Below are 114,127 nucleotides of genomic sequence, written 5' to 3' on the forward strand. Positions count from 1 at the left end.
TTCGAAATGCGGTATCCCATGTGTCCGGCCATCTCGACCGCATGGCGTAGAAAAATCTCGCTGGCCGCGCCTTTCCATTGTGGATCTGAAGGCGGGAAGTGTTGACCGATGTCACCCTGTGCCAAAGCGCCATAGATTGCGTCGGTTACGGCATGCATTCCGACATCGGCATCCGAATGCCCCTGCAATCCGCGATCATGCGGTACTTTCACGCCACACAGGATTACGTGATCTCCGTCGCCAAAACGGTGCACGTCGTACCCGTTGCCCAGCCTCACATCCATATCCGTTCCCATTATCCGTTCTGCCCGGGCAAAATCCTCGGGTCGGGTGATCTTCAGATTGTCCGCGTCGCCGGGGACAATGCACACTTCAAGCCCTGCCGCGCGGGCTACTCCCACATCATCCGCAGCGCCGCCCGAATGGACTGCATGGGCGGCGGCGATGGCATCATGGTGAAATCCCTGTGGTGTCTGCGCGGCGTAAAGGCCGTTGCGGTCTTGCGTGCCGGTCACAGCATCGTCTTGACCAACCCACAATGCATCTGTGACGACAAGCCCCGGGGCAACCGCTTGGTGCGTTTCCAGCGCGGCCAGCACGTCCTGTATGATGCGCTTCGAGACACAAGGCCGGGCCACGTCATGGATCAGAACATGTTGAACACCCAGACCTTCCAGGGCCGTCAGTCCGCTACGCACCGAACTCGAGCGATCTGACCCGCCGGAAGCGAGGATCAGATCAGACTCGCGAAACTCTTCCCACGCTGGTGTGTCTTCGTCTGAAAGCACCAGAACGATGTGATCCACCTGTCCGCGAAACCGCTCGATCGTCCAGTCAGCCACGCGACGACCCGCAAGGCTGCGCCATTGCTTGGGTACGCCGCCTCCGGCACGCATTCCGCGCCCTGCGGCGACTATGATGGCGGCTGTGGTCATGTCTCGGGCGCTCCTTCGTATTGGTCTGTGTTTAGGCGGCGGTGAAAGCCGAGGCAATCACTCAAGGTAAAGCGATTAAAAAATAGGCATGTGATGATTTCGCGGGCTTGTTTCGCGGCGATTTGTTGTTCATATGCGCAGAATTCGATATCAAAACAGCAACTGCCCAAGGATTAAGCACGTTGACCCTGCACCTCGCTGACAAGGAAGTAACATTGCCGGTCTTGCTGGCCCCGATGGCCGGAATCACTGATCGCCCCTTTCGCGATCTGGTGATGCGATTTGGCGCTGGCATGGTGGTCAGTGAAATGGTCGCCAGTCAGGAGATGGTGCAAGCCAAGCCCGGCGTGCGCGAACGTGCTGAACTGTCTGCGGATGTGGAAAACACTGCCGTGCAACTGGCCGGGCGCGAGGCGCATTGGATGGCCGAAGCCGCCCGTCAGGTTGCCGACAGGGGCGCGCGGGTGATCGACATCAACATGGGCTGTCCCGCCAAGAAAGTTACCAATGGCTACTCCGGCTCAGCTTTGCTGAAAACACCGGATCACGCCCTGACCCTGATCGAAGCCGTGGTCGATGCAGTTGATCTGCCTGTGACCTTGAAAACCCGGTTGGGCTGGGACGACTCTCTGCTCAACGCACCGGATGTGGCGCGGCGTGCGCAGGACGCAGGCATTCAGATGGTCACGATCCATGGTCGCACGCGGTGTCAGTTCTACAAAGGCCATGCTGATTGGCGGGCGATCCGAGCCGTGAAAGAGGCTGTGTCGATTCCAGTCGTTGCAAATGGCGACATCGTGGATACCGCTGCTGCGCGGATTGCGCTGGATCAGTCGGGCGCGGATGGGGTGATGGTCGGGCGCGGCGCGCAGGGCAAGCCCTGGCTCTTGGCTCAAATATGCCATGACCTTTACGGGGCAGAGGCCCCGGATATTCCGGTCGGGGCGGACCTGATCGACATGGTGCAGGCGCATTATCAGGCGATGCTGGCTTTCTACGGTGTGGATCTGGGTCTGCGCGTCGCGCGCAAACATCTGGGCTGGTACATGGATGAGGCTGCGACCCCTGCGCCGCTGCGGCGGGCCGTTCTGACCTCTCGCGACCCAAGGGAAGTGCTGCGTCTGCTGGCGGATGCGTTGAATGATACGGGCGAGGTGGCGGCATGAACTCAAACGCCAGCATATGGAATTCCTTGCCTGTTCCGGCCTTCATCATTGATGTGGATGATCGGATTTCAGATGTAAATGCAGCAGGTGAGGGGTTTCTGAACGCGTCACGTAAGGCAGTGGTCGGCCATCCGGTGTGGGATCAGATCGCCGTGGACGCACCGCTGGAAGAAGCATTCGAGCGCGCGCGAACCCTTGGCACGCCACTTTTTGTCAACGATGTCGACGCCGGGTCGGGAAACCGCGCGCCGCTGCAATGCGCATTGCAGATCGCGCCGTTGGTCGGGCATCCGGGATCGATGATCATGATCATCTCACCGCGCGAGCTGTCAGGGCGGATGACACGGGGCAATACCGTCAAATCGGCTGCGCAATCGGCCATCGGCATGGCCGAAATGCTGGCCCATGAGATCAAGAATCCGTTGGCTGGGATTACAGGTGCCGCGCAGTTGTTAAGCATGAATATCCCACCACAAGACCTTGAACTTACGGATCTTATCGTGGCCGAGAGCCGTAGGATCGTAAAGCTGTTGGAACAGGTCGAGCAATTTGGAAACCTGCAAAAACCTGACTTCAAGCCGGTCAATATCCATGACGTTCTGGATCGCGCACGCCGGTCTGCATTGCTGGGTTTTGGTGCGGATATGACGATCATCGAAGATTATGACCCGTCTTTGCCGTTGGCTTATGGAGACCCGGATCAGTTGTTGCAGGTGGTGCTGAACCTTCTGAAGAACGCGTCCGAAGCCGCCGGTGCGCAGGGCGGCACGATCCGCCTGCGGACGTATTATGAACACTCGTTCCGACTGCGCCGCAGCGATGGATCGGGTCATTCGCTGCCCCTGCAGGTCGAGATCATCGACGATGGCCCGGGCCTGCCTGAAGACATTCGCGGTGACATTTTCGATCCGTTTGTGTCGGGTAGGGAAAATGGCACCGGACTGGGGCTGGCGCTGGTCAGTAAGATTGTCTCGGACCACGATGGCTGGGTTTCAGCTGAATCCGTTCCCGGGCGAACCATATTCAAACTGTCTCTGCGTCGCGCGCCGCGCGAAGACGCCGAGCATAAGAAGGAGACCCCCTGATGGATGGCACAGTACTGGTTGCGGATGACGACCGCACGATCCGCACCGTTCTGACCCAGGCCCTGACGCGCGCCGGGTGCAAGGTACACGCAACCTCATCGCTGACCACGCTGATGCGCTGGGTCGGTGAGGGCAAAGGTGATGTGGTGATTTCAGACGTGGTCATGCCCGACGGCAACGGTCTGGAAATGCTGCCAAAAATTGCAGAGGATCGCCCGGGTCTGCCTGTTATCGTGATTTCGGCGCAGAACACGATCATGACGGCCATTCAGGCGGCAGAGGCGGATGCGTATGATTACCTGCCGAAACCGTTCGACCTGCCGGACCTGATGAAGCGGACCGCACGCGCCCTGGATCAGAAGCAACGCGCGCAACCCGAACCTGCCAAGGCAGACGGCGAGCGCCCGGACGAGCTCCCTCTGGTCGGGCGCACTCCGGTTATGCAGGCCCTGTACAGGCTGGTTGCACGGGTGATGAACACGGATCTGCCTGTGATGATCTCGGGTGAAAGCGGAACGGGTAAATCGTTGATTGCGCGGGCTATTCACGATTTCTCGGACCGGCGCACTCTGCCTTTTGTCACAGTTACAGCTGCCGAGCTGCGAGATCTGGAAGGACCCGCACGGGTGTTGGCGCGGGTGCGTGGTGGCACGCTGTTGATTGATGAGATCGCGGATATCGACGATGAGGTTCAGGCCCGGATCGTGCGGATGATGGACACGCCCGGCGATCATCTTCCGCGCTTTATGGCCACCAGCCAGTCGGACCTGAATGAAGGAATGGAAAACGGGCGCATTCGTCAGGATCTATATTACAGGTTGTGCGGGGCCACGATCCATGTGCCGTCTTTGCGCGAAAGGGTGGATGACATACCGCTGCTGGCCGAACATTTTCTGGCCCGCGATGAGCGTGAAAGCGGAACAAAACGCTGGCTTGGTCCAGAGGCAGTCGAACTGGTGCGGCGCTATTCATGGCCCGGTAACGTGCGGCAGTTGGAAAATGCCGTACGTCGTCTGGGTCTGACCAGCCGGGCAGATGAAATCTCTAAATCCGAAGTGGAAGCTGTGCTGGGCAGTCAGCCCGAGGCAGAGCCGGTTCTCAGCGGAGGAGAGCGCGAAAAACTGTCGACCTCGGTCGAGCGTCATTTGCGACGATACTTTGATCTGCACGGCAATATTCTGCCACCGCCGGGCCTGTACCAGCGTATTCTGCGCGAGGTTGAGGCACCGCTGATCGAAATTGCACTGGACGCAACCGGCGGAAATCAGGCGAAATGTGCCGATTTGCTGGGAATCAATCGAAACACGTTGCGAAAAAAGATTACCGATCTCGATATTCGGGTGACACGCCGACGCAAACTGATGTAATATCGCCACACAAACCGTGGCATCCCGGCATCTGTCGGGAAAAGATCACGATATATGGCGGTAAGCCGCGAGCGCGGCACATCAGGATGAGGGCAGACGGTGGCAACCCGAGCACAGAGCGGGATGATCCCATCGATAAGTCGATGGCGTAAATCACGGAAACTGCGCAATTTTGGAACCTTTGGGCTGGTGCTCCTAGGGCCGATTTTGGCGTTGGCAACGTATCTTGTTATCGGTCCCTTTGATCTTGGCACCACGGCGCCGACCTTGCGGCTGATTCTGTTGGCTGATCTTGTGTACGTTCTGGTTGTCGCCGCGCTGGTACTCAGTCAGGTGGGCAGCTTGATTGCGGCGCGCAGGGCGAAATCGGCGGGTTCGCGCCTGCATTTGCGCCTGATCGGGGCGTTTACGCTGCTGGCGCTGGTGCCGACCGTGACCGTGGCGATTTTTGCGGGGCTCACCGTGAATATCGGCCTCGAAGGCTGGTTCTCGGACCGGGTTCGGCAGGTGGTGGGGTCTTCCCTGACAGCTGCTGAAGCCTACGAGCAGGAACACCGGCGCGGATTGGTTCAGGATGCCTCGGTGCTGGCACGATATCTGGACAACGCACGCTCGCTGGATTTCTACATCTCAGATGCCGAATTGCGCGAAGTGCTGGCGCAAGGGCAGGCTCAGATCCAACGCGGGTTGCGCGAAGCCTATGTCATCGACGGCAGCGGTGAGATCAAGTCGCGCGGGGATCGGTCGTATCTGTTCAATTACCAAGCCCCCACGTCCGAGCAGATGGCTGAGGCGACCGACACGGGGCTGTTGATTATCGCGGATTGGCCGAACAATGAATTCCGCGCGCTGGTGCCTCTGACGGCCTATTTGGACCGTTACCTGTATGTCAGCCGCGAGGTTGACGGTCAGTTGCTGACGCTGCTGGATGACACCAAGGAAACGGCACAGTTCTACCAACAGTTGGAAAGCGAACGTGGCAGGGTGCTGTTCGAATTTGGCCTGCTGTATCTTGGCTTTGCACTGATCCTGATTCTTGCTGCAATGTCGTTGGGCATGTGGTTTGCCGAGCGCCTGTCGCGACCAGTGGGTCGTTTGACCACAGCGGCCCAAAGGGTCGGCGCCGGTGATCTGAGCGTTCAGGTCATCGAAGAGGCTAGTGATGATGAGATTGCCATGCTGGGCCGGTATTTCAACCAGATGACCAGGCAGTTGAAGGGACAGCGGGACACGCTGTTGGAAAACACGCAACAAATCGAAAGCCGCCGCCGTCTGTTCGATTCGGTTCTCAGTTCGGTCACGTCAGGCGTGGTGGGTATTGACCCCGAAGGCTGCGTGACCTTCGTAAACCGTTCGGCAGAACGATTGCTGGATTGGTCTCGGGGCGAAGAGCACCTGGCGATCGGTATCGCAGTGCCGGAGTTTCTGCCCCTTTTTGAAAACTTGAAAGAAAGCGGGCAAGAGGCGGTTCAAGGTGAAATCAAGGTCACCCGTAAAGGCCGGTTGGAGAACCTGCTTGTTCGGATGGCCATCCGTCGCGGCGAAGACGGGGGGCTGGAAGGCTATGTGGTCGCATTTGATGACGTGACCGATCTGGTCAGCGCACAGCGGATGGCGGCCTGGGGCGATGTTGCCCGCCGGATTGCCCATGAGATCAAGAACCCGTTGACCCCAATCCAGTTGAGCGCTGAGCGCATCAAGCGCAAGTTTGCCCGAAAGCTGGACGAAGAGGATTCCGAAGGCCTCGAGTCGATGACTGGCGTGATCGTACGCCAGACCAACGACCTGCGCCGAATCGTGGACGAATTCTCGAAATTCGCGCGGATGCCCGAGCCTGAGCGCCGGGAAGAAAACGTGGTTGATCTGGTGCGCGAAGCGGTTGTGCTGCAGCAAGCGGGGCAACCGGATGTACAGATCGACGCTGATTTGCCGCAGCAACCCATCATGGCGGATGTCGACGCCACCATGCTGCATCAAGCCCTGACAAACCTGATTAAAAATGCCGGAGAAGCGATTGGCACCCTTAAGGAAAAAGGGGCGCCGGACAATCTGAAGCCACAGATAAAAGTGGCAGTGTCCGGTGATGACGCGGGTACGGTCATCACCATTGCAGACAACGGGATCGGTCTGCCCGAGGATCGGGCGCGGCTGTTTGAACCCTATGTGACCACACGCGACGAAGGGACCGGGCTGGGCCTGCCCATCGTCAAGAAAATCATCGAAGAACATGGCGGAGCGCTGACACTTGAAGATGCGCCCGTATTTGACGGACAGGACCATTTTGGCGCGATGGCCGTTATCCGTTTACCGGGGGCCACCATGTCCTCGACCGTTGCGCCACAGAAGCAGGCAATTAGAACCAACAAACTGAAAGCAGGCCAAAGATGAGCGACATTCTGATCGTAGATGACGAGCGCGATATTCGCGAACTGGTGTCCGACATTCTGGAGGACGAAGGGTATTCAACCCGGCTGGCGGCCAACTCGGATGAGTGTATGGCGTCGATCAATTCCGAGCCTCCGGGACTGTTGATCCTGGATATCTGGCTGAAAGACAGCCGCATGGACGGGATCGATATTCTGAAGGCGGTGAAACGCGACAACCCGGATGTGCCGGTGGTGATCATTTCGGGTCACGGCAACATCGAAATCGCGGTCGCCGCCATCAAACAAGGCGCGTATGACTTTATCGAAAAGCCCTTCAATATTGACCAATTGATGGTGGTGATCCGCCGCGCGATGGAGACCTCTCGCCTGCGTCGCGAGAATGCGTCGCTGAAGCGCAAAGAGGTCAACAATTCGGATATGATCGGCAAGTCCGCTTCGTTCCGCGGTATGCAGGGTCAGTTGGACAAAGTGACCAAATCAAATGGCCGCGTAATGCTGAGTGGACCTGCCGGGTCGGGCAAGGAGATTGCGGCGCGGTATATTCACGCTCATTCCAACCGCGCCAATGCTCCCTTCGTCACGGTGAACTGCGCTGGGGTCGAACCCGAGCGCGTGGAAGAAGTTCTGTTTGGCCGGGAATCCGCAGAGCGAGGTGTCGAACCCGGTTTGCTGGAAGAAGCCCATGGCGGTGTGGTCTATTTTGACGAAGTGGCGGATATGCCCTTGGGCACGCAGTCCAAGATCCTGCGGGTGCTGGTGGATCAGCAATTCCAACGTGTGGGCGGTTCCGACAAGGTCCGGGTGGATCTTCGGGTCATCTCTTCCACCAACAAGGACCTTGATGTGGAAATTGCCGCGGAGCGCTTCCGGGAAGAACTGTACCACCGTCTGAACGTAGTACCGATTGCAGTTCCGTCGTTGGAAGATCGCCGAGAGGATATTCCGGTTCTGGCCCAGCATTTCATTGAAATGTGCAACGAAACCCAAGGTTTGCCGATCCGTGAACTCTCGGAGGAGGCGGTTGCCTTGTTGCAGACGATGACATGGCCGGGGAATGTGCGTCAGCTCAAGAACCTGATCGAACGGGTTCTGATCCTGGGCGACGGAACCGGCCCGATCGAAGCGCGTGAGTTGCCAAGCGAAGAGGAAAAAACCGAAGAGTCGGGCCGTGTCGTTCTGTCGGGTGCACTGGCAACCTTGCCGCTGCGTGAGGCGCGTGAAGCGTTCGAGCGGGAATATCTGCTGACTCAGATCAATCGCTTTGGCGGCAATATCAGCCGCACTGCCAGCTTTGTAGGGATGGAGCGCAGCGCGCTGCATCGCAAACTGAAATCGCTGGGTGTGGTAACATCGAACAAATCCGGCGCACGGGTTGCACAGATCGACGAACCGGAACCGGCAGAGTAATCTGCCGGTCGCACGACCAGACTCAAAGCCTGATCCGAGAGACTTGGGTCAGGACATGGGGGGACCAGATCTCAGCCTGATTGACCGGGCGTTATGATCTGGAAGGACCCATCATCGAATTTCACAAAGCACGAGGCGCTGTTGAGCGGCGGCAACGTTGTGGTGCGCTTCGCGGGCACGCGTGATTTCACACTCTGCTTGCAGGGCGGCAGACTTACAGGCCGGAAGCCTTTTTGCGCCATGCATTGCGCTTCGACGGTATTACGCAGGCCCTGATTCACATCCACGGTATAGACCCGACCGGGCTGCCACCATCCGGGCGATTGATAGCACCGCCCCCGGCCGTCGCAATATGTGCGCCCGGGCCAGTATGTTGGCGGGCTTTGACGGATTTGATTGGCAACTGGCACCTCTTGTACCGCCTTGAGCTGGCACTGGGTGGTTTCTTCCTGCAGTCGCGACACGGTTGCGCCCTCGCGATAATAGAGCGAAAGCGGCCCGCATGAGGACAGCACCATCAGGGTAACGAGCATAGGAAACAGCGTTTTCATACGCTTATCTTGCCGCAGCCGCGCAGGGATGACAATTCAATTGACCGCTTTGGGGGCATCTGTCATTCAATCCTCTCAGGCAGAAGGGCCAGAAACATGAAGGTCATCATATGCGGCGCAGGTCAGGTTGGCTGGCAGATTGCGCGGCACCTTTCGGGCGAACTGAATGACGTAACGGTCGTGGACAACAATCCCGACCTCGTGCGCCGGGCGACGGAAACGCTGGATGTGCAGGGCATTGCCGGGTTTGCAAGCTATCCTGACGTACTGGAACGGGCAGGGGCCCGTGACGCCGACATGATAATCGCTGCGACCCATTCCGACGAGGTGAACATGGTCACCTGTCAGATGGCGCATTCGGTTTTCTCGATCCAACGCAAGATCGCGCGTCTGCGGTCGAAATCCTATCTGGAAGCCATCCATTCGGATCTTTACCGCCGCGATCATTTGCCCATCGATGTGGTGATCAGCCCCGAACGCGAAGTGGCTGCCGCTGCGATGCGCCGCCTGTCTGCCCCATCGGCCTTTGACACCGAGATTTTCATGGATGGCAAGGCGCAACTGCTGGGTATCAGGGTGGAAGAGGACTGCCCGATCGTGAACACGCCGCTCCGGCAACTGACCGATCTGTTTTCCACGCTCAGTTCGATTGTGGTTGGGGTTCGGCGCGAAGGTACGCTGTTTGCGCCCGAGTCCGAAGATCAGCTGTTCGTGGGTGACGAATGTTACGTCTTTACTAATGTGAAAGACGTGAACCGCACCATGGAGGTGTTCGGCAAAGCTCAGAAGCGTCAGGATCGTGTTGTGATTGTTGGCGGTGGCAATGTTGGTTTGGAAGTGGCCAGAACGCTGGAAGAGCGTGAAGGTCGCGTGCGTGCCAAGATCATCGAACGCGACCGTCAATGCGCCGAGATCGCCGCCGAAGCGCTGGAGCGGACAATCGTTCTGCATGGGGATGGGTTGGATTCCGGCTTGCTGAGCGAGGCGGGTATCGACCGGGCCGATGCGATGCTGGCCGTCACGGATGACGACCGCACCAACATGCTGGCCGCCGTGCGTGCCAAGGCCGAAGGCTGTGCGCTGGCGATTGCGCTGATCAACGATCCCAGCATGGTTGCCCTGATGGGGCCGTTGGGCATTGACGCTTATATTAACCCGCGTGCCACCACCGTCAGCTCGATCCTACGCCATATCCGGCATGGGCGTGTGCGACAGGTTTATTCCATCGGCGATGCAGAGGCCGAAGTGATCGAGGCCGAGGTTCTGTCGACTTCTCCGATGGCGGGGCAAAAGCTGCGGGATATCGATTTCCCCGAAGGTGTGCTGGTGGGTGCTGTGCGCAAAGGGGACGAGGTTCTGCGCCCGACAGGCAGTCTGAGGATCGAAGAAAAAGATGTGGTTGCCATCTTTGCCATGGCCAAGGACGTGCCCGAGGTTGAACGCCTGATGCAGGTTTCAATCGATTTCTTCTGATGGAGCGGGCGGGGACACAACAGGTTAGGCTTTTACGGCGACTGCCGTTGTTCCTGCTGATATGGGCAATCGTGTCTCTGGCCATGTGGATTCCGGCAATCTATGCGCTGGTGCTGGATGATCACAGTACGTCGCGATCATTTCTGTATTCGGGCATTCTGGGCCTGTTTCTGGTCGCTATCATCGCAATGGCGTCGTCCAATCGTATCCCGCGGCGGGGCACTTTGGGGCAGCTGGCGGTGATGTTGGGATGCTTCACTATCCTGCCGATCTTTCTGGCGATCCCATTCCATGACGCGCTTGGCACAACCACGTTTCTGAACGCTTATTTCGATATGGTCAGCGCCCTGACGACCACTGGGGCCGACCTGTTCCCTGATCATAACCGGCTGAGCGCACCTCTGCACCTGTGGCGTGCGCTGGTCGGTTGGATGGGGGGCTTGCTGATGTGGGTCGCGGCCGCCGCTATTCTGGCCCCACTTTCCCTTGGCGGGTTCGAGGTGACAGCAAAAGGGCAGCCTGGGCGTCCGGTGTCGGGCGTCGCGCAAAGCGAGCGCGTGGACCCGCGCGGCCGTTTGCTGCGTGTGGCGCGGGCGCTGACGCCTGTATACGCCGGGCTGACAGCGGTGATCTGGGTGCTTCTGCTGATCGCGGGTGAGGCCGGCCTGACGGCTGTCTGCCACGCAATGTCGGTGATGGCCACGTCCGGTATCTCTCCGGTCGGTGGCATGGAAGGGGCGCAGGCAGGGTTTACCGGCGAGGCGATTGTTTTTCTGTTCCTCTTCTTTGCCCTTTCGCGCCTCACCTTTTCGGCGGATACCGCTGCCACCGGGTATTCTCGTTTGGACAGAGACCCCGAGTTTCGCATCGGCCTGTTGATCGTTTTGGCCGTCGCGCTGCTCTTGTTTTTCCGAGTGGTTGCTGGCGTGACCGAAATCGGCGGGCAGATCGCACCGCTTCAGGCTTTGCAGGTGATCTGGGGTATGCTGTTCACCGTGTTGGCCTTCCTGACCACTGCCGGATTTGAAAGTGCGAACTGGAATGATGCGCAGCAATTGTCAGGTCTGGGTACGCCGGGGCTGCTGCTGATGGGATTGGCGCTAATCGGCGGTGGGGTCGCCACCACGGCCGGAGGCGTCAAACTGTTGCGGGTTTTTGCGTTGTATCTGAACGGCGCGCGCGAGATTGATCGCCTGATCTATCCTTCATCCGTCAGCGGTGTCGGGGGTGGTAACCGGCGCATTCAAAGCGACGGTGCCTTTATCGCCTGGATTTTTCTGATGCTTTTTGCGCTGACGCTGGCGGTGTTCAACCTGTTGCTGGCGGCGATGGGATCCGGTTTCGAACAGGCAATGGTGCTGAGTGTAGCCACCCTGACGACAACCGGTCCGCTGATCGAGCTGGCCACGGACGTCCCGATCCGGCTGATTGATCTGTCCGCAGGGGCAAAACTGACGCTTTGTGCAGCGATGGTGATCGGACGTCTAGAAACGCTTGCTATTATTGCCCTGATCACGCCATCGCTGTGGCGGGATTGAACCAAAACGCCCCACCAACGTTATCGCCTTATTTTTCATCTGGAATATCTCTGCGCGGCACTCCATACTCGCCGGGAGGGAGCGCGTTGGTCCGCAGCGCGTAGCAAGAACAATGGCGAGATTATAAAAATATGGCTTCGGACAGACAGAATCTTCAGGATGCCTTCCTGAACAATGTACGGAAAGCTAAGGTTCCGGTAACGATCTTCCTGATCAATGGCGTAAAACTGCAAGGTGTGATCACCTGGTTCGACAATTTCTGCGTATTGTTGCGCCGCGACGGACAGTCGCAGTTGGTATACAAACACGCGATTTCAACCATCATGCCATCACAGCCGATCAACCTGTATGAGGGCGAAGACGCCTCTTGATGGAACATGACCGGAGGCGCACCCGTGCTTGGGTGCTGCATCCAGAAATCAAATCAGATGAACAGCGCCGTGTTCCCGAACCGGCGCTGGCCGAGGCGGTTGCACTGGCCGCTGCATTGCCCGATCTGGATGTGATCGGGTCTGAAATCGTACGCCTGCAACGCGCCCAGTCGGGGCTTTTGTTCGGCACCGGCAAGATCGAGGAACTGGCCGAGCGGCTGCATGACAGTGAAATCGAGCTGGTCTTGATCGATGGGCCCGTTACGCCGGTGCAGCAGCGCAATCTGGAAAAGGCGTGGAAGGTCAAGATCCTCGACCGGACCGGATTGATCCTTGAAATTTTCAGCGATCGTGCCCGCACCCGTGAAGGGGTGCTGCAGGTCGAGATGGCCGCTCTCAGCTATCAACGCACACGCTTGGTCCGGGCCTGGACCCACCTTGAACGGCAGCGGGGTGGTTTGGGGTTCGTTGGCGGACCCGGTGAAACCCAGATCGAAGCCGACCGTCGCGCCATTGACGAGCAACTGGTCAGACTGCGCCGTCAGTTGCAGAAAGTGGTCAAGACCCGCACCCTGCACCGGGCTGCACGCGCCAAAGTGCCGTATCCAATCGTTGCCCTTGTGGGCTATACAAACGCGGGCAAATCGACACTGTTCAACCGCCTGACCGGGGCCGAAGTGATGGCCAAAGACATGCTGTTCGCCACGCTGGACCCGACGATGCGACGGGTGCAGCTGCCTGACGGCCCCGAGGTGATCCTGTCGGATACGGTGGGCTTTATCTCGAACCTGCCGACCGAGCTTGTAGCGGCTTTCCGGGCGACCCTTGAGGAAGTTCTGGGCGCGGACCTGATCGTTCATGTACGTGATATCAGCCACGAGGAAACGGAGGCACAGGCGCAGGATGTTGAGACCATCCTGACCTCATTGGGTGTCGATGAAGAGCGTCCACGGCTTGAGGTCTGGAATAAGATTGACCTGCTTAACCCCGAAAACAAAGAGGCCGCATTGGCGCGGGCTGAACGGGACCCGGCGATATTCTCAATCTCGGCTGTAACGGGCGAAGGCGTTGACGCGCTGTTGGCCGAGATTGCCACGCTCCTTCAGGGGGCACGGCATGAAGTTGTCCTGAACCTCTCTTTCGCCGAGGGTGACAAGCGGGCTTGGCTATTCCGTCAGGACGTCGTCCAGAGCGAGGATCAAACCGAAGACGGGTTCCGTCTGACGGTTTTGTGGACTGACAAACAGGCCGCGCAGTTCGCGTCGCTTTGAACAAGACGAGAGGGCTTGGTATGTCAGATGCATTGGACCAACGGGTATTCCTGAATGGCCATATTGACGTGCCGCCCGACCGGCTTGAAGACGTGCGGGCAGCCTTGCCGCTTCACATCGCTCTCACGCGCGCGGAAGAGGGCTGCTTGTCTTTCGAAGTTGTGGAAGATCAGACAACGCCCGGGCGGTTTACTGTGTCAGAGGTGTTTGTGACGCAAGCGGCCTTTGACGCACATCAGGCACGGGCCAAGGCGTCAGACTGGTTTCAGGTCACACAGGGAATACCCCGCAACTACACGATAGGAACGGCTGCGGATCGAGCGCGTTAAGCTATTTGCCGTCAATCTGGTGTTGGTAGTCATCCGCGTCGAACCAGCCCAGCGATGACTTTACAAGATAGTCTGACGTCAATTCCCACTCTTCCCAACCACGCGCGACAACGTGATTGCCAGTTTCGGCGTGGTGCCCTTCTAGGGTCCAAACAAAAATCGCATGAGATCCGGCCCATCGCATCATATCGCAACGGACCTCAAGATCAGGGAAGTCGGCGTAAAAGCCACGAGCCATATCGGCAATCGCTGCGCGCCCTTCTATGGGGTCGCCCCGATTGATCGTGATTTGACCGTCAGGTGCAAAGAAACCGGCAACTGCGTCACCGTCGCCGGAACTCCACGCAATTGCGTAATCGCGAGCAAGATTATTTAGGACATCTCGAATACTGGCCATATTCGCCCCCCCCCCTTTGGTCCCACATAATCGGTGGAATGATCATAGGCGAAAAAGGCGCAAGGTGCCACGACGCCCCGGAAATCGGGGCGAGGAGTTGCCGATTAGGCGGATTATCGCGGGATCAGATTGGTCACGCCAACCGCAGCAGCGCGGGCCAGATCAAGGTCCAATGACATGGGGATATACTCGCCACGTCGCCACAGTTGCGCCTGATCGTCATAGTAGCGCGACAGGAAGTGCCCCGATTGACCGGTCGCGGTGATAAAGACCGAGCTGTTGGGATCGGCAAAGTCGTAAACCCCGCGATACCCGGCGCCGTGGACATTCTGGAACGGGTCGGGGCCTTCGCCCAAGGTGCGCCCACGCAGCAGCGTGTTGTCGCCACCGCTGGTCGACTGGCGGATATTCACGAAATAGCGCAGGACAGGCACGTCACCCAGAACCGGATGATCGTGTGTGGCTTGATGCGCATCGCCCCAGCGCAGGGATTCCAGCGCGCTGCCATAGCGCTCGGAAATCCAGATCAGGGCGTCATCCAGCGCCAGCCGGGCCATTTCAGTGCACGTCTCAACAGGGGCGCTCTGCCGTACATCGCACCATACGCTTGCTCCGTCGATATCGCGATAAACCCGCTCGATGAATAGCGGCTCAACGTGTTTGTATTCGCTGGCCAACGGTCCAAGCTCATCCGCGATCAGGCGGATTTGAAGGGCGCGCAGCCATGCCGCATAGATCAGCGGCTCGGGCAGGTGTTCGTTCATCTCACCATTCCAGTCCGCCAACAGCGACAAGGCGATCTGGCGCTGTCGTTCTGGTGTGCCCTCGGGGGCCGACGCGCCAGTGAACCATAAATCCGCGCCGATCAATGGCAACAAGGACCGTGCCGTGAAACTGACGGTATCAAGCTGCGCTTCAATAAAGCTGTCGCGGGTATGGACCTCACGGGATTGCATCAGGCGGTCCCAGCGGTGCACGCGTTGTGTATCGCCCCATTCGTAAGACACATGGTTGGGGAAAGGGCGGTCGATAATCTTGTTGTTCGTATTGCCCAGAATGCCGCCGACCGGAGCAACAAATTCGGGATTGTCCGCATAGGGCAGACGGCCCTGCCAGCGGTTCACCTCGATCCAGCCGGGTGTCGGAATGCGACCGCGGCTTTGGTTTCGCACGTCCCGCGCGGGCATAGCGCCAATCAGCTTCATGCCGATGGTGTTCCGGTCCACCAGCGAAAGGTTCTGCGACGGGGCAATGAATTGCTCGCCCGCCCGGATGGCCTGACGCACGTTATCCGCGTTCATCAGCGCCATGGAAGCGGTCATCGAGGTGTCGCGCGGGCTTAGCGCCGTCCAGGACAGAGACGCCACATGGCCGGGCGGAGTAATAGTTTCCAGCTTGTAATCTGTGCCGGGCAGGACCGGGCCGTTTTCCGTCCAGCGCAGGGTCAGTGTGACGGGCGCTTCATCTTTTATGGCGATGATTGAAGGGCGGGTCTGAAACTCTTTGTAACCGTCAGGGGTCAGGTATTCCTCGGGGTTATCCGGGTTCAGCTGCTCAATGTGCAGATCCTGATCATCCAGATAAGACGAGGTCAGCCCCCATCCCAAGCGGTCGCTGCGTCCGGTCATGATGGCGGGTACGCCGGGGATCGAAGCCCCGATCACGCCGCCATTTTCCAGGCCGAGATGCGCCAGATACCACACTCCGGGCGCAGTGAAGCCCAGATGCGGGTCGTTGGCCAGCAATGTGCCACCGCTTGCTGACCGCGATGGGGCAGCGGTCCAGGCGTTTGAGGCGCCGGCCAAACCGCGTTTGGGAAGCGGAGAGAGGGAGGTCGAAGGTGCATCCGTGCCAGCCGCAAAGCGTGGCAGATTGGGGAACAGGGACGCATATTCCGGCAGGGCGGCGATACCAGGTCCGGGGACGTCAGGCAGGATGTCGGCCAGACGCTCGGGGTTGTTCAATATCAAAGAGGTGCGGGCGCGCAGAACCTCATCGGACAGGTGGCCCGATAGTTGCAAGGCCATCAGCTTGATGACCGCAAGGCTGTCACCCGGTTGCCAGGGAGAGACGGGGGCATTGAACAGGAACATTTCAGGCGCACCGCGTCCCAGTGCCTCTTCGTTGATTTCAGTCAGTCTTGCATTGACCCCGGCCGCATAAGCCCGCAAGGCGGTTTTGGTATAGTCATCCTGCACTTCGACCGATCGATGGGCGAGGCCATAAAGGTCAAGCCGCCGCAGCAACTTGTCGATGCGCAGGGTGCGCGGACCAAATACTTCGGACAGGCGGCCTTGCGCGGTACGGCGCATCACGGTCATTTGCCATAGCCGGTCCTGCGCATGGGCGTATCCCAGTCCAAAGAAAACATCCGGATCAGTCTGGCCCAGAATGTGCGGCACGTTGGCCGTGTCGCGCACGATCTCGACCGGGGCGGTCAGGCCGTCAACTTCAAGGGTCTGGTCGTAATCCGGCAGGGATTGGCTGGCCAGGAAATAGACAAGGCCTATCGCGGCGAGGATCAGAAAAATCAGACCCGACGCGATGCTCACCAGCCAGCGGAAAACAAGACCCATTACTGCCCCATATTATCGTTCGGATGAAGGTTGTTCAGAGATTAGAGGATGGTCGGTCGGACCGAAAGGGGAACGCGGCAAGAACCTGCTTGGAAACGCTTATAAATAATTGCCCCGCCGCAGTATTGTGCTGCGACGGGGGCCATGTGCGGGGGAAGTGGTAATCCGGTTTATGGAATGATGCGCGTGTATTTTGTGCCTTCGACGGTCGCGCCGAATTTCAGACCGGCCTGACCAAAGACTGCCGCCAGCACCGGCGAACGCAGTGTTGTTGTGTCCGTGGACAAGGAATTCCCAGTTGCGTCAACCACATATCCAATATCGGCGCCCGCTGTCCATCCGCTGGAACGGCGGAAATCGTTTAGCGCATCTTCAGTCATGAAGAACAGGACATGCGCATATTGCTGCGCGCCAAATTGCAGGCCGGCGGATCCGGAAATTGCGGAATAGTAATCGACAGTCGCCCCGTTGATGCGCAGCGCGCCTTGGCCGTAGGCACCCCCAAAGATGATCAATCCGGCGTCGGTGATCAGGGGCATAACCAACATCCCGTTGGCTTTGTTTGCGATCTCAACCGTGTTGGGATATTTCGCGTACATCTCCGTCAGCGTGGCGTCGACGCGGGCGTCGATTGATGCCGCGTTCGAATTGCCGACGCCGTTGCCGCAGGCGGTTGTCAGGGTCAGACCTGCCATGCCAAAGGCAAAGCCGCGACGGCTCAGTCGGGGGGAAGGGGAACTGCTCATGGTTTTTATGTCTCTGTAACTGTGCCTGATGTTGTCGGGTCATCCCGATCTTGTTGGCAAGGATACGCCGATTAGGGTCATGTGTCACGGGAAAGCTGCCCGACAACGCGGATTCGTCGGCGAAAAATTGCGACTCTTTGGGGTTTTAGCCCTGAAGGATGCGCGCAACTTGCGGCGAGAAATAGGTCAGAATGCCGTCGCATCCGGCGCGCTTGAAGGCCAGAAGACTTTCCAGCATCACCTTGTCTCCATCAATCCAGCCATTCTGCGCCGCCGCCTGAATCATCGCGTATTCGCCGGATACCTGATAGGCATAAGTCGGCGCGCCAAAGCTGTCTTTCACCCGGCGGCAAATATCCAGATAAGGCATCCCCGGTTTGATCATCACCATATCCGCGCCCTCGGTCAGGTCGCGCTCGATCAGGCGCAACGCTTCGTCCGAGTTGGCCGGGTCCATCTGATAGGTCTTCTTGTCACCGGTCAGCGCGCCCGAAGCGCCGACTGCGTCCCGGAAGGGGCCATAAAAAGCGCTGGCATACTTTGCAGCATAGCTGAGGATCATCACGTTGTGATGGCCCGCGTGTTCCAGTGCGCGGCGCATTTCTCCGATCCGGCCGTCCATCATATCTGACGGGCCGATAATATCTGCACCGGCATCGGCCTGAGCGAGAGTCATCTTGACCAATGCCTCGACGGTCTGATCATTCACGATCTCTCCGTCGACAACGTACCCGTCATGGCCATTGATGTTGTAGGGGTCCAGCGCCACATCGGTCATCACCGCAATATCCGGAGCCGCCGCCTTTATCGCCCGGATCGCCCGATTCGACAGGTTGTCGGGGTTCCAGGCTTCTGCACAGTCTTCGGTTTTCAGCGCAGAATCCGTGTAGGGAAAGATGCAAATCGCGGGGATTCCAAGCGCTTGCGCCTCGACCGCGGCTTTGGCAATCATATCCACCGACCGGCGCACCACGCCCGGCATCGAAGGCACCGGTTCTTCAATTCCTTCACCATCGCGCACAAAGACCGGCCAGATCAGATCGTCCGTAGTCAATGTGTTTTCGCGCACCAGTCCACGAATTGCCTCGGATTGACGGGCCCGCCGAAAGCGAGTCAGGGGAAAGGGGGCAATGGTCGGTTTCATGGCGTGTTCTCCTTGAACATTCCAGCATTGGGTGGCATGAATTTACAAAGGTCTCAAGGGTATCAATGGACGCGCCGCCGCGATATACCCCCCTGAGTTGTTTGAATAAAGGGTTGGGTTTGGACTGGTATTCTTCGATCTTTGAATTCATCGACATGCGCAGCTTTTCGAATCTGTGGTACTGGATTGTACTGGCGGTGGTCTGGTCGTCAGCCAGCCATTGGGTGATGGGTATCCCGTATGACCTGGTGGTGCGTGCGCGACGGATCGGCGGTCAGGTTGAGATCGATCTTCTGGACATCGTGCGCATCCACACGAACCGGATATTGCTGATCGTCGACATGTCGGGCACTATCCTTCTGGCGTTTGTGTGTTTCTTACTCACGGGTTTGGCAACGCTGGGCTTTTATTACGAAGTCGAATTTGCCCAAGCGGTGTTTTTGTTGGTGTTCCCGATGACATTGGTTCTGCTGGTGAACATTTCGCAGGCACGACGCCTGCGGCGACAAGAGCTAACGCTTGAGACCGTTTCCAAGACCATTTCCCGCTGCAGGCTATATACCCAGATCATCGGCATGATCTCGATACTGGTCACTTCGTTCTGGGGCATGTATCAGAACATTTCGATTGGTGTTCTTGGGTAGCAAAATCTGAAAGGCGAGGCGATGAAGGCTCCGAACCACGTGACAGTTGGCGGCGCCCCCGAAGGGTTTGACGCACAGCTTGTGCTGAACGAAATCGCCCGCAGCGATGGGCCAGTGGCCCATGTCGCACGTGATGACAAACGGATGGAAGCGATGCGCGCTGCGCTGGCCTTCTTTGCCCCCGACATGCCGGTCTTTGTGTTTCCGGGTTGGGATTGCCTTCCTTATGACCGGGTATCGCCGAATGCGGATATTTCGGCGGCAAGGGTGGCCACGCTGGCGGCATTAGTCCACCAGATGCCGAAGAAGTTCGTATTGCTGACCACGCTCAATGCCGCCACCCAACGTGTGCCGGCGCGTGAGGTTTTGCGCGAGGCGGCGTTTACCGCCCGTGTTGATCAGCGCATCGATGAGACCGCGCTCAGGAATTTTCTGGTGCGCATGGGGTTCACTCAAAGTCCCACGGTGATGGAGCCCGGCGACTATGCCATTCGCGGTGGCATCATCGACATTTTTCCTCCCGGAGAATCCGGCCCCGTTCGTCTGGACCTGTTCGGAGACGTTCTGGACGGCGCGCGCCGTTTTGATCCGGTGTCTCAGCGCACGACCGAAAAGCTGGATGTGGTTGAGCTTGCGCCTGTGTCCGAGGTCATTCTGGACGAGGCCGCCATCACCCGATTCCGCCAGAACTATCGCATCGAATTTGGCGCGGCAGGCACAGATGATCCGCTCTACGAAGCAGTCAGCGCGGGTCGTAAGCACCAGGGTATTGAACACTGGCTGCCGTTTTTTCACGACAAACTTGAGACGCTGTTTGACTATCTTCCGGACGCCACGATCACCCTTGATGATCAGGTCACGCCTGCGCGATTGGCGCGGTGGGACACGATTGTCGATCAGTATGAAACCCGGCGTCTGGCGCTGGAAAACCGGTCCCGTATGGATACGGTTTACAAACCCACCCCCCCGGGTCTGTTGTACCTCGATGATACCGCTTGGGAGGCGGCGGTCGCAGATCGCCGGGTGATGCAGTTCAACCCCTTGCCGCAGGCCTCTGGCCCCGGAGTCATTGACGCGGGTGGTCGGATCGGGCGCAACTTTGCCCCGGAACGCCAGCAGGAAAACATCAGCCTGTTCGGCGCTTTAGTCAGCCACATCACAGCCAAGCTCGACAAAGGCCCGGTGCTGATCGCCTCTTATTCAGAAGGCGCGCGCGAACGTCTGACCGGTTTGATCGAGGATGAAGGTCTGGCCGAGGCCATACCTGTGTCCAATGGCACCCGCATCGGCAAGCGTGGTTTGCATTTGGCCGTCTGGGCGCTGGAGCATGGGTTTGAAACCCCGGGTCTGACGGTCATTGCCGAACAGGATGTTCTGGGTGATCGCCTGATCCGCCAACCCAAGAAGCGCCGCAAAGCTGAAAACTTCCTGACAGAAACGCAATCGCTCACTCCAGGCGATCTGGTTGTGCATGTGGACCACGGGATCGGGCGCTACTTGGGGATGGAGGTCGTCACCGCAGCTGGTGCCGCTCATGAATGCCTGCTGTTGGAATATGCCGAGCGGGCCAAGCTGTACCTGCCGGTGGAGAACATCGAGCTTCTGTCGAAATACGGCCATGACGAAGGGCTGTTGGATCGTCTGGGTGGCGGCGCGTGGCAGGCCAAGAAAGCCAAGCTGAAAGAGCGCATTCGAGAGATGGCGGATAAGCTGATCCGCATCGCGGCGGAACGCGCCCTGCGAAAAGCCCCGGTCATAGACCCGCCACCCCACGCGTGGGAGGAATTCAGCGCGCGCTTCCCGTATCAGGAAACCGACGACCAGTTGCGCGCGATCTCGGATGTAATGGAAGACATCCATTCAGGCGCACCGATGGATCGCCTGATCTGCGGCGATGTGGGCTTTGGCAAGACCGAGGTGGCGATGCGCGCCGCCTTTGTCGCCGCCATGTCGGGCGCTCAGGTGGCCGTCGTCGCGCCAACTACCCTGTTGGCGCGCCAGCACGCGGCAAGTTTCAAGGAACGGTTCCGTGGCTTCCCGCTGGAGGTGCGGCAACTGTCGCGTTTTGTTTCCGCGAAAGAGGCGCAGCAAACCCGCGATGGGCTGGCACGCGGCACTGTGGACATCGTGATCGGTACCCATGCGCTGCTGGCCAAGGGCATCCGTTTCAACAATCTGGGTCTGCTGATCATCGATGAAGAACAGCATTTTGGTGTGGGCCATAAAGAACGGTTGAAGCAACTGCGCAGCGACATCCACGTTCTGACTTTGACCGCGACCCCAATTCCACGGACATTGCAATTGTCTCTGACCGGCGTGCGCGATCTGTCGATCATCGGCACGCCGCCCATCGACCGGCTTGCGATCCGTACCTATGTCAGCGAGTTCGATGCCGTCACGATCCGAGAGGCGCTGCTGCGTGAACACTATCGTGGCGGTCAGAGTTTTTATGTTGTGCCCCGCATCTCGGACTTACCTGAAATCGAAGACTTCCTGAAAAGCCAACTGCCGGAACTGACCTATGTGGTCGCCCATGGTCAGATGGCGGCGGGCGAGCTCGACGACCGCATGAACGCGTTCTACGACGGCAGGTATGACGTGTTGCTGGCCACGACCATTGTCGAAAGCGGGCTGGATATACCCACCGCAAACACCATGGTCGTGCACCGGGCGGATATGTTCGGACTGGCGCAGCTCTATCAGATTCGGGGTCGGGTGGGGCGTTCGAAAACGCGTGCCTATGCATACCTGACCACCAAGCCGCGCCAGAAACTGACCGCGACTGCCGAGAAACGCCTGCGGGTACTGGGGTCGCTGGACACACTGGGGGCCGGGTTCACACTGGCTTCTCAGGACTTGGATATCCGTGGTGCGGGCAACCTGCTGGGCGAGGAACAGTCCGGCCAGATGCGCGATGTAGGCTATGAGCTTTATCAGTCAATGCTGGAAGAGGCGATTGCCAAGATCAAAGCGGGTGAGATGGAGGGGTTGTCAGATGCAGACGATCAATGGGCCCCGCAGATCAACCTAGGCGTGCCGGTTCTGATCCCCGAAGACTACGTTCCCGATCTGGATGTGCGTCTGGGTCTTTATCGTCGTCTGTCATCGCTCTCGACCAAGGTTGAACTGGAGGGTTTTGCTGCCGAGTTGATTGATCGGTTCGGGAAGTTGCCGAAAGAGGTCAACACGCTGATGCTGGTCGTTCGCATCAAGGCCATGTGCAAACGCGCCGGAATTGCCAAACTGGACGGTGGCCCGAAGGGCGCGACGATCCAGTTTCACAATGACAAGTTTGCTTCGCCTCAGGGGTTGGTCGAATTCATCCAGAACCAACGGGGCATGGCCAAGGTCAAGGACAACAAAATCGTGGTGCGTCGTGATTGGAAAAAGGACAGCGACAAAATCAAAGGTGCCTTTGCTATTGCGCGCGACCTTGCTGAGAAAGTGATCGCAGAAAAGAAAAAGGCCAAGGCTGGTTGAGATGGCGGAAGGGGGCTCTGCCCCCGCTGCGCGTCCCGCGCATCTCCCCCGTGATATTTGCGGCCAGATGAAGAAGCGGATCCCAGCTTCATCTGGCTAAAAATATCCCCGCCGGAGGCATCGCGCGGCAGCGCGATTTTAAAACACGTCAATCACGCATTGCAGCCTGCGCGCAGAAACAGGACGCTGCAACCGCCCGATCTGCCCGGGCCAGAGCCAGATCCAAGCGTTGTTTGATCTGCAGGATTTCAACACCTTCCCCACGGGCTTTGAGACAATCGTGCAGCCCCTTCAGGCTCCACACGTTGTCGGGGTGGATTGAAGCGCGGCTTAGGGAGCCGCCAAGGCCAAGATCTTCGCGATAAACAGCCTCTGCTTCTGCCACGTGACCTTGTTCGAACAGCAAAGCGCCAAGCGCGTGGCGGGTGGGCTGCATCCAGCCCCATGGTTCGTCATAGGGCAGGGTATCGTCCAGTTCGACCGAGCGGCGCAGATGGGCAAAGGCGATTTCGAAGTTTCCCTTGCGATATTCGATCTCGCCGCGCAGCATTTCCCGCGCAATCTCGAGCAAGTCGATCACGCGATTATTGTGCAGCCTGCGGGTTTCCGGGACGCATTCTTTGGCTGCAAGAAACAGGTTTTCTTCAGCTTCGGCACAGGCAATATCGCCGGTTGCGGCATGAGCGATTGCCCGGGCGTAGTGGGTCGTGGCCGTCAGTGTTCGATACAGGTCCGGATCGGAGGGCAGATCCAGCGCCTTGGCCTCTTCCCACCGGCCAAATCGGATCAGGATATGCGGTCCCATGGACATGTAGCTTTCAAAGTAATCCGCCATGGGCGGGCTTTCGATACGCAGCATTTCTTCGGGCGTCGTATCCCACAGGCCCTGATTGGCGCGCAGAGCGGGTTCGATCTGTCCCAGAAACAGTGCGCCGTAGATTGCGAAGTGATAGTTGTGTTGGCGATAGCCGGTGTAGATGTTGAACGCGCCTTCGCGTTCGTAGTACTTCAAGTCAGCTTCCGAGGCTTTTTTATTCCAGTGCACCACATTGTGGTAATGGCCACACAGCACATCAATGTGCGTTGGCATATGCACCAGATGCCCCGCATCCGGTACCAGGGTACGCAGAACATCCCCAGCTTTCAGAGCTTTTTCCGGCGTGGGCGACATCTCCATCAGGTGGACATAAAGATGCAACAGGCCGGGATGTGACATGGCGGCGGCATCGTTGGCCATCGCCCATTCCAGCGCCTCTTGGGCTTCAAGCGTGGCTGCGCCTTCGGCGGGTTGCCCGGTTTTCAGATCCCACATCTTCCAGGGTGTCAGATTCAGCAACGCTTCGACATAGATTGTGCGCAGGTCGAGGGAACCGGGCTGTGCCGTAAATGCTGCGCGCATCGCGTCAGCGAAATCGTGATCCCACTGATGCATATCCTCGGTCTGATCCCTCTGCGGGTACCGCGCGGGTAGCGCCCGGATCAGCGCCTGCTGAACGGGCGAGCAACCTTCGGCCAACTTCAGCGCGTTTTGCGTTGCATCATATGCCAGCGCCAGTGCTTTGCCGCGACCACGCTCATCCTGCAAATCCCACGGCAGGTTGTAATTGGGACCTGCCGCATAGGCCACGCCCCAATGGGCCATGGCGCATTTGGGGTCATGCTCGACTGCGCGTTGAAAACAGACGACGGCTTCTTCGTGGTTATATCCATAGGTCCAGTTCAGGCCTCGATCGAACCACAGTTGCGCCTCGGGATCGGACGTGGAAACAGGGCAGGTGTAACTGCCCAGATCGTAATAGTCACTCATCGGAAATTCTCCCTTCGGCCTTTGCCAAGGGTAGCGTGTTTCCAACATGTTGCCCAGATCAGGCGGGCAGGTGTTCCTCGACGCGACCCATATGCAGCATCAGGCCAAAGGCCAGAATACACATGGTCAGGATGCCAAATGTCAAAGGTACGATGGAGCCATCAAACAACAATCCGATTGGTGCGGCTATGGCTGCAGCCAGTACCGTTGAAATCGATCCGATGACCGAGGCTGCCATTCCGGCAATATGCCCCATTGGTTCCATTGCGATGGCGTTCAGGTTGCCCAACGTTACACCAGCCATGAAAAACACCATGGTCTGCCAGAAAACAAACAGCGCAAATGAGGCGTCTGGCGAAAGGTGCGTGGCGCTTAGTGTCATCACAAAGGCGGTGATCAGGATTTGTCCCCCCAGTGCCCATGTTACCATCCGGCGCATGCCCACGCGCACGACAAGCGCCGCGTTGAGCAAGCTGGCCGACCCGGACATCAGTGCCACAAACCCAAACCAGAACGGAAAGCTATCGGCGCGGTCATGAACTATATCATAAACCGGCTGAACCATCGTCAGCATGGTGAACAGCACCCCCATACACAGGGTCTGAACCATGATCGAAAGGCGGACGGTCGGATGGGCAAACATTTCTTTCGTGGCCGAGAGCATCAGCGGAAAACGGAATGGACGACGGTTTTCACGTGCCAGAGATTCCGGTAGGCGAACGCCCATCCAAGAGATGATGACCAACGCAAACAGAATGAAAGACACAAAGATCCCGCGCCAGCCAAACAGGGCGATCACACCTGCGCCCAGCATCGGTGCGGCTGCTGGTACCAATGTGAAGATCATCATCGCAATCGAGATGATCCGCGCCATTTCGCGACCCGAATACAAGTCGCGAATGATCGCCATGGCCACCACGCGCGGGCCAGCCGCGCCCAGCCCCTGAACCACACGTGCGATCAATACCAGTTCCAGTGAGGAGCTGGCCCAGGCAACAGCTGAGGCCGCAATGTAAAGGGCTGCGCCACCGTAAATAACTGGCTTGCGTCCCAGAGCATCTGAGAGAGGGCCGGTAAAAAACGTTCCGATCCCCATCCCCAACACAAACGAGGTCAGGATCAGTTGCGCCCGATTGACATCATCGGGGCTGAGCTGCGCGCCGATTTCGGGCAGAGCAGGCAGCATTGAATCGATCGAAAAGGCGATTGTGGCGAACATCATTGCAATCAGCGCAATGAATTCTGCCTTCGACATGCGGTCGGCCATGAAGAACTCCTAACCCGTTCGCGCTATCACGGCGGATCAGGTTAGACCAGACTGGAAATTCGCACAGACCTCTGTGCTATTCTGCAGGGGAAGCCTCAATCTGAGACATGATCTCGGCGATCACTTTTTCCCACATCTCAGGGGGTTGCGCACCGGGAACAGCGTGTTGGTTGGCCACGATGTAGGTGGGAACCGAGCTGACGCCCATCTGGCGAGAATGCGTGTCCCGGTTGCGAATGTCTTCGCGGTCGGCGTCAGATTTCAGCAGTTTCAAAACCACGGCAGCGTCCATTCCAGCGCTGTCGGCGATGTCGGACAGAACTTCGTGGTCGCCGATGTCACGGGCTTGCACAAAATAAGCGTCGAACAGGGCATCGACGACAGCGTTCTGTTTGTTTTCAATCCCGGCCCAATGGATCAGGCGATGTGCATCCAGCGTGTTGGGTGTGCGCTTCATGCCTTCGAAGTCGATCTTCAGGCCCGCATTTTCCGCATTTTCCACCACAGGGGCATAGGCTTTTACAGCGCCGTCCTTGCCGCCGAATTTGCGCTCAAGATATTCGCGCCGATCCATGCCTGCATCCGGCATGTCCGGGTTCAGCTGAAACGGATGCCATTCGATGACAAAGGGATGATCCGGAACATTGGCCAATGCCTTGTCCAGATGGGTTTTGCCGATATAGCACCACGGGCAGATCGGATCGGACAGGATGTCGAGCTTGACGGTCTGGGTCATTTGGTTGGTGCCTCGAAATAGGCCGGCAACGCCCGGCGCAGGAGTTTGCCATTGCCGCCAGTTGGCAGGGCAGGCAGGTGGATGAAGGCACGCGGTTGCTTGTAGCGGGCCAGGTTGGCCTCGACATAGGCGCGCAAGGCCGCATCGTCCAGCTTTTCCGGACCGGTATAGAAGGCTGCTATCACAAATGTGTCTGGTTTGACCTCGACCGCCGCGGCGCCGACCTGTGTGATGCCTGGAAAGCGGGACAGCGTGGCTTCGACCTCGACCGGGGACACGCGATAGCCACCTGCGTTCATCATGTCATCATCGCGGCCCAGATAGCTGATCTGGCCGTCCACCGCCATCGCGCCCTGATCTCCGGTCAGAAACCAATCTCCTTGCATCCGCGCGTCAGCTTCGTCGGGCGCGTTGAGATAGGTCAGCATCAATCCGGGGTCCGAGCGGTGAATGGCGATGGTGCCTTCTTGTCCTTGCGGCACCGGGCCGTCTGAACCCAGGATGGTCACACGCCGCCCCGGTTGCGGTTGCCCCAAAGCGTCGCCACGCGCGGGGTGGGACGGGCTGGAAGAGATAAAGGTCGAGCATTCGGACATGCCGTAGGCTTCGAACAGGTCGGTTCCGGTGGTTTTGACCCATTTCTCGTGCAAAGGACGCGACAGTTTCTCACCCGCGCACAAGCCGTGGCGCAGGTCGGGCAAATCCGTCTGCTCGGACCCTTGAAGCATCTTGCGATATACACCGGGGGCTGCGGCAAAGATCGTAGCGCGATGCTGGCGCAGCAAGGTGGGCAGGGTGTCGATATTGGTGCCGGGTTCCGGGATCAGGGCTGTTGCGCCAATGGTCCACGGATCCATCAACCCGGTGCCCAGCGTATAGGTCCAGTTGAACGCGCCCGCGTGGCACAACCGGTCGCTCTCTTGCAGTCCATACCAGCCATCGACCATCATTTGCCGCGCCCAGATCGCCCGGTGGGCATGGGCCACGGCGCGTGGCTTGCCCGAGGTTCCGGACGTGTAGACCACGTAAGCCATCCGCTCGGGATCGCCCATATCAAACACAGCGGGTGGCAGGTTGCGCATGGCTGTAAGTGCATCCAGCTTGATTTGCCTGGGATGTGACGCGCAGGTAACGTCGGGATCGCGCAGAATAACCGCCGGAGACAGATCTTCGATCAATTTGGCGGTTTCGGGCACCGTCAGTTGCGACGATGTCGGCACAGGTACGATACCCACGGATATCGCGCCAAGGTAGGCGATGGGGAAATCGACTGTATTTCCCAGCCGCATCAATGCGATATCGCCGGGTTTCAGACCGGCTTGCAGCAACCCTGCGCCGGTGCCCAATACCGCGGACTTCAGGTCGCGATAGCTCCAATTTTGCACCTCGGTTGTGCGCAGCACAGACAGGGCAATCTTGTCTGCGAGGCGATCCGCCTGACCCAGAACATGAGCGGCCAGGTTGAAGGGCGTGGGGCAGGGCGCAGGCGCCCCTTGATCGAAGATGGACAACATGTCCTCTGGCTATCGCGGAGCTTGCTGCGTTGCAAGCGCGGCGGACCGGGCCTATAGAGAGGGGCATGAGCACTCAAGATCCCAAATCTCTGATCCGAATTGCCCGTGACTCAGGTGATCATACCGAAGTCGAGCCGCTGGACCTTGGTGCGCGCGTGCGTGAGCTGCGCAAGGCGCGGAAATGGACGTTGGAGCAGGCCGCCACTCAAGCCGGATTGGCGCGTTCGACGCTCAGCAAGATCGAAAACGGGCAGATGTCGCCCACATATGATGCGCTCAAGAAACTGGCGATCGGCCTAGAGATTTCAGTACCGCAGCTCTTTACGCCGCCGCAGCGCGATCAGGTGATAGGACGGATGGCCGTGACCCGTACCGGCGAAGGAGCGGCCCATGCCACGACAACTTATGAACACGAGCTGCTGGCCGAGACGCTGACGAAAAAGCAGATGTTGCCTTATCGCGCTCGGGTCAGGGCGCGGTCGATGGACGAATTTGAAGGTTGGGTGCGCCATGATGGTGAGGAGTTCATGTATGTCCTAACTGGAGTCGTGCGGCTTTATACCGAGTTTTATGAACCGGTCGAAATGCGTAGGGGCGACAGCGCCTATTACGACGGCAGCATGGGGCACAACGTCATGTCCGTCAGCGACGAAGACGCGACGATCCTTTGGGTTACATCACTTGCGTAACGACGCGTGGGTGTATTCGCGGTTCAGGCCCTCTGTAAACAGAAAATCTTCAACCTCTTCATGCGCCTCGTTTATGGTCAGTTGGTGACGTTCTGCCAGATAGGCTTCGAACCTCTTTCGATCCTTTGCGACACGCATCATGTCCTGATCACGCAAGTTCGGAAAGCGCCGTTTTGCTCGCGCGTAGGCCGCGCTCCAGTCTTGTGTAAGATCTGTCCAGTTCATCATCAATGAGCTTTCCTTTTGTAGTCATTAGGACTGCTCTCCCCCGAAATAGCGTACGGAAACGTTGCCGTTAGGTAAGACATGACAAAATGTCGCACCTCTGGATTGGGTCATTTGACGGGGAATGTGCCCGCTGCGAAACCTCCGCAACGGGCGAGTGGGCCAAGACTTGGTGTGAGTGGTGGTAGGCCCGAATATCCAGCAACCGGCAAGACCAGACAGAGTCTAGTGCGTTGAAAGTAAAAAAAAGTCTATCTGCGTCTAACCTGTGTTGTATGCCGTATACACAAGTCTTGATCGCCAACCAAAGGTTTTCGCAAGATTTCGCGCATTCGCTATCCCGGGGTGATGGATTTCTCAGCGCATTGGACGTGGCGAAAGTGTTCACGCGATTTCTTGTGTTGATAGCGCGACTTGTCAGCATTCCCGTACCGGCGCAGTGGAACCGGTTTTTTTGGGTCTGCAATCAGCAGGAAATTGCCTAAATCACATCCGCTTTGGTGAACCTCTCAGGAACCCGACCAGGGTCATGCCGCCCCCGGTCGCTGTGTGTGGTCTTAATTGGCCTCGTACCACCAGACCTCGGGCATGTATTGAGGGCCGTCGCCGTAGATGGGTAAAGTGTCGGGAAACTTGAGCTCGCGGGCATGTGCAATGCGCCCGACATCAAAGCTCCAGATCGGGATGACATAGCGGCCTGCGGTCAGGACGCGGTCCAGTGCGCGGGTGGCCGTGGTGAAGTCTTCGCGCGTTTCCGACGCCAGCATGGCATCGATCATCGCATCAACAGCGGGCGAGGACACGCCCATCAGGTTGCGCGTGCCTGGTGTGTCAACAAACTCACTGCCCCAGTAGAATCTCTGTTCATTGCCCGGAGACAACGACAGGGCGCGGCGGAATGGTGTCATGTCGAAATCAAGTTCGTTCATGCGCGAGGTGTATTGCGCGTCATCGACCTTTTCGACCACCAGTTCAATGCCAAGCCGTTTCAGCGCGCCAGCGTAAATCTCGGCGATCGTGGTGACATCCTGCACAACATTCAGACTGCCCTGGCTGATCACCATTTCAATCCTAAACGGGCGGCCTTCAGTGTTTTTCAACACGCCATCCTGAACGGTCCATCCCGCATCTTCCAGAAGCTTGACCGCCTTGCGAATGTTGCGTCTGTTCCGTTCCGAGCCGTCGCCTTGCGGCAACTCGTACCCCTCCAGCGTGCCGGGTGTCAGGTCTGCCTCAAATGGCTCTAGCAAAGCACGCACCGGTTCGCTTGCCGGTCCCGGTTGCATCGCCAGATCAGAGCCAGAGAAGTATGAAGAAATACGCGGCTGTGCGCCGCCTGTGACCGTGTCGTTGATAAACTCGAAATTGAAGGCAAGGGTCAGTGCCTCGCGCACCCGCCAGTCGTCCAGGGGTGGTTTGCGGGTATTCATCACAAAACCGGTCATCCCGGACGGTTTGCCATGGGGGATCTCAGTCTTGATCACGTCCCCGCGCTGAACGGCGGGGAAGTTGTATTGCTTGTTCCATTTGTCGGCGTTGAATTCGCGCACCGCCGAAAGCTCACCGGCTTTGAATGCCTCAAACGCGACAGAGCCATCCCCGTAGAACTCGATCCGCAAGTCATCAAGATTCATGGTGCCGCGGCGAAACGGGACATCCTTACCCCAATAATCCGGGTTGCGACGCAGGTTCACATAGCGGCCTGCCTCGTAACTATCGATCACATAAGGGCCGGTGCCGATTGGAATATCCTGCAACTTTGCGTTTGCAAAATCCTTCCCTTCCCATTGCGCCTTTTGCAGGATCGGGCGCATCCCGGCCAGCAAAGCCAGTTCGCGATCCGGTTCGTTGAACGAGATCCGAACCGAGCGTGGGCCAGTCTGTTCAATGCTGTCGATTTTGCCCCACAGCCCGCGATAGCGCAGATGACCTTCGGTCCCGAGGGTTTCATAGGACCAGATCACATCCCCGACCGTAACGGGGCTGCCGTCGGAAAAACGCGCCTCTTCGCGCAGGGTGAATTCGACCCAGGACCGGTCTGGTGCCGCCTCAACTGATTCGGCTAACAGCCCGTAAAGCGTAAAAGGTTCGTCCCAGGACCGCCCCATCAGGCTTTCATGGGTCCAGAACGGCAATTGCCACGGAGAGGTGCCTTTTTGCAAAAACGGGTTCAAGCTGTTATAGCCGCCGGTATTTCCGAACACGGCTTTGCCGCCTTGGGGCGCATCCGGGTTGGCATAAGGGAGGGACACAAAATCCGGTGGTAGGGCCGGGTCCCCATACATAGCTATGCCATGAGACGATTCTGCATGGGCGACAGACATAAGAAAAACGCTGGCGATTCCCGCCGCAAATGGTCGAAACGGTCGGAGAAAATCCGGGCTCATTTTGGAAACAATCCTGCTCTGGCCTTATTTTGTTGGAGATCACCGTAGTGATGATTTTTCTTATTATCAAACTTTTAGCTTGGACGAAGGCACAGAATTGCTTATAAAGGTCTTACTGCTCGATAGGTTTCTTGCCTGTATGAAACCTGCCTCAATAACTTAACGCCCGCTTCGTGCGGGCGTTTTTTTTTGGCAGATCGGGATGTCTCAGCCTGGGATTTCAATTCCATATGTTTCCCCGTTTTCTTTGCAGGTGCAGCATGGCATGGTGCGCCAGGACATCGCATCAGGGAGATCGGTCATGAGCATTTCCGGCAAAACGGCAATCATTACAGGATCAAATTCAGGTATCGGTCTGGGGGTCGCGCGCGAGTTGGCCAAGGCAGGGGCCAACGTGGTTCTGAACTCATTCACCGACCGGGATGAAGATCATGCGCTGGCCGCAGAGATTTCAAAAGAGACCGGAACCAATGCGCGCTATATCAAGGCGGACATGTCCAAAGGCGATGAATGCCGTGCGCTGATCGAACAGGCGGGGGCCTGTGATATTCTGGTGAATAACGCGGGTATTCAACATGTCTCTCCGATCGATCAGTTCCCGACCGAGAAATGGGACGCGATTATTGCGATCAATATGAACTCGGCCTTTCACACCACAGCCGCAGCGCTGCCGATGATGCGCAAGGCGGGGTGGGGCCGGATCGTCAATATTGCTTCGGCCCACGGTCTGACGGCTTCGCCATACAAAGCGGCTTATGTCGCGGCCAAACACGGTGTGGTCGGGATGACCAAGACCGTCGCGCTGGAAACCGCGCAGGAGCCGATCACCTGCAACGCAATCTGTCCGGGTTATGTTCTGACGCCTCTGGTCGAGGCGCAGATCCCTGATACGATGAAAGAATACAACATGAGCCGCGAAGATGTTGTGAAGAATATTCTGCTGGAGCGGCAGCCCTCGAAGGAATTTGCCACTGTCGAGCAGTTGGGCGGCACGGCCATCTTTCTGTGCTCGGACGCGGCGGCGCAGATTACCGGGACGACGATTTCGGTCGATGGTGGCTGGACCGCGCTTTGAGGATCTATGGGGGCGCTGCCCTCATACCCCCGGAGTATTTGGGAAAAGATGAAGGGGCCGGGACATGAAGCGGATCAATCTGGCTTTGCAAGGGGGTGGGGCGCATGGCGCCTTCACTTGGGGCGTGCTCGACCGGCTGCTGGATGAAGAAGACATCGAAATTGCGGCCATTACCGGTACGTCGGCGGGGGCGCTGAACGGGGCGGCGTTCAAGTCGGGTATGGTTCATGCCGGGCGCGATGGGGCACGAGCAAGTCTGGATGGGTTGTGGGCGCGCATGGGCGCGATCGGCGATATGCGCATGACCGACTGGTTCCGAGGGGTGGAACCAGCGGCGATTTCAAGGGCAATGGAGTATTCGGTGCCGTATTCAATAGGCGAGGCGTGGTCGCGGATGGTGTCGCCTTACGCCTATGGTCCGTTCTACAGCAATCCGTTGGAGTCGGTTGTGGATCGGTTCAACTTTGCCGAAGTCTGTGCCGATGAAGGTCCGCGCCTGTTTGTTTGTGCCACCTGCGTACGGAGCGGTAAAATCCGCGTTTTTACCGGCGACGAGATTTCGACCAACGCCATTCTGGCCTCGGCCTGCCTGCCGAGCCTGTTCAAGGCGGTTGAGATTTACGACCCCAAAACCGAGCGGACCGAAGCCTATTGGGATGGGGGCTATACCGGAAATCCGGCGCTGTATCCTTTGTTCGATAGCGATCTGCCAGATGACGTAGTGATCGTGAATATCAACCCGCTGGAACGCGACGAAGTTCCCGTTACACCGCAGCAGATCCAGAACCGGATCAATGAGATCAGCTTCAACTCTTCCCTGTTTCGCGAGCTGAGGGCGATCAATTTTGTTCAAAGGCTGTTGCAAGACGGCAAGCTGAAACCCGGAGAAATGACCCGCGTTCTGGTCCACATGATTGCGGACAACGAATTGATGAACAGTTTGTCCGTTGCAACCAAGACAGTGCCCAACCCGGTCATCCTGCACAAGCTGAAAGAGGCCGGGCGCGAGGCGGTGAATGGATTTCTTGCCAATCACAAAGGTGATCTGGGGCAGAACAGTACAGTTGATTTGCCCGCGATGTTTGGCTGATCACTCGGGCGGCTGGGTCGGGTCTTTTTCGTTGGGGTAAACCAGACCAGCCGAAATCACCAGTTTCGCGGCGTCTTCGATGCTCATATCCAGCAGGATCACGTCTTCGGCGGGGAAGAACAGCAGAAATCCCGAGGTGGGGTTGGGCGTTGTGGGTACGAATATGCTGAGCAATTCGCCCCCGGTTTCAGCGCGTTCGCTGACCTCTCCACGGGCGCTTGTCGAAACAAAACCAATGGCCCAGATGCCTCGGCGCGGGTACTGGATCAGGCAGGCTTTTTCAAAGGACCGTTCGGTTTGGGCAAAGACCGTTTCCGAAATCTGCTTGATCCCGGAATAGACCGACCGCACGACGGGCATGCGATCGACCAGGCTTTCGGCGAAATGGATCAGAGATCGGCCCAGAATACCCTTTGCGATCCAGCCCACGAGCACCGTGAAGATCAGGAAGATCACCACACCCACGCCGCGCAGGTTGATGCCAACATATTGTTCCGGCTGGATTTGTTGCGGAATCAGCGGCAGAACGGCGCTGTCGATCCAGCCGACCACCGACCAGATCAGCCAGACCGTCAACCAGACAGGTGCAATAACGACGATGCCCGTCAGAAAGGATGCGCGCAGCCGTGACAGCAGGCCGGGGCGGCGATGAGGCTCTTCGTCGAAAGGTGTGTTCATTACAAGTCCGAGTGCCAGTTCCGAATGGTTTCCGTGGTTTAGGTAGTCAATCCCTCGCTTTGGTACAATAGGGCTGCGTCAGCCCTGCTGTACCAGCGACTGCGCGATTTTCGCGGCCAGTCGCGCATTGTTGCGCACCAAGGCGATATTGGCGATCAGCGAGCGGCCTTCGGTTTTTTCGAAGATGCGCTGTAGCAGGTATGGCGTCACGGCCTTGCCGGTAATGCGGTGGGCATCTGCGTCGGACTGAGCCTCGGCAATGATGGGGGCCAGTTCTTCGGCCGGAATCTGATCGGCGGCGGGAATCGGGTTGGCAACCAGTTGACCTCCGGGCAGACCCAGCGTGCGACGGGTGGAATGGGCTTTGGCGATGGCTTCGGCGCTGTCCATGCGAAGAGGTGCGGCAAAAGGAGATTTTGCGGACCAGAAAGCCGGGAATTCGTCCTGACCGTAAGCTACGACCGGCACACCGAGAGTTTCCAGAACTTCAAGTGTCTTTGCCAGATCGAGGATGGCTTTGGCCCCGGCGGCAACAACCGTGACCGGCGTATGGCCCAGTTCGTGCAAGTCGGCTGAGATGTCGAACGTTGTCTCAGCCCCCTGATGCACGCCACCGATGCCGCCAGTGGCGAAAACCTCGATCCCGGCATAATGCGCGGCAATCATGGTGGCGGCGACGGTTGTGGCACCGGTGCCCCCGGTCGAGATACAGGCCGCCATGTCGGCACGCGAAATCTTCGCGACACCCTGCGCCTGACCCAGCCACTGCAGTTGCTCGGTCTCAAGCCCGACATGCAGTTTGCCTTCGATCACGGCCATGGTTGCCGGAACCGCACCCGCATCGCGGATGTCCTGTTCGACCTGAGCCGCAACTTCGACGTTTTGCGGGTAGGGCATTCCGTGGGTTATGATGGTGCTTTCCAGCGCAACGATGGGTCGGCCCGCGTCTTTGGCGGCGCGGACCTCGGCAGAATATTGGATGTCGATCACAGTGGGGTTTCTCCGGAAACGTAAGTTGCGGCGGCGTGCAGAGCGCGGGTCAGGGCCTCATCGCTTGATGCGCCACCGGATTCTGAGGCGATGTGGGCCGCCATGAATGTATCCCCGGCACCGGTCACGCGGGTAACCAGAACCGAGGGGGGTGTTTGGGTCAGGATTTCATCGGCATCGCCGACAGTGGCCGAGCTACCGCCATCGGTGACCAGCACGCGCAGCGCACCGCGATCCAGCAGGCCCTTGGCGGCAGTCTCAGAGTCGGTGAATTCACGCTGACACAGGATGCCAGCTTCTTCGAGGTTTACATAAAGCGTGGCGCGGGCGTGCTTCAGAAAGGGCAACAGCCGTTCCGCTTTGCCGGGCGAGGCAGGGGCCACGCGCAGGTCGGCACGGGCAAAAGCAGGGCTTTGGGCAATTTCTTCCAGTAGGTCCAGCGTCAGGTTGCCGTCCAGTGCGATGGGGCCTTCAAACGGCGTGTTCTCATCGCCCAATGGTCCGTGAATCAAAGGGCGCAGGATCTTTGCGCCTGCGGCTTCCAGCGAATGCGCATCTGCAATGGCTGCAATCAACCCGTTTGCACCTTCGACGGCCATATAGCGGTCGGTTGGCAAATCCTGAGAGCGATAGATGTGATCCGTGATCATGCCCAGACGCGAACAGGAATGGACAAGCTCCTCACCCTCGGGGTCGCGTCCGATGGCGGTCAGCAGGGTAGGGGTCATACCAAAGCGCACCAGAGTCATGGCGATGTTCATCGCAACGCCGCCGGGCAAGCGGGTGATCCGCCCCGGTACGTCTGAACCATGCCGCATGGCGCTGGCCGATCGTCCGATTACGTCCCACAGGACCGAACCGATACACAGGATATTGCTGTTCTGAGTCATAGAGATGTCATGCCGCAGCGGTGATGCCCGTGCAAGTCAGAACGTTACCGCCACCAGATATTCCCGAACTGCCGGGCATTTGCACCTTTTGAACTTGCGATCTGAGGTGAGCGCGGGGACTATTGAGCACAATGATTGTTGATTTGGTTCTTTTACCGGAGCGTTTCGTATGAATGGCCATGTATTCCATGCCATCCTTCGTGTTTGTATCTTCTTTGTCCTGAGTTGTTTCTTCGTTGCATTCGTTTCTTCAGGCCCGGTCAGGGCGCAGTCTAGTTCACCCACCGTAATTGACTTCTGGATTGCCGAGGAAAACCTGTTTCTAAAAGTTAGTTTGAATGCCGAAGCGCTTTTGCTCGGGTTTGATCCGGCACGGCACGAGGCGCTTTCTGGTGATCCGCAGTATCTGTCCTTGCGGCGTATGGCATCGTCAGAGTTGGAACCACAAATCATACAGTTTATGAAAACTTGGGTACAGGACGTCGTTGTGGAGGTGCCCGAGCGTGTGGCACTGACTTTGGAAAGTATAAGCATTCCTGAAGGCGGCGATGAGGAAACTGCGCGTGTTACCAACCTCTTACTGGCGGCGCCTCTTTCGGATCAAACCTCAAACCTGCAATTGCGCTGGCCGATTGACGGCGGGCCGATCGTGCTGCGGCAACAGGGTGTTACGGCCCCATATACCGGTTACCTGACGGCCGGTGAAACCAGCCCGCTCATACCGTTGCGGGGCGGGGCGTCCCTGACTCCGCAACAGACGTTACAGACGTATTTTGCGCTGGGTATCAATCATTTTACACACGCGCCTTTCACGCCCATTCTGCTTGCCCTCAGCCTTGTGTTTCAGTCCCTATCCTTGCGGTCCGTCACGGTGCAGGTGCTGTTTCTGTCAGCTGGCGTGTTCCTCGGGCTTGGTTTGGCTGTCTACGACGTGCTGAACCCGATCATCCATGTTCAAGCCCAAGTGCCGATAGCGTTCATCATTATTCTGGCACTGTGGAACCTGGTGGTACGCCGGTTGCAGGTCGCGCGGCTCTTGACGGTTTTTGCAGGGGGAACAGTGTTTGGATTTGGGTTGGCAGCAGCACTGAGGGTCATCGGCGTGCCGCCGGACCATCAGCTTCCAGCCATTTTGGGTTTCGGGGCCGGGGTTGTTGTGCCGATTGTTCTGACGGCATCAGCTGCGTTTGGTCTGACTCTGTTGCTTGCGGGTGAGTCGCATAGAACCCGCAGTCGGATTTCCGCTCTGGCCTCGATCCTGATAGCGGGGCTCGGGGTGTATTGGTTGGCCGAGCCCTGGATGCTGGGGTGATGCTGGGTTAAGGCATCGCCGCCAGCAGCGTGTTCAACGTGCCCAGTGGATCGTCGCTGCCCCAGATTTCGTCACCAATGCCGAAGAAATCAGTGCAGGGCGCCAGATCGCGGATCAACTCGGGTGTCAAACTACCTTCGGCCACGACAGGAACCTCGATCACCTCTGACCACCACTGGAACAGATCCTTTTCGGCGTGGGTTCCGTCCCCCAGCGTAGCGGTACCTACCGGGCCGAAAGCTACGTAGTCCGCGCCGCTTTCGCCCGCAGTCATTCCGTCATGGATGGACGCGTCACAGAAACTGCCGACGATCGCATCCGCGCCCAATTCCTTGCGTGCGAAGCGGACCGAGCGTGAACCGTCGTCCAGATGCACTCCGTCCAGACCCAGACGTTGTGCCAGCAGCACATGATTTGAAATCACAATGGCCACATCGCGCGCATGGGCCACTTCGCGGCAGGAATCTGCTGCACGGGCAATGGTGTCTTCGTCGCTGCCAGCCAGTGCCAGGCGGATGCAGGCAACCTCGGCCCCATCAAGCACACTCGCCAGCTTGTTCGTGAACGTGCTCAGCTCGATGGTCGGGGGCGTAATCAGGTAAATCTGCGGCTGCTCGGGGGTATCCATGGTCGCGTCCTTCGGCTTTTGGTCTTTGGCGCGGTTTAGCGGATTGCGGCGGGGAAGCAAACTTTTATGCCTGCTGAGCGGGTATTTAGAAACAGAAGAAGAGGATCGGGTTGCCCTGATAACGCTGTCGGATTAGAGCGGGCGGAACTTTTCGGAGACAGCCATGCCCAGCGATACATCTCAGCCCTCCTTCGTGCTCGTGCGCCCGCAGATGGGTGAAAACATCGGCGCCGCCGCGCGCGCGATGTGGAATTTCGGTCTGGACCGAATGCGGATCGTAGCCCCGCGTGATGGTTGGCCGAACCCCAAGGCTGTGGCCATGTCCAGCGGTGCAGGGCGGTTGTTGGACGAGGCGCAGCTGTTTGACGATCTCGCTGGTTCGCTGGCCGACAGCACTTTTGTCTTCGCAACCACGGCCCGACAGAGGGGGCTGACCAAACCCGTCTACAGCCCTGAGCAAGCAATGAAGATTGCCGCAGAAAAGATCGCAGCAGGCGAGAAGGTCGCCGTGCTGTTCGGCCCGGAACGTGCCGGTCTTGAGAATGAGGATATCGCCAAGGCGAACGCAATCATCTCGGTCCCGGTGAACCCGGAATACGCGTCGCTAAACCTGGGTCAATGCGTGTTACTGACCGCATATGAGTGGATGCGCCAGACCGGAGACGTGGTGCATGAGACCACCGATCTGGGGAAGGGCGATTGGGCCACAGGGATCGAAGTTGAAAAGCTGGTCGAGCATTACGAGGACCGACTGGAAGAGGCCGGGTTCTTCTATCCCCCCGAAAAGGCGGAAGGAATGAAGGTGAACCTGCGCAACCTGTGGTCGCGGATGCGGATGACGCGGGCCGATGTGCAGATGCTGCACGGGATCATGCGGCAGATGGTCCGCTGGAAAGACAAAAGCTGAGGCTGGACCTATCTTCCGTCAAGCCCTAGCTTGCGACGAAATCAGGACATGAGGACAGCATGAGCGGTAAGCGCAGCATCTTCGAAGAGGTCTCGGAAACCGAAAAACAACAGGCGGTTCAGCCCGGTATGATCGACCGGGGGCGGGGCGGGGCGCGCAAGGCGATCCGTGTTTGGCTGATGATCCTGTTCGCTCTGGTTGTGGTGATGATTGCCGTCGGTGGGTTGACCAGGCTGACTGACAGCGGTCTCTCGATCACCGAATGGCGCCCGGTCACCGGTGCCATCCCGCCGATGACTGAAGCGGATTGGCAGGCCGAGTTCGACAAGTACAAGCAGATCGACCAGTGGCGTATCCAGAACCAGTGGATGGAGCTGAGTGACTTTAAAACCATCTACTGGTGGGAATGGGGCCATCGTCAACTGGGCCGCGTGATCGGTCTTGTCTGGGCAATTGGCTTCTTCGGTTTCTTTGTGGCGCGCAAGATTCCGACGGGCTGGACTGTTAAACTGTTGATTCCGGGCCTTCTGGGCGGTGTACAGGGCGCGGTCGGTTGGTGGATGGTCGCCTCGGGCGTGACACAGGGCGAGGGCATGACCGCGGTCGCCAGCTATCGTCTGGCCACGCATCTGGGTCTGGCCTTCGTGATCCTGGGCTTTTTGGCCTGGTATATCTTTGAACTTGGTCGCGAAGAGCGCGACCTGATGCAGGCCCGTCGTGCCAAAGAGGCAAAACTGTTCTCGCTGTCTACCGGCCTGATGCATTTCGCCTTTTTACAAATACTCATTGGCGCATTGGTCGCAGGAATTGACGCCGGGCGGTCTTACACCGATTGGCCCTTGATCGGCGGGCAGGTGTTGCCACCGGATGCGACCGCGTTGGAACCGATGTGGCGGAACTTCTTTGAAAGCCCGGGGTTGGTACAGTTCATTCACCGCTGTGCGGGGTATCTGCTGTTCATCTTTGCCTTCATTGTCTGGCGTCGTGGCGGATCCAGCGCTCATCCGCTGACACGCTTTGCCTTCAATGCCGCCTTTGCCGGGCTGGCGTTTCAGGTTGTCGTCGGCATCGTGACCGTGGTCTACGGTGCACCCTGGCAGATCGCGATTTTCCACCAATTCATGGCCGTAGTCGTCTGGACCCTGATCCTGCGCGCTCGGTTTCTGACCGCTTATCCCATCGCAACATCCCTGCGCGGAGTATGAACCAATGACCGCATTCAATGAGCTTATGGCCTTTCAGCGTGAAACTTCGGCTTTGGGCCAGATTGCCGGGAGGCTCGGCTGGGATCAGGAAACCGTCATGCCGCGTGGGGCTGCCCCGCAACGCGCCGAAGAAATGGCTGCCATCGAGGCGGTGCTGCACGCGCGCCGATCCGATCCGCGTGTGGCGGAATGGCTAGAGCAAGCCGCGCCGCAGGACGAAGTGGGCAAGGCGCAGATGCGTGAAATCCGCCGCGCCTATGAGCGTGCGGTGAAAGTGCCCGCCGATCTGGCAACCGCGATCGCCCGTGTTACATCCGCCGCGCAGGGAACCTGGGCGCAGGCGCGGGCGGATGAGGACGTCTCGGCCTTTCTGCCGGTGCTTGAAGAGGTCGTGTCACTCAAACGGCAAGAGGGCGAAGCGCTGGCGCAGGGCGGTGACATTTATGACGCCATGGTCGAGGACTATGAGCCCTATACAACCGGCGCGCAGATCGCGGCCATTTTTGATGAGATGCGCCCACGTCTGGTGGCCTTGCGCGCCGCGGTACTGGACCGCCCGGAACCGACGGCCCTGAGTGGCAGCTTTGATGAGCCGGCTCAGATGCGCTTATCGCAAAAGCTGGCGACGACCTTTGGGTATGATCTGAACAACGGCCGTGTGGACAAGGCGGTGCATCCGTTCAGTTCGGGCAGCGGGCTGGATGTACGCATCACCACGCGAACCAGTGAAACGGACCCGTTCAACTGCTTCTATTCCACGATACACGAAGTCGGCCACGCCGCCTATGAACAAGGTATCGACAAAGCCTATTTGCTGACCCCGCTGGGGAGCGGCGTGTCGATGGGCGTACATGAAAGCCAAAGCCGGATCTATGAAAACCAACTGGGCCGTTCGCGCGCCTTTACCGGTTGGCTGTTTGGACAGATGACAGAGACTTTTGGCGATTTTGGTATTGCCGACGCTGATGCATTTTACGCCACGGTCAACCGGGTTCATAACGGCTATATCCGCACCGAGGCGGATGAGGTGCAATACAACCTGCACATCATGTTGCGCTTTGATCTGGAACGCGCGCTGATGGCCGGAGACCTGCAGGTCAGCGAGCTTGAAGCCGCGTGGAACGACCGCTTCAAGGCTGACTTCGGCTATGCGGTCGACAAACCTTCGAACGGCTGTTTGCAGGACGTGCATTGGTCGGTTGGGTTGTTCGGATATTTCCCGACTTATTCACTGGGCAACGTGTATGCCGGATGCCTGTATCAGGCCCTGCGTGCAGCGGTGCCGGGGCTGGATGCCCAACTTGCCGACGGCGATACTTCGGGTGCAACAGGCTGGTTGCGGGACCAAGTTCAACAACATGGCGGGCTTTACGCACCACGCGACATCATCGCGCGTGCCAGCGGCGTAGAGCCGGGGCCGGAGCCATTGCTTGCATATTTGGAAGAGAAGTTCGGGACGTTGTACGGGGTGTGAGATTGAACCGACGGCGGTGGGTGCTGAGATTGGCCACAAGCGCAATCGCCTTGGCGGCCATTTTGTTGCTCTTACCCGATGCTGGTCTGAACAGCCGGGTCAGGGCGTTGTCTCAGTCATTCGAATGCGGTGGCATTGGTGCCGAATGCGAAGTTCTGGGGCGCAAATACAGCGCCCTTATCCCAAAAGGACAGGGTCCGTTTCCTGCCGTTCTGTTTTTTCACGGATCAAGTGGCTCGGGTCAGGCAGTCACCCAGAGCACCTATCTGGTGCAACCCATTCTCGAACGCGGATACGCGATTGTTGCCCCAACCGCTTTGGAGATTTCCTACAGAAATGGACCAGGTACAGGGTGGGTCTGGGACACATCTCACTCAGAATGGAATGACTACTCATTCAGCGCTAAAGTTGCAGAAGACGCGGTTACACGTTTTCCAATTGATCCAGACCGCATCCTTGTTGCAGGTCATTCCAGAGGCGGCACGTTTGCGTGGTATCTGGCGTGCTCGAATCTGAATCTGAACGCCTTTGCACCAATCGGCGGCACACCGGTTCGTAACCAAGCCGGACCCTGCGCAGAGACACGATTTGATTCTAATGTGCTTTATACGCACGGCTACACAGACACGGTAATTCCTTTTGCAGGGTCAGGCCCAGAGCCGGGTTGGCCCGGATATCTGGGCGCCGTCGAAGTTATCGACGGCGTTGCAGGCCACTCTGGTTGTATCTCAGTAGATTTTGTCGAGCATGTCGGTTTCGACCAGCGAACTTGGAGCGGATGCGACAGGGACGTCTCATTGTCGGTCATCGGATTTGAAGGTGGGCATGGAATCCCGCAAGGCTGGGTCGATGTTGTCCTTGCGTGGTTTGAAAACCTGCCTTCAGTCGGCAATTGAACTCCCCGGCGTTTGGTGCCGGCCCTGAACCCAGTTCTTATTTGAGTTGAGATAGGTTTGTCTTCAGGTTTCGCCTCAGAGTTTTCGCTAAGATGCACTCGTCGACACCGATCCTTGATTTTTGGATCTGGTGAGGACCGATCTGCTTCTAACGCGCGCGGGATCGCCTTGAAGTTGCAGTAGCGCCGGAGTGACCGGGCACCTGAGAAGCGCGACATTCCTTTCGCTCAAAACAGAAGTCACAAAACTCTGGAGGCGTTTTCGTCGCTCATGCAGAAGAGGCGCGTAAAGCGGTTTTCGGAAAAAGAACTGTTTCCGAAAATACTTCAATGCATCTACAAATGGGGACTGTTGAAAAAATGGGACATTTTAGACCGAAAAAGTCATGAATTAGGTTGAAAAGCGGCCAAAATGTGGCGATAGACTCAAGTGGGTGTATAGTCACTGAAGCACCCGTAAAAGATGTGCTTTTTGTTAGTGTTTGAATGGTGAAGGGTTGGGTACATGACACTGAAACGAAACGTGGCTGCGATTGCAGTAGCAGGGATACTGGTCGGGAGTGCCGCGTCGGCGTTGACAGTATCAGCTATTTCCCCGTCGTGGCAGAACGTAAACCCTACAAACGGCGTTACGGAAAGCAGTTCTGGTTCGACGATCTCACTGCGTTGGGGCGGTGGCAACAACCCAAGTGGCTATGATTTCACTCCATCAGGGACACCGATTCTGAACTTGTCGCCAAACTCGGCATTCGAACTTGGGCAGTTCACGCATCTTAACTTTCCGATCCCAGGGGAAACTCTGAGTTCTGTCGATCTTGTCGTTGATATACAGATCGGCGGCGGACCTCTGGTGTCATCAACCTTTGCGCTGACACATAATGAGACTTTGAACCGCCCGCAAAACTGTCCTCAGGATCCTACGCCCTGCGACGATATTGTGACCATTGCCAACACGCTTGGATCTCAGAACTTCACCTTGGGTGGACAAAACTATGTGTTCTCGGTGCTTGGGTTTTCACAGGATGGAGGTGGCACCATATCCAGTGGCTTCAAGACGGTTGAAGAGTTGCAAAACTATGCAACGCTTTATGGCGAGTACACGGTTGCGCCTGTCCCGTTGCCTGCTGCCGGTTGGTTGCTGCTTGGCGGCATCGGCGGGCTGTTTGCATTTGGCCGCCGTCAAAAGAGCAAGACGGCTTAAGCAAGGTAACTCTTCCGCGCCTATCAATGCATTGAAAAACCTTCACAAAGAAAAACCCGAGGTCAGCGAACCTCGGGTTTTTCCTTTTCCACGGTTCAAACCGGTTACTCTTCGGTCTCGTCCTCGCCTTGATCAGCGATCCAGGCGACGCTAACAACCACTTCCCCTTTGCCGGTGTTGAAGACACGCACACCGCCCGCGCTGCGGGACCGGAATGAAATCCCCTCGACGGGTACTCGGATAGACTGACCTTTCGACGTGGCCAGCATGATCTGGTCGTCGATCTCAACCGGGAAGGATGCCACAAGCTCACCGCCGCGCATTGCCCTGTCCATGGCTGCCACGCCCATACCGCCGCGTCCACGGACGGGGTAGTCGTGGCTGGAGCTCAGCTTGCCCGCGCCACCGGTGGTGATGGTCAGGATCAGGTTCTCGGCTGCCGACATCTCGGCATAGCGTTCCTGCGTGATGACGCCCGGGACCGCTTCATCTTCATCGGTCTCGCCATCATCCGCGATGCCCGCCACGGCGCGGCGCATTTTGAGGTAGGCGGCACGCTCATCCGGGTCAGCCTCGAAATGGCGGATCACGGACATTGACACGACGTGGTCGCCATTGGTCAGTTTGATGCCGCGTACACCAGTAGATTCGCGCGAGTTGAAGACGCGTACATCGGTGGTGCGGAAGCGAATAGCGCGGCCCGCGTTGGTGACCAGCATCACGTCTTCATCTTCTGAACAGATGCGCGCATTCACCAGTTCCACGCCTTCGGGCAGTTTCATGGCGATCTTGCCGTTGCGACGGACATTGGTGAAGTCCGACAGACGGTTGCGACGCACGTCGCCCGCGCTGGTGGCAAAGACGATTTGCAGGTTTTCCCATTCTTCATCCGGCACATCGACGGGCATAATCGCCGCGATGGAAACACCGGTTGGGATTGGCAGGATGTTGACGATTGCCTTGCCCTTGCCGGTACGGCTGGACTGCGGCAAGCGCCAGGTCTTGAGCTTGTAGACCATGCCTTCGGTGGTGAAGAACAGCAGTTGCGTGTGCGTGTTCGCCACGAAGAGGTTGGTAACAACATCCTCTTCCTTGGTCTGCATCCCCGAAAGACCCTTGCCACCGCGCTTTTGCGCGCGGAAGTCGGCCAGCGGGGTCCGCTTGATGTAACCGCCCGAGGTGACGGTCACGACCATGTCTTCACGTTCGATCAGGTCCTCGTCTTCCATGTCGCCGGACCAGTCGACGATTTCGGTGCGACGCGGGACGGCGAATTGCTCGCGGACGCTGCGCAGCTCATCAGCAATGATGCTCATTATGCGTTCGCGCGAGGACAGAATATCAAGGTATTCCTTGATCTTACCAGCCAGTTCTTCCAGCTCGTCGGTGACTTCTTTGACGCCAATTTGGGTCAGACGTTGCAGTCGAAGATCAAGGATCGCGCGGGCCTGAACCTCGGTCAGGTTATAGGTGCCGTCGTCGTTCATCTTGGACAGAGGATCGTCGATCAGGCGCAGATAGCTTTCGATCTCGGATGCGGGCCAGCGGCGGGTCATCAGCTTTTCGCGCGCTTCAGCCGCATCTGCCGACGAACGGATCGTCGCGACCACTTCATCGACGTTGGATACCGCCACGGCCAGACCGCACAGAACGTGGCTGCGTTCGCGGGCCTTGCGCAGGTCGTATGCGGTACGTCGCGCGACAACATCCTCGCGGAAGTCAATAAACGAGGTCAGGAACCGGCGCAGTGTCAGCTGCTCGGGGCGACCCCCGTTCAGGGCCAGCATGTTGCAACCGAAAGACGTCTGCATCGGTGAGAAGCGGAACAGTTGGTTCAATACCACTTCAGGCGTCGCATCTCGTTTCAGTTCCACCACAACACGCACGCCGTTGCGGTCGGATTCATCCTGCACGTGGCTGACGCCTTCGATGCGTTTCTCGCGCACGGCTTCGGCGATCTTTTCGATCATCGCGGCCTTGTTCACCTGATAGGGAATCTCATCAACCACAATGGCGTAACGGTCTTTACGGATCTCTTCGACGCGGGTCTTGGATCGGATGATGACGCTGCCGCGCCCCTCAAGATACGCTTTGCGCGCGCCCGAGCGGCCCAACATAACGGCGCCGGTCGGGAAATCGGGACCGGGGACATATTCGATCAGTTGTTCTGACGTCAGGTCCGGGTCGTCGATCAATGCCAGCGTGGCATCGACAACTTCGCCCAGATTGTGCGGCGGGATGTTGGTCGCCATACCCACGGCGATACCACCGGCACCGTTGACGAGCATGTTTGGGAAACGGGCGGGCAGGACGGTCGGTTCCCGGTCCTTGCCATCGTAGTTGTCCTGAAAATCGACTGTTTCTTTTTCGATGTCAGCCAGCAGGGCGCTTGCGGGCTTGTCCATCCGCACTTCGGTGTAACGCATGGCCGCCGGGTTATCGCCATCCATCGAACCAAAGTTGCCCTGACCGTCCAGCAGCGGCAGCGACATCGAGAAATCCTGCGCCATGCGCACCAGCGCGTCATAGATCGCGCTGTCGCCATGCGGGTGGTACTTACCCATCACGTCGCCCACCGGGCGGGCCGATTTGCGGTAAGATTTGTCGTGAGTATTTCCGGTTTCGTGCATCGCATACAGAATCCGCCGATGCACCGGCTTCAGACCGTCACGCAAATCCGGGATCGCACGGCTGACGATGACCGACATGGCGTAATCCAGGTAGGACGTACGCATTTCGGATTCGATGGAGACCGTCGGGCCGTCATACACCGGGCGCTCGGGCGGGGTTTCGTCCATGTTTTCAGGAATTTCTGGCGTATCGCTCACGTAAACTGCCCGTTTCTTGTGCTGGGTCTATATCTTGTGGATGCACCTTATCAGACCCAGCACATAAGGTGCAAGCAAGCAGCGCTTTTGGCACGAAAAACCACGGTAACGTGCCGGTAACATATTGTTATCCAAGTATTAGAAAGATTTCGTGGTACCCTGAGTAGACCTTGCAACAAGATTGGAGGTCTGCATGGCGCAAAGCGAAACGGAAATGATGCTTAAAGGCTATGGTCTAACAACGGCGGAATTCTTCTACCATATGCCCGACTATATCCACGTATTGAACACGTTCATCTGGCAGGAATACGACCTTGCGCCTGACCATCCCAAACTGTTCGAATTCATCGATTTCTGGCAGCGAGAGATCGAAGGGCCGCTGCATTCCGTCAAATTCACCCACCGCAAGATGATCGCCCCGGGTGAGTGGCGCAACATGGTGGGCGAGTTTCGCGTGAACTGAGCAAAGTGCGAAGTCTGTAAAGTATTCGAAAAGCGCGTTCTCAATTGCGACAAGTCGGGTAAGGTAGCATCCGATTGGTCAGTCTTACGCGGAAACATGTCATGCCAAGAGCCCTTTTCCTTACCGCAGCGCTTTGCCTGAGTGGCCCTGCTTTCGCCGAGGGCGTTCTCGACAAAGTAAAGAAAGGTGTCGAAAACACCGCAAATGCGATCGGTCGCGGTGCAGAAAGTGTCGGCGACACAATCGACAAAGGTGCCACAGCAGTCGATCAGACCATCGACTCGACCTCGGAGTTGCTGTCCAACGAGGCCACTCCTGAAGAAACGCGCGCCAAACTGGACGTGATGGCAGGCGACATCCTTGATCAGTTGCTTGCCGAAAACCCCGAAGCAAAATCCCTGTATGAAGTGGGCGCAGGCTACGCGGCCTTCGACTCGCGCAAGATTTCGGTTTTTCCGGTATCGGCGGGATATGGGCGCGGTGTGGCCATTTCAAAAGACACCGGGCAGCACACCTATATGAACATGGGCACAGGTGGCGTAGGCGCAGCCATTGGTATTGGTGGCTTTGAGACCAAGTTCGTGATCCTGTTCCAAACCCCGTCAGATTTAGAAAACTTCATAACCCATGGCTACGACGCAACGGCAGAAACCGGTGCCATGTATGGAGAAGACCAATCGGGCGAAACGGTGCGCTTTACCGATGGACGCTCTTTCTTTGTGCTCAGCAAAAAAGGTTGGCGCGTGTCGGCAGGTGCATCGGGCACCAAGTATTGGAAATCGCCCGAACTGAACTGATCAGCCAGAGCAGCTTGCACCGCCCAGAACGCAGAATTTGGCGCAATGGGGGTGGTTGAGGTGAACATCCGCCTCGGATTCAGCCAGGCTATGACCCATCTCAAATTCGGGTTCATAAGGCAGCAGGGTGCAGGCAAGGACAGTAGGGCGATCTGCGCCTTTGCGTTTCACCACCATGCGCGAACTGGCACACATCACCGCATTAGGGGACTTGTTCAGAATCCCCCAGCAGGCCGTGGTAATTTCCGGCACTTCCACGGTCTCGTCCATCTCAGGGAACAATACGGTCTGAGCTGGATTGTTCGGGTCGATGTCAAAGCCATGCCTAGAGAAGAACGCAGCATAGCCAGCGCGGCTTTCCGCATCCGTGTCCCCCCAGACGGACCTGCCTGCGATCGCCATATTGAAGCCGTGATCGCGCAACCACTTCATCCCGGTGACGGTTTTGTCGAAACTGCCCTTGCCGCGTTCCTCGTCATGCAGATTAGGGCGGTAATGATCGACAGAGATGCGCAGGGTCAGCTTGTCGTTGTACTTGCTTTGTAACTCCAACAACCCTTCGCGCATCTTGTGGCGCATCATCGGGGCCATCGCATTGGTCAGGATCAGGACCTCATACCCACGCTCCAACGCGGCGCGAGTCATCTCGATCATTTCGGGGTTCATAAAGGGTTCGCCGCCGGTAAATCCGATCTCTCGCACGGGCCAGTTGCGCTGCTCGATCTGATCCAGATAATCGCAGACTTCATCTGCGGTCAGATAGACCAAAGCATCATTGGTAGGACTGCTTGCGATATAGCAGTTCACGCATTCGATGTTGCACAGCGTACCCGTATTGAACCACAGCGTGTCTGGCTGTGTCAGTGAAACTGTTGCGCGGGTCTGCCCGTCCGCCGTCACCAGTTTGTCTTGAAACTTGCCAATATTGGCGAGTTGAGGGGCGTTGTCTTTCATTACCGCATCCGGTTTTTTGAAGTCGTCGAATTGAACTAGCGTGTTGTTGGAGATTTGGTAAGGGTGACGCAGCGGTTCTGACAGAGTTTTGATGAGCTTTGAGTTTTCAGTTTTGATTGCGCTAACATTGGACATGCCCGAGGGGGCGGGGTAAGGACAGCTTATGGTTTCACGCGTCATCCCTGTTGATCCTTTTGATCTGATCATTTTCGGTGGCACCGGTGATCTGGCGCAGCGCAAGATCCTGCCTGCGCTGTTTCGTCGGTTCTGCGCCGGGCAATGGCATGAGGATGCGCAGATAATCGCAGCCGCCCGGGCGAACCATACTGCGGAAGAGTTTCGTGAGATGGTGGCCGAATCTTTGCGCCAGCACGCACCGAGGCGAGCGCAGGACAGCCGGGCTCTGACCCGGTTTTTACTGCGGGTTGACTATGTGCCGCTAGATGCAATGACAGCAGAAGGCTGGGATGTTCTTAGCGAAAAGCTGTCGCCCAACCGTGTTAGGGCGTTCTACTTCTCGGTCGGGCCAAGTTTGTTCGGCCCGTTGGCCGAACGGGTGAGGGCGCATGATCTGGCAACGGACGACACCCGTGTCGTGGTGGAAAAACCGTTCGGGCATGATCTGGACAGTGCACGGGCGCTGAATGCCACACTGGCCGCGCACTTCGACGAAAGCCAGATTTACCGGATCGACCATTATCTGGGCAAGGAAACCGTGCAGAATCTTATGGCCGTGCGGTTTGGCAACATGCTGTTCGAGCCCCTGTGGAACAGCCAATATGTCGACCACATTCAAATAACGGTTGCAGAAACCGTGGGGATTTCGGGGCGAGAAGAGTATTATGAGCGCGCAGGCGCCATGCGGGACATGGTTCAGAATCACCTGATGCAATTGCTCTGTCTGATCGCGATGGAACCTCCGGCCAAATTTGATCCCGACGCAGTGCGCGACGAGAAACTCAAGGTGATCCGAGCTCTTGACCCGGTTGAGCCCCATCATATTGTGAGGGGCCAGTTCGCGGCAGGGCCAGAAGGAGCTGGCTATCGGGATTGCGTTGGCAATCCACGTTCGACAACCGAAAGCTATGTCGCGTTGAAGGCCCATATCAGCAACTGGCGGTGGGCTGGAACGCCATTCTATCTGCGCACGGGCAAGCGTTTGGTGGCGCGGTCTTCCGTGATCAATGTGATGTTCAAGGACGCGCCGCATTCGATCTTCGGGGAAGAAGCTGGGCGGCACGCCAATGCGTTGTCGATCCGCTTGCAGCCCAACGAAGGGATCACGCTGAAGGTAACGATCAAAGAGCCGGGACCGGGCGGGATGCGTCTGGTCGATGTTCCCTTGGACATGAGCTTTGCCGAGGCCTTGGGGCCCGAAAATCAGGATCCGCCGGATGCCTATGAACGGTTGGTGATGGATGTGATCCGGGGCAATCAGACGTTGTTCATGCGTGGGGACGAGGTCGAGGCCGCCTGGGCCTGGACCGACCCGATCATCGCCGGGTGGCTTGCACGTGGCGACGTGCCCAAACCTTATGACAGCGGCAGCACAGGGCCGGGCGACGCCGAGCTGCTGATGAAACGAGACGGTCGCCGTTGGCAAGGAATCAAGCCATGAATATTCTGGAATACGCAGACCGTGAAATGCTTGCTATCGACGTGGCAAATGCCTTGGCGGGCGAGCTTGAAGCCACATTGCTGCATAACGACACCGTTGCGCTGGCGGTTCCTGGTGGGACAACGCCAGGGCCAGTGTTTGATAGCCTCTGCGCCGCTGACCTTGAGTGGGACCGTGTGCGTGTTCTGGCGACAGATGAACGGTGTGTACCTGTCGATCATGAGCGGTCGAACGAGCGTCTGATCCGTGAAAGGCTGCTGACCAACCGGGCCTCTGCCGCGCATTACATCCCGCTCTATGTACCCGGTGCGGAACCCGAGGCGGCGTTGCCGGAAATCGAATCCCTGATTGCGCCGGTGTTGCCGTTGTCGGTACTGGTTCTCGGGATGGGCGACGACATGCATACGGCATCGTTGTTTCCTGGGATGGAAGGGCTGGCCGAGGCGCTGGACAGCAACGCGCCTACACTTACCGTTGCGCGCACCGAGGTGCAGCCAGAGGCGCGCATTTCCCTGACCGCGCCGGTTTTGGACGGCGCTTTGTCGAAACACCTGATCATCCACGGTCAGGCAAAGCGCGACGCGTTGGAAAAAGCCATGTCGCTGCCACCGGAAGACGCGCCAATCGCCGCAGTGCTTAGCGGTATGACAGTCCATTGGTCGGAGTAAGCTTATGCAACTGGACGCTGTGAAGGCATTGGCGGGTACGAACCGCCGCATTCTGGATCTGTTTGAGGCGGACGCAAACAGGGCCGAGGCTTTTTCGGCTTCGACCGGAGATATGCTGTTTGATTATTCCAAGACGCAGATCGGCAAGAATACGCGTTCGGCGCTGATCCAACTGTGCGAAAATGCCAGTCTTGCGGCGCGGCGCGATGCGATGTTTGCCGGCGAAAAGATCAACGAAACCGAAGAACGCGCGGTGCTGCACACGGCCTTGCGCAACCTTGATGGCGGGCCGGTCGACGTGGACGGTTTGGACGTCATGCCCGAGGTTCTGGACACGTTGCAACGGATGCGGGTCTTTGCTGAAGAAGTCCGCGGCGGCGCGATTGCCGGGGCAGGGGGCAGCTTTACCGATGTGGTCAATATTGGCATCGGGGGATCGGATCTTGGCCCTGTCATGGCTACACATGCGTTGGCCCCGTATCATGATGGGCCGCGCCTGCACTATGTTTCGAACGTAGACGGCGCCCATATCGCTGACACTCTGCGTCAGTTGGACCCGACACGGACATTGGTGATTGTTGCCTCGAAAACCTTCACTACCATTGAGACAATGACCAATGCACGTACGGCGCGCGCTTGGATGTCCGAAGGTGGCGGCGATCCGTCCCGGCAGTTTGCCGCTGTATCGAGCGCGTTGGACAAGACGCAGGCGTTTGGCATTCCCGAGGCGCATGTGTTTGGTTTCGCTGATTGGGTCGGTGGGCGCTATTCGGTCTGGGGGCCGGTTGGCGTGCCGGTCATGATCGCTGTCGGCTCGAACGCGTTTGATGCCTTTCTGCGTGGCGGGCAGGCGATGGATCTGCATTTCCGCTCGGCGGATTGGGTGGACAACATGCCTGTCATGCTGGCCCTGGTTGGCATCTGGCATCGTCAGGTTCTGGGTCATACCAGCCGCGCCGTGCTGCCTTACGATCAGCGGCTGTTGCGGCTGCCTGCCTATTTCCAGCAGTTGGAAATGGAATCGAACGGCAAATCGGTGGCAATGGATGGTTCTTCTCTGACTGTTCCGTCAGGTCCTGTGGTCTGGGGCGAGCCGGGCACAAACGGTCAGCACGCTTTTTACCAACTGATTCATCAGGGCACGGACGTCATTCCTTGCGAATTCATGGTTGCGGCTGAAGGCCACGAACCCGAGCTGACCCATCATCACCGCCTGCTTTTGGCCAATTGTCTGGCACAATCCGAAGCCCTGATGCGCGGCCGGTCACTGGATGAAGCGCGTGACCGCATGGTGGCAAAGGGGCTGACCGGTGCTGAGCTGGAGCGTCAGGCCAGGCATCGGGTTTTCCCCGGCAATCGCCCGTCCACCACTCTAATCTATCCGAAACTCACACCGTTCGTACTGGGTCAGATCATTGCCCTCTATGAGCACCGGGTGTTTGTAGAAGGTGTTCTGTTGGACATCAATTCCTTCGATCAATGGGGGGTGGAACTGGGTAAGGAACTGGCCACTTCGCTTGGCCCCATTGTGGATGGTGCCGAGAGTGCCGACGACAAGGACGCATCCACCGCTGCATTGGTCGCCTATGCGTTGAAACACCGGGATTAACGCCCCAAAAACGCGGCCTGCCGCACTGGCGGGCTGCATTCTTTTATTGTCAGACAATTAAATGCTTGGCAGGGTTCCATCCTAGGAAACGACTGGATTGACGCAATGGGGCATACCCCTAGCTGTTAATGTCAGATGGATAAGGCAGGGGTCATTTAAGATCCGGCCAATGACGGGAGGATGTCCATGCTGGGACAGATGATGACGCAGCCCCTGCTGATTTCGTCACTGATTGATCATGCAGAAAGCTACCATGGCCAAACCGGGATAATCTCGGTCGAAACAGATGGCACGATTTCTGAGACCAACTGGTCCGAGATTGCGGTTAACGCCCGGCGTCTGGGATCAGCGCTGACCAAACTGGGGTTAGAGCCGCAGGACAGGGTCGGAACCCTGGCGTGGAACAACAGGCGGCACCTGGAGGTTTATTATGCGACCTCTGGCGCGGGCTTTGTTTGCCATACGGTCAATCCACGCCTGTTCCCCGAGCAGCTGACATATATCATCAACCACGCTCAGGATCGGGTGCTGTTCTTTGATGCAACTTTCATCCCTTTGGTTGCGGCGCTGCACGAAGCGCTTACCGAAGTTCGACATTTTGTCCTCATGGGCCCGCGCAATGAAGAGGCGGCGTCACAGATTCCCGGTCTGATGTTTTATGACGATTTGATCGAAACAGGAGATGCGGGGTTCGCATGGCCTGATCTGGATGAAAACACAGCTTCAAGCCTGTGTTATACCTCTGGCACGACGGGCAATCCGAAAGGCGTATTGTATTCCCACAGATCGACCCTGCTGCACAGCTTTGCATCGAACACGAAGGATGTGATCGGCTTTTCCGCGATGGATGTTGTGATGCCCGTCGTACCAATGTTCCACGTTAACGCCTGGGGGTCGCCCTATGCTTGCGCCATGTCGGGTTCGCGGCTGGTCTTGCCGGGGCCAAATTTGCACGGCGAGGCGCTGGTCAACCTGATCGACACATATGGTGTAACCCTAGCCATGGGTGTGCCGACCATTTGGCAAGGTCTGCTGGCCCATGCAGCCAAATGCGGGACTGAGTTGAAAAGCCTGGATCGAACAGTGATCGGGGGCTCGGCCTGTCCGCCTTCGATGATTGAAACCTTCCGCGAAGTCTATGGCGTCGACACGGTACACGCCTGGGGCATGAGCGAGATGAGCCCGCTGGGTACGGCAAACTACCCTCTGGCCAAACATCTTGAGCTGCCGCTGGAAGAACAGCACGCGATCCGCCTGAGCCAGGGCAGACCACCCTTTGGGGTCGAGCTGAAAATCGTCGATGATGATGGCAATGACCTGCCGCATGACGGCGAAGCTCAGGGCGATCTGATGGTCCGGGGGTATTGGGTTCTGGACAGCTATTTTATGTTGCAGGATCAGCAGCTTTTGCAGGATGGTTGGTTCGCTACGGGCGATGTCGCCACGTTGGATCCGGATGGCTATATGACTATCCGTGACCGATCCAAGGACATTATAAAATCCGGTGGTGAATGGATCAGTTCGGTCGAGCTTGAAAACATCGCTGTTGCACACCCCAAACTAGCAACCGCGGCTGTGGTAGGCGTACCGCACCCAAAATGGGACGAAAGACCCTTGCTGGTCGCGGTGAAGGCTGAAGGCGAAGACCCAAGCGAAGGCGAATTGCTGGGGTTCTTCGACGGCAAGATCGCCAAATGGCAGATTCCGGACAAAGTGGTCTTTGTCGATGCACTGCCACTGAATGCTACGGGTAAGGTGTTGAAACGAAATCTACGCGCAGATTTCGAAGATGCCCTGACGGGCTAACGTCGCGGTATGAAGGAAATGGCTCCGGCGGTAGGGATCGAACCTACGACCAATTGATTAACAGTCAACTGCTCTACCGCTGAGCTACGCCGGAACGGTTCGCGCCGTATAGCAACCTGTTTCTACGGCGTCCAGAGGGCGATTAGGATTTTTCGACGAAAAATCTCGGACCGTATCCCACAGGCGCAATCGTTCTGTGGATCGGGTTTTGATTTAGGGAAGATTGGCTCCGGCGGTAGGGATCGAACCTACGACCAATTGATTAACAGTCAACTGCTCTACCGCTGAGCTACGCCGGAACTGAGGCGCGTATAGCAACCCGGATTCCCGGCGTCCAGAGGGGAAGCGCGCGAAGCACGAAAAAATTTTTTCATGTCATGCGACGCGATGAAAAACCGCTGTGGCAGAAATCTCGCCGCGTGGAAGAACCATGTTTTTCCCATTCAGGTCAACAAGATGAGCGAAGACATTGCGTTCTGCAGCAGGCAACAGGGCGACGGGTGTTTCGATATAGATACGCTCTGCCAGTTGTCGGGCTGTGCCCTCTGCCTGTTCCAGAGCCGACAGAATCTGTGCCTCGCGGGATTGCCTGTGTTTGATCAGCCATTCCAGACGGCCAGCCGGGTCTGTGATCGGCGCTCCGTGCCCCGCATGAAAAACCGACCAGTTCCGGGCACGCAGGCGGTGGCAGGCTGCCATGAAATCCGTCAAATCTCCGTCCGGGGGTGAGACCAAAGAACTGGCCCAACCCATCACGTGGTCAGCCGTGAAACAGGTGTCCTGCCAGCCCAGTGCGATGTGATTTCCCAGATGACCCGGGGTGTGAATGACCTCCAGCTGCCAACCATCACCGTCAATGACCTCGCCGTCTGCAAGCTCCACATCTGGACGAAATGCGAGGTCGATACCTTCGCCGCCCCCCGTCATGCCTTGTGCGACCAAACGGGTCATGACTTCGCTACGGCCAGCTTCAGGTCCGCCAAAGGCATAGATCGCTGCGCCCGTCCGCGCCGCAAGGGGGGCGGCAAGGGGCGAGTGATCCAGATGCGTATGCGTCACGATGATGTGGCTGATTCTTTGTCCGGGAGTCACAGCATTCAGAATCGCGTTTAGATGCGCCTCATTTTCGGGGCCGGGGTCGATCACCGCGATGTCTTCGTCGCCCAGCAAGTACGTGTTGGTGCCACGATAGGTCATGGGCGAGGGATTCGGGGCCAGAATACGCCGCAGCCCCGGTTGCAGATCGACCGCAACACCTGCGGGTGGATTGAAATTGTCAGGTGCCTGCATTCTGTGCTCTTCCTCTTGTCCGGGCGGCCCGCTAGGTTTAGCCCATGTCCTCGCAATGGCTCAAACCCTATCTGCCTCGTAGCCTCTACGCCCGGGCAGCTCTGATTCTGGTTCTGCCGGTGATCGTGCTGCTTCTGGTGGTGGGCGTTGCGTTTATCCAGAAGCATCTGGAAGACGTCACAGGCCAGATGACACGCGCGGCGTCGCGTGAAGTGACTTTGATCACGACCGTGATTGAGGATACCGAGACCCAGCAACAGGCATTGGCGGCCATGCGCCCCGATTTGCAGGCCCTTGAAATGAAGGCACGGTTTCTGGGCCTGAACGAAGAACCGATGGTTGGTGCGCGGCGGTGGTATGATTTCATCGCGCCGCAGGTTCAGGCCGACCTAATAGCGAATCTATCCGATCTGGTGGCGGTTGCCCTGCCGACCAGTCGCGAGGCACGGGTCTATGTTCAAACGCATCTGGGAGTTCTGGAACTGACCTTTGACAGGCGTAGATTATCCCCGGTCGCGCCGCATCAGTTGATCGTTACAATGGTGTTTTTTGCCTTCATCATGACGACGATTTCCTTTCTTTACATGCGCAACCAATTGCGGCCGATCACGCGCCTTGCCGATGCCGCGCAGGCATTTGGGCGCGGGCGGGTGGTGCCATATTCTCCTGGTGGCGCTATTGAGGTCCGCGCGGCTGGACATGCCTTTCTGGATATGCGCGCGCGGATTGAACGGCAGATAGAACAGCGGACTCTGATGTTGTCGGGGGTCAGTCATGACCTGCGCACGCCCTTGACGCGGCTTAAGCTAGGCTTGTCGATGTTGCCCGAAGAGGACGCAGCGCCCTTGCAGCAGGATGTGACCGAAATGCAGTCTTTGATGGATGCGTTTCTGGATTTCTCGCGCGGGGCTTCGGAAGGCCCCCCTGAAGAGGTGCAGCCAGACGCGTTCATCCGTCAGATCGTGGAAGACTCAAAGCGAGCAGGGCTTGAGGTGGAGTTGAACCAGACCGAGGGGCAGGGGACCGTCATGCTGCGCCCTGTAGCCATTCGCAGGGCTGTTGAAAACCTGATCGGAAACGCGGTGCGGTATGGCACCCGAGCTGAGGTCAGCCTGACGGTGAACCCGAAATCCTTGCGTATCCGCGTTGAGGATGACGGCCCCGGCATTCCGATCGAGCAACGCACCGAGGCGGTCAAACCTTTCACGCGACTTGATCCGGCGCGGAATCAGAATCAGGGCAGCGGCGTGGGCCTGGGTCTTGCCATTGTCGCGGATATCGCGCGCGCCCATGGTGGAACGTTGCGGCTTGCTAAGAGTGAGCGGTTGGGTGGGCTGTGCGCGGATATTATCATCGGGCGATAGCTGCACCTGCCCCTGCCAAAAAAAGCATGCAACTTTGTGATTTTGTCTGATCATGTCATTCTGACCCCGTTTTCAAACGGCGTGGGGTTCAGGGAAAATGATTAAAGCAGCTCTCAATAACTTCGAGAAAATAGTCGTTACAGTCACATCACTGTTTGCACTTGTTCCGATTACTCAGTTTGCAAGGGAAGCCGAAGACCGAAAATTCGAACGTATGGCCAGTTTCATTGCGCTTGGCGACACCTGCAGCAATTGGATGCAGGAAGAAGTGATCCAGGGAATGGCGTTTGAACTCAAGCATTTTGTCAAAGAGGACGTGGATGAGCTGGCACCGATTCCAGTTCAGGTCCGGGCCAATCAGGTGATTTATTGTTCCTATGTCATGGATTATTTTCAGGCCGAGTTCGCAAAAGTCTATGGCCCGCCAGATCCGGACCCGGACTATTTCGAACCGACTGCTGATGAATACTTAACCATGTTGTATGACGCGTCACATTGGTCCGTTCCGATCGATTTTGAAGACTATCTTGTGACGGTCAGAAACCTGCCGCAATCGGCTGGGACCCATACGTTCTACGATACACAAAGTCCCTGGTGGCTGGCTGAAACCGTGGAAGAGTTTTTGAAATACTAGTGCCAGCAGTTTATCCTGCGGAAGTGCTGCAGGGCGTTCCGAATTATGGGGCGGGTTTGAAATCGACCTGATTTTCTTAGATTTCGGAGTCCGCCGTAGTGGTAGCTCTTCGAGACGAAATGAAACTTATTATACCAGTGTGTTTAGCGGTTTTTGGTAGGCCCGGCAGGACTTGAACCCGCAACCAAAGCGTTATGAGCGCTCTGCTCTAACCAATTGAGCTACAGGCCCGCCTCGGCGTCTTGCTATCACGGTGAACGCCCGCGTCAAGCCTGACCGTTGCAAGATGTTGCACAATAGACTAACCCGCCCGCAAAGCACTCATGAGGGACCAGCCATGACAGCGGGTAAGAACGGAATCACTTATGCCGATGCAGGCGTGGACATTGACGCAGGCAACGCTCTGGTCGATCGGATCAAGCCTGCCGCCAAGCGGACCAACCGCCCTGGCGTGATGAGCGGTCTGGGTGGCTTTGGCGCGCTGTTCGACCTGAAAGCTGCGGGGTATCATGACCCTATTCTGGTTGGTGCAACAGATGGCGTGGGTACCAAGTTGCGGATTGCGATTGATACCGGCGTTGTGGACGGAGTTGGCATTGATCTGGTAGCCATGTGCGTCAACGACCTGATCTGTCAGGGGGCTGAACCGCTTTTCTTCCTCGACTATTTCGCCACCGGCAAGCTGGACACCGACACGGCAGCGCGGATCATCGAAGGAATTGCCGAAGGCTGTGCGCAGTCCGGTTGCGCTTTGATCGGTGGTGAGACCGCCGAGATGCCGGGCATGTACCCCGACGGCGATTTCGACCTGGCCGGGTTTTCGGTTGGTGCGATGGAGCGCGGTGCGGATCTGCCCGCAGGCGTGCAATCTGGTGACGTGCTGCTGGGTCTGGCCTCGAACGGGGTGCATTCAAACGGCTATTCGCTGGTGCGCAAGCTGGTCGGGCTGTCGGGGCTGGGCTGGGATGCGCCGTCGCCCTTCGGCGAAGGCACTCTGGGTGAGGCTCTGCTGACACCCACGCGTCTTTATGTCAAACCGGCTTTGGCTGCCGTCCGTGCGGGCGGCGTGCATGCGCTTGCCCACATCACAGGTGGCGGTCTGACCGAAAACCTGCCGCGCGTTTTGCCCGAAGGACTGGGTGTCGAAATCGATCTGGACAGCTGGCAACTGCCGCCTGTCTTTAGCTGGATGGCGCAAACTGGTGGTATTGTTGAAGCCGAAATGCTCAAGACCTTCAACTGCGGTATCGGCCTGATTGTGGTGTGCGAGGCAGGCAAAGCGGATGATCTGTCGACCTTGCTGTCCGACGCCGGTGAGACCGTCGCGCGGATCGGCACCGTGTCTGAGACGCCCGGTGTTGCCTACTCGGGCAAACTGCTGTGAGCCACAAGCGCGTCGCGATCCTGATTTCCGGGGGCGGGTCCAACATGGTGTCGCTGGTCGACAGCATGACCGGCGATCACCCGGCGCGGCCTTGTTTGGTGATGTCTAACGATGCACAGGCCGGCGGGCTCAAAAAAGCTGCGGACCGTGGCATTCCGACCGCAGTTGTTGATCACCGACCCTTCAAGGGGGACCGCGCCGCATTTGAGTCTGAGCTTTTGAAGCCCCTGCAAGAGGCACAGCCTGACATCGTGTGTCTGGCGGGCTTCATGCGCGTACTGACAGGGGACTTTGTGTCTCGGTTTCAGGGTCGGATGCTGAACATCCACCCCTCTTTGCTGCCGAAATACAAAGGCTTACATACTCATGCCCGTGCCATTGATGCAGGGGATATCGAACATGGATGCTCCGTCCATGAAGTCACCGCAGCGCTGGACGATGGCCCGATCCTGGGGCAGGCGCGGGTGTCTGTTGAACCTGATGATACCCCGGATACGCTGGCTGCGCGGGTGCTGGTTTGGGAGCATAAGCTCTACCCCGAAGTGCTGCGGCGCTTTGCAGAAGGCAACAGGTCGTCCATCCTGTTGCCCTGAACCTGCTCTGGGTGATTTACACCCGCCCGAAAATCGGCCTATGGTCGTCGTTAACGCTCGGGACGAAGAAAAAACGGGCAGTCACAAAAGCAAGAGCGATACTAGTACGGCGCATGAAAACCCTGACGACGACGCAAGAGCTGGCCGATTTCTGCAAGGCCGCTGCAGGCTATCCATATATCACAGTCGATACCGAATTTCTGCGCGAGCGGACGTATTATTCCAAGCTTTGCCTTGTGCAATTGGCGGTCCCTTCCGAAGACGAAGACAGCGCGGTTCTGGTCGATCCGTTGGCCGATGATCTGTCGCTTGAACCGCTTTACGAGCTGTTCCGCAACGAGCGTGTGGTCAAGGTATTCCATGCTGCCCGTCAGGACCTTGAGATCTTCTGGGTAGAAGCCGGTGTGTTTCCCAACCCTCTGTTCGACACACAGGTCGCGGCGATGGTCTGCGGCTTTGGTGAACAGGTCGGGTATGAAACGCTGGTGCGCAAGATTTGCAAGCAAGGGGTCGACAAGACCTCTCGGTTCACGGATTGGTCCCGTCGCCCTCTCACAGATGCACAGAAAACGTATGCGCTGGCCGATGTGACCCATTTGCGCAAGATTTACGAGCATCTGGCGGCAGAGCTGGAAAAGACCAGACGCAGCCATTGGGTGGGGGAAGAACTGCGCACGCTGACTCAGCCTGCCACTTATGACATTCGTCCGGAAGAAGCGTGGAAACGGGTCAAGACGCGGACAAATTCGGCCAAGTTTCTCGCAGTCATACGGGAACTTGCACAGTTTCGCGAATCCTATGCACAGGAAAACAACGTCCCGCGAAACCGCGTATTCAAAGACGATGCCTTGGTTGAGCTGGCGTCGACCAAACCCAAGACGCTCTCGGATCTGGGCGGATCACGGTTGTTGCTGCGCGAGGCGCGCAAGGGCGCGATTGCCGATGGCATTCTGGCCGCTGTCAAACGTGGGGTGAATTGCCCTGCAGACAAGTTGCCCATTATCGACACGTCGCGCGACAAGCTCAAGGTCAACCCGGCTTTGTCTGACTTGTTGCGGGTTTTGCTGAAATCCAAAACCGAAAGCTCGGGCGTGGCTGCCAAGCTGATCGCCACAAGCTCTGAGCTGGATCAGATTGCTGCTGGAGAGCGGGACCTGCCCGCCATGTCCGGCTGGCGGTTCGAGGTCTTTGGCGAGGACGCTCTGAAGCTGTGCGACGGCAAGATCGCACTGGCGGCCAAGGGGCAGGCGGTCAAGGTTGTATCGCTTTAACGGCGGTTAGCGCCGCCGCGATTCCAATGCGTTCTGTTGCCCGACAACACGTACCAGGCGAATACCTTCAAGGTCCTGGCGACTGACATTTACGGCGTCCGACACCATACGCGTGCGTTCGGAGCCCTGCGGTGTTTGTGCGCCGGGATAGGTCACGCGAAACACAAACTCCATCGTGCCATTTTTCTCGTTCTCTTCTGAATTCACACGAACCAGTCGCGCATTGTACGCACCCTGACGGACGGCTGTTCCAGCAGCATAGATGATCGCTCCGTTAGGCGTTGGGTCGATGCGCAACTCGTCAATCTGGCCGATGGGAATGCTTGTATCTTCGGCATCAGGACGTGAAAACAGTCCCGTTCCCTCTCGCTGCTTGGGTACAAGGATGTCGGCAGCATTGGGGTCGGAGGGTACGTCAGCCTCTACCGATCTGCTGGAGCCAAACCAATTCGACGGGTTCACCCGAGAGTCACGCCAGCCGCTGCAAGCAGTCAGGGTCAGCGTGGCGATGATGAGAACGGACAGAGATTTTTGCATGGACCCACAGCTTTTCACACGAATTCAGACAATGGGTTAGCGCAATTTCCTCGCGTTGAAAAGGCACCGCAGGGGGTGGACACAGTGTAGTCGTCGGCATAGGTCACTGTTTGTATCGCAACCGAAAGGATCGCCACACCATGGCCACGCCCGCCTTTGAGGACATTGTCGAAGATTTCGAGTTTCTGGAGGACTGGGAAGATCGGTATCGCCATGTCATCGAGCAGGGCAAGGCGATGGAACCGCTGGATAACGCGCTTAAGGTTCCGGCGACAAAGGTGCATGGGTGCGCCAGTCAGGTTTGGCTGCATCCCATGATCGACTCCGGTACCTTCAAATTCGATGGCGACAGCGATGCCCTGATCGTACGCGGGCTGATTGCTGTCCTTCGGTCTTTGTATAACGGTTTGCCGGTGGCCGAAGTTCCCGGTGTCGATGCCGGGGCCGAGCTTGCGCGTCTGGGGCTGAACGATCACCTGTCGGCGCAGCGGTCCAACGGTTTGCGCGCTATGATCGAACGCATTCGTAAGGTGGCCCAGGAAAACGCCTAAGGTCAGGTCGGGCGGTTTGCCCAATCTGACAATGTGGTTTCAAGATCGCCATAACCAGTAAAGCGACGCTCGAACTCCAAACCCATCTTGTCCGCGCATTGGCGCGCGCGTTCCGTCAGTTCAGGGCTGTCGATCTGCGCTTGATAGATCAGTTTGGTGTAGTTGCCGAAATACATATCCCGCAGTTCCGGGTGGCGATCCAGGCCCAGCGGTTTCCAGACAAAGGCGTCGAATTGCCGGGCCAAAAAGTCAGTCAGGTAGAAAGCTGTGGTTTCGTCTTCGCCGCGCGCGTCGAAGGCTTGGTTGCCTTCGAAAAAGGAATAGCAATGGGGACCTTTCACCATCTCGACCCCAAGTTTTTCGCAGGCTTGCTGCAGTAGGCCACCGGTTCCGCAGTCGGCGTAGACCACATAGATTTTGTCGAACTGGTCCCGGTGCTTGGCCACCGCGTCTTCCACCGCCTGCGTAATCCGTTCCGGATGGACATGCAGAATGGCGGGCAGGCAGGTCAGCGCAATATGATCCCAGCCGTTGCGCGATTTGATATCCAGAATCTCTTTGGCCAACGCCCCGCAGGCGATCAGCAGGATGCGACCGGAAGCGGTGTCGGCGTAGCCTTTGGTCGTCAGGCTGGCATCATCGGGCAGGGCGTCTTTTTGCATGGTGTGGCGTCCTCTGAGTTCTTCCAAGAAGAGGATGAATATCAAGCGCAGGCAAGCCCTGTTCCGACCTGTGATGGCAAGCTGCCGACCTCAGCGATCGAGCGTTGTCAGCAGAAGACCAGCAAATTGGTCGGTTTTGCATAAACGTCGACCAAACGGTGCAGTCCCAAATTGAAGGTCTCGGGGCTTGCACTAAACATAGGCGGTTCTGCCTTCTAAAACGAGAAAGGGCCGCCCAAATGTGAACGGCCCTTTTCAAAAAAATCTCAGGCGGCTCAGCCAGCCAGCTGATTGTGCTTGCGGCCTACAAAGTCTTTTGCGGTTTCCACTGCAACCGCAGCGTCACGGCAATAGGCGTCTGCACCGATGGCCTTGCCGAACTCTTCGTTCAGCGGGGCGCCGCCAACCAGAACGATATAGTCATCGCGTACACCTTGTTCGACCAACGTGTCGATAACCACCTTCATGTAAGGCATTGTGGTGGTCAGCAGCGCAGACATGCCCAGAATATCTGGTTGTTCGGTTTCAAGCGCTTCCAGGTAATTCTCGACCGGGTTGTTGATTCCCAGATCGACAACTTCGAAACCTGCGCCTTCCATCATCATCGAAACAAGGTTTTTGCCGATGTCGTGGATATCGCCTTTGACGGTGCCGATGACCATCTTGCCGACGCGCGGTGCGCCTGTTTCTGCGAGCAACGGCTTGAGGATGAACATACCGCCCTTCATGGCGTTGGCGGCCAGCAGAACTTCGGGCACGAACAGGATGCCGTCTCGGAAGTCATGGCCCACGATGGTCATGCCACCAACCAGCGCTTTTGTCAGGATGTCATACGGGGTCCATCCGCGTTCCAGCAGGATGTTGGTGCTTTCTTCGATCTCTTCTTTCAGACCGTCATAGAGATCGTCGAACATCTGTTCGACCAATTCGTCGTCGTTCAGTTCGGACAGGATGATGTCTTCTTCGTCGGACATGGGGTATTCCCTGTGCTGGGCGGGCTATCGGCCCGTGGTGGCATTTTTATCGTTTTGGCCAAAACGTCGCATCCTGACTGTGACGATTGCGACGTCGGTCGTTTCGGGACCGACCTATAGGTCAAAAAATTGACCGGCTCGAATGAAAAATCTGCATGATTATCGTGCGCTCCGTTTGATCATGCCTGTTTTGGCTGGCGCATGGATGACTTGCACCGGACGGGTCGCAGGCGTATGTTCCGAATGAGAACAAAGATAGAACAAGCTGTCGAAATGAGCGCCATGCAAACTCCGAAAGCCAGAGGAACACGTTCGAACGCCGCCGGACGGTTCGAACGCTTTGCCACTGTCGCCGCCGATGACGGGTGGGAGAGTGACGAATCCCTGCCGCCTCTGCGCACTGAAACACGGGATGAGGTGGCGCGCAGTGCGATTACGTATAACCGGTCTCCGGATCTACCGTTTGACCGTTCCATCAATCCGTATCGGGGGTGCGAACATGGGTGTGTCTATTGTTTTGCCCGGCCCAGCCATGCCTATCTGGGTTTGTCCGCAGGGCTGGATTTCGAAACTCGCCTGACCGCCCGCCCAAACATGAACAATGTGTTGCGAAAGGAATTGTCGTCCAGGTCTTACAAGGTCGCGCCGCTGGCCATTGGCACCAACACTGATCCATATCAGCCGATTGAGAAAGATCGCTGCATAACAAGATCCTGTCTTGAGGTGTTGCGCGAATTTAATCACCCGGTTGCAATTGTAACCAAGGGTGCTCTGATCGAACGGGATCTGGATATTCTGGCCGAAATGGCCGGCCGTGGATTGGTGCGCGTTGGAATTTCGCTGACTACTTTGGATGCAGCTCTCTCGCGCCGGATGGAGCCTCGCGCACCGTCACCGAAACGGCGTCTGGGTATGATCCGCACTCTGACCGGGGCAGGGGTTCCAGTGCGTGTGATGACATCCCCGATTGTGCCCGGTCTGACGGATCATGAGCTTGAGAACCTGCTTGCGGCAGGGCGGGATGCAGGAGCAGACGCCGCCAGTTGGATCATGCTGCGACTGCCGCGCGAAGTATCGCAGCTGTGGCAGGAATGGCTGGCCGAGCACCAACCCGCACGGGCGGAAAAGGTGATGTCCAAGCTGCGCGACATGCACGGGGGCCGGGACTACGACCCGCGTTGGGGTCACAGAATGCGCGGTGAAGGCGAGTACGCCGGGATAATTGCCCAAAGGTTTTCGAAAGCCTGCAAACGGTTGGGGCTTGCCTTGAGATCTGCCCCGCTACGTTGCGATCTGTTTGCAGTTCCGCCGCAACCGGGGGACCAGATGAGTTTGTTCTAAGGTCAAAATGCGCGCCTGTTGTGGCCCAGATTAAAATTTCGAAAGCAATTACTTATACTGATTCCGCAATGCTCGATTGCAAAAAAAGACCCCGACAAAACCGGGGTCCTTATTAACGTTTTAGAACTTTGGTGTATCAGCGGTTTTCGATATCCACGTAGTCCCGCAGCGTCTCGCCCAGATACAGCTGACGTGGGCGGCCGATCTTGTTCTGAGGATCGGCAATCATCTCTTTCCACTGGCTGACCCAGCCCACGGTGCGCGACAGGGCGAAAATCGGCGTGAACATGGATGTCGGGAAACCCATCGCTTCAAGAATGATCCCGGAATAGAAATCGACATTCGGGAACAGTTTCTTGTCGGCGAAGTATGGATCTTCCAGCGCTTCGCGCTCCAGTTCCTTGGCAACCTGCAGTTTCGGGTTGTTTTCAACACCCAGCAAATCCAGGACTTCATCGGCCGATTGCTTCATGACTTTGGCGCGTGGATCGAAGTTCTTATAGACGCGGTGACCAAAGCCCATCAGGCGGAACGGATCGTTTTTGTCTTTGGCCCGAGCGATGTACTCGGGAATGCGATCAACTGTTCCGATCTCTTCCAACATCTCCAGACACGCCTGGTTCGCACCGCCATGGGCCGGACCCCAAAGGCAAGCGATGCCTGCTGCGACACATGCGAACGGGTTTGCACCCGAGGACGACGCCAGACGCACGGTCGAGGTCGAGGCGTTCTGTTCATGATCGGCGTGCAGGGTAAAGATGCGGTCCATCGCGCGGCTGAGGATCGGGTTCACCTCATACTCTTCGGCGGGAACGCTGAAACACATGCGCAGAAAGTTGGACGCATAGTCCAGATCGTTGCGCGGATAAACGAAAGGCTGACCCGTGTGGTACTTATAGGCCCAGGCCGCAATTGTTGGCATCTTGGCAATCAGTCGATGCGATGCGATCTCACGCTGCTGCGGATCCGCGATATCGGTCGAATCGTGATAAAAGGCCGACATCGCCCCGACAACACCGACCATGATGGCCATAGGGTGCGCATCGCGGCGGAAACCGCGATAAAAATACTGCATCTGCTCGTGCAGCATGGTGTGACGGGTGATCGTGGTTTCGAACTTTTCCAGATCCTTTGCCGCAGGAAGTTCTCCGTAGAGCAGCAAATAGCAAACCTCGAGGAAGTGCGATTTCTCAGCCAGTTGGTCGATCGGGTAGCCCCGGTGCAGCAATTCACCTTTTTCACCGTCGATATAGGTGATGGTGCTGTCGCAGCTGGCGGTCGAGGTGAAGCCCGGATCGTAGGTGAATACCCCGGCTTCTCCGTAGAGCTTGCGAATATCAACAACATCAGGGCCGGCGGTCGGGGAATGAACTGGCAACTCGTAATCTTTGCCGTGAACAGTCAGAGTGGCTGTTTTGTTGCTGTCAGTCATAGTTGTCCCTTCTTCAATCATGCGCACGCCGGACAGACCTCCGGCGATACGGGCAACGATTGCGCGCGGACGCGCAATCCGGGTGTTAGCGGAGCAGCGTTACCCGTTTATGAAGGTTGGGTTTATTTCGCTGCCTCAGTGAGCCGCGCCAGGGTTTCATCCCGTCCCAGCACCAGCATCATGTCAAAAACCGAAGGTGTTACGGCCCGGCCTGCCAGTGCGGCCCGTAGCGGACCCGCGAGCTTGCCGAACTTGAGCTCCTTTGACTCTGCAAAGGAATTCAGGGCCTCCTCCAGTTCGTTCCGGGACCAGCTAACATTTTGCAGCTGCGGCGTCAATTCCGACAGTATACCATCGGATACAGATGACAGTGCCGTCGCCGCCTTATCATCCAGGGCAATTGGGCGCTCAGTCAGTGCAAAATGCGCTTTTTCAAGGAGTTCCGGGAATGTACGTGCCCGATCCTTGAGGCAATACATCGCACGTTCCAAATCACCGGATTGTGTCGAGGTGAGAGCAGGAAGGTCCGCTGCCGCGAGGTAATCCTCAATTTCTTGCCGCAGTGCGGCATCTTCTGAGGTGGCAATATGCTGGCCGCAGAGATTCTCCAGCTTTTTCAAATCGAAACGGGCCGGGCTTTTGCCGATTCCGTCCAGATCAAACCATTCTTTTGCCTGAGCATCCGTAAAGAACTCGTCGTCACCGTGACTCCAGCCCAAACGAGCCAGGTAATTGCGCATTCCAGCCGCGGGATAGCCCATGGCCTGATATTCCTGCGCACCTAGCGCACCATGACGTTTCGAAAGTTTCTTGCCGTCAGGTCCGTGAATCAGCGGGATGTGCGCCCAGACCGGAACGTCCCAGCCCATCGCCTCATAGATCATCATCTGGCGCGCTGCGTTGTTCAGGTGATCGTCGCCGCGAATAACATGGGTGACGCCCATGTCATGATCATCGACCACCACCGCCAGCATGTAGACAGGTGTGCCATCCGAGCGCAGCAGGATCATGTCGTCCAGTTGATCGTTGCGGATGGTGACATCGCCTTGAACCTGATCACGGATGACGGTCGCCCCGTCCTGCGGAACCTTGATACGGATGACGAACGGCACATCGGGATGTGTCGTCGGATCGGCGTCGCGCCAGGGGCTTCGGAACAGGGTCGATTTCCCTTCGGCGCGCGCCTGTTCGCGGAATGCAGCGATTTCCTCCTGAGTCGAGAAACACTTGTACGCCTTACCCTTGGACAGCAGTTGATGGGCAACCTCAGCATGGCGGCTTGCGCCGTCGAACTGGCTGATCACTTCACCGTCATGGTCCAGACCCAGCCATGCCATGCCCTGAAGGATTGCGGCAGTTGCTTCGGGGGTCGAGCGTTCGCGGTCGGTGTCTTCAATCCGCAACAGGAACTTGCCGCCACGGCCCCGAGCGTAGAGCCAATTGAACAGCGCGGTGCGCGCGCCGCCGATATGCAGAAAACCGGTGGGTGAGGGGGCAAAACGAGTGACGACCTGGTCGGACATGGTGGGGATTAACCTTTTGGTAACCGTATCTGGCATAGATTGACGCCTGTCTAACGAGCCCGAAGGACGGGGGCAACCATGCGTGTTCTTACACGGGTTGAGGCCGCGCTGCTGCACCAGACAGGGTACCTGTTCCCATGGACACCGGTCTTACTGGCAACGGGAATTGGCCTGTATTTCAACATCCGGTCAGAGCCCGCGTTGCCGGAATACGCAGGTCTGGTCTGTCTGTGCCTGGCACTTATCGTTTTGCGCCGCTGGCTTCCGCCGGGGGTGGGGTCGTTGACCATCGGGGGGGCGCTGATCGCTGCCGGTTTCTGCCTGGCAGGTGCTCGCGCCCATATGGTGGCAGAACCGGTTCTGTCATGGCGATATTATGGCCCTGTCGAGGGGAGGGTCGTCGCCATGGATCGGTCTGCCTCGGATGCGTTGCGGTTGACGCTCGATCAGGTACGTATAGGGGACGTGCCGCAGGAGCGAAGGCCGCAGCGCATCCGTCTTTCCGTGCATGCCCCAACAGGACCAATCGCACCGGGGCAAAGGATCATGACAACGGCGCATCTGTCTCCGCCACAAGGCCCGGTTGAGCCCGGCGGGTTCGATTTCCGCCGCCATGCCTGGTTCCAGAGTTTAGGCGCGGTGGGGTACACCCGCGTCCCTGTTTTAACCATCGCGCCAGCGTCAGACGGGATCGAAGGCGTTCGGCTAACCGCCATACGCATGGCCATTTCCGAGCGCGTGAAAGAAGTTCTTCCGGGGGAAATCGGTGGTTTTGCTGCTGCTGTGACCACCGGAGATCGCAGTGGCATGGGACAAGAGACGCTGTCGTCGCTGCGGGCTTCAAACCTGGCGCATTTGCTGGCCATATCGGGGCTGCATATGGGGCTGCTGACGGGATTCGTTTTTGTGGCCTGCCGCATCGGTCTGTCGCTCATCCCACCGCTTGCGCTGCGGGTACCAGTTCGAAAGGTGGCTGCTGTGTGTGCGTTGCTTGCGGCGACCATCTATCTAATGTTGTCCGGGGGAAATGTCGCCACCGAGCGCGCCTTTGTCATGGTCACGGTCATGTTGGGCGCCGTGCTGATCGACCGTCGGGCTATATCACTGCGTGCTGTGGCCGTTGCGGCGGTGATCGTCCTGATCCTCAGACCAGAATCACTGCTGAGCCCGGGATTTCAGATGTCATTTGCTGCCACCACCGCACTGGTCGCCGTGTTCGGAGCGCTGCGCGAATTTGGTTCCATGCCCGGACCGAAATGGCTCAAACCGGTGGTGGGCGTTCTGATGTCCTCGGCTATAGCAGGGATTGCAACTGCTCCGATCGGTGCCGCGCATTTTAACACCATGTCGCACTACGGGCTTTTGGCGAACCTGCTCTCTGTTCCGGTCATGGGTTTGTTTGTTGTCCCGGCGGCGGTGGTTGCCGCGTTACTGGCTCCTCTGGGGCTCGAGGCGATTCCCCTGACGGTGATGGGCTGGGCCCTGCACTGGATATTGACGGTGTCGCATTGGGTTTCGAACCTGGATGGCGCACAGGGTTATGTAGTTGGTCCGCCGTGGTACATTCTGCCTCTTATCGCGTTGGGCGCTTTGTGGACCGCGTTGTGGCAAGGACACGCGCGGTGGGTTGGGGTGGGGCCTGTTCTTGCGGGTTTTCTGTTGTGGACCGAAGGGCAACGTCCTGACGTCCTGATCGCCGAGACCGGAGGGTTGGTGGGGGTGATGACCGAACAAGGCCGCGCGCTGAGCAAAAACAAAGGCAGCGGGTTTGTCGCGACCGTCTGGTTGGAGAATGATGGGGACAGTGTCGATCAGTCTCAGGCGGCGCTCAGGTGGCCAGAGAAAAACGCGGTCCAACGCTATCTGCTGAAGGAGCAGGAAATAATCCACCTGACCGGCAAACGGGCGGCAAACGGATTTAAAGAATGCAAGGAAAACCAGATCATCGTCTCTGCCATAGCCCTCGATCTGCAAGGGCCATGCGGGGTGTTTGACCCGGATCGTTTGTATGAAACCGGCAGCCTTTCCGTTCTGGACGGTAAGCTGGTATCAAGTGCTGAGCTCACCGGGCGCAGGCTCTGGTCCCCGAACCCTGCCGGGGACCTCCGTTCCAGGCGAAATCAGTAGGTCCGGATCAGGCCCACAAGGCGGCCTTGCACCTTGACCTTTTCCTCGGGCAGTACGCGCGTCTCGTAGACCGGGTTGGCAGCCTCGAGCGCGATGGCGTTGCCACGGCGAAAATACCGCTTCAACGTGGCTTCCTGATCTTCGACCAGCGCAACCACGATGTCGCCGTTGTCTGCGGTCGAAGTTTCCCGGATTACCACCACATCACCGTCGTTAATACCCGCGTCGATCATCGAGTCTCCGCGGACCTCCAACGCGTAATGCTCACCCTTGCCGGAGACCATGGGGCCGGGGACGGCAACATGGTGCGAGACATGGCTGATGGCCTCAATAGGAACACCGGCTGCGATCCGGCCCATGACCGGCAGCTCCAGCGCGTCTACCGAAACAGGTTCAACATTGGCTGGGCGGCGGCCTTCCGGTTTGTCACCTTCGATCACACGGGGCGTGAACCCGGTTGTGGGTTCGCCACCCAGGCTTTCAGGAAGTTTCACAATCTCAATAGCACGGGCGCGATGGGCAAGGCGGCGGATAAACCCGCGCTCTTCCAGCGCGGTGATCAATCTGTGGATGCCGGATTTCGACCGCAGATCAAGCGCGGCCTTCATTTCGTCGAAACTGGGCGGAACACCGTCCGCCTGCACGCGTTTGTGGATGAATTCCAGCAAATCCAATTGCTTCTTGGTCAGCATCGCTCACACCTCGTCGCTCATACGTTTTCTTTTGTTCTACGCATGTTCACGTTTTGTGTCAATGGATTTGAGAACATCTCAGATGGGCAGGTACTGAACCGTTTCTCCGATTTTTCGGGCGGGATCGTGCGGTTGGCGCATCAAAAGCGCGTTGGCCTGCGCCAGAACGCTGAGAAGCGAGCTGTCTTGATCCGCGCAAGCCGCAATGCCCGTTTCGCTCAGAACCGCGCGCATATAGTGCTCTCGCGGTCCGTTTTTCGACAAAGGCTCTGTGAGTTGCGCGGTACGGAAAGGCGGAACCACGTGGTCCAGCCCCAGCATTCGGCGCACCATAGGAGCCAGAAACAGATAGCAGCAGACCATGGCGCTGACCGGATTGCCCGGCAGACCGACCATTGCCGTTTCGCCGATACGCCCGGCCATCAGCGGTTTTCCCGGGCGCATTCGGATCTTGTAGAAGGACCGTTCCATCCCCAATCCCTGCGAAACATCCGAGACAAGGTCATAGTCACCAACAGACGCACCGCCGATTGTCACGACAAGATCGGCCCCATGCGCCAGGCCAAACGCGGTTTCAAGCGAGGAAACGGTATCGCGCGCAATGGGCAGAACCCGCACCGTTGCCCCCAAGCCTTCAAGCAACGCCCGCAGGCCGAATGTGTTCGAGGCGATGATCTGATCCGGACCTGGCTCTTCCCCTGGCATAACCAGCTCATCACCGGTCGAAATCAGGGCGATCACCGGTTTGCGCGCAACCGTGACGCGCGGGGTGTTCATTGCGGCCATCAGGGCCACATCCTCGGCTCGGATCAAACGCGGCGCTGAAATGGTTGTTCCAATTTCAAAATCGACGCCAGCAGGACGGATATTTGTTTTAGGACCCGGATCGTCTGTGATCGTGATCAGGTCGCCACGCCGGTCGGTATCTTCCTGTATCACCACAAAGTCCGCGCCCTCGGGCACTGGCGCACCAGTGAAGATGCGCACAGCCTGACCGGGGCCGACTTGGCCGTCAAACCGATGACCCGCCGCGGATTCGCCGACAACCTTAAACATGGCGTGCAACTCAACTTCGGCGGCTTTCACCGCATACCCATCCATCGACGAAGCGGCGAAAGGTGGCTGGTTCCGTCCCGCCACAACATCTTGCGCCAAAACACGCCCGGCGGATTGTGCCAGAGGAACCTCTTCCGAAGGTAAGGGGCCCACCAGATCGAACAGCAGGGCGCGTGCCTCTTCGACTGTTATCATTTTGCCTCGTAACGCCCTGATTTTCCGCCGTCTTTCAGTAGAACACGGATGCCGCCAATCTCCATCGTTTTGTCGACGGCTTTGGTCATGTCGTACACCGTCAATGCAGCGGTTGAGACAGCGGTCAGGGCTTCCATCTCGACACCTGTCTGTCCCGAGGTCTTGACCGTGGCCTCGATCTGAACACCCGGCAGATCAGGATCAAGCGTCAATTCGACTGCCACTTTTGTAACAGGCAGAGGGTGGCACAGGGGGATAAGGTCTGGTGTCTTTTTCGCACCCATGATGCCGGCCAGACGGGCAATGCCAAGGACATCACCCTTTTTCGCGCGACCTTCTGAAATGATTTCAAAGGTTTCCGCTGCCATCCTGATGTGCCCGGCAGCAACGGCGACACGGTCGGTCACGTCTTTGTCCGACACATCAACCATATGCGCCTGACCTTGCGCGTCAAAATGGGTCAGCGGCATCACATCACTCCGGGGATCAGAGGGTTCGACAGGATATGACGCGTGGCGGCCTCGACATCGTCCTGACGCATCAGGCTTTCACCGATCAGGAAGCAACGGGCACCGTAGCGCGCAATGTCCTTCAGGTCATCCGGCGTTCCCAGACCGCTTTCACAGACAATGGTACGGTCTGCAGGCACCAGCTTGGACAAGCGCCGTGTGGTGTCGAGTGTGGTCTCGAAGGTTTTGAGATTGCGGTTGTTGATGCCGATCAACGGGCTTTTCAACTGGGCCGCGCGTTCCAGTTCCGCTTCGTCATGCACTTCGATCAGAACATCCATCTCCCAATCGAAGGCGGTCTGTTCCAACTCAGCCGCCTGATCGTCGCTGACGGATGCCATGATGATCAAAATACAATCAGCGCCCAGGGCGCGGGCTTCGACCACTTGATAGGGGTCATACATGAAATCCTTGCGCAAAGCGGGCAGGGATGTCGCCTCGCGCGCCTGCGTCAGGTATTCCTTTGCGCCTTGGAAGCTGGGGGTGTCGGTCAGCACGGACAAACATGCAGCGCCCCCGTCCTCATACGCTTTGGCCAGTACAGGCGGGTCGAAATCCGGGCGGATCAGACCCTTGGATGGGCTGGCTTTCTTGACCTCGGCAATCAGGCCATAGCCTTGCCGGGATGCGGATTGCAAAGCTTTCGCAAAGCCACGGGTTTCTGATGCGGCCCGCGCCTCACCTTCCAGTGTTTCCAGGGGTTTTTGTGCCTTGTCGGCTGCGACCTCTTCCAGCTTGTAGGCTTTGATCTTGTCCAGAACGGTCTCGGTCATGCGGCTTCCTGTGTCTTGCGGGCCAGAGCGGCGATTTTGTCTTTGGCTTTGCCGCTGTCGATGCTCTCGGCGGCCATGGTGACACCTTCGCGAAGATCGTTTGCAGCTTCGGCCACGACCAAAGCAGCAGCCGAATTCAGCAGCACGGCGTCACGATAAGCGGACGGGGCACCATCCAGCAGTGCGCGGAAAGCCACTGCGTTTTCTTCCGGAGTTCCGCCGATGATATCTTCGAACGGATGAACCGGCAGACCAGCGTCTTCGGGGTGCAGTTCAACCTCTTTGATCGTGCCGTCCTCCAGTGCAGCGACCCAGCTTATGCCTGTGATCGTGAGTTCATCCGTCCCGTCCGAGCCGTGCACCAGCCACGCGCGGTCTGAACCCAGCAGACCAAGCGTTTCGGCCATCGGGCGGATCAGGTCGCGACTAAACGCGCCGGTCAATTGCCGTTTGACGCCAGCGGGATTGGTCAGGGGGCCAAGAATGTTGAAGATCGTGCGCGTGCCCAGCTCCTGGCGTGATGGCATCACATGGGCAATGGCCGGATGATGCATCGGGGCCATCATGAAGCCAATGCCGACGTCTTTCAAAGCGTTCTCAACAACTTGCGGACCAACCATGACGTTGATACCCATCTGACCCAAAGCGTCCGCCGCACCGGATTTTGAACTCAGGTTGCGATTGCCGTGTTTGGCGACCGTGACTCCGGCACCGGAGACGACAAAAGCTGTCGCGGTCGAAATATTCAGAGTGCCTTTTCCATCTCCGCCCGTGCCCACAATATCCATCGCCCCGTCGGGTGCCGACACGGCGTTGCATTTCGAACGCATCACTGCGGCGGCCGCGGCGTATTCGTCGACTGTCTCGCCGCGTGTCCGCATGGCCATCAGCAATCCGCCGATCTGGCTGGGCGTGGCTTCGCCCTCGAATAGAATGGCAAAGGCTTTTTCAGCTTCATCACGAGTCAATGGGCGATCGGCAGCGGCCCCGATCAGCGGTTTAAGCGCGTCGCTCATGCGGGGACTTTCAGTTCTTGCAGGAAGTTCTTGAGTAGGGCGTGACCATGCTCGGATGCGATGGACTCAGGGTGGAACTGCACGCCGTGGATGGGCAGTTCTTTGTGCTGCAGGCCCATGATGGTGCCATCTTCCAGCTCGGCCGTGATCTCAAGGCATTCGGGCAGGGTTTCGCGTTCCACGATCAGCGAATGGTACCGCGTTGCCTCAAAGGGTGAGGGCAAACCGGCAAACAGGCCTTTACCTGTGTGGTTCATGGTGCCCATTTTGCCGTGCACGATCTCGTGGCAGCGCACCACTTTACCGCCAAAAACCTGACCGATGGTTTGGTGGCCAAGGCAAACCCCCAACAATGGTGTTCTGGTTTCAGCGGCAGCTTCGGTCAGCACAAGGCATATCCCCGCCTGATCCGGGTCGCAGGGGCCTGGGCTCAGCAGTATTCCGGCGGGGTTCATCGCCATCGCTTCCTGCACATCCAGCGCATCATTTCGGCGAATGACCATTTCGGCACCAAGTTCGCCTAAATAATGTACCAAATTGTAGGTAAACGAATCGTAGTTGTCGATCAGCAGCAGCATATGGGCACTTATCTTCGCTTGGGCATTTCAGGCTGGCGATGCAGCCCCGGGCCACGGTATAATGTCCGCACATACATGCTCAGGCTTGAGCGGCAGCGTCAAGAGGACATACCGTTTCTGACGCGTCCTATTGGCCGAGCGTCACATCAGATGGCGCAGAGCTGGACGAGGCAGAGAAAAGAGGCGAAAGGCAGGAAATATGGGCGGATTTTTCGGAGGAATGATCGCTGGGGCGATCGTTGTTTTGATCTTGGGCGTGGTTGTGTCGCTTAAGACGCCGATGGCCAATACGCCGGTTGTCTCAACCCAAGCGCCGGCACCGACGATTTCTGAAACACCTGAGGCGCCGACTGAGGTGGCCGAAGCGGTTTCTGATGCCGATCTGGTGGAACTGGCGCCCAGTGCGCTGGAAGTCGCCGATGACGCTACTGAGGAATTGGCCGATCTGTCGGGGCTGGAAGCGTCGTCAGATACTCAACCGGTTGTTGATGAGGCAGCTGAGGTCGTGGACGAACCCGAGGCCGCAGATGTAACTGAAGTGTCCGTTGTAACCGAAGCACCCGCTGCTCCGCCGGAACCCAGCCTGGCTCCATCTGTTCCGCAGGACGAAGCTATACCAGCCGTGATCGACGATACACCAACCCCGCCCACGGAAGAACCCGAGACAACAGAGGTTGCACTTCTTCAACCGGAACAAGACCCTTTGCCACAAACGGCGGATACCGAAGAGGAAAACCCGTTTGAAAGCAGCCCGATTGCGGTGGAAGGGGATGAAGACACTCTGCCACGCAAGTTGCCGCGCATCGCAGCGCTGCCCCAGATCGGTAGTGAACAGCAGGCAAGTGGCAGTTCAACGGTTGGAACACGTGTGGTTCCATTGACAGAACGGAATGAGGAGCCGGTGGTCGAGGAAGCATCGGCAGAACAACCGATACCATCGGGCAAGCCAATCGAACGCTATGCGGTAAAGTTTGAGAACCCTGAATCCAAACCGTTGATGTCCATCATTCTGATCGATGACGAAGGCGCGTTCGGGACCGAAGCACTGCAGGATTTTCCATATCCGATCAGCTTTGCCGTGAATCCTTCTGACCCTGATGCAGCGGAAAAGATGGCGCGGCACCGCGCGGCCGGGTTTGAAGTCATGGCCCTTGCTGATTTGCCTGAGGCGGCGACCGCTCAGGATGCCGAGGTTTCCCTGTCTGTCTGGCTGGATACTCTGCCCGAAACCGTCGGCATTCTGGAAGGGGTGAACAGCGGAATTCACGGCAACCGCAAACTGGCTGATCAGGTTGCAGAAATTGCCGCCGGGACTGGCCGGGGATTGATCACGCAGGACAACGGGTTGAACACCGTGCAGAAACTGGCAGCCCGAAACGGTACGCCATCGGGTGTTGTGTTCCGTGACATAGATGGCGCGCGTCAGGACCCTAAAGTCATGCGTCGTTTCCTGGATCAGGCGGCGTTCCGCGCCGGGCAGGAAGGCGCTGTGGTCATGCTGGGTCGGGTGCGCCCCGAAACGATCTCGGCCCTGTTGCTTTGGGGGTTGGAAGACCGGGGTAACCGCGTGGCCATGGCCCCGATTTCGGCGGTCATGATGAAACAGGTGCAGTAAGCTGCACGACGCAAAATCGAAGTCGTATCGAAAAAAGGGCGGCGATCTTCTGATCTGCCGCCCTTTTTCCGTTTAGCTGTTTCCGTTGCCCGTGAAACGCGCGGCATCTGCCGCCGCTCGCCGGATTGCGTTGGATTTATGGACAGTTTCCATGAATTCGGCCTCTGGGTTACTGTCGTAAACAACACCGCCACCCGCCTGGATATAAAGCTTGTGATCTTTCACGATGGCTGTGCGCAGCGCGATACACATATCCATGTCGCCACCCGCGCTGAAATATCCGACGCCACCGCCATAGATGCCGCGTTTTTCGGGTTCCAACTCGTCAATAATCTCCATCGCGCGCACTTTGGGCGCGCCGGACACTGTTCCCGCTGGCATTCCCGCAAAAAACGCGTCCAGCGCGTCTTTGTCTTCGGCAAGCTCACCCACCACGTTTGACACAATATGCATCACATGGCTGTAGCGTTCGATGATGAACTCTTCGGTTGGACGCACGGTGCCGATCTTGGAAACACGGCCTGTATCGTTGCGGCCCAGATCCAGAAGCATCAGATGCTCGGCAAGTTCTTTCTTGTCGGCCAGCAGATCCAGTTCGTTTGCCTTGTCTTCTTCTGGCGTCGCGCCCCGGGGGCGGGTGCCTGCAATGGGGCGAATGGTGACTTCACTGCCAAACACTCGCACCAGAATTTCGGGGCTGGCACCCACGACCTGAAAACCGCCGAAGTTGAAATAGAACATGAAGGGCGACGGGTTGGTGCGCCGCAACGAACGGTAGAGCGCAAAAGGCGGCAGAGGGAATTCCTGCGTCCAACGTTGTGCTGGCACGACCTGGAAAATATCACCTGCGCGGATGTACTCTTTGGCCTTTTCAACCGCTTCCATATAGCCGGACTTGGTGAAGTTCGACACTGGCGGAGCAACCTCGCGCGCATCCCCCAGATCGCGGGTCTCTGCGGGCATGGCGCGTTCCAGATCGCGCACCCCATCCATCACACGCTCGGCGGCCTGAGCATAGGCAGCCTTGGCCGATTGCCCATCGGACGCCCAGACGGGGGACACCACGGTTACCTCACCTTTGACACCGTCCAGAACCGCAATAACGGAAGGGCGCAGCATGATCGCATCGGGCAGTCCCAAAGGATCGGGGTTCACATCCGGTAGGTATTCCACCAGCCGCACCATGTCATAGCCCAGATACCCAAACAGCCCGGCGGCGGCCTGCGGCAGGTCGTCGGGCAGGTCGATGCGGCTTTCGGCCAGCAAAGCGCGCAGGTTGTCCATCGGGTTGCCATCTTGGGCCGAAAATGCCTCGGCATCGAACCGGGCTGAGCGGTTCAATTCAGATGTTTCACCACGACACCGCCAGATCAGGTCGGGTTTCATTCCGATGATCGAATAACGACCGCGAACCTCGCCACCAGTCACGGATTCCAGCATGAACGCATCTTTTTGCGCGCCGGTCAGCTTGAGCATCAGCGACACGGGCGTGTCCAGATCAGCGGCAAGCCGTGTATAGACCACCTGATTTTCGCCCGCTTCATAAGCGCGCGCGAAGGTGTCGAATTCGGGTGTCAGGGCCATATCGGTCTCGTTTAAAAGCTCGCCTGCACGGCGTTCAGTGCCTGTTGGTCGACGACCGGGCGCGCGCGTGTCTGTGCATCGCGCACGTAAGCGTTGAAAATATTCTGTGACAGGGCCTGATTCATCTGCGCAGACAGGGCTTCACGCAGCTGGCGCAGCTCGTCCGTGTCTGCAGGCGGCAAAACCTCATCCAGACGCACCAGCAGGGCTGCACCGTTGCCACCAATGACGCGCAGCTCGCCAGGTTCCATCTGGAACACTTCATTCATGAAATCTACGGGAACGTCATCCAGAAACGCCGTGCGGGTCAGGGCGTTTTCCACACGGAACGGAAGACCGGTGGTTGTAAAGTCTCCATCTGTGGCCAACTGAGTCAGAACCGCATTCGCCCGATTTTCCAGCGCCTTGTTGGTTTCGGCCTGAAGCCATGCGGCAGCCACACGATCACGCGCGCTGTCCAACGGCTCGGGGCGGCGCGGCAGAACCTCATTCAGGCGCAGGGCAAAGATTGACCCATCTTCAAGGAAGCCGATTTCCGGGAAATCACCGTCCTGCACTGCCTCGGCGGCGACGCGGAATCCGTCATAGGCAGCGACATCATCCGAACTCTCGCGGGTCCAGTCGATCTGACCCAGCTCCATTTCGGTCTCATCCGCCAGTTCTTCCAGCGTGGCGCCGCCAGCCAGCATATCGTTGATGTCTTCGGACTGTGCTTCGATCAGGCGGCGCGCGCGCTCGGCTGCCAGTTCTTCCCGCAAGGCCGGTTCTGCATCCTCAAAAGGCACATTGTTCGCCGCCAGAGATCCGTTGATCCGGAACAGGGCCGGACCAAATACCGAAGGCAGGGGGCCGACAACAGAATCGAGATCAGCCGCAAAAACGGTATCCGCAGCTTCGCCCAGATCATCACGGGTTACATCGCCCAGATCGATATCGTTCAGTTCAAGATCGCGGTCGCGAACCAATTGTTCAAAAGTGGTGCCGCCGACCTCGAGTTGCGCCTTGGCATCGTTGGCGGCCTGTTCACCAGGGAAGTTCAGGCGTTCAACCAGGCGGCGTTCGGGTTGATTGTATTCGTCAGAACGATCTTCATAGAGTTTCCGCAGAGCTTCTTGATCCACCTCAACGCTGTCGATCAGCATTGCGGGGGACAGGATCGCATAGGTCAGCTGCTTGGTGCGGGGCAGGGTGAACTGATCGCCGTTTTCATCATAAAAAGTCTGAACTTGCGCCTCGGTCGGTTCGGCAACCGGGGCCTCCAGAGCTTCGGTGCCCACGGTCGCAACCGTGAAGCTGCGCCGTGCGCCGATGTAATCCGTCATCGCATCTGTCAGAGTCGCAGGCATCGCGACGCCACCCATGATCGCGCCCTGCACGATTGTGCGCGCCGATTCTTTGCGCAGATCCGTTTCAAACTCGGAATCAGTCATGCCAACCTGTTCCAGCTGAAAACGATAGGCTTCACGGTCAAAGCTGCCGTCCACACCCTGAAAGGCCTGGATTCCAACGATCTCTTGCTGCAGATTCTCGTCCCCAATGGAAATACCAAGCTGGCCGACTTCGTTGTCCAAAGCCGCCAATGCGGTCAGTCGGGCAAGGGCGTTCTGATCCAGTCCAAGGTCACGCGCCTGAGACATTTGCAAGGGCTGGCCGGATTGTGCTTCGACTGCGCGGATTTCACGCTGCAACTCGCGCACAAACTCTTCGACCGAGACACTTTCATCGCCCACTTGCGCGACGGTTCGAACCGTACCGCTGAGATTGGTGGCGCCAAAGCCCGCTAGGCCAAGCATCAGCAGGCCCATCAGAATCCAGACAAAGGTTTTCGAAAGACTTTTTGCGCCTGCGGCCATAGTGCCCTCTTGTTTTTGCGGCAGCGTTCTGCCCTGTCGGTTGCGGCCCTGAATACGACGCACACCGCCGGGGGGCAAGCTTAGAAGGACAGGCCCTGCAACCGGTCGAACAATTGTCCCAGTCCCGCACGGTCGAGATTGGCGAACGCCACGCGTACCTGCCGTCTTCCGGCGGGATCATGATCGGGCATGAACATGGTACCGGGCAACAGCAGCACGCCTGCCTCAGCCACCAGACGGCGGGCCAGATCATCCGAAGGCATGTCGAACGGATGTTCGAGATAAGCAAAATACGCCCCAAGCCCCAAAAGACGCCATCCTTTGGCTTCAAGTGCAGGCATTCCATCTTTGATTGCAGCTCTGCGGTCGAGAATTTCGTCTCGCTCACCCGCCAGCCATTGTGACAAGTTCTGCATTCCCCAAAGGGCCGCGAACTGGCCGATCTGGCCGGGGCAAATGGCGACTGTGTCGAGGAATTTCTCGACCTCGGCCAAAAGAGAACGGCTTGTTGCTATGGCACCAACCCGGTGGCCTGTCAGGCGATAGGATTTCGAGAAGGAATAGAGGTGAATCAGCGTCTCATCCCAGGCGGGTTGCTGAAACAGATCATGGGGTGGGCCGCTGCGACTGTCGAAATCGCGATAGGTTTCGTCGACGATCAAGCGAATCCCGTTGTCGCGCGCCAGGTCATAGAACGCTCGAACCAGATCGGCGGGGTATTCCACGCCACCGGGGTTGTTGGGCGTAACCAGTGCGATGGCGCGCGTTTTCCCGGTGATCCGCTGACGTGCCAGTTCTGGATCGGGCAACAGATCGTCACCCGTCGGCAAGTCCACCGTGCGCACGCCTGTCATGTCCAGCCACATTTTATGATTGAAATACCATGGCGTTGGCAGAATCACCTCATCTGCCTCATCGGTGATCGCCGAGATTACAGCCGAAAACGCCTGATTGCAGCCTGAGGTGATTGCAGTCTGAGATGCCTCAACCTGTGCCGCGTAATGCGCGCCGATCTGGGCCGCCAGTTCCGTGCGCAGGTCGTCATTCCCTAAAACAGGCCCGTATAAATGAGCGCTATCTTCCTGCACTGCAAAATCGGCCATCGCTTTGCGCAGCGCGAGCGGGGGCGGGTCGACCGGTGCGGCCTGGCTGACGTTTATCAGCGGACGCTCTGCGGGAAAGCTGACACCTTCCAGCCATCGCCGCGCCTCCATCACCGGAGGGGAAAAGGTGGCGCTGGTACGAGTCTGGGTCATGGCGTGCCGGTCTTATTGCGAGGCTCAGCCCCACACTCCGAGGTTGTTTGAACAGAAGAAGGGATCAGTCGGTACCGCGATAAGGCTCGACATATTGCAGTGCCATGTCCCAGGGGAAGAAGATCCAGGTGTCTTGGCTGACCTCGGTGATGAATGTATTGACCATCGGGCGGCCCTTGGGTTTGGCATAGACCGTTGCGAAATGGGCGTTGGGATACAACTCACGCACAAGTTCCAGCGTTTTGCCACTGTCGACCAGATCGTCGATGATCAGAATCCCGGTGCCATCGCCCATCAGATCTTGATTGGGCGCTTTCAGCACCTCGGCCTCACCCTGAGCCTGATGGTGGTAAGACTTTACGCTGACGGTATCCACGGTGCGAATGTCCAGCTCTCGGCTGACAATCATCGCAGGGGCCATGCCACCGCGTGTGATGGCGACAACGGCGCGCCAGGCCCCATTGTCCGGGCCTTGCCCGTCGAGCCGCCAAGCCAGCGCGCGCGAGTCGCGATGGATTTGGTCCCAGCTGATGTGAAAGCCTTTTTCGTGTGGCAGGCGGTCCTTAGCACTCATGATCTCAGCCCTTTTCTACATCAGGTGCATCAACGGCTTTCATGCCGACGATGTGATAGCCCGAATCCACGTGCAGGTTTTCCCCGGTCACGCCGCTGGACAGATCTGACAGCAGGTAGAGTGCCGACTTGCCCACATCGTCGATGGTCACGTTGCGACGCAGGGGCGAGTTATACTCGTTCCACTTCATGATATAGCGGAAATCGCCGATGCCGCTGGCAGCCAGGGTCTTGATCGGACCGGCCGAGATCGAGTTGACGCGGATGCCGTCCTTGCCCAGATCCTCGGCCAAATATTTCACCGATGCCTCCAGTGCAGCTTTGGCGACGCCCATAACATTGTAGTGAGGCATCACTTGTTCGGCACCGTAATAGGTTAGGGTGACGGCGCTGCCGCCTTCGCCCATCATCTTTTCGGCCCGCTGCATAACGGCGGTGAAGGAATAAACCGACACATCCATAGTCAGCTTGAAATTCGCCCGGCTGGTGTCGACGTAGCGACCGCGCAGCTCGTTCTTGTCGGAAAAACCGATGGCATGAACAATAAAGTCCAACTTGCCCCATTTTTCTTCCAGCGCGGTGAACAGAGCATCAATGGATGCCTCGTCGCTCACGTCGCAGGGCAGGACGATTTCGCTGCCCAATTGTGCAGCAAGCGGGTCGACACGCTTTTTCAGGGCGTCGCCCTGATAGGAAAAAGCAAGCTCGGCCCCGGCGTCGGACAAGGCGCGGGCGATTCCCCATGCAATTGATTTGTCATTGGCCAGTCCCATGATGAGGCCGCGTTTGCCGGCCATCAACTGATTTGACATGTGTGGTTCTCCGCCTGTCTTCGCGATCTGTTGAGTTGGTGTATGCCATTGGTAGCGTTGCTTCAAGGCCGTGCGCTCTTGCCCGCAGCGGGTTCTCGCCTTAGGTTTGACATTAATACTTTCCAGGGGATGGAAATGACCGAGCGTGATGGCATCTTTGCTGGCACTGATCCGTTTGTAATAGCGGGTCGGTGGCTTGCCGAGGCTGAACAGACAGAACCGAATGATCCCAATGCGATTGCGCTTGCAACCGTCGACCCTGATGGGTTGCCGAATGCCCGTATGGTGCTGCTGAAGGAAATCGAAGCGGATTCGTTTGTTTTCTATACCAACTATGAAAGCGCGAAGGCGGCAGAGTTGGAGGCCGCGGGCAAGGCCGCGTTTGTGATGCACTGGAAATCTTTGCGGCGTCAACTGCGTGTTCGTGGTACAATAACGCGTGAAAACGGTCCTCAGGCGGATGAGTATTACGCATCGAGATCGCTAAAGAGCCGTTTGGGCGCCTGGGCGTCAAAGCAATCGCAACCGCTTTCCAGCCGAACCGCGCTGATGGCTGACGTGGCGAAAGTGACTGCAAAGCTGGGGCCGAATCCGCCACGCCCCCCGTTTTGGGGCGGGTACCGGCTGACGCCGACCGAGATTGAGTTCTGGGCCGATGGGGCATTTCGCCTGCATGACCGGTTCAGATGGCAACGTAATGAGCCGGGATCGGCATGGCATGTGGAAAGGTTGAATCCATGACGTTCACGTGTCGTGAAATGCAACGGGCAGAAAGTAAACAGTTTTTTCAGCTTGAATTTGCCTGCCGTTCCCATAAACAACAAACCCTTAACGAACTGCTAAAATTCGCGATGGGAAAACCGTGCCAGAAGACCTGAACAACATGTATCGCGTCCGTGGACACGTGAAATGGTTCGATCCTGCCAAGGGATATGGATTCGTTGTGTCCGACGAAGGCGGCCCAGATATTCTGTTGCATGTGAATGTACTGCGGAATTTCGGTCAAAGCTCTGTAGCGGATGGTGCCGGGATCGAGATCATGACGCACCGCACCGACCGAGGCGTTCAGGCGGTGGAAGTCGTCGCGATCGATCCTCCGGCGCGGACCGACTCGATGATGCTGGCCGATTTTGCCGAGCTTGACCCGGTAGATATTGCCGCCGCTCCGTTGGAAGCGGCACGGGTCAAGTGGTTCGACAAGGGCAAGGGCTTTGGCTTTGCAAATGTCTTTGGCCGCGGCGAAGACGTTTTCCTTCATATCGAAGTGTTGCGGCGTTCCGGTCTGGCTGATCTGCAACCTGGCGAAGCTCTGGCTATGCGGGTGATTGACGGCAAACGGGGCCGAATGGCGGCACAAGTGCTGGCTTGGGAAGCTGCACTGGACGGCTGAGTTCTTGATGATACGGATTCTGACGCTCTTAACCCTGTTAACCACGATATGTGCGGGTGGGGCGTTTGCAGCATGCAGCGTTGATCGTGTCACTTTAAGAAATGACAGCGCAACAATTCGATTTGATATCGAGCTGGCAGTAACGCCCGAGGAGCGTTCGCACGGTTTGATGCTTCGCGAATCCCTGCCGAATCGATCCGGGATGCTGTTTGTCTTCGATCCACCGCAAAGGGTTGCGTTCTGGATGAAGAACACCCTGATTCCTCTCGATATGATTTTTGTGGATCGCACCGGCACGGTCACGCGTGTGCATGAGGGGGCGATTCCCGGTGATCTGACCCCAATCGAAGGCGGAGATTCCGTTTTTGCAGTGCTTGAAATCAATGCCGGATTGTCCGCACGCTACTCAATTGCGCCCGGCACACAGATGCAGCATGAAATTTTTTCGCAAGGTCCTGCGATTTGGCCCTGTTAGGGCTTTTCAAATCAGATTGGCGTCGTTAGGAAGGCGCACGGTCCGGGGCGTGGCGCAGTCTGGTAGCGCACCTGTTTTGGGTACAGGGGGTCGTAGGTTCGAATCCTGCCGCCCCGACCACTTCCATCAAGCTAAGTCAGCGAGCCTCCCATTGTTTGGTAGAGCTCGCTGATGGCTTGGTCCAAGACCTTACTTTCAACCGGAACTTCGACCGCGGTGCCGGCTTTTTGCGGCACATTGAAGAAGACCTGTGCGTCCACGCGATATCCGGCGTTTGTCTTCGTCGATGTAAGACGTATGACACTTTGAGGGAGGTCCTGAGGATCGCCATCATAATTCAGAATCAGGTAGGCTGCCGCATTGGGGGGCAAGAACTCGCTGCATTCAAAAGTTTGCTTCCCGGTTTTCTCAAAAGATTCACCAGGGCCTGAACAATTGATTTCAAAGGTATCGAACAAACGCTGAGGGTAGGTTTCGAACTGTGCGCTGCGTGACGCGATGGGCACATCTTGTGGTGTGCAGGCCACGATGAAGGCGATAGCCGGAATAAAGTGGAACAACTTCATTCGATTGAACCTTCTGACACCTGAGCGAACCATCCGGCGCAAATCGCAGGTCAGTTAGACCAAGTGAAGATGATTCTCTTTCACCTTAGTCAGTATGGCATTGGTTGATCAAATGCAGATAACTATGCTGGTAAACACGGGAATTCGTTTTGAGACTTCGAAATGTCGGCGGAAATTTGCCGTGGACGAAGCTGTGGAGGAATCGGAACCTGCGGATGGGCGGGCTTCCGCAGCGCTCAGGTCAACAAAAAAGATTTCAAAAATGGCTGAAAAAGGGCGTTGACCTTCTATGGTAACATACGCCAAATTGTATGAGCCAACGAGAGTGCCACAATATCTGGTGTCCAAACCGGAACAGGCAGCGGGCGAGGGTCGGACAAGCACAAAAGATTAACGTGCAGCCGCAATAGCGGTTTTTAAGCTGTCTCAGACAGTGACCAATACCTTTGCGAGCTCTTCTCTGGGCGTTGCGGGCGACACCCAGCAACACAAGATTTGGTGTCGGGAATCGAAAATTGAGCTGTTTTAATCAGGGCTGCGGACATGAAGATTGAGAGAAGTTTTACCAAACCAGATCAGGATGCTTACGCAGAACTGGATTTTGTGTCCGCAACGTCTGAAATCCGAAATCCTGACGGTACAATTGTTTTTCGTCTCGACAATATCGAAGTGCCCGCAAGCTGGTCTCAGGTAGCCAGCGACGTGATCGCGCAGAAATACTTCCGCAAGGCAGGCGTTCCTTCCAAGCTGAAAAAAGTAAAAGAGAAAGACGTTCCCGAATTCCTGTGGCGCTCGGTCCCTGCGGATGGCGCTGAGTTCGATGGGGAGACATCCTCGAAGCAAGTTTTCGACCGTCTGGCCGGCGCGTGGGCGTATTGGGGCTGGAAGGGTGGCTATTTCTCGACCGAGGATGACGCACGCGCTTACTTTGATGAGATGCGCTATATGTTGGCGACTCAGCGCGCCGCGCCGAACAGCCCGCAGTGGTTCAACACCGGCCTGCACTGGGCCTATGGCATCGACGGCCCGGCGCAGGGGCACCACTATGTCGATTACAAAACCGGCAAGTTGACCAAATCGAAATCCGCTTACGAACACCCGCAACCACACGCGTGTTTCATTCAGTCCGTTGATGACGATCTGGTGAACGAAGGCGGCATCATGGATCTGTGGGTGCGCGAGGCGCGCCTGTTCAAATACGGCTCTGGTACCGGGACCAACTTCAGCCATCTGCGTGCAGAAGGCGAGGCGCTGTCGGGTGGCGGCAAGTCCTCGGGCCTGATGGGCTTTCTCAAGATCGGCGATCGCGCCGCTGGCGCGATCAAATCAGGCGGAACAACCCGTCGGGCAGCAAAGATGGTAATCGTCGATGCAGATCACCCAGACATCGAGAAATTCATCGAATGGAAGGTGATTGAAGAGCAGAAAGTGGCCTCGATCGTTGCCGGATCGAAGATGCACGAGAAGATGCTGAACGGCATTTTCGAGGCCATTCGCACATGGGACGGTGTAGCTGATGACGCTTATGATCCCAACGCAAACGACGCGTTGAAGAAGGCAGTTCGCGAGGCGAAAAAGGTCGCGATCCCTGAAACTTACATCAAGCGTGTTCTGGATTACGCCAAGCAGGGTCACGACAGTATCGAATTCCCGACCTACGACACGGACTGGGATTCGGAAGCCTATAGCTCGGTCTCGGGTCAGAACTCGAACAACTCGATCCGCGTGACAAACGCGTTCCTGACCGCTGTACAGAAAGACGCCGATTGGGAATTGATCAACCGCACCGATGGCAAGGTCGCCCGTACCGTCAAAGCGCGCGATCTGTGGGAAAAGGTCGGCCACGCCGCCTGGGCCTGTGCCGATCCGGGTATTCAGTTCCACGACACCGTAAACGAGTGGCACACTTGCCCAAAAGACGGTGAGATTCGCGGCTCGAACCCGTGCTCGGAATACATGTTCCTTGACGACACGGCCTGTAACCTAGCGTCAATGAATCTGCTGACCTTCCTGAAGGATGGTGAGTTCCAGGCGGCCGATTACATGCACGCCTCGCGCCTGTGGACCCTGACGCTGGAAATCTCGGTGACCATGGCGCAGTTCCCGTCGAAGGAAATCGCCCAGCTGTCTTACGACTTCCGCACGCTGGGTCTGGGTTATGCCAATATCGGCGGTCTGCTGATGAACATGAGCTACAGCTATGACTCGGATGAGGGGCGGGCGATCTGCGGCGCGCTGACCGCGATCATGACCGGTGTGGCTTATGCAACCTCGGCTGAAATCGCCGGTGAGCTTGGCCCGTTCAAAGGTTACGAGCGCAACGCCGACCACATGCTGCGCGTTATCCGCAACCACCGCCGCGCGTCGCAGGGTGTGACGGATGGCTATGAGAAACTGGCGGTTAAGCCGGTGCCTCTGGATCACGGCAACTGCCCGGATAAACGTCTGGTCGATCTGGCCATGTCGGCCTGGGATGAAGCGCTGAGCCTGGGTGAAAAGAATGGCTATCGCAACGCGCAGGCCACCGTGATCGCGCCAACAGGTACCATCGGTCTGGTGATGGATTGCGACACCACCGGCATCGAGCCTGACTTTGCGCTGGTCAAATTCAAGAAGCTGGCCGGTGGCGGTTACTTCAAGATCATCAACCGCTCGGTACCGTCGGCACTTGAAAAGCTGGGATATTCCTCGTCTCAAATCGAAGAGATCGTCGGCTATGCGGTCGGGCACGGCACCATCGGCAACGCGCCGGGGATCAACCATACGTCGCTGACCGGTCATGGCTTTGGCCCCAACGAGTTGGCCAAAGTGGACGCCGCGCTGGAAAGCGCCTTCGACATCCGGTTCGTCTTCAACCAATGGACCCTGGGCGAGGACTTCTGCACGGGCGTTCTTGGCATCCCGGCGACCAAACTGAACGATCCGACCTTCGATCTGCTGCGGCATCTGGGCTTTACCCGTGCGGATATCGAGGCAGCCAACGACCACGTTTGCGGAACCATGACGCTGGAAGGGGCGCCGCACCTGAAGGAAGAGCACTATTCGATCTTCGACTGCGCGAATCCGTGCGGCAAGAAAGGCAAGCGTTTCCTTGGGGTTGATAGCCACATCACCATGATGGCGGCGGCGCAAAGCTTCATCTCGGGGGCGATCTCAAAAACGATCAACATGCCGAATGACGCGACAATCGAGGATTGCCAGAAAGCCTATGAGCTTAGCTGGTCGTTGGGTGTGAAGGCTAACGCGCTTTATCGTGACGGCTCGAAACTGTCGCAGCCGCTGGCGGCTGCACTGGTCGAGGATGACGATGAAGCGGCAGAAGTGCTGGAAAGCGGTTCGATGCAGGAAAAGGCCGTCGTCCTGGCAGAAAAGGTGATCGAGAAGGTTGTGGTCAAAGAGATCATCCGCAGCCATCGTGAGAAACTGCCGCATCGCCGCAAGGGGTATACCCAGAAGGCAATCGTTGGTGGCCACAAAGTATACCTGCGGACAGGTGAATTCGAAGACGGTCAGCTGGGCGAGATTTTCATCGACATGCATAAGGAAGGCGCAGGCTTCCGGGCAATGATGAACAACTTTGCCATCGCGGTCTCGGTTGGTCTGCAATACGGCGTGCCGTTGGAAGAGTTTGTTGATGCCTTCACCTTCACCAAGTTCGAACCGGCGGGGATGGTGCAGGGTAACGATTCGATCAAGAATGCGACGTCGATCCTGGATTATATCTTCCGCGAACTGGCCGTGTCTTATCTGGACCGCACCGATCTGGCCCATGTGAAACCCGAAGGCGCAAGCTTTGATGATTTGGGTCGTGGTGAGGAGGAAGGTGTCTCGAACGTCTCAGAGATCAGTGAAACTGCGGCATCCAAGTCCTTGGAAGTGCTAAAACAAATCAGCTCAACCGGCTACTTGCGCAAGCGCCTGCCGCAAGATCTGGCTGTGTTCAACGCGGGTAAGGCCGAGCTGGGTGGTATGGCTGAAACGGCCGCTGCCTTCGAAGCTCCCGTCGTGGAAAGTGCTGTAGCCACGGGAATGGACGCCCGCACCAAAGCCAAGATGCAGGGCTACGAAGGTGACCCTTGTGGCGAATGCGGAAACTACACGCTGGTGCGCAACGGCACTTGCATGAAGTGCAACACCTGCGGCGCGACAAGCGGGTGTAGCTAAAGAATAACGCCCCGGCACCCCGGGGCGTAGGGGTCGGACGCTGCCCTTGGTTACCGACCCCGACGAATACGGAGTAAAGGTCTGAGACTTACCAACTGACCTTTCTCCACTCGGTCGACATGCCCGTGTTGGCCGGGAACAGGGTGGGGCGGAATATTTGCTCTTTCCCACTCTTTCACGGGGCGGGTGCGCTCGCCCCATGCGCAGTCCAGGCCGCAGGCAAAAAAATACCGGGCGGTCAACGAAATGAGCCTGGAAGGCGAAACTGACAGGGGGCTTCGGCCCCCTTTCTTTTTGCGCCGAGTCGCCGAGTTAAGCGCCGTTTTGCCGGAACAGGCAGGAATTGTCGGGAAAGTCTCGCCGAACGGGGTAAGGCGGAGTTTTGCCCGGCGGCGCTTTGCACACCCGATTCGGGCAAACACGCAAGGATTGGCGCGAATCCTTGGTGTTCGCGCAAAACGGGTGACGCCTTCGGTGTTACGGTGTTTCTGGGGCCTGTCCGGACGAAGACATAATCAACCTAATCAGGAGGCACCAACATGAAACCGCAGTATTTAATTGGAATGTCCATCGCGGCAATGACCCTGCCGGGAATGGTCTTGGCCCAATCCACAGCCGATGCCAATGGCGATGGCGTTCTGACCATCGAGGAAGTTCAGGCCGTTGTGCCGAGCGTGGACGCAGATACATTTTCGACGATGGACGCCAACGGCGACGGAGCGTTGGACGCAGATGAAATAGCCGTCGCTCAGGAAGCGGGGCTTCTTCCGCCCAATAACGGCTGATCCGGTGGGCGGCCCGAGTATCTTCGGGCCGCCCTTTCGCGTGCTATGCGGGCAAATGAATGTTGAACTTTTGCCGAAGCTCTGCGTCAAGAAGCGGGTCGAACTTCGCCGCTGACGGGGCAGACAGGATCTCTTCCTTGCGGGCTATTGCCTTTTCGACCAGATCCGGTTTGCCGAGTTCCACCCATTCCTTGGGTGAGGAGCGGTCGCCGAACGTTGGATAAACGTAATCGGCCTGCATCCGGCTAAGCGTTGCTTCCGTTCCCAGAAAATGACCCGGGCCACCCATGCAGACTGATGCGATCTGATCCAGGGCCAGAGTTTCGTCCGACACTTCGATCCCGCGGACACAGCGTTGTGCTTGACCGATCAAATCGTCGCTGAGTATCAGGCTTTCGAAACAGAAGCCCAGCAAAGACGCGTGCATACCCGCAGCCTCATACACCATGTTCAACCCGGACAGACCTGCCATCACGTTCGAACACATCTGTTCCCATCCGGCCTGCATGTCCGGAAGCTTCGAATCCGAGGCTCCTGCGGCCGCACCGCCGGGCAGGTCGTAGAACCGGTGCATCTGAGCGCAGCCCGCCGTCAGCAAAGCCTGTTCGCCAGACCCGATGGACATCGCACCTGTCCGCAAGTCCAGACCAAAGGGCCAGGTGCCAAAAACAGCAGGGGCGCCGGGCCTTACGGCGTTTACATAAACCAGTCCTGCCAGACATTCAGCGGTCGCCTGCGCGATTGCTCCGGCTATGGTCGAAGGCGCGGTGGCACCGGCCATCCCGGCGGACAATAGCAGAACCGGCATACCGGCCTTGATGCATTCCTCCATCACTTCGCAGCTTTCGGTCGCGAATTTCATCGGCGGAACCACAAAGCAGTTCGAGTTCGAAACAAACGGCCGCTCGCGGTATTTGTCTTCACCGCCCGCGATCATGTAGATCATCTCCATCGCAGGGGCGACGTGGCTGGGTTCGGTGAAAGATGTGCCGATATGTTTGAAAGTTCCGGAACAGCTGGCGTAGATCGTGTTCAGGTCCATCTCGAGGTTATCCGCGATGTCGCGGCAGACCATTGGGCGTTGAACAAAGTGTATGTTGTCAAGCTGTTGGCAGATACGAGCCGCATCATGCAAGTCTTGCACGGTTGAGTCGCGATATTCACGTCCGTGAACGTCGACCATGGATACGGCGGCTCCAGCCGTGCCATAATGTACTTTGGTTCCCGTCAGTTCCAGATCGGTTTTTCCGTCCCGGCTGTACATAGTGACCGAGCGGTTTGCCTTTGCAATCGTGTCTTCAACCAAGGCACGCGGAAACCGGATGCGGCCATCGTCGCCCAGGGTGCAGCCAGCTCCGACCAGATAATCGATGCCGCTTTGGGGTGCATCCGCCAACCCGATCGTCTCAAGGGCGGTCAGGGCGGCCTCATGGATGCGTTCGATCTGTGCCTGTGTAAGAACATTCAGAACGCCGCCTTCCATTCCGGGGCGTACAGGGCGCAAATGCTCGGGCAGGGCGGATGCACGGGCGGCGCGACGCGCGGCGCGGCCGCCACTGCGGGATGTGTTGCGGGATTGGTCGTTCATTTGGGTTTTCCGGTCGTTGAGTGCTGTCGTGGGGTGCAGGGAAAACGCCTTTACGGCCGTCCTCGTGCGGCACGCCCACGATCCGCACCGATGGTGCGGCTGATCAAACTGATCTTCCAATCGTGGTCAGTCATTCTGCCTCTCAACATTTGATCCGACGTTTTCAAAGTAAAGCAACGCAATCTGTCCTGTTTGCGACCTCTGCTTGATTTTGCGACCTACACTGTGTGCCATCCTCAGGATGAAAGCGGGTCGGTGCGGATTTTCTCCCGTTTTGGTAGAATTCTGTTATAGTACCTTCACTTACTATTGAACGTTGTGACCTTTGAATTGAATTCTGACGGAACGGATCACAGATTAAACTGAGATTGCATCTTTAGATCGAAACAAGAGCGGCCTAGCTTTGAAACCGGTTCGGAAACCCCTTTCTGCCTTTATCGCAGCGACCCTGATCGCTGGCGCAAGCCCGAGTTTGGCTGAGGATTGGACCGGTGGATATGTGGGCCTCAGCTTTGGATATGCTGATGCGGATGGGCCAGGAGGGGTCAGCGGTGACGATACCGCTTTTGGGGCCCATGTGGGCTACGATCTGGATTTGGGGAATTTCGTCCTGGGCGGAGAACTGGAATACAACCGCCTATCGCTGGATTTAGGGTCGTCCCAGGGTAGCCTGGACAGCATGACCCGCCTGAAGCTGCGCGGTGGATATGATTTCGGCAGCGCATTGGGATATGTGGTTGTCGGCGCGGCACGGGCTGAAACCTCGGTCGACAGCGATACAGCCGCCGTTTACGGCATCGGCGTAGCCTATCCGATAGGTGAGAACTTTGTAATCAGCGGCGAGGCGCTGCGGCAGAATTTCGACGACGTCACCCGTTCCAGCGGCAGTTTGGATTCCAACGTCTTCAATCTGCGCACCACATTCCGATTTTGACGGCTATTCCGCGGCGTGACGCTGCGCAAGCTGCTCTGCAAAAGAACACAGCGTGGTCAGGGCGCTTGCAAAACGCTCATCTTCGACGGTCATGGCCACTCGAATATGCCCAGCGGCGGCTGAACCAAAGCTCTCTCCCGGCATGACGGCAATGGTGTGCGTATCTAATAGGGCATTGGCAAAATCTTCCCCTGACAGCCCGGTTTTTCGAACGTCCAGCATCAGGTACATCGCGCCTTGCGCTGGCACCAAACCAACGGTGGATTGCGCCTGAAGAATATCCATGGCCAGTGAACGCCGAAGGCGGAACGGAGCGGCAATCTTCTCTTCCAACTCGGGTCCAGCGGTCAGCGCGAAACTGGACGCGTCCTGAATGAAGCCAGGCACGCCATAGGTCGTGTGAGTGGCAAGATTAATCAGATGATCGATAACCTCTTCGGGGCCCACGATCCAACCACAACGCGATCCTGTCATGGCATGAGACTTGGACATCGATCCCACAACGAGCGTCCGATCCGCCATACCTTGCAAAACGCGCGGCGACAGGTGCTCGCCCTCCCAGACCTGCGTATCGTAGACCTCATCCGAGATCAGCCACAGGTCGCGCCTCTGACAGACCTCGGCTATCGCTTCAAGCGATTGACGGGAATAGACCACTCCGGTCGGATTGTTGGGTGTGTTGATCAACAGTGAAACGGCATCGTTAGCCGCTGCATCGATCCAATCGGCGTTGGGTTGAAAGGCATCTTCTGCCGCGGTCGGAACCGCGCGGGCAACTGCTCCGGCCCCGCGAATCGTGCCTGGGTACGTGGCGTAATAGGGGTCGAGGAACAGGCCCACATCGCCCGGATCACACACAGCCATATGGGCCGCAAACAAGGCAGATTGGCCGCCGGGCGTGATCATAACATTGTTGCGCGTTGTTGGAACACCCGTCCGTGTTTGCACCCGTGCCGCAACCGTGTCGCGCAGAAGATCCGTTCCGGGCACCATGGCATAGCCGGTGTGCCCCTCGCGAGCAGACAAGGCCATCGCATGCAGGATCGACGGGTCAGTTCGGACATCATGCTCACCGATCGTCAACTCGGTGACGGCATGTCCCTCGCTCAGCATCCGACGCGCCCGGTAGAACACGTCCCATCCATCGCTGTCGCCGGTCAGATGCGTGATGCGCTCAGAAAGTTTCATAGCAATGCCCCTGGACTCATTTTCGTTGAATGGGGCAGAGCAACAGAGTTTTGTCAATCAGCTTCGCGGCGGCAATGTCGCCTGTAGCTTCTTTGTGAGGGACGCGCGGACAATGTCGTAAGACACCGTCAGGCGATGGCGCAATTCCTCGGGCTCTGCGTCAAACGGTAGACGCACCCAACTGCGATGGAAATAGGGGGCTTTCACCCCCACGCCGGCATCAATCACCATCTGTGCCGTTTCGACGTCGGGCGTTTTGACAGAAACCCCGTCATTTGCCGTGCCGATACAGGCGAACATCTTGCCGCCGACTTTCCACGCGTCATGCCCGCCGCCCCAGGGGTCTGACAACTCGGCTCCGGGGAATTCTTTGCAAATCGCGTTGATGTTACCTCGATCCATGATCTGCACGCTGACTCAGACTACGCGCAACCTCAATACTTGGCTTAAAGATGAACCCGTGCTAACCGAGGGGTATGAACCCGGTGACCTGCACCATTATCTGCTGCATTACCTGCTGATTTATCAAGCGGGCCGGTTTCTTTCGTTTTCATCCCTGAGACAAGTTGCTAAGCCCGCGCCAACGCGCAAGCACATGCTGTTTCTGAGGAGCCCGACCGATGACGACGATCAAGCTGCACAACACGCGGACGCGGACGAAGCAAGACTTCGTACCGATCGACCCTGATAACGTGCGGATGTATGTCTGTGGTCCGACGGTCTATGACCGCGCGCATCTGGGCAACGCCCGTCCGGTGGTTGTTTTTGATGTGCTCTATCGTCTGCTCCGCCACGTCTATGGCGCGGATCACGTGACCTATGTGCGCAACTTCACCGACGTCGACGACAAGATCAACGCCACGGCGCTGGCGCGCAAAAAGGCTGGGGCAAAGGGCACGCTGGAGCAACTGGTGCAGGAACGGTCGGATGAGACCATCGGCTGGTACCTTCATGATATGGGTGCTTTGGGCACGTTGGAGCCTAACGAGATGCCGCGCGCGACCCAGTTTATCGCTCAGATGATTGAAATGATCGAAGACTTGATCGCCAAGGGCCATGCTTACGCCGCCGAAGGCCATGTTCTGTTCGCGGTCGACAGTTGGAAAGAAAGCTACGGCAAGCTGTCTGGCCGGTCGGTCGATGACATGATCGCGGGCGCGCGGGTCGAGGTGGCGCCCTACAAGAAGAACCCGATGGATTTCGTGTTGTGGAAACCCTCTACAGATGAGCTTCCGGGCTGGGGCAGCCCATGGGGACGAGGGCGTCCGGGGTGGCATATCGAATGCTCGGCGATGGCGTATGAACTGTTGGGCGAAAGCTTTGATATTCACGGCGGTGGCAACGACCTGATGTTCCCGCACCACGAGAACGAGATTGCCCAGAGCAAATGCGCTCACCCGCATGGTGAGTTCGCGCGATATTGGCTGCACAACGAGATGCTGCAGGTCGAAGGTAAGAAGATGTCCAAATCGCTGGGCAATTTCTTTACCGTGCATGATCTGCTGGAACAGGGTGTGCCGGGTGAGGTGATCCGGTTTGTGTTCCTGCAGACGCATTACCGCAAGCCGATGGATTGGACCGAGAAAAAGGCTCGCGAGGCTGAAGCGACGCTGCGCAAATGGCGGGCGCTTACAGCGGGCGTCGAACCTGCTGCCAGCGCGGCACCTGAGGTGATCGCGGCGCTGAGCGATGACCTAAATACGGCGGGGGCTATGACCGAGCTTTATCGTCTGGCCTCGGACGGCGATGCGGCTGGTCTGTTGGCGAGCGCGCAGATTCTTGGGTTGCTCTTGCCAGAAATGGGCGCTTGGGCGGATACGACATCTGTGGACCTGACGGCCCATGCGGATCGTTTGGCCGATGCGCGTGTATCCGCCATGCAGAACAAGGATTTCTCGGAAGTTGATCGTCTCAAAGCCGCCTATGTTGCCGCCGGGCTGGAAGTGCGCATGAGCAAGGAAGGTGTTGAACTGGTGCCTGGCACTGGGTTCGATGCCTCCAAGCTGGAGGAGGTCTGATGACCAAAACCCGCCTCTATCTCTACGACACGACCCTGCGCGATGGGCAACAAACGCAAGGGGTGCAGTTCTCGACCGCCGAGAAAGTGCAGATCGCGCAGGCGCTGGATGCCTTAGGTGTGGACTACATCGAAGGCGGTTGGCCCGGAGCGAACCCGACCGACAGCGCGTTTTTCGAGGCTGCGCCGAAGACCTCGGCCCGTCTGACGGCCTTTGGAATGACCAAGCGGGCGGGGCGCTCGGCCGAGAATGATGACGTTCTGGCGGCGGTGATGAATGCGGGCACGAAGGCGGTGTGTCTGGTAGGCAAGTCTCATGATTATCATGTGACCCACGCGCTTGGCATTTCTCTTGAAGAGAACACCGAAAACGTCCGCGCCTCGGTCGCGCATATCGTGGCGCAGGGGCGTGAAGCCCTATTTGACGCGGAACACTTTTTTGACGGATACAAGGACAACCCGGAATACGCGACAGAGGTTTGCCGTGCGGCACTGGAGGCGGGTGCGCGATGGGTTGTGCTATGTGATACCAACGGTGGTGCTTTGCCGACCGAGGTCGGGCGGATCGTGTCCGAAGTCATCGCAGCAGGTTTGCCCGGTGATCGGCTGGGCATTCACACACATAACGACACCGAGAACGCAGTGGCCTGTTCACTGGCAGCGGTCGAGGTTGGCGCGCGTCAGATTCAGGGAACGCTGAATGGATTGGGCGAGCGTTGTGGCAATGCGAACCTGACTGCTTTGATCCCGACGCTGCTGCTGAAGGAACCCTATGCCTCGCAGTTTGAGACCGGTGTAAGTCTGGATGCTCTGGCGGGATTGACCCGTATCAGCCGGATGCTGGACGACGTTCTGAACCGCGTACCCAGCAAACAAGCGGCCTATGTCGGGGCGTCTGCCTTTGCGCATAAAGCGGGGCTGCACGCCAGCGCAATCCTCAAGGATCCGTCGACCTATGAGCATGTGGAGCCCGCAAGCGTCGGCAACACGCGCATCATTCCAATGTCGAACCAGGCGGGGCAGTCGAACCTGCGCAAACGTTTGACCGAAGCCGGGCTAAGCGTTGAGGCGGGTGATCCTGCACTCGGTCGCATCCTTGATCGGATCAAATTGCGTGAAGCGGATGGGTATTCCTATGACACCGCGCAAGCCAGTTTCGAACTGTTGGCGCGGGACGAGTTGGGACAACTGCCCGAGTTCTTTGAAGTCAAACGCTACAAGGTCACGGTTGAGCGGCGGAAGAACAAGTACAACAAGATGGTCAGCCTGTCCGAGGCCGTTGTTGTCGTGAAGGTGGATGGTGAGAAGAAACTGTCCGTCAGCGAATCCATGGACGAATCCGGCAGTGACCGGGGGCCGGTGAACGCTCTGGCCAAGGCGCTGGCGAAGGATCTGGGGCAATATTCGCAAGTCCTGTCAGACATGCGACTGGTCGACTTCAAGGTGCGGATCACACAAGGCGGGACCGAGGCGGTCACGCGCGTCATCATCGACAGCGAGGACGGGCAGGGGCGGCGCTGGTCGACCGTTGGCGTCAGCGCGAACATAGTCGACGCATCGTTCGAGGCTCTGCTGGATGCGATTCAGTGGAAACTGGTACGCGATTGCGACCCGCAGAAGGCGGCGGCTGAGTGAGCGCGGTCTTTGACGACGACGTCAAAGCTTGTGCCGCGCTGGTGCAGCGGGCTGATCCTGATCGATTCCGCGCCGCAATGGCGGCCCCTGTAGCTGCCCGCGCCGTTCTGTTTCCGTTATACGCGCTGAATGTCGAAGTTGCGCGCGCGCCCTGGGTCACGCAAGAGCCGATGATTGCCGAAATGCGGCTGCAATGGTGGCGCGACGCCTTACAGGAAATTGCTGAAGGCACCACTGTGCGACGGCATGAAGTGGTAACGCCGTTGTCCCGTGTACTCTCGCCACATCTGGCCGGTGTCTTGGATGAGTATGTGGCCGTAAGACGTTGGGATATATATCGGGATCCGTTTGAAGATCAGGAGCACTTTGACGCCTATATCAACTACAGCACGGGGTCTTTGTTTGTAGCCTCCGCTCAGGCGCTGGGTGTAGCGGACGAGGATGTGCTGCGCAAATTTGGTTATGCGGTTGGTGTCGCAAACTGGTTTCGCGCGATTCCCGAGTTGGAAAACAGGGGGCGGGTACCTTTGTTGGATGGCACTCCGGAGGGGGTGCGTGCCCTTGCACAATCCGCGCTGGAGCGGCTGAACAAGGCCAGGGCAAACCACCGGGCCGCGATCTCTGCCGAAGCCCGTCCTGCGCTTTCTGCCGGGTGGCTGGCGGACTGGGTGTTGAAACAAGCCGTTGCGCGGCCTGAACGCGTTGCCTCGGGCACGTTGATACCGGGCGAAATGCGGCAACGCCTGTCCCTGATGTGGACAGTCAGCAGCGGGCGCTGGTAATCACGCCCGTTCCGGGTCGGCAGGCCGCAGCACCAACCATAGCAAAGCGCCACCCGCCAGTGTCAGCAGTGGGACCATGGCCAGGTTTACCGCCGTCCAACCTTCGACCGCGGATCCGCCCGAGCAGTTCATCAGACCGCCCGAGGCCAACGAGGCCAATGTGACACCACCAAACACCAGAAGGTCGTTCAGGCCCTGCATCCGGCCACGCTCTTGCGGGTCATGCGAATCCGCCAGCATCGAGGTTGCGCCGATAAAGCCAAAGTTCCAACCAATGCCCAGAAGAACGAGGGCGAGAAAGAAGTTGCCAAGTTCAACCCCTTGCAGAGCAACAACCCCGGCGCTTGCCAAGATTGCGAGGCCCAGCGCCATGATCTTCTCAACACCAAATCGCGCGATCAGATGGCCGGTGAAGAAGCTGGGGATGTACATGGCCAGAACATGGCTTGTGACTACGTCCGCAGCATCATTGGCCGAGAACCCACAGCCGACAACGGCCAGCGGTGTCGAGGTCATCACAAGGTTCATCAATGCGTAAGACACCATCGCACAGATGATTGCCACGGCGATGCGCGGCGTCTTCAGCAATTCGAGCCTTGACCGTCCCTTGGGTTCGTCAGCCGCAGGTTTCGCAGGCGTCGGAATGTCAAGAAAGAAGAACAGGGCCGAACCCAGAACGTTGATCCCGATCACGGCCAGATATGTGCCCAGAAATGGGATGACATAGGCTTCGGAGGTGAGTTTCACAATCTGAGGACCTATTATCGCCGCAGCCAAGCCACCGGCCATGACATAAGAAATAGCCTTCGGACGATAAGCGTCCGATGCTGTATCTGCCGCAGCAAACCGGTAGAATCCGTGTGCACTCATGTAGATACCAGTCAGCAGGCTGCCGACAAGGAAGATCGGGAAAGAGCCAAGGAACAGGCCGTAAGCTCCGATTAGCCCACCCAACGCACCAGCGGTTGCACCAACAAGGAACCCCGCACGGCGACCCCAGCGCTGCATTATGGCTGAGATCGGTGTGGCCGCCAGCATTGATCCCAGAACAATCAGGGAAATGGGCAGCGTCGCCAGGCAAGGGTTCGAGGCCAGCGACTGGCCTGCCAGCCCTCCGACAATGAACATCATGGGCATTTGTGCGCCCAGAATGGCCTGTGCGGCCACCAAAACGGCCACGTTGCGCTTGGCTTGACGGTCATCGGGAAGAGTGGAGGTCATGGTCATGGGCGAATGGTTATCGGCTAAGTCTTTGCGGCACAAGCGGCTTGCATCTGTGGCACATGCGCCTAACGTGCCCATGAACACCGAGCAGGGAGGCCGCATGTCCGTAGGCCGCATTATCGAAACGCCTGATTGCGTGGCCGAAGGGGCCGAATGGCTGGTCCAAACCTGCCCGCGCATGGCTTACGCTATCGAACAAACAGGCCCGCTGCCTCTGCGCCGTCGCCCGGATGGTTTCGCGCAACTGCTGAGCGCAATTGTCAGCCAGCAGGTCAGCGTGGCTTCGGCTCGTGCGATCTGGAAACGGTTGCAGGATGCTAAACTGACGGGTCCGCGCAAGATCAAGTGGGCCACAGATGACGATCTGCGCGCCGTGGGGTTGAGCCGTCAGAAGATCCGCTATGCACGGGCGCTGGCTGAGGCGCGCATTGATTACAAAGCGTTGCGCGATGCCCCTGATGCCGAGGTCGTATCCACTCTGACACAAGTTTCTGGGATCGGCGTTTGGACGGCCGAGATTTATGCAATGTTTTCATTGGGCCGCGCGGACGTAATCGCGCCTGGCGATCTGGCGCTGCAAGAGGCCGCGCGCGTCCTCTATGACCTGCCCAACCGTCCCACAGACAAGGAACTGCGCCAAATGGCCGAGCCGTGGTCGCCATGGCGATCGGTTGCGGCGCGAGTGCTGTGGGCCTATTACCGGGTTGATAAACAAAGAGAAGGGATCAGATGACACGGGTTTTGAATGCGCTGAGGAAAGAGCCTGTTTCGGGTGACACGCGCTCGGTCGTGGTGTTCGTGCATGGTTATGGCGCAAACGGTGCTGACTTGCTGGGGTTGGCTGATCCGCTGGGCGAACATCTGCCCGACACCCTGTTTGTGGCCCCCGACGCGCCCGAACAGATTCCAGGCATGCCCAACGGGTTTCAGTGGTTCCCGATCCCTTGGATCGACGGCTCGTCCGAGGAAGAGGCGCGTCGGGGCATGGAAATGGCGGTCGAGGACTTTGACGCCTTTCTGGACGCCCTGATGGTGGACGAAGACGTGTTGCCCGAGCAGGTTGTTCTTTTCGGTTTCAGCCAAGGCACGATGATGAGCCTGCACGTTGCCCCGCGCCGCGAAGACCCTGTGGCCGGGATTGTCGCCTTTTCCGGCCGGTTGCTGGAACCCGATCTTCTGCCCGACGAAACCGTAAGCCGGATGCCAGTCCTGCTGGTGCATGGCGATGCTGACGACGTTGTGCCGCCGCAATCACTGCCCGAGGCTGCCGAAGCCTTGCAGGCCGCAGACTTCAAAGAGGTCTATGCGCATGTCATGAAAGGCACCGGGCACGGCATTGCACCAGACGGGCTAAGCGTTGCGCTGGCCTTCATGCGCGACAAGCTGAGTCTTTAGCCTTTGAGATCAGATCGGTGGAGCGCTCAGGCGTTCCGCACCAGATCAAGACCAAAGATGCGCCTCGGCGAACTCCACCGAGTTTCCGGCCGGATCGCGTACGTACAATGACCGTGCGCCGCCAGGCCAGTCAAATTCGGCATCGACGGGGATGTTCCAATCCAAAAGGTGTTTGCGCATCACTGCGATTTCATCGCGTGACAACACAAGACACACATGTCCGGGGCCGCGGGCGCCATGGGGTGGAACGGGCATCTCCGGGTTGAGCGGAGGCAGTTCAGTCTGTTCTGGATTGAAGATCAGCAGAACTGATCCACCGATGCGATAGAAAACGTGGCGGTCGCCGATGCGCTGAATACGGTCCAAACCCAGAACCTCACCATAGAACTGTTCCGCGGCGTCCAGATCGTCTGCGTAGAGCGCCGCCTCCAGAATGGCCGAAGGGGCCGGAATGTCTGGCGTGAGTTTCATGCCCCAAGCCTAACAGATTAGGGCGGGTTTTGTCACCGGCGCGGACGTCGGTCGCGTTTATGCTGTGGGGTTGAGTTCAGCGTCGGCATAGGCAGGCTGCCCCATTGGCCAGGCTCAAGATCTTCCAGGGTCCAGTCCCCGATGCAATACCGGATCAGGCGCAGGGTCGGCAGACCCACCGCCGCCGTCATGCGCCGCACTTGTCGGTTCTTGCCCTCTCGGATGGTCAGTTCCAGCCAGCTGTCGGGAACGCTTTTTCGATCTCGGATAGGCGGGGTACGGGGCCAGAGCCCCTCGGGCTCATCAATCTGCCGGGCCTTTGCGGGCCGCGTTAGACCGTCCTTCAACTCAACCCCGTTCCGTAAGGCTTTTAAGGCTACCTCATCCGGGATGCCTTCAACCTGTACCCAATAGGTCTTTGCCATCTTGTGCTTGGGGTCTGATATCTGCGCCTGCAGTTTCCCGTGATCCGTCAGCAGCATCAAACCCTCGCTGTCACGATCCAGCCGGCCTGCGGGGTAAACGCCGGGCAAGTCGATAAAATCTGACAGCGTGCTACGCGGACTTTCGGCATTGGCGCGGTCCGTGAACTGCGGCAGCACGTCATAAGGTTTGTTGAAGCGAATGAACCAGGACATGACCCGCGCATAGCGCGAAGGACACGCCCGGTGCAAGCTGTGGATAACTGTCACAAGCCTGTAACAGTTTCGGCTTACCCATTCAGCGACATATTGTGGAAACTCAGGGCTTGTCAGAGTTTTAACACGATATATAGTTAAAAAAAGGCCGGAGCGGGTGCTCTCCGCTTTGGTGTCACAAACGGGCAGTTGAGAGTGAGGAGCGATTCTGTGATGGACGGAGACTTCAGGACCGAATTTGTCAGAGAGCCGGGTGTGCTCAAACAACATCCGGCCTTGGTTTTGAATGCCGATTACCGCCCCTTGTCCTACTACCCGCTGTCCCTGTGGCCCTGGCAAGAAGCGATCAAAGCCGCGTGGCTGGACAGGGTCGACATCGTGGCCGAATATGACGAAGTTGTCCGAAGCCCGAGTACCGAGATCCGAATACCCTCGGTCGTTGTTTTGAAAGACTATGTAAAACCCAGAAAGCGCGTGGCATTCACGCGCTTTAATTTATTTCTGCGGGATGAATTCCGCTGCCAGTACTGCGGCAGCCGCGATAACCTGACCTTTGATCATGTGGTGCCGCGGGCCGCAGGCGGTGTCACCAGCTGGCAGAACGTGGTGGCGGCATGCAGCCCGTGTAACCTGCGCAAGGGGTCTAAATCGCTGCGTCAGGCGGGGATGACATTGCGCAAACCACCACGTCAGCCTGATGCCGAGGCGCTGCGCAATATCGGTCGGAAATTCCCGCCGAACCACCTGCACGAAAGCTGGATCGACTTCTTGTATTGGGATGCGGAGCTGGACGAGTTTTAATCGCGCGCCCGCCAGGCCGCGATCCAGATCAGCATCAGCACGGCCGAGGCGATGGCATTCCAACCCGCCATCGATATGCTGAACATCTCCCACGGGATATCATCACAGCGCACCAATGGGGCGTTCATGATCTGATCGAACAGATCGTCGCTACTCAGCCCGCTGATATCGCCCGAGGTACATGTGCTGGGGCCTTCCCACCAGCCTTGCTCGACACCGGCGTGAAACGCACCAATCGCCGAAGTTACACCCGCGGCAACGGCGCCCAGCAACGGCAGGAAACTCAGCCTTGGCAATGCCAGCGCAACCCCGCCAATAGCGATCGCCACCGCATGCGGGTAGCGCTGCCAGATGCACATTTTGCACGGGGCAAGCCCGCCCAGATGCTGAAAGCCAAACGCGCCCAACAACAGAGCTGCTGAACCAATCGTGGCCAGTGCCACAAGCCCGGATTTTCTTGTCATAGGTATTTAACCACCACGAACCCGCCAAACAGAAGGATGATGAACAGCGTGAACATAAGTCCCAGACGCTTTTCGATAAAGTCCCGGATCGGCTCTCCGAAGCGCCAAAGCAGACCCGCAACCAAGAAGAACCGCAGGGCGCGCGCCAGAATCGAAGTGGCGATAAAGGTGCCAAGCGGCATTCCGGTCCAGCCGGACATGATGGTGATAACTTTGTAAGGGAAGGGCGTCACGCCCGCAGCCAGAACAGCCCAGAACCCGAAATCGTTGAACCGGGTGTTGAACTCTTCCATCGCATGCGCCTTGCCCATGGATTCCAGAATGGGCTGGCCGATGCTTTCATAGAAAAACGCACCAATCGCATAGCCCAGCATTCCGCCCAGAACCGAGGCCACCAACGCGACGGTCGCGATCAGCCAAGCACGTGATGGGCGCGCCAGAATCATCGGAATCATCAGCACATCTGGGGGAATCGGAAAGAACGAGCTTTCGATAAAGGCCACGACAGCAAGGGCCCACAGGGCATGCCGGTGTTCTGCTAGACGAATGGTCCAGTCATAAAGTGATCGTAACATAAAGAACTCAGATCCCGTTTTCGGCCGAAGAAAGCCAAAACACGCACCTGATGGACCGTCAACCGCCGATATTGAAACAAATGGAATATTGGATGTTTTTTGCCTCTGGACCTTCGCTTGGATGAGCGCTAATTCAGTGTCCGTGGCCCAAGTGGCGGAATGGTAGACGCAGGGGATTCAAAATCCCCCGCCTTCACGGGCGTGAGAGTTCGAGTCTCTCCTTGGGCACCACATTATTCCTTCCGATTCTATTTTGACGCTTGTGATCAGAGGGTTGCATGTACCTATTGTTGCAAAATCCGGCAGGTCGTTTTCGAGTTTTTTCGGCGAAGTTGCAACGCGACGATCAAATCCCCAAGCCGGTTTCGACGTCGAAGCTGAAGTCGCAGCTTTGCCTCACACCTGTTTCGAATGGCACGGTGGTCTAGTTTAGCTTGGGAAACAAACAGGCGGCTTTGAAAGTTATTGACCACGCATCTTGTTTTTGAACCCCTGTATCGGCGCAAGTAAGGTGGATCGTAAACACAGCGCTTCAGGTCTTGTTCTGATACCATTTCAGGATGAAGACGCGAATGGCCGAGGCCAAACCCGTTTCAGGATCACGTGCCACATCAATTTGTGCAGCCAAAACGTTGATTGGCATTTCTTTTTCAGCGGCAATTTGACGGAAAGCGCGCCAGAATTCATCCTCCAATGACACCGAAGTTCGGTGCCCCTTGAGGGTCAAAGAGCGTTTGACCGGACGGCCGCTCATTCGTCCAACTCATGATTGTCGAGGTCGCGCTTCTGCTTTTCCTGCTGCAGCTTGATGACCTCTTTCTCGGCCTTGGTTCGCCCAAAGGTTACGGCGTTGTGGTCTGCAAGGGCCTTTTTTTTGGCCCGAGCCTTTTCTTTGCGAAACCGATTCAAGTTGATGGGGGTGCTCATTGAAAAGTTCTTACCTGCGTCAGGGCATCGAACAGGGCTTTCTTACTGTCTTCGGACAAACAATCAACCTGAACTACAGCGTTAAAATCATCCCGATCTGAGGTATGGACAGGTGTTTGGTCTTGCAGTGCAGCAATAATCTGGGCGCCAAGGTCCAATATGGCGGGGCGTACTTCCTGCGTTAAGTCACGATAGGTGGTTGGGGCCTGATCAGAGGCCCACCGGGCGATCCAACAAGTTTGAATGTCTTTGGCAGCCGAGATCTGGGATTCGAAAAAAGCCTGGGTCGCCTTAGGATCCAAACCGGCCTTTGTTGCCGTTTCCAACGTCCCGGCGATGACGATCTGTTCGCGGGCAAGATCTTCGACGGGCAGGTCGTTTGCGAATTTATACGCTGCCACGTCCCGCATCCATTCCAGCCTTGCATCAATAAGCCCAAATAGTTCCGCTTGGGCTGTTGTCGCCATGCCTGCCAGAGACAAGCACAGCGCTATTTGCGTCAATCGCGCCGTCATTTAGGCCCGATCATCTGCTCTGGGCGAACTACGGCGTCAAAGGTCGCCTCATCCACAAAGCCCAGCGCGACGGCCTCTTCCTTGAGGGTTGTGCCGTTCTTATGCGCCGTCTTGGCAACTTTCGTTGCATTGTCATAGCCGATGGTCGGGGCCAGCGCCGTGACCAGCATCAGCGATTCCTTCATCAGCTTGTCGATGCGCGGCTCGTTGGCCTCGATGCCCAGTAACATCCGCTCGGTAAAGCTGTCTGTAGCATCGCCCAGCAGCTGGATTGACTGCAGCAGGTTGTAGGACATCATCGGGTTGTAGACGTTCAGTTCGAAATGACCCTGGCTGCCTGCGAAAGTCATCGCGGCGTTGTTGCCCATCACATGCGCGGCGACCTGAGTCAGCGCTTCGGCCTGTGTCGGGTTCACCTTGCCGGGCATGATCGACGAGCCGGGCTCGTTCTCGGGCAGGATCAGTTCACCCAGACCCGAACGCGGGCCGGAGCCCAGGAAACGAATGTCATTGGCGATCTTGTAGCAGCTACCGGCAATGGTCGCCAAAGCGCCGGATAGGAACACCATGGCATCATGGGCCGCCAGTGCCTCGAATTTGTTGGGCGCGGTCACGAAGGGCAGGCCGGTGATATCGGCCATATGTCCGGCGACGGCCTCGCTCCAACCATGCTGCGTGTTCAGCCCAGTACCAACTGCAGTACCGCCCTGCGCCAGTTCGTAAATTCCCGGCATCGCCGCTTGAACGCGGGCGATTCCCTGACGAATCTGATGGGCATAACCGCTGAATTCCTGTCCCAGCGTCAAAGGCGTCGCGTCTTGGGTGTGGGTCCGGCCGATTTTGATGATGTCTTTGAATTCCTCGGCCTTCTGCTCGAGCCCCGTGGCCAGTTTTTCAAGTCCCGGAAGCAGCACGTCGCGCACACTCATGGCAGTGGCGATATGCATGGCGGTGGGGAAGGTGTCGTTCGAGGACTGACCCATGTTGCAGTGATCGTTCGGATGCACTGGGTCTTTTGAGCCAATCACACCACCCAAGATTTCGATGGCGCGGTTTGCGATAACCTCGTTCGAATTCATGTTCGACTGGGTGCCAGAGCCGGTCTGCCAGACGACCAGTGGGAAGTTGTCATCAAACTTTCCTTCGATCACTTCACCTGCGGCCTCGATGATCGCGTCGGCGATCTTGGCGTCCAGTTTGCCGGTGGCCTTGTTCTGTAATGCGCAGGCCTTTTTGATCACGCCCAGCGCGCGGACGATGGCGACGGGTTGCTTTTCCCAACCGATGGGGAAATTCATGATCGAACGCTGCGTCTGTGCGCCCCAATATTTGTCGGCAGGGACTTCTAGCGGGCCAAAGCTGTCGGATTCGGTGCGGGTCTGAGACATCTGTCACTCCGTCTGGTATGCGATTGTATGCCGTTTAGCCGCAGCAAAGCCGTGACGCAATCGGCCAGTTGCGCGCACCTTAAACTCAGGTGCTCCAAAGGTATAGGTACCGGGGTGCGTCACTTTAAATGAGAAAGAGATGGATTGTGCCATTGTGTGCAGGCCCCTCTGAGCTACAATAGGAGGGTGAACGCCGTGGAGGACAAAATGCCGAATTTCCATCGATTTGCGCTGTCCAAAGCCGTCGTGGCCATTGCTGTTTGCGCGGTGTGGTTGTCCGTATTCAGCCTTTCTGCACGGGCAGCAGAAATTGCCCCGTTTGTCGGAGATTATATCGGTTCTGCAAGCGTCGAGGATGTGGACGGCACCTCGACCCCGCGGGACATGAGCGTTTCCATTTTTGAAACCAAAAACGGGTTTAATGTCAGTTGGCGGACCACGACCTACAAATTGGACGGGCGCGTAAAGGAACAAAAATTCTCTATCGACTTTGTGCCTTCGGGGCGTGGCGATTTGTTTTCGGCAGCCATGAAGCGCAACGTGTTCGGCCACGAAGTGCCGTTGGACCCGATGAAGGGTGAACCCTTTGTCTGGGGGCGCATCGTCGAGGACACGCTGACCGTGTATTCCCTGTTCATTGATGAGGACGGGGGATACGAATTACAGCAATTCGACCGAACACTGGGTGAAGGCGGGCTGAACCTGTCCTTCTCTCGCTTTATTGACGGGGTAAAATCCAGGTCGGTCGAGACATTCTTGCAAAGAAAATAACCCCACAGGGGGCGGGGTTGCTCGGGTCACTTCCGGAAGCTGTCCAAGGACACAACATCGGCGTCATGTTGTATCTCTTCCTCTTCGACCTCAATCGACTCTTCCAAGATGTCCTCATCATCGATCTCATCCTCGGGGCTTTCGAACCGCAGGCCAAACTCGACTGACGGGTCCACAAAGGTCTTGATCGCAGCATAGGGGATATACAGCGGTTCGGGTGAGTCGCCGAAATTCAATGTGATTGCGAAGCCCGTTTCGCCAACCTCAAGGTTTTCGAACCAATGCTGCATGACGATTGTCATTTCTTCGGGATACCGCTCGTGCAGCCAGTCAGCGATCTCGACCCCGTCCTCGCGCGTGTCGAACGTGATGAAAAAGTGATGTGCCCCGGGTAATCCGGTTTCGGAAACATCCGTCAGCACTTTCTTTATAAGTCCGCGCATGGCGGAGTGCATCAGGTTACCGTAATCGATGCCTTGCGACATGTGTGATCCTCAAAAGTGGTTACGACCAGCATAGGGCTTTTGTTCGGAAACGAAAGAGCGGGTATGGCCGGATTGATCAGATATTGTGAGCGGCCAGCCCGGCGATGGACATCAGGGCCAACACCATGCCCATCCCCAATTTGACTCGAAAAATCAAGACCCCAGCCAGAATAGTTAAGCCCAAAGCTGTGAAGTCCAGCTGAGAAAGTTGCGGCACGGGTATTGCCAGCGGACCCCAGGATATGTGTGGGACTGATTCGAATAGAACGTTCAGGGCAAACCACACGGAGAGGTTGAGAATCACGCCTACAACAGCCGCAGTGATGCCATGAAGAGCCGCTGACAGGCGCGGGCGTGTGGCCAACCGATCCAGATAGGGGGCAGCCAGAAATATCCACAGAAAGCAAGGCACAAATGTAGCCCAAAGCGCGACGGCCCCTGCAGCCAGCGCCAGGCCGAAACCTCCGCTCAGCGCGCCCGCAAGCATCGCAACAAATTGCGTCACCAGAATCAGTGGGCCGGGTGTCGTTTCGGCAAGACCCAACCCGTCAATCATCTGGTCTGTGCTGATCCAGTGATACTGATCCACAACCGTTTGCGTCATGTAGGCCAACACCGCATAAGCGCCACCAAAGGTAACAACGGCCAGTCGCGCAAAGAACCATCCCAGATCGCTCAGCAATTGATGACCGCTGAGGGTTAATGCAACCAGCGGGCCCAGCCAAAGCGGCAGCCAGATAGCGGCCGTTCGGGCAGAGCGTGCAAGCTGCGATGTTTGGTTCGGCTCAGGTGGTTCGAACGGGCCCCTGAATGTCGCATATCCCCAAAGTGCGGCAGCAAAAATGATCAACGGGAAGGGCAGGTTCAGCAAGAAAATGGACAGGAAAGACAGCGCAGCGATGATGCGATGATCCTTGTCCGTCATAGCCTTGCGCGAAAGGTTGCGCAGCGCTTGCAGGACGATCACGATGACGGTCGCCTTGATGCCGATAAAAGCCGACTGCACCAAAGGAACATCTCCGAACGCGACGTAAAGCGCGACCAGGATCGCGATAATCAAGGCTCCGGGCAAGACAAACAAGCTGCCAGCAATTAAGCCACCGGTGACCCCACGCAAGCGCCAGCCGGCATAGGTGGCCAGTTGCATCGCCTCGGGGCCCGGCAGCAACATGCACAGTGACAAGGCGCGCAGATAGGTCTGTTCATCCAGCCAAGGTCGACGTTCAACCAATTCCTGATGCATCAGGGATATCTGTGCCGCCGGACCGCCGAATGACAACAGGCCGATACGACCAAATACTTTGACCAACTCATTCAGTGTCGGCGTCATGTGTGACGCTCCGCCGGCCAGTCATGGCTTTCATCAAAGCCGTCGCGGGCCCAGCGATACAGGGCGTCATAAACAGACAATCCTGCGTCCAGATTTTCGTGATCATCACGGTATTGGCGGGATAGTCCGACCGAAATGGCCAGCAATCCCGCGGCTTCTGGTGCGAGGTCATGTCGATTGGTGTCTGCTGCGCGAACGACGGTTGCCAAACGATCCAGCGCGGGCAAGTGCAGGTTGAACTCGTCGAGCATCGTATCAAATGTGCATTTGTCTGCGCGGTGGCTCCAAAACGTATCATTGATATCAAACGGGACCGCACCAAAGATATCGGCGACGCTTTGAACCTCTGACGGGGCGACGAATAAGAAACGTGCATTGGCGTCCACAAACCGGCGGATCAGCCAGGGGCAGGCAATTCTATCAATCTTGGGCCTATGTCGTGTGACCCATAGGGTTCCGCGGTCGTGGAACGGCGGAATAGCAGAGGCGGGAATACGTGGAGCGCCCGGCATATCTCGCCATGCGTACATACCACCTTCCAGATACTCGGCCTGCTGACCCTCGCTTCGAAGCCATGACACGACACCCTGGCTCAGCTTTTTACCCTTTTGACAGATGATGACACTGGGGCGGTCCGCAATGACGTCAAGAAGCCCCGGAAGATCTTTGGCGGCATGGCGAACGGAGCCTGGGATGAAAAAAGGATCGTCGTCAAAGTCGGCATCCACGCAGATATCGACCAAGACCGGCGCCTGTGGCGTTCCGATCAGGCGCAATAGTTGTTTCGGTGTTATTGAATTGGGCGCGGCCATGGCATGTCTCCTGAGCTATTTCGGATACATGCGAAACTTAGGCTGACGCCTCACGGGGCGTTCGCAATTTTACCCCATGGCTCTTGCTACAGTGCAAGCGCCGTTGGGGTCAAGATTGCTTTGGATTCAGGCCCAGTCCAGTCTTTGCCCGGGCATGCAAACGGGCAGGGTGTCTGCGGGAAACTGGCCCAGTTCTTCAAAAAACGAGACGAAATCGAAGTGGTTATACGCCTCGACCATTTTGTTGTCCTTGAAGCGCGCCATTACCTGACCGGTCACTTCCAGCGGTGCGCCATTGTCGGCGCGGGACGTATGCACATGCAGGATGGCCGAGACCCAATCTTCGTTTTCGATAATCTTGGGCAGCTCTACCTTGATGTCACCGAGGATATGGCGGAAGGCCGTGACCAGATCACGGAAATCGTCAGCACCGACCTGCATTTCAGGAATCAGCCCTTCCGCCATTGTTTCAGGTGCAAAGAACTGATCGATCGCCTCGGTGTTTCCGTTTTCCCAAACCTCAGAATACCATGTTCTGAGTATCTCTGAATTTGTCATCCCAGTTCTCCTGTCCAAGTGAGGGCATGATGACAGGCAGGAATGAACAAACTCTGAATGCGCGCAGAGCAGGGCAATAAAATCAGACCTATTGGGGGTTATGCAGGTTTCTGTTGCCAGGTACCTGCGAACCCCGCCTTACGCGGCTAGGCGCAAGGGCTTAGATTTCGGTCTTGTTACTGCTTACGCAGCAACTGCAACCGGAGCACGATTGTCGTTTGCAATTGTACTATTTTCGCCGGTAACGGTGGCAGACAGCCGAGACAAAGCTAACCCCTTTAGACGTTCGTCGATCCTGTTTCGGCCCCAAAATCCCCAAACGAAGGATGATTGGTGGAGCCGCCGGGTACCGCCCCCGGGTCCGATCCGCTTATTACGAGCGCGTTTATGTCCATAGTCCCGAAGGACATGTCTTATATAGGTGAGGTGATGGGCGGATGCAAACTCGGAATCGCGTCTGAACCGCCCTAAATCTTAAGCCGGTTAAGACGCTTTGTGATAGTTCGCGGTAATCAGCCAAACCGCCAGAACCAGCTCAATTCCCCCAAAGATCAACGCCTTGGCGAATGGCGGGTTGTCCAGTGCAATCGACACGAACCGGCCCAAAGCCGCCCCGGAATAGACAACGCCCAGCATCACATAGGCCATCGGATTGTTCAGCCAGATCACGACAAGTCCGGTCACAACAAACAATCCGCCGACCGAGGCGCGCATCTCGGACAGTCCCATTGTGCTGTTGGTGGGCGCCAGATCCAAAGCAGACGCTGTGTGCGCCGGGGCCAGAAATCCAAACGCGCCGAACCCAACGGTCAGCAAGGCGGCGATGACGTTCAATGTTGTGACCATTCCGGCCCCCTTGTGGTTCAGGCCGCGTAGGCCGCGTCAAAGAAATCGCGTTCCAGTTCGACTGCGCGATGGAACAACCGCGTGACCTCGGCCTGTTCAGCCGCATCCAGCGTGGGCCAAACCTTGTCCAACTGGCAACGCAGATATTCGACCACGCTTTCAAAGCCTTCGCCCGCATGTAGCGTGATCCATTCGGCAAACCAGAAGGGCAAGCCGTCTTTGGGTGGATTTTCCGGGCTGGCCCAGCTCAGATAGACCCATTCGGCCACGACAAGCACGGCCAGCATGTTCTGGTATCGGCCAGAGGCTGCCGCCTCGGCCATCAGGTCCTGAAACGCCTGTGTGGCAGACGCGGGGTCAGTGCTGGGTTCTGTACCCAAAGCTTCCATGGCACGCAGGAAATAGGTGTTCTCGGGGCCAGTGATCACCGCCAGAAACTGAGCGGCAGGCACGCTGTCTGCGAGTGTCGGAGCGTGCGCGATGGCACTGGCCAGCAGGCGCACAAACCCGTCTACGAACTGATAATCCTGCCGCAAGTACCAACGCATCTTGTCCTGAGGCAGGGTGCCGTCGGACAGTTCGCGCGTGAAGGCGTGGGTGGTGGCGGCCTGCCAATCGTTGTTCCTGCCCAGACGCAGCATTTCGGTTGGGCGGGTTTGGTCTTGCATTTGGAAGCTCCGTATTAGTCTTGCCGAAGACAAAGCGCGTTTCAAAACAAAGTACAAGGTCACCCGAGCGCGGACCAAAGGCCAAGACCTCCGACCAGAATAAGGCTCAGCGCCCAGATGAGTTCCAGGTTGAACCAACTGCGCGTCAGAACCTGCAGGCCCAGCCAGCGATAGACGGCGAAGGCCAGCAGACCTCCGCCCAGAACCATGGCGGCCGTGTGAAGCGCGGCGACACCCAGAACCAGTAGAGTGTTGGTTGTCATGATCCGCGAAATTGCTTGATGCCCAGCGTCCAGTTCATCAACGGCGCACAGACCCAGATAGATTGGAACCAGCATCAGGGCGGCCCCGTGGGCGAGCGCGACGAGGAAAGACCATAACGCCAGTTTACTTGGAGGAATACGTGACAGAAAGCGGGGATGGCGGCGGGTGATGGCGATGAACAGCCCCATCCCGATGACGATCAGCGCAGCTCCGATTCGGATTTCTTTCTGATAATCGACCAGAACCGTCATCAGGGCAAAAGGCAGCAACACCCCCAGCATGGCCACGAAATGCCCGCCTGCCAAAGCCGCCAGCGCCTGCCATAGGGCGGATTGGCGTTGTTCCATCAAGGCAGATGATACCGCCAGCGGCCAACCCATGCCGGGGTTCAGACCGTGATAGGCGCCACTCAGAACAACGGCCAGCCAAAGGCCGGCCGTTGATGTCATCAAAACGTCCAACTCAGACCGATGGGTAGCAGAAGCTGTCGGTCGAACAGTCTCCACCCTCTAATCGGATTTGGTGGCTGCGATAGCCGTCAGGGAACGCGACCCAGAATTTCGGATCCAGCGTCAGCCCGCCGTTCTCGCCAACATCCGCTTTGACCATGGCCGCGCCGCCTTCGCCGGGATAGAACTGATCGTCCCATGTGGAATAGAGCGAATTGGTCCAGTAGACGCGTTTGCCATCGCGGCTGATTTCAACCATTTGTGGGCCATAGCCAAAATTCTGACCATTCGGATGCTTGGTTTTCTTTACGATCCCCCCGATTTCAACCATGCCCGCCAGTTTGGGATTCATCGGGTCCGACACATCGTATTGGTGCATCTCTCCTGTGCCCCAGCACGAGACGTAGAGGTACTTGTCGTCCAGGCTGAGATCGATGTCGGTGACAAGAGGTGGCACAGCCGAAAACCCTTTGAGCAAATCTGGCAGATCATTCGGATCAGCAGGTTGCGGATCGATGGTGATGGTCTTTTTGGCCTCGAATGTGCCGTCATCATTGCGCCACCAGGTGAAGATCGCACCTTGCAGGTTGGTGGTATCCACAACAACGCCACAGAACCCGTACTGTTTGACCGGGTCATGGGCTGGGCGGATTTCCAGCGCCATCTGGTGATTTTCGCCCAGATCGATGGTCTGGATGTTCGTCCGGTTGCGCAGGTTCCAGAAATGGATGCGATGGCCATATTTGTTCGACAGCAGATCTTCGGCAACGATCCCGTTTTCGAATTGCGGGGGCAGGCCCCATTCAGAGCTGACCATGTAATCCCGCGGCAGGTTCCACCAGAAATCATAGTGCTTGTCCTGCACGCCGCGTTCGATCTCATAGCGCCCGATGATCTCAAAGCTCTCGCAATCCATGATGAAAATGCCCGGAGGTCCGTCGGTGCCGTCGGGACCACCACCGCCCAGTGTGCTGACATAGATGCCTTCGGGTCCGCAATGGATCGTATGCGGGCGGGAATACCCAGTCTTCGCAAAGACTTCTTCGGGTTCGATGATCTTGTGAATCTTCGCCTCGAGCGGGTTTTTAACATCAATGATGTATATCCGACTGGAGCGAATACCTGGGATGATCAGATAGCGTCGTTCTAAAAAGGCGTGCCCGGTCAGCGGTGACAAAGCGGATGAACACGCGTTCCAACCGAAATGGTGAAACTCGTCGCCTTTCTCTGGCATGATCACCTGATGT

Annotated in this window: 105 protein-coding genes, 5 tRNA genes and 1 other RNA gene (2 of these 111 running past the window's edge); 51 read left to right on the forward strand and 60 right to left on the reverse strand. The window is 57.7% G+C overall.

Going from position 1 to position 114,127, the window contains the following annotated elements:
- Positions 1-935, reverse strand: the 5' portion of a protein-coding gene (locus tag ALB80_RS01735) for a bifunctional 2-C-methyl-D-erythritol 4-phosphate cytidylyltransferase/2-C-methyl-D-erythritol 2,4-cyclodiphosphate synthase (protein ID WP_050602286.1). It extends 196 nt beyond the left edge of the window; the window shows 935 of its 1,131 coding nt (coding positions 1-935); its start codon is at positions 933-935; its stop codon lies beyond the left edge, outside the window.
- A gap of 182 nt (positions 936-1,117) precedes the next feature.
- Here ALB80_RS01735 and dusB point away from each other — a divergent pair, with 182 nt between their 5' ends.
- From dusB to ALB80_RS01760, 5 genes are all read left to right on the forward strand, one after another.
- On the forward strand, positions 1,118-2,101 hold the full coding sequence (gene dusB / locus ALB80_RS01740; protein ID WP_256364008.1) for a tRNA dihydrouridine synthase DusB: 984 nt from the start codon (positions 1,118-1,120) through the stop codon (positions 2,099-2,101).
- On the forward strand, positions 2,098-3,186 hold the full coding sequence (locus ALB80_RS01745) for a nitrogen regulation protein NR(II) (protein ID WP_050602287.1): 1,089 nt from the start codon (positions 2,098-2,100) through the stop codon (positions 3,184-3,186). The genes dusB and ALB80_RS01745 overlap by 4 nt, the downstream gene beginning before the upstream one ends.
- Positions 3,186-4,553, forward strand: a complete 1,368-nt coding sequence (locus ALB80_RS01750; RefSeq protein WP_050602288.1) for a sigma-54-dependent Fis family transcriptional regulator — start codon at positions 3,186-3,188, stop codon at positions 4,551-4,553. Before ALB80_RS01745 ends, ALB80_RS01750 begins: the two co-directional genes overlap by 1 nt.
- A gap of 123 nt (positions 4,554-4,676) precedes the next feature.
- Positions 4,677-6,941 (forward strand): PAS domain-containing sensor histidine kinase, encoded by a 2,265-nt coding sequence (locus tag ALB80_RS01755; protein ID WP_050602289.1) that lies wholly within the window; start codon positions 4,677-4,679, stop codon positions 6,939-6,941.
- On the forward strand, positions 6,938-8,347 hold the full coding sequence (locus ALB80_RS01760) for a sigma-54 dependent transcriptional regulator (RefSeq protein ID WP_050602290.1): 1,410 nt from the start codon (positions 6,938-6,940) through the stop codon (positions 8,345-8,347). The genes ALB80_RS01755 and ALB80_RS01760 overlap by 4 nt, the downstream gene beginning before the upstream one ends.
- Before the next feature lie 71 nt (positions 8,348-8,418).
- Here the strand turns inward: ALB80_RS01760 and ALB80_RS01765 are convergent, their stop codons facing one another.
- Positions 8,419-8,898, reverse strand: a complete 480-nt coding sequence (locus ALB80_RS01765) for a hypothetical protein (RefSeq protein WP_050602291.1) — start codon at positions 8,896-8,898, stop codon at positions 8,419-8,421.
- A 96-nt stretch (positions 8,899-8,994) separates the two neighbouring features.
- On the opposite strand from ALB80_RS01765, the gene trkA reads away from it, so the two are divergent.
- The 5 genes from trkA (at position 8,995) to ALB80_RS01790 (ending at position 13,880) form a co-directional block, all read left to right on the forward strand.
- Complete coding sequence (trkA, locus tag ALB80_RS01770) at positions 8,995-10,371, forward strand: Trk system potassium transporter TrkA (protein WP_050602292.1); 1,377 nt, start codon at positions 8,995-8,997, stop codon at positions 10,369-10,371.
- Positions 10,371-11,909 carry a TrkH family potassium uptake protein gene (locus ALB80_RS01775; protein WP_050602293.1) on the forward strand — a complete coding sequence of 513 codons (1,539 nt, stop codon included), beginning with the start codon at positions 10,371-10,373 and terminating at the stop codon, positions 11,907-11,909. The genes trkA and ALB80_RS01775 overlap by 1 nt, the downstream gene beginning before the upstream one ends.
- Positions 11,910-12,040: 131 nt before the next feature.
- Entirely contained in the window at positions 12,041-12,280 is a 240-nt protein-coding gene (gene hfq, locus ALB80_RS01780; RefSeq protein ID WP_005982826.1) for an RNA chaperone Hfq, read from the forward strand.
- A complete protein-coding gene (hflX, locus tag ALB80_RS01785) occupies positions 12,280-13,551 on the forward strand; it encodes a GTPase HflX (protein ID WP_050602294.1) in 1,272 nt (423 codons plus the stop codon). Before hfq ends, hflX begins: the two co-directional genes overlap by 1 nt.
- A gap of 20 nt (positions 13,552-13,571) precedes the next feature.
- Positions 13,572-13,880 carry a putative quinol monooxygenase gene (locus ALB80_RS01790; protein ID WP_050602295.1) on the forward strand — a complete coding sequence of 103 codons (309 nt, stop codon included), beginning with the start codon at positions 13,572-13,574 and terminating at the stop codon, positions 13,878-13,880.
- Position 13,881: 1 nt separating this feature from the next.
- Here ALB80_RS01790 and ALB80_RS01795 read toward each other — a convergent pair whose 3' ends face one another.
- From ALB80_RS01795 to hemB, 4 genes are all read right to left on the reverse strand, one after another.
- Complete coding sequence (locus ALB80_RS01795; protein ID WP_050602296.1) at positions 13,882-14,277, reverse strand: nuclear transport factor 2 family protein; 396 nt, start codon at positions 14,275-14,277, stop codon at positions 13,882-13,884.
- A 113-nt stretch (positions 14,278-14,390) separates the two neighbouring features.
- A complete protein-coding gene (locus tag ALB80_RS01800; RefSeq protein WP_050602297.1) occupies positions 14,391-16,853 on the reverse strand; it encodes a penicillin acylase family protein in 2,463 nt (820 codons plus the stop codon).
- Between the two features lie 170 nt (positions 16,854-17,023).
- Positions 17,024-17,599 (reverse strand): YSC84-related protein, encoded by a 576-nt coding sequence (locus ALB80_RS01805; RefSeq protein WP_050602298.1) that lies wholly within the window; start codon positions 17,597-17,599, stop codon positions 17,024-17,026.
- A gap of 145 nt (positions 17,600-17,744) precedes the next feature.
- On the reverse strand, positions 17,745-18,743 hold the full coding sequence (hemB, locus tag ALB80_RS01810; RefSeq protein WP_050602299.1) for a porphobilinogen synthase: 999 nt from the start codon (positions 18,741-18,743) through the stop codon (positions 17,745-17,747).
- 119 nt (positions 18,744-18,862) lie between these two features.
- Here hemB and ALB80_RS01815 point away from each other — a divergent pair, with 119 nt between their 5' ends.
- Both ALB80_RS01815 and mfd read left to right on the forward strand, forming a co-directional pair.
- The gene (locus tag ALB80_RS01815) at positions 18,863-19,387 is read left to right on the forward strand and encodes a hypothetical protein (protein WP_050602567.1); all 525 of its coding nucleotides are present in this window, start codon (positions 18,863-18,865) and stop codon (positions 19,385-19,387) included.
- Positions 19,388-19,408: 21 nt separating this feature from the next.
- A complete protein-coding gene (mfd, locus tag ALB80_RS01820; protein ID WP_050602300.1) occupies positions 19,409-22,867 on the forward strand; it encodes a transcription-repair coupling factor in 3,459 nt (1,152 codons plus the stop codon).
- A gap of 148 nt (positions 22,868-23,015) precedes the next feature.
- Here the strand turns inward: mfd and ALB80_RS01825 are convergent, their stop codons facing one another.
- The 4 genes from ALB80_RS01825 to ALB80_RS01840 form a co-directional block, all read right to left on the reverse strand.
- The gene (locus ALB80_RS01825) at positions 23,016-24,674 is read right to left on the reverse strand and encodes a tetratricopeptide repeat protein (RefSeq protein ID WP_050602301.1); all 1,659 of its coding nucleotides are present in this window, start codon (positions 24,672-24,674) and stop codon (positions 23,016-23,018) included.
- A gap of 58 nt (positions 24,675-24,732) precedes the next feature.
- A complete protein-coding gene (locus ALB80_RS01830; RefSeq protein WP_050602302.1) occupies positions 24,733-25,941 on the reverse strand; it encodes a multidrug effflux MFS transporter in 1,209 nt (402 codons plus the stop codon).
- Between the two features lie 76 nt (positions 25,942-26,017).
- A complete protein-coding gene (locus tag ALB80_RS01835; protein WP_050602303.1) occupies positions 26,018-26,677 on the reverse strand; it encodes a DsbA family oxidoreductase in 660 nt (219 codons plus the stop codon).
- Entirely contained in the window at positions 26,674-28,191 is a 1,518-nt protein-coding gene (locus ALB80_RS01840) for a class I adenylate-forming enzyme family protein (RefSeq protein WP_050602304.1), read from the reverse strand. Before ALB80_RS01840 ends, ALB80_RS01835 begins: the two co-directional genes overlap by 4 nt.
- Positions 28,192-28,256: 65 nt before the next feature.
- Here ALB80_RS01840 and ALB80_RS01845 point away from each other — a divergent pair, with 65 nt between their 5' ends.
- The gene (locus ALB80_RS01845; protein WP_050602305.1) at positions 28,257-28,880 is read left to right on the forward strand and encodes a helix-turn-helix domain-containing protein; all 624 of its coding nucleotides are present in this window, start codon (positions 28,257-28,259) and stop codon (positions 28,878-28,880) included.
- Here the strand turns inward: ALB80_RS01845 and ALB80_RS01850 are convergent.
- Positions 28,869-29,108, reverse strand: coding sequence for a hypothetical protein (locus ALB80_RS01850; RefSeq protein ID WP_083445161.1), 240 nt, complete (start codon positions 29,106-29,108; stop codon positions 28,869-28,871). The two genes, ALB80_RS01845 and ALB80_RS01850, sit on opposite strands and share 12 nt — an antisense overlap.
- A gap of 554 nt (positions 29,109-29,662) precedes the next feature.
- A complete protein-coding gene (locus tag ALB80_RS01860; RefSeq protein ID WP_083445162.1) occupies positions 29,663-31,492 on the reverse strand; it encodes an extracellular solute-binding protein in 1,830 nt (609 codons plus the stop codon).
- Positions 31,493-31,793: 301 nt separating this feature from the next.
- Between ALB80_RS01860 and ALB80_RS01865 the strand changes: the two genes are divergently transcribed.
- On the forward strand, positions 31,794-32,567 hold the full coding sequence (locus ALB80_RS01865) for a 3-hydroxybutyrate dehydrogenase (RefSeq protein ID WP_050602308.1): 774 nt from the start codon (positions 31,794-31,796) through the stop codon (positions 32,565-32,567).
- A gap of 64 nt (positions 32,568-32,631) precedes the next feature.
- Entirely contained in the window at positions 32,632-33,657 is a 1,026-nt protein-coding gene (locus ALB80_RS01870; protein WP_050602309.1) for a patatin-like phospholipase family protein, read from the forward strand.
- On the opposite strand, the gene ALB80_RS01875 is transcribed toward ALB80_RS01870, so the two are convergent.
- The 3 genes from ALB80_RS01875 to ALB80_RS01885 form a co-directional block, all read right to left on the reverse strand.
- Positions 33,658-34,335 (reverse strand): DUF502 domain-containing protein, encoded by a 678-nt coding sequence (locus ALB80_RS01875; protein ID WP_050602310.1) that lies wholly within the window; start codon positions 34,333-34,335, stop codon positions 33,658-33,660. It lies immediately after the preceding gene.
- A 78-nt stretch (positions 34,336-34,413) separates the two neighbouring features.
- A complete protein-coding gene (locus tag ALB80_RS01880) occupies positions 34,414-35,325 on the reverse strand; it encodes a pseudouridine-5'-phosphate glycosidase (protein ID WP_050602311.1) in 912 nt (303 codons plus the stop codon).
- Positions 35,322-36,215: a PfkB family carbohydrate kinase gene (locus tag ALB80_RS01885; RefSeq protein WP_050602312.1), complete on the reverse strand. Its 894-nt coding sequence runs from the start codon at positions 36,213-36,215 to the stop codon at positions 35,322-35,324. The genes ALB80_RS01880 and ALB80_RS01885 overlap by 4 nt, the downstream gene beginning before the upstream one ends.
- A 169-nt stretch (positions 36,216-36,384) precedes the next feature.
- On the opposite strand from ALB80_RS01885, the gene ALB80_RS01890 reads away from it, so the two are divergent.
- A complete protein-coding gene (locus ALB80_RS01890) occupies positions 36,385-37,527 on the forward strand; it encodes a HupE/UreJ family protein (protein WP_050602313.1) in 1,143 nt (380 codons plus the stop codon).
- A 7-nt stretch (positions 37,528-37,534) separates the two neighbouring features.
- On the opposite strand, the gene ALB80_RS01895 is transcribed toward ALB80_RS01890, so the two are convergent.
- The gene (locus tag ALB80_RS01895; protein WP_050602569.1) at positions 37,535-38,155 is read right to left on the reverse strand and encodes a thiamine phosphate synthase; all 621 of its coding nucleotides are present in this window, start codon (positions 38,153-38,155) and stop codon (positions 37,535-37,537) included.
- 163 nt (positions 38,156-38,318) lie between these two features.
- On the opposite strand from ALB80_RS01895, the gene ALB80_RS01900 reads away from it, so the two are divergent.
- The 5 genes from ALB80_RS01900 to ALB80_RS01920 all read left to right on the forward strand — a co-directional run bounded on the left by ALB80_RS01900 (position 38,319) and on the right by ALB80_RS01920 (position 43,837).
- Positions 38,319-39,062: an RNA methyltransferase gene (locus ALB80_RS01900; RefSeq protein ID WP_050602314.1), complete on the forward strand. Its 744-nt coding sequence runs from the start codon at positions 38,319-38,321 to the stop codon at positions 39,060-39,062.
- 59 nt (positions 39,063-39,121) lie between these two features.
- Positions 39,122-40,267 (forward strand): heme A synthase, encoded by a 1,146-nt coding sequence (ctaA, locus tag ALB80_RS01905; protein WP_050602315.1) that lies wholly within the window; start codon positions 39,122-39,124, stop codon positions 40,265-40,267.
- Between the two features lie 4 nt (positions 40,268-40,271).
- A complete protein-coding gene (locus tag ALB80_RS01910; RefSeq protein WP_050602316.1) occupies positions 40,272-41,741 on the forward strand; it encodes a carboxypeptidase M32 in 1,470 nt (489 codons plus the stop codon).
- 29 nt (positions 41,742-41,770) lie between these two features.
- Complete coding sequence (locus ALB80_RS01915; RefSeq protein WP_172677848.1) at positions 41,771-42,637, forward strand: PHB depolymerase family esterase; 867 nt, start codon at positions 41,771-41,773, stop codon at positions 42,635-42,637.
- Positions 42,638-43,141: 504 nt separating this feature from the next.
- Entirely contained in the window at positions 43,142-43,837 is a 696-nt protein-coding gene (locus ALB80_RS01920) for a THxN family PEP-CTERM protein (RefSeq protein WP_050602318.1), read from the forward strand.
- Between the two features lie 104 nt (positions 43,838-43,941).
- Here ALB80_RS01920 and gyrA read toward each other — a convergent pair whose 3' ends face one another.
- Complete coding sequence (gene gyrA, locus ALB80_RS01925) at positions 43,942-46,665, reverse strand: DNA gyrase subunit A (protein WP_050602319.1); 2,724 nt, start codon at positions 46,663-46,665, stop codon at positions 43,942-43,944.
- Positions 46,666-46,858: 193 nt separating this feature from the next.
- Between gyrA and ALB80_RS01930 the strand changes: the two genes are divergently transcribed.
- Both ALB80_RS01930 and ALB80_RS01935 read left to right on the forward strand, forming a co-directional pair.
- Entirely contained in the window at positions 46,859-47,128 is a 270-nt protein-coding gene (locus tag ALB80_RS01930; RefSeq protein WP_050602320.1) for an usg protein, read from the forward strand.
- Positions 47,129-47,229: 101 nt separating this feature from the next.
- On the forward strand, positions 47,230-47,925 hold the full coding sequence (locus ALB80_RS01935; RefSeq protein WP_050602321.1) for a hypothetical protein: 696 nt from the start codon (positions 47,230-47,232) through the stop codon (positions 47,923-47,925).
- Here ALB80_RS01935 and ALB80_RS01940 read toward each other — a convergent pair whose 3' ends face one another.
- Positions 47,926-48,879 (reverse strand): radical SAM protein, encoded by a 954-nt coding sequence (locus ALB80_RS01940; protein WP_050602570.1) that lies wholly within the window; start codon positions 48,877-48,879, stop codon positions 47,926-47,928.
- A gap of 163 nt (positions 48,880-49,042) precedes the next feature.
- Between ALB80_RS01940 and zwf the strand changes: the two genes are divergently transcribed.
- The 4 genes from zwf to ALB80_RS01960 all read left to right on the forward strand — a co-directional run bounded on the left by zwf (position 49,043) and on the right by ALB80_RS01960 (position 54,580).
- The gene (gene zwf, locus ALB80_RS01945) at positions 49,043-50,497 is read left to right on the forward strand and encodes a glucose-6-phosphate dehydrogenase (protein ID WP_050602322.1); all 1,455 of its coding nucleotides are present in this window, start codon (positions 49,043-49,045) and stop codon (positions 50,495-50,497) included.
- Entirely contained in the window at positions 50,494-51,165 is a 672-nt protein-coding gene (pgl, locus tag ALB80_RS01950; protein ID WP_050602323.1) for a 6-phosphogluconolactonase, read from the forward strand. The genes zwf and pgl overlap by 4 nt, the downstream gene beginning before the upstream one ends.
- Before the next feature lie 4 nt (positions 51,166-51,169).
- The gene (gene pgi, locus ALB80_RS01955; protein ID WP_050602324.1) at positions 51,170-52,774 is read left to right on the forward strand and encodes a glucose-6-phosphate isomerase; all 1,605 of its coding nucleotides are present in this window, start codon (positions 51,170-51,172) and stop codon (positions 52,772-52,774) included.
- Positions 52,775-52,960: 186 nt separating this feature from the next.
- A complete protein-coding gene (locus ALB80_RS01960) occupies positions 52,961-54,580 on the forward strand; it encodes a long-chain-fatty-acid--CoA ligase (RefSeq protein WP_050602325.1) in 1,620 nt (539 codons plus the stop codon).
- Between the two features lie 19 nt (positions 54,581-54,599).
- Here ALB80_RS01960 and ALB80_RS01965 read toward each other — a convergent pair.
- From ALB80_RS01965 to ALB80_RS01975, 3 genes are all read right to left on the reverse strand, one after another.
- Positions 54,600-54,674: transfer RNA gene (locus ALB80_RS01965), tRNA-Asn, on the reverse strand.
- Between the two features lie 130 nt (positions 54,675-54,804).
- Positions 54,805-54,879: transfer RNA gene (locus tag ALB80_RS01970), tRNA-Asn, on the reverse strand.
- A gap of 76 nt (positions 54,880-54,955) precedes the next feature.
- A complete protein-coding gene (locus ALB80_RS01975) occupies positions 54,956-55,870 on the reverse strand; it encodes an MBL fold metallo-hydrolase (RefSeq protein ID WP_050602326.1) in 915 nt (304 codons plus the stop codon).
- A 44-nt stretch (positions 55,871-55,914) separates the two neighbouring features.
- Between ALB80_RS01975 and ALB80_RS01980 the strand changes: the two genes are divergently transcribed.
- Positions 55,915-57,234, forward strand: coding sequence for an ATP-binding protein (locus ALB80_RS01980; protein ID WP_050602327.1), 1,320 nt, complete (start codon positions 55,915-55,917; stop codon positions 57,232-57,234).
- 97 nt (positions 57,235-57,331) lie between these two features.
- Entirely contained in the window at positions 57,332-57,868 is a 537-nt protein-coding gene (locus ALB80_RS01985) for a hypothetical protein (protein ID WP_050602328.1), read from the forward strand.
- Between the two features lie 154 nt (positions 57,869-58,022).
- Here ALB80_RS01985 and ALB80_RS01990 read toward each other — a convergent pair.
- Positions 58,023-58,099, reverse strand: a tRNA-Ile gene (locus ALB80_RS01990).
- Positions 58,100-58,205: 106 nt separating this feature from the next.
- Between ALB80_RS01990 and purM the strand changes: the two genes are divergently transcribed.
- The 3 genes from purM (at position 58,206) to rnd (ending at position 61,116) form a co-directional block, all read left to right on the forward strand.
- On the forward strand, positions 58,206-59,252 hold the full coding sequence (purM, locus tag ALB80_RS01995; RefSeq protein ID WP_050602329.1) for a phosphoribosylformylglycinamidine cyclo-ligase: 1,047 nt from the start codon (positions 58,206-58,208) through the stop codon (positions 59,250-59,252).
- On the forward strand, positions 59,249-59,845 hold the full coding sequence (gene purN, locus ALB80_RS02000; protein WP_050602330.1) for a phosphoribosylglycinamide formyltransferase: 597 nt from the start codon (positions 59,249-59,251) through the stop codon (positions 59,843-59,845). Before purM ends, purN begins: the two co-directional genes overlap by 4 nt.
- Before the next feature lie 113 nt (positions 59,846-59,958).
- Positions 59,959-61,116 (forward strand): ribonuclease D, encoded by a 1,158-nt coding sequence (gene rnd, locus ALB80_RS02005; protein WP_050602331.1) that lies wholly within the window; start codon positions 59,959-59,961, stop codon positions 61,114-61,116.
- Between the two features lie 6 nt (positions 61,117-61,122).
- On the opposite strand, the gene ALB80_RS02010 is transcribed toward rnd, so the two are convergent.
- Positions 61,123-61,653, reverse strand: a complete 531-nt coding sequence (locus ALB80_RS02010) for a hypothetical protein (protein WP_050602332.1) — start codon at positions 61,651-61,653, stop codon at positions 61,123-61,125.
- A 140-nt stretch (positions 61,654-61,793) separates the two neighbouring features.
- Between ALB80_RS02010 and ALB80_RS02015 the strand changes: the two genes are divergently transcribed.
- On the forward strand, positions 61,794-62,204 hold the full coding sequence (locus ALB80_RS02015; protein ID WP_050602333.1) for a SufE family protein: 411 nt from the start codon (positions 61,794-61,796) through the stop codon (positions 62,202-62,204).
- A 2-nt stretch (positions 62,205-62,206) separates the two neighbouring features.
- On the opposite strand, the gene ALB80_RS02020 is transcribed toward ALB80_RS02015, so the two are convergent.
- Positions 62,207-62,866, reverse strand: coding sequence for a DUF1638 domain-containing protein (locus ALB80_RS02020; RefSeq protein ID WP_050602334.1), 660 nt, complete (start codon positions 62,864-62,866; stop codon positions 62,207-62,209).
- 275 nt (positions 62,867-63,141) lie between these two features.
- Positions 63,142-63,840 (reverse strand): B12-binding domain-containing protein, encoded by a 699-nt coding sequence (locus tag ALB80_RS02025; protein WP_050602335.1) that lies wholly within the window; start codon positions 63,838-63,840, stop codon positions 63,142-63,144.
- A gap of 243 nt (positions 63,841-64,083) precedes the next feature.
- Here ALB80_RS02025 and ALB80_RS02030 point away from each other — a divergent pair, with 243 nt between their 5' ends.
- Entirely contained in the window at positions 64,084-65,181 is a 1,098-nt protein-coding gene (locus ALB80_RS02030; protein ID WP_253276800.1) for a PA0069 family radical SAM protein, read from the forward strand.
- A gap of 136 nt (positions 65,182-65,317) precedes the next feature.
- Here the strand turns inward: ALB80_RS02030 and gltA are convergent, their stop codons facing one another.
- On the reverse strand, positions 65,318-66,613 hold the full coding sequence (gene gltA / locus ALB80_RS02035) for a citrate synthase (protein ID WP_050602337.1): 1,296 nt from the start codon (positions 66,611-66,613) through the stop codon (positions 65,318-65,320).
- Positions 66,614-66,735: 122 nt separating this feature from the next.
- Positions 66,736-68,136 (reverse strand): glutamate--tRNA ligase, encoded by a 1,401-nt coding sequence (gltX, locus tag ALB80_RS02040; RefSeq protein ID WP_050602338.1) that lies wholly within the window; start codon positions 68,134-68,136, stop codon positions 66,736-66,738.
- A 78-nt stretch (positions 68,137-68,214) separates the two neighbouring features.
- Between gltX and ALB80_RS02045 the strand changes: the two genes are divergently transcribed.
- The gene (locus ALB80_RS02045) at positions 68,215-70,263 is read left to right on the forward strand and encodes a ComEC/Rec2 family competence protein (RefSeq protein WP_050602339.1); all 2,049 of its coding nucleotides are present in this window, start codon (positions 68,215-68,217) and stop codon (positions 70,261-70,263) included.
- Here the strand turns inward: ALB80_RS02045 and lexA are convergent.
- From lexA to ALB80_RS02075, 6 genes are all read right to left on the reverse strand, one after another.
- Positions 70,257-70,955, reverse strand: a complete 699-nt coding sequence (lexA, locus tag ALB80_RS02050; RefSeq protein ID WP_050602340.1) for a transcriptional repressor LexA — start codon at positions 70,953-70,955, stop codon at positions 70,257-70,259. The genes ALB80_RS02045 and lexA overlap by 7 nt on opposite strands.
- 78 nt (positions 70,956-71,033) lie before the next feature.
- The gene (gene glp / locus ALB80_RS02055; RefSeq protein WP_050602341.1) at positions 71,034-72,206 is read right to left on the reverse strand and encodes a gephyrin-like molybdotransferase Glp; all 1,173 of its coding nucleotides are present in this window, start codon (positions 72,204-72,206) and stop codon (positions 71,034-71,036) included.
- Complete coding sequence (moaC, locus tag ALB80_RS02060) at positions 72,203-72,676, reverse strand: cyclic pyranopterin monophosphate synthase MoaC (protein ID WP_050602342.1); 474 nt, start codon at positions 72,674-72,676, stop codon at positions 72,203-72,205. The genes glp and moaC overlap by 4 nt, the downstream gene beginning before the upstream one ends.
- Positions 72,676-73,488, reverse strand: a complete 813-nt coding sequence (gene trpC, locus ALB80_RS02065) for an indole-3-glycerol phosphate synthase TrpC (RefSeq protein WP_050602343.1) — start codon at positions 73,486-73,488, stop codon at positions 72,676-72,678. The genes moaC and trpC overlap by 1 nt, the downstream gene beginning before the upstream one ends.
- Positions 73,485-74,504, reverse strand: a complete 1,020-nt coding sequence (gene trpD, locus ALB80_RS02070) for an anthranilate phosphoribosyltransferase (protein WP_050602344.1) — start codon at positions 74,502-74,504, stop codon at positions 73,485-73,487. Before trpD ends, trpC begins: the two co-directional genes overlap by 4 nt.
- On the reverse strand, positions 74,501-75,082 hold the full coding sequence (locus ALB80_RS02075) for an aminodeoxychorismate/anthranilate synthase component II (RefSeq protein ID WP_050602345.1): 582 nt from the start codon (positions 75,080-75,082) through the stop codon (positions 74,501-74,503). The genes trpD and ALB80_RS02075 overlap by 4 nt, the downstream gene beginning before the upstream one ends.
- A 199-nt stretch (positions 75,083-75,281) precedes the next feature.
- On the opposite strand from ALB80_RS02075, the gene ALB80_RS02080 reads away from it, so the two are divergent.
- Positions 75,282-76,697, forward strand: a complete 1,416-nt coding sequence (locus tag ALB80_RS02080; protein ID WP_050602346.1) for a divergent polysaccharide deacetylase family protein — start codon at positions 75,282-75,284, stop codon at positions 76,695-76,697.
- 72 nt (positions 76,698-76,769) lie between these two features.
- On the opposite strand, the gene trpE is transcribed toward ALB80_RS02080, so the two are convergent.
- The 5 genes from trpE to fabI all read right to left on the reverse strand — a co-directional run bounded on the left by trpE (position 76,770) and on the right by fabI (position 82,775).
- On the reverse strand, positions 76,770-78,281 hold the full coding sequence (trpE, locus tag ALB80_RS02085; protein WP_050602347.1) for an anthranilate synthase component I: 1,512 nt from the start codon (positions 78,279-78,281) through the stop codon (positions 76,770-76,772).
- An 11-nt stretch (positions 78,282-78,292) separates the two neighbouring features.
- Positions 78,293-80,134 carry a peptidylprolyl isomerase gene (locus ALB80_RS02090; RefSeq protein ID WP_050602348.1) on the reverse strand — a complete coding sequence of 614 codons (1,842 nt, stop codon included), beginning with the start codon at positions 80,132-80,134 and terminating at the stop codon, positions 78,293-78,295.
- Between the two features lie 80 nt (positions 80,135-80,214).
- Positions 80,215-81,390: an aminotransferase gene (locus ALB80_RS02095; protein ID WP_050602349.1), complete on the reverse strand. Its 1,176-nt coding sequence runs from the start codon at positions 81,388-81,390 to the stop codon at positions 80,215-80,217.
- A 64-nt stretch (positions 81,391-81,454) separates the two neighbouring features.
- On the reverse strand, positions 81,455-81,964 hold the full coding sequence (gene gpt, locus ALB80_RS02100) for a xanthine phosphoribosyltransferase (RefSeq protein ID WP_050602350.1): 510 nt from the start codon (positions 81,962-81,964) through the stop codon (positions 81,455-81,457).
- 4 nt (positions 81,965-81,968) lie between these two features.
- A complete protein-coding gene (gene fabI / locus ALB80_RS02105) occupies positions 81,969-82,775 on the reverse strand; it encodes an enoyl-ACP reductase FabI (protein ID WP_050602351.1) in 807 nt (268 codons plus the stop codon).
- A gap of 135 nt (positions 82,776-82,910) precedes the next feature.
- Between fabI and pdxH the strand changes: the two genes are divergently transcribed.
- From pdxH to ALB80_RS02125, 4 genes are all read left to right on the forward strand, one after another.
- Positions 82,911-83,516, forward strand: a complete 606-nt coding sequence (gene pdxH / locus ALB80_RS02110; protein WP_050602571.1) for a pyridoxamine 5'-phosphate oxidase — start codon at positions 82,911-82,913, stop codon at positions 83,514-83,516.
- Positions 83,517-83,658: 142 nt separating this feature from the next.
- Positions 83,659-84,165 carry a cold-shock protein gene (locus ALB80_RS02115; protein ID WP_371255944.1) on the forward strand — a complete coding sequence of 169 codons (507 nt, stop codon included), beginning with the start codon at positions 83,659-83,661 and terminating at the stop codon, positions 84,163-84,165.
- 7 nt (positions 84,166-84,172) lie between these two features.
- On the forward strand, positions 84,173-84,640 hold the full coding sequence (locus ALB80_RS02120; RefSeq protein ID WP_050602353.1) for a DUF192 domain-containing protein: 468 nt from the start codon (positions 84,173-84,175) through the stop codon (positions 84,638-84,640).
- A 43-nt stretch (positions 84,641-84,683) separates the two neighbouring features.
- Positions 84,684-84,760 (forward strand) — tRNA-Pro (locus tag ALB80_RS02125).
- Positions 84,761-84,771: 11 nt separating this feature from the next.
- Here the strand turns inward: ALB80_RS02125 and ALB80_RS02130 are convergent.
- Positions 84,772-85,206, reverse strand: coding sequence for a hypothetical protein (locus ALB80_RS02130; protein WP_050602354.1), 435 nt, complete (start codon positions 85,204-85,206; stop codon positions 84,772-84,774).
- Between the two features lie 543 nt (positions 85,207-85,749).
- On the opposite strand from ALB80_RS02130, the gene ALB80_RS02140 reads away from it, so the two are divergent.
- Together ALB80_RS02140 and ALB80_RS02145 are read left to right on the forward strand one after the other, a co-directional pair.
- Positions 85,750-89,370: a vitamin B12-dependent ribonucleotide reductase gene (locus tag ALB80_RS02140; RefSeq protein ID WP_050602356.1), complete on the forward strand. Its 3,621-nt coding sequence runs from the start codon at positions 85,750-85,752 to the stop codon at positions 89,368-89,370.
- 539 nt (positions 89,371-89,909) lie between these two features.
- Complete coding sequence (locus ALB80_RS02145) at positions 89,910-90,155, forward strand: hypothetical protein (RefSeq protein ID WP_083445164.1); 246 nt, start codon at positions 89,910-89,912, stop codon at positions 90,153-90,155.
- A gap of 43 nt (positions 90,156-90,198) precedes the next feature.
- Here ALB80_RS02145 and ALB80_RS02150 read toward each other — a convergent pair whose 3' ends face one another.
- Positions 90,199-91,743 (reverse strand): trimethylamine methyltransferase family protein, encoded by a 1,545-nt coding sequence (locus tag ALB80_RS02150; protein ID WP_050602358.1) that lies wholly within the window; start codon positions 91,741-91,743, stop codon positions 90,199-90,201.
- 403 nt (positions 91,744-92,146) lie between these two features.
- On the opposite strand from ALB80_RS02150, the gene ALB80_RS02155 reads away from it, so the two are divergent.
- Positions 92,147-92,677: an outer membrane protein gene (locus ALB80_RS02155; protein ID WP_050602359.1), complete on the forward strand. Its 531-nt coding sequence runs from the start codon at positions 92,147-92,149 to the stop codon at positions 92,675-92,677.
- Positions 92,678-92,680: 3 nt separating this feature from the next.
- On the opposite strand, the gene ALB80_RS02160 is transcribed toward ALB80_RS02155, so the two are convergent.
- Both ALB80_RS02160 and ALB80_RS02165 read right to left on the reverse strand, forming a co-directional pair.
- Positions 92,681-93,865: a pyridoxal phosphate-dependent aminotransferase gene (locus ALB80_RS02160; RefSeq protein ID WP_050602360.1), complete on the reverse strand. Its 1,185-nt coding sequence runs from the start codon at positions 93,863-93,865 to the stop codon at positions 92,681-92,683.
- 57 nt (positions 93,866-93,922) lie between these two features.
- Positions 93,923-94,267, reverse strand: coding sequence for an MmcQ/YjbR family DNA-binding protein (locus ALB80_RS02165; protein WP_050602361.1), 345 nt, complete (start codon positions 94,265-94,267; stop codon positions 93,923-93,925).
- Between the two features lie 218 nt (positions 94,268-94,485).
- Between ALB80_RS02165 and cysS the strand changes: the two genes are divergently transcribed.
- The 3 genes from cysS to ALB80_RS02180 are packed head-to-tail and all read left to right on the forward strand — an operon-like array spanning position 94,486 to position 98,299.
- Complete coding sequence (gene cysS, locus ALB80_RS02170; protein ID WP_050602362.1) at positions 94,486-95,883, forward strand: cysteine--tRNA ligase; 1,398 nt, start codon at positions 94,486-94,488, stop codon at positions 95,881-95,883.
- Positions 95,883-97,517 carry a citramalate synthase gene (gene cimA, locus ALB80_RS02175; RefSeq protein WP_050602363.1) on the forward strand — a complete coding sequence of 545 codons (1,635 nt, stop codon included), beginning with the start codon at positions 95,883-95,885 and terminating at the stop codon, positions 97,515-97,517. Before cysS ends, cimA begins: the two co-directional genes overlap by 1 nt.
- Positions 97,514-98,299, forward strand: coding sequence for a squalene/phytoene synthase family protein (locus ALB80_RS02180; RefSeq protein WP_050602364.1), 786 nt, complete (start codon positions 97,514-97,516; stop codon positions 98,297-98,299). The genes cimA and ALB80_RS02180 overlap by 4 nt, the downstream gene beginning before the upstream one ends.
- Here the strand turns inward: ALB80_RS02180 and ALB80_RS02185 are convergent, their stop codons facing one another.
- A complete protein-coding gene (locus tag ALB80_RS02185) occupies positions 98,300-99,526 on the reverse strand; it encodes an MFS transporter (RefSeq protein ID WP_050602365.1) in 1,227 nt (408 codons plus the stop codon). It abuts the gene before it with no gap.
- Positions 99,527-99,623: 97 nt separating this feature from the next.
- On the opposite strand from ALB80_RS02185, the gene ALB80_RS02190 reads away from it, so the two are divergent.
- A complete protein-coding gene (locus tag ALB80_RS02190; RefSeq protein ID WP_050602572.1) occupies positions 99,624-100,256 on the forward strand; it encodes a DNA-3-methyladenine glycosylase in 633 nt (210 codons plus the stop codon).
- Positions 100,253-100,918 carry an alpha/beta hydrolase gene (locus ALB80_RS02195; RefSeq protein ID WP_050602366.1) on the forward strand — a complete coding sequence of 222 codons (666 nt, stop codon included), beginning with the start codon at positions 100,253-100,255 and terminating at the stop codon, positions 100,916-100,918. Before ALB80_RS02190 ends, ALB80_RS02195 begins: the two co-directional genes overlap by 4 nt.
- 45 nt (positions 100,919-100,963) lie before the next feature.
- Here the strand turns inward: ALB80_RS02195 and ALB80_RS02200 are convergent, their stop codons facing one another.
- Entirely contained in the window at positions 100,964-101,389 is a 426-nt protein-coding gene (locus tag ALB80_RS02200; RefSeq protein WP_050602367.1) for a VOC family protein, read from the reverse strand.
- Positions 101,390-101,421: 32 nt separating this feature from the next.
- Positions 101,422-102,027: an rRNA large subunit pseudouridine synthase E gene (locus ALB80_RS02205; RefSeq protein ID WP_050602368.1), complete on the reverse strand. Its 606-nt coding sequence runs from the start codon at positions 102,025-102,027 to the stop codon at positions 101,422-101,424.
- Positions 102,028-102,240: 213 nt separating this feature from the next.
- Between ALB80_RS02205 and ALB80_RS02210 the strand changes: the two genes are divergently transcribed.
- Complete coding sequence (locus ALB80_RS02210; RefSeq protein ID WP_050602369.1) at positions 102,241-102,828, forward strand: HNH endonuclease; 588 nt, start codon at positions 102,241-102,243, stop codon at positions 102,826-102,828.
- On the opposite strand, the gene ALB80_RS02215 is transcribed toward ALB80_RS02210, so the two are convergent.
- Together ALB80_RS02215 and ALB80_RS02220 are read right to left on the reverse strand one after the other, a co-directional pair.
- A complete protein-coding gene (locus ALB80_RS02215) occupies positions 102,825-103,292 on the reverse strand; it encodes a disulfide bond formation protein B (RefSeq protein ID WP_050602370.1) in 468 nt (155 codons plus the stop codon). The genes ALB80_RS02210 and ALB80_RS02215 overlap by 4 nt on opposite strands.
- On the reverse strand, positions 103,289-103,867 hold the full coding sequence (locus ALB80_RS02220) for a YqaA family protein (RefSeq protein ID WP_050602371.1): 579 nt from the start codon (positions 103,865-103,867) through the stop codon (positions 103,289-103,291). Before ALB80_RS02220 ends, ALB80_RS02215 begins: the two co-directional genes overlap by 4 nt.
- Before the next feature lie 145 nt (positions 103,868-104,012).
- Here ALB80_RS02220 and ALB80_RS02225 point away from each other — a divergent pair.
- Positions 104,013-104,098 (forward strand) — tRNA-Leu (locus ALB80_RS02225).
- Between the two features lie 301 nt (positions 104,099-104,399).
- Here ALB80_RS02225 and ALB80_RS02230 read toward each other — a convergent pair.
- The 4 genes from ALB80_RS02230 to fumC are packed head-to-tail and all read right to left on the reverse strand — an operon-like array spanning position 104,400 to position 106,697.
- Positions 104,400-104,621 (reverse strand): ribbon-helix-helix domain-containing protein, encoded by a 222-nt coding sequence (locus ALB80_RS02230; protein ID WP_050602372.1) that lies wholly within the window; start codon positions 104,619-104,621, stop codon positions 104,400-104,402.
- Entirely contained in the window at positions 104,618-104,794 is a 177-nt protein-coding gene (locus ALB80_RS02235; protein WP_050602373.1) for a DUF4169 family protein, read from the reverse strand. Before ALB80_RS02235 ends, ALB80_RS02230 begins: the two co-directional genes overlap by 4 nt.
- On the reverse strand, positions 104,791-105,309 hold the full coding sequence (gene aroQ / locus ALB80_RS02240; protein WP_050602374.1) for a gamma subclass chorismate mutase AroQ: 519 nt from the start codon (positions 105,307-105,309) through the stop codon (positions 104,791-104,793). The genes ALB80_RS02235 and aroQ overlap by 4 nt, the downstream gene beginning before the upstream one ends.
- On the reverse strand, positions 105,306-106,697 hold the full coding sequence (gene fumC, locus ALB80_RS02245; RefSeq protein WP_050602375.1) for a class II fumarate hydratase: 1,392 nt from the start codon (positions 106,695-106,697) through the stop codon (positions 105,306-105,308). The genes aroQ and fumC overlap by 4 nt, the downstream gene beginning before the upstream one ends.
- 207 nt (positions 106,698-106,904) lie before the next feature.
- Between fumC and ALB80_RS02250 the strand changes: the two genes are divergently transcribed.
- Positions 106,905-107,468, forward strand: coding sequence for a hypothetical protein (locus ALB80_RS02250; RefSeq protein ID WP_050602376.1), 564 nt, complete (start codon positions 106,905-106,907; stop codon positions 107,466-107,468).
- A 26-nt stretch (positions 107,469-107,494) separates the two neighbouring features.
- Here ALB80_RS02250 and ALB80_RS02255 read toward each other — a convergent pair whose 3' ends face one another.
- From ALB80_RS02255 to ALB80_RS02290, 9 genes are all read right to left on the reverse strand, one after another.
- Positions 107,495-107,953, reverse strand: coding sequence for an SspB family protein (locus ALB80_RS02255; RefSeq protein ID WP_050602377.1), 459 nt, complete (start codon positions 107,951-107,953; stop codon positions 107,495-107,497).
- A 76-nt stretch (positions 107,954-108,029) separates the two neighbouring features.
- Entirely contained in the window at positions 108,030-109,283 is a 1,254-nt protein-coding gene (chrA, locus tag ALB80_RS02260; protein ID WP_050602378.1) for a chromate efflux transporter, read from the reverse strand.
- The gene (locus ALB80_RS02265; protein WP_050602379.1) at positions 109,280-110,095 is read right to left on the reverse strand and encodes a sulfurtransferase/chromate resistance protein; all 816 of its coding nucleotides are present in this window, start codon (positions 110,093-110,095) and stop codon (positions 109,280-109,282) included. Before ALB80_RS02265 ends, chrA begins: the two co-directional genes overlap by 4 nt.
- Before the next feature lie 126 nt (positions 110,096-110,221).
- Positions 110,222-110,653 (reverse strand): ester cyclase, encoded by a 432-nt coding sequence (locus ALB80_RS02270; RefSeq protein ID WP_050602380.1) that lies wholly within the window; start codon positions 110,651-110,653, stop codon positions 110,222-110,224.
- A gap of 99 nt (positions 110,654-110,752) precedes the next feature.
- Positions 110,753-111,100: a transfer-messenger RNA gene (ssrA, locus tag ALB80_RS21720) on the reverse strand.
- A gap of 36 nt (positions 111,101-111,136) precedes the next feature.
- Positions 111,137-111,499 (reverse strand): DUF4345 family protein, encoded by a 363-nt coding sequence (locus ALB80_RS02275; RefSeq protein WP_050602381.1) that lies wholly within the window; start codon positions 111,497-111,499, stop codon positions 111,137-111,139.
- Positions 111,500-111,516: 17 nt separating this feature from the next.
- On the reverse strand, positions 111,517-112,167 hold the full coding sequence (locus tag ALB80_RS02280; RefSeq protein WP_050602382.1) for a TenA family protein: 651 nt from the start codon (positions 112,165-112,167) through the stop codon (positions 111,517-111,519).
- A 59-nt stretch (positions 112,168-112,226) separates the two neighbouring features.
- A complete protein-coding gene (locus ALB80_RS02285) occupies positions 112,227-112,880 on the reverse strand; it encodes a hypothetical protein (RefSeq protein ID WP_050602383.1) in 654 nt (217 codons plus the stop codon).
- A gap of 13 nt (positions 112,881-112,893) precedes the next feature.
- Positions 112,894-114,127 carry the 3' portion of a selenium-binding protein SBP56-related protein gene (locus ALB80_RS02290; protein WP_050602384.1) on the reverse strand. Its footprint extends 167 nt past the window's final position, so 1,234 of the gene's 1,401 nt are visible here — the last part of the coding sequence; its start codon lies beyond the right edge, outside the window; its stop codon occupies positions 112,894-112,896.

Source organism: Ruegeria sp. 6PALISEP08, assembly GCF_001238295.1.
Classification (GTDB): domain Bacteria; phylum Pseudomonadota; class Alphaproteobacteria; order Rhodobacterales; family Rhodobacteraceae; genus Ruegeria.

Bases quoted from the DNA above. Each gene is read 5' to 3' on its own strand.
- ALB80_RS02025 (WP_050602335.1), bottom strand. From the start codon at position 63,840: ATGTCCGACGAAGAAGACATCATCCTGTCCGAACTGAACGACGACGAA.
- ALB80_RS01870 (WP_050602309.1), top strand. From the start codon at position 32,632: ATGAAGCGGATCAATCTGGCTTTGCAAGGGGGTGGGGCGCATGGCGCC.
- zwf (WP_050602322.1), top strand. From the start codon at position 49,043: ATGGTTTCACGCGTCATCCCTGTTGATCCTTTTGATCTGATCATTTTC.
- ALB80_RS02270 (WP_050602380.1), bottom strand. From the start codon at position 110,653: ATGACAAATTCAGAGATACTCAGAACATGGTATTCTGAGGTTTGGGAA.
- ALB80_RS02195 (WP_050602366.1), top strand. From the start codon at position 100,253: ATGACACGGGTTTTGAATGCGCTGAGGAAAGAGCCTGTTTCGGGTGAC.
- ALB80_RS02205 (WP_050602368.1), bottom strand. From the start codon at position 102,027: ATGTCCTGGTTCATTCGCTTCAACAAACCTTATGACGTGCTGCCGCAG.
- ALB80_RS01765 (WP_050602291.1), bottom strand. From the start codon at position 8,898: ATGAAAACGCTGTTTCCTATGCTCGTTACCCTGATGGTGCTGTCCTCA.
- ALB80_RS01750 (WP_050602288.1), top strand. From the start codon at position 3,186: ATGGATGGCACAGTACTGGTTGCGGATGACGACCGCACGATCCGCACC.
- ALB80_RS02090 (WP_050602348.1), bottom strand. From the start codon at position 80,134: ATGGCCGCAGGCGCAAAAAGTCTTTCGAAAACCTTTGTCTGGATTCTG.
- gltX (WP_050602338.1), bottom strand. From the start codon at position 68,136: ATGTCCGACCAGGTCGTCACTCGTTTTGCCCCCTCACCCACCGGTTTT.
- ALB80_RS02045 (WP_050602339.1), top strand. From the start codon at position 68,215: ATGCGTGTTCTTACACGGGTTGAGGCCGCGCTGCTGCACCAGACAGGG.
- ALB80_RS02200 (WP_050602367.1), bottom strand. From the start codon at position 101,389: ATGAAACTCACGCCAGACATTCCGGCCCCTTCGGCCATTCTGGAGGCG.
- ALB80_RS01795 (WP_050602296.1), bottom strand. From the start codon at position 14,277: ATGGCCAGTATTCGAGATGTCCTAAATAATCTTGCTCGCGATTACGCA.
- ALB80_RS02115 (WP_371255944.1), top strand. From the start codon at position 83,659: ATGTATCGCGTCCGTGGACACGTGAAATGGTTCGATCCTGCCAAGGGA.
- ALB80_RS02145 (WP_083445164.1), top strand. From the start codon at position 89,910: ATGAAACCGCAGTATTTAATTGGAATGTCCATCGCGGCAATGACCCTG.
- ALB80_RS02250 (WP_050602376.1), top strand. From the start codon at position 106,905: ATGCCGAATTTCCATCGATTTGCGCTGTCCAAAGCCGTCGTGGCCATT.
- ALB80_RS01975 (WP_050602326.1), bottom strand. From the start codon at position 55,870: ATGCAGGCACCTGACAATTTCAATCCACCCGCAGGTGTTGCGGTCGAT.
- ALB80_RS01760 (WP_050602290.1), top strand. From the start codon at position 6,938: ATGAGCGACATTCTGATCGTAGATGACGAGCGCGATATTCGCGAACTG.
- ALB80_RS02010 (WP_050602332.1), bottom strand. From the start codon at position 61,653: ATGCAAAAATCTCTGTCCGTTCTCATCATCGCCACGCTGACCCTGACT.
- ALB80_RS01800 (WP_050602297.1), bottom strand. From the start codon at position 16,853: ATGGGTCTTGTTTTCCGCTGGCTGGTGAGCATCGCGTCGGGTCTGATT.
- ALB80_RS01900 (WP_050602314.1), top strand. From the start codon at position 38,319: ATGCCCAGCGATACATCTCAGCCCTCCTTCGTGCTCGTGCGCCCGCAG.
- ALB80_RS02140 (WP_050602356.1), top strand. From the start codon at position 85,750: ATGAAGATTGAGAGAAGTTTTACCAAACCAGATCAGGATGCTTACGCA.
- moaC (WP_050602342.1), bottom strand. From the start codon at position 72,676: ATGCCGCTGACCCATTTTGACGCGCAAGGTCAGGCGCATATGGTTGAT.
- ALB80_RS01825 (WP_050602301.1), bottom strand. From the start codon at position 24,674: ATGAGTGACTATTACGATCTGGGCAGTTACACCTGCCCTGTTTCCACG.
- ALB80_RS01935 (WP_050602321.1), top strand. From the start codon at position 47,230: ATGCCAAGAGCCCTTTTCCTTACCGCAGCGCTTTGCCTGAGTGGCCCT.
- glp (WP_050602341.1), bottom strand. From the start codon at position 72,206: ATGATAACAGTCGAAGAGGCACGCGCCCTGCTGTTCGATCTGGTGGGC.
- ALB80_RS01860 (WP_083445162.1), bottom strand. From the start codon at position 31,492: ATGAGCCCGGATTTTCTCCGACCGTTTCGACCATTTGCGGCGGGAATC.
- ALB80_RS01805 (WP_050602298.1), bottom strand. From the start codon at position 17,599: ATGAGCAGTTCCCCTTCCCCCCGACTGAGCCGTCGCGGCTTTGCCTTT.
- ALB80_RS02210 (WP_050602369.1), top strand. From the start codon at position 102,241: ATGGACGGAGACTTCAGGACCGAATTTGTCAGAGAGCCGGGTGTGCTC.
- ALB80_RS02165 (WP_050602361.1), bottom strand. From the start codon at position 94,267: ATGGATCGAGGTAACATCAACGCGATTTGCAAAGAATTCCCCGGAGCC.
- cysS (WP_050602362.1), top strand. From the start codon at position 94,486: ATGACGACGATCAAGCTGCACAACACGCGGACGCGGACGAAGCAAGAC.
- ALB80_RS02160 (WP_050602360.1), bottom strand. From the start codon at position 93,865: ATGAAACTTTCTGAGCGCATCACGCATCTGACCGGCGACAGCGATGGA.
- pdxH (WP_050602571.1), top strand. From the start codon at position 82,911: ATGACCGAGCGTGATGGCATCTTTGCTGGCACTGATCCGTTTGTAATA.
- mfd (WP_050602300.1), top strand. From the start codon at position 19,409: ATGAAGGCTCCGAACCACGTGACAGTTGGCGGCGCCCCCGAAGGGTTT.
- hemB (WP_050602299.1), bottom strand. From the start codon at position 18,743: ATGAAACCGACCATTGCCCCCTTTCCCCTGACTCGCTTTCGGCGGGCC.
- ALB80_RS02150 (WP_050602358.1), bottom strand. From the start codon at position 91,743: ATGAACGACCAATCCCGCAACACATCCCGCAGTGGCGGCCGCGCCGCG.
- pgi (WP_050602324.1), top strand. From the start codon at position 51,170: ATGCAACTGGACGCTGTGAAGGCATTGGCGGGTACGAACCGCCGCATT.
- ALB80_RS01940 (WP_050602570.1), bottom strand. From the start codon at position 48,879: ATGAAAGACAACGCCCCTCAACTCGCCAATATTGGCAAGTTTCAAGAC.
- hflX (WP_050602294.1), top strand. From the start codon at position 12,280: ATGGAACATGACCGGAGGCGCACCCGTGCTTGGGTGCTGCATCCAGAA.
- ALB80_RS02190 (WP_050602572.1), top strand. From the start codon at position 99,624: ATGTCCGTAGGCCGCATTATCGAAACGCCTGATTGCGTGGCCGAAGGG.
- ALB80_RS01980 (WP_050602327.1), top strand. From the start codon at position 55,915: ATGTCCTCGCAATGGCTCAAACCCTATCTGCCTCGTAGCCTCTACGCC.
- gpt (WP_050602350.1), bottom strand. From the start codon at position 81,964: ATGAGTGCTAAGGACCGCCTGCCACACGAAAAAGGCTTTCACATCAGC.
- ALB80_RS02185 (WP_050602365.1), bottom strand. From the start codon at position 99,526: ATGACCATGACCTCCACTCTTCCCGATGACCGTCAAGCCAAGCGCAAC.
- ALB80_RS01895 (WP_050602569.1), bottom strand. From the start codon at position 38,155: ATGGATACCCCCGAGCAGCCGCAGATTTACCTGATTACGCCCCCGACC.
- ALB80_RS02265 (WP_050602379.1), bottom strand. From the start codon at position 110,095: ATGGCCGCGCCCAATTCAATAACACCGAAACAACTATTGCGCCTGATC.
- trpC (WP_050602343.1), bottom strand. From the start codon at position 73,488: ATGACCGAGACCGTTCTGGACAAGATCAAAGCCTACAAGCTGGAAGAG.
- ALB80_RS02020 (WP_050602334.1), bottom strand. From the start codon at position 62,866: ATGCAAAAAGACGCCCTGCCCGATGATGCCAGCCTGACGACCAAAGGC.
- hfq (WP_005982826.1), top strand. From the start codon at position 12,041: ATGGCTTCGGACAGACAGAATCTTCAGGATGCCTTCCTGAACAATGTA.
- ALB80_RS01835 (WP_050602303.1), bottom strand. From the start codon at position 26,677: ATGACCCAGACCGTCAAGCTCGACATCCTGTCCGATCCGATCTGCCCG.
- fumC (WP_050602375.1), bottom strand. From the start codon at position 106,697: ATGTCTCAGACCCGCACCGAATCCGACAGCTTTGGCCCGCTAGAAGTC.
- ALB80_RS01885 (WP_050602312.1), bottom strand. From the start codon at position 36,215: ATGACTCAGAACAGCAATATCCTGTGTATCGGTTCGGTCCTGTGGGAC.
- ALB80_RS02220 (WP_050602371.1), bottom strand. From the start codon at position 103,867: ATGTTACGATCACTTTATGACTGGACCATTCGTCTAGCAGAACACCGG.
- ALB80_RS01830 (WP_050602302.1), bottom strand. From the start codon at position 25,941: ATGGCCGACCGCATGTCGAAGGCAGAATTCATTGCGCTGATTGCAATG.
- gltA (WP_050602337.1), bottom strand. From the start codon at position 66,613: ATGACTGACAGCAACAAAACAGCCACTCTGACTGTTCACGGCAAAGAT.
- ALB80_RS01745 (WP_050602287.1), top strand. From the start codon at position 2,098: ATGAACTCAAACGCCAGCATATGGAATTCCTTGCCTGTTCCGGCCTTC.
- ALB80_RS02015 (WP_050602333.1), top strand. From the start codon at position 61,794: ATGGCCACGCCCGCCTTTGAGGACATTGTCGAAGATTTCGAGTTTCTG.
- ALB80_RS02255 (WP_050602377.1), bottom strand. From the start codon at position 107,953: ATGTCGCAAGGCATCGATTACGGTAACCTGATGCACTCCGCCATGCGC.
- trkA (WP_050602292.1), top strand. From the start codon at position 8,995: ATGAAGGTCATCATATGCGGCGCAGGTCAGGTTGGCTGGCAGATTGCG.
- ALB80_RS02235 (WP_050602373.1), bottom strand. From the start codon at position 104,794: ATGAGCACCCCCATCAACTTGAATCGGTTTCGCAAAGAAAAGGCTCGG.
- ALB80_RS02095 (WP_050602349.1), bottom strand. From the start codon at position 81,390: ATGACCCAGACTCGTACCAGCGCCACCTTTTCCCCTCCGGTGATGGAG.
- ALB80_RS01840 (WP_050602304.1), bottom strand. From the start codon at position 28,191: ATGTTGTCCATCTTCGATCAAGGGGCGCCTGCGCCCTGCCCCACGCCC.
- chrA (WP_050602378.1), bottom strand. From the start codon at position 109,283: ATGACGCCGACACTGAATGAGTTGGTCAAAGTATTTGGTCGTATCGGC.
- ALB80_RS01755 (WP_050602289.1), top strand. From the start codon at position 4,677: ATGATCCCATCGATAAGTCGATGGCGTAAATCACGGAAACTGCGCAAT.
- ctaA (WP_050602315.1), top strand. From the start codon at position 39,122: ATGAGCGGTAAGCGCAGCATCTTCGAAGAGGTCTCGGAAACCGAAAAA.
- ALB80_RS01845 (WP_050602305.1), top strand. From the start codon at position 28,257: ATGAGCACTCAAGATCCCAAATCTCTGATCCGAATTGCCCGTGACTCA.
- rnd (WP_050602331.1), top strand. From the start codon at position 59,959: ATGAAAACCCTGACGACGACGCAAGAGCTGGCCGATTTCTGCAAGGCC.
- ALB80_RS01890 (WP_050602313.1), top strand. From the start codon at position 36,385: ATGAATGGCCATGTATTCCATGCCATCCTTCGTGTTTGTATCTTCTTT.
- ALB80_RS02285 (WP_050602383.1), bottom strand. From the start codon at position 112,880: ATGACATCAACGGCCGGCCTTTGGCTGGCCGTTGTTCTGAGTGGCGCC.
- ALB80_RS01930 (WP_050602320.1), top strand. From the start codon at position 46,859: ATGGCGCAAAGCGAAACGGAAATGATGCTTAAAGGCTATGGTCTAACA.
- trpD (WP_050602344.1), bottom strand. From the start codon at position 74,504: ATGAGCGACGCGCTTAAACCGCTGATCGGGGCCGCTGCCGATCGCCCA.
- ALB80_RS02275 (WP_050602381.1), bottom strand. From the start codon at position 111,499: ATGGTCACAACATTGAACGTCATCGCCGCCTTGCTGACCGTTGGGTTC.
- purM (WP_050602329.1), top strand. From the start codon at position 58,206: ATGACAGCGGGTAAGAACGGAATCACTTATGCCGATGCAGGCGTGGAC.
- ALB80_RS02120 (WP_050602353.1), top strand. From the start codon at position 84,173: ATGATACGGATTCTGACGCTCTTAACCCTGTTAACCACGATATGTGCG.
- lexA (WP_050602340.1), bottom strand. From the start codon at position 70,955: ATGCTGACCAAGAAGCAATTGGATTTGCTGGAATTCATCCACAAACGC.
- ALB80_RS02130 (WP_050602354.1), bottom strand. From the start codon at position 85,206: ATGAAGTTGTTCCACTTTATTCCGGCTATCGCCTTCATCGTGGCCTGC.
- ALB80_RS01775 (WP_050602293.1), top strand. From the start codon at position 10,371: ATGGAGCGGGCGGGGACACAACAGGTTAGGCTTTTACGGCGACTGCCG.
- ALB80_RS01910 (WP_050602316.1), top strand. From the start codon at position 40,272: ATGACCGCATTCAATGAGCTTATGGCCTTTCAGCGTGAAACTTCGGCT.
- ALB80_RS02230 (WP_050602372.1), bottom strand. From the start codon at position 104,621: ATGAGCGGCCGTCCGGTCAAACGCTCTTTGACCCTCAAGGGGCACCGA.
- ALB80_RS01790 (WP_050602295.1), top strand. From the start codon at position 13,572: ATGTCAGATGCATTGGACCAACGGGTATTCCTGAATGGCCATATTGAC.
- ALB80_RS02030 (WP_253276800.1), top strand. From the start codon at position 64,084: ATGAGAACAAAGATAGAACAAGCTGTCGAAATGAGCGCCATGCAAACT.
- aroQ (WP_050602374.1), bottom strand. From the start codon at position 105,309: ATGACGGCGCGATTGACGCAAATAGCGCTGTGCTTGTCTCTGGCAGGC.
- ALB80_RS02280 (WP_050602382.1), bottom strand. From the start codon at position 112,167: ATGCAAGACCAAACCCGCCCAACCGAAATGCTGCGTCTGGGCAGGAAC.
- ALB80_RS01875 (WP_050602310.1), bottom strand. From the start codon at position 34,335: ATGAACACACCTTTCGACGAAGAGCCTCATCGCCGCCCCGGCCTGCTG.
- pgl (WP_050602323.1), top strand. From the start codon at position 50,494: ATGAATATTCTGGAATACGCAGACCGTGAAATGCTTGCTATCGACGTG.
- ALB80_RS02215 (WP_050602370.1), bottom strand. From the start codon at position 103,292: ATGACAAGAAAATCCGGGCTTGTGGCACTGGCCACGATTGGTTCAGCA.
- ALB80_RS02075 (WP_050602345.1), bottom strand. From the start codon at position 75,082: ATGCTGCTGCTGATCGACAACTACGATTCGTTTACCTACAATTTGGTA.
- ALB80_RS02080 (WP_050602346.1), top strand. From the start codon at position 75,282: ATGGGCGGATTTTTCGGAGGAATGATCGCTGGGGCGATCGTTGTTTTG.
- ALB80_RS01960 (WP_050602325.1), top strand. From the start codon at position 52,961: ATGCTGGGACAGATGATGACGCAGCCCCTGCTGATTTCGTCACTGATT.
- trpE (WP_050602347.1), bottom strand. From the start codon at position 78,281: ATGGCCCTGACACCCGAATTCGACACCTTCGCGCGCGCTTATGAAGCG.
- ALB80_RS01865 (WP_050602308.1), top strand. From the start codon at position 31,794: ATGAGCATTTCCGGCAAAACGGCAATCATTACAGGATCAAATTCAGGT.
- ALB80_RS01920 (WP_050602318.1), top strand. From the start codon at position 43,142: ATGACACTGAAACGAAACGTGGCTGCGATTGCAGTAGCAGGGATACTG.
- ALB80_RS01850 (WP_083445161.1), bottom strand. From the start codon at position 29,108: ATGATGAACTGGACAGATCTTACACAAGACTGGAGCGCGGCCTACGCG.
- ALB80_RS01985 (WP_050602328.1), top strand. From the start codon at position 57,332: ATGATTAAAGCAGCTCTCAATAACTTCGAGAAAATAGTCGTTACAGTC.
- cimA (WP_050602363.1), top strand. From the start codon at position 95,883: ATGACCAAAACCCGCCTCTATCTCTACGACACGACCCTGCGCGATGGG.
- fabI (WP_050602351.1), bottom strand. From the start codon at position 82,775: ATGTCAAATCAGTTGATGGCCGGCAAACGCGGCCTCATCATGGGACTG.